Source organism: Chromobacterium paludis (assembly GCF_008275125.1).
Classification (GTDB): Bacteria; Pseudomonadota; Gammaproteobacteria; order Burkholderiales; family Chromobacteriaceae; genus Chromobacterium; species Chromobacterium paludis.
This window is the reverse complement of sequence record NZ_CP043473.1, coordinates 914866-1030208: the sequence shown is the minus strand read 5'-3', so window position 1 is coordinate 1030208 and position 115343 is coordinate 914866. Positions and strand designations below refer to the sequence as shown.

At 63.3% G+C, this 115343-nt stretch carries 95 protein-coding genes, 1 tRNA gene and 4 pseudogenes (2 of these 100 only partly in view); 48 read left to right on the top strand and 52 right to left on the bottom strand.

What is annotated here, in order from left to right:
* A protein-coding gene (locus FYK34_RS04650; protein ID WP_149295279.1) for a glycoside hydrolase family 19 protein crosses the window boundary here: on the top strand, window positions 1–1095 show its 3' portion. The gene continues 225 nt to the left of window position 1, outside the view; the window shows 1095 of its 1320 coding nt (coding positions 226–1320); its start codon lies beyond the left edge, outside the window; it ends in the stop codon at window positions 1093–1095.
* A 104-nt stretch (window positions 1096–1199) separates the two neighbouring features.
* Here FYK34_RS04650 and FYK34_RS04645 read toward each other — a convergent pair whose 3' ends face one another.
* From FYK34_RS04645 to uvrA, 5 genes are all read right to left on the bottom strand, one after another.
* A complete protein-coding gene (locus FYK34_RS04645; protein ID WP_149295278.1) occupies window positions 1200–2624 on the bottom strand; it encodes a hypothetical protein in 1425 nt (474 codons plus the stop codon).
* Window positions 2621–3379: an ABC transporter ATP-binding protein gene (locus tag FYK34_RS04640; protein WP_149295277.1), complete on the bottom strand. Its 759-nt coding sequence runs from the start codon at window positions 3377–3379 to the stop codon at window positions 2621–2623. The genes FYK34_RS04645 and FYK34_RS04640 overlap by 4 nt, the downstream gene beginning before the upstream one ends.
* An 89-nt stretch (window positions 3380–3468) precedes the next feature.
* A complete protein-coding gene (locus FYK34_RS04635) occupies window positions 3469–3783 on the bottom strand; it encodes a thioredoxin family protein (RefSeq protein WP_149295276.1) in 315 nt (104 codons plus the stop codon).
* 54 nt (window positions 3784–3837) lie between these two features.
* Window positions 3838–4284, bottom strand: coding sequence for a VOC family protein (locus FYK34_RS04630; RefSeq protein ID WP_149295275.1), 447 nt, complete (start codon window positions 4282–4284; stop codon window positions 3838–3840).
* 250 nt (window positions 4285–4534) lie between these two features.
* Entirely contained in the window at window positions 4535–7375 is a 2841-nt protein-coding gene (uvrA, locus tag FYK34_RS04625) for an excinuclease ABC subunit UvrA (RefSeq protein WP_149295274.1), read from the bottom strand.
* Between the two features lie 159 nt (window positions 7376–7534).
* Here uvrA and FYK34_RS04620 point away from each other — a divergent pair, with 159 nt between their 5' ends.
* Window positions 7535–8896 (top strand): MFS transporter, encoded by a 1362-nt coding sequence (locus tag FYK34_RS04620; RefSeq protein ID WP_149295273.1) that lies wholly within the window; start codon window positions 7535–7537, stop codon window positions 8894–8896.
* A gap of 73 nt (window positions 8897–8969) precedes the next feature.
* On the opposite strand, the gene FYK34_RS04615 is transcribed toward FYK34_RS04620, so the two are convergent.
* The gene (locus FYK34_RS04615; RefSeq protein ID WP_149295272.1) at window positions 8970–9638 is read right to left on the bottom strand and encodes an OmpA family protein; all 669 of its coding nucleotides are present in this window, start codon (window positions 9636–9638) and stop codon (window positions 8970–8972) included.
* 354 nt (window positions 9639–9992) lie between these two features.
* Here FYK34_RS04615 and FYK34_RS04610 point away from each other — a divergent pair, with 354 nt between their 5' ends.
* Window positions 9993–10463, top strand: coding sequence for a single-stranded DNA-binding protein (locus FYK34_RS04610; protein ID WP_149295271.1), 471 nt, complete (start codon window positions 9993–9995; stop codon window positions 10461–10463).
* 437 nt (window positions 10464–10900) lie between these two features.
* Here FYK34_RS04610 and FYK34_RS04605 read toward each other — a convergent pair whose 3' ends face one another.
* A complete protein-coding gene (locus FYK34_RS04605) occupies window positions 10901–11977 on the bottom strand; it encodes an ISAs1 family transposase (protein ID WP_149294873.1) in 1077 nt (358 codons plus the stop codon).
* A gap of 293 nt (window positions 11978–12270) precedes the next feature.
* Here FYK34_RS04605 and FYK34_RS04600 point away from each other — a divergent pair, with 293 nt between their 5' ends.
* Entirely contained in the window at window positions 12271–13824 is a 1554-nt protein-coding gene (locus FYK34_RS04600) for an SIR2 family protein (RefSeq protein WP_149295270.1), read from the top strand.
* 163 nt (window positions 13825–13987) lie between these two features.
* Here the strand turns inward: FYK34_RS04600 and FYK34_RS04595 are convergent, their stop codons facing one another.
* The 5 genes from FYK34_RS04595 to FYK34_RS04575 form a co-directional block, all read right to left on the bottom strand.
* Window positions 13988–15136 carry a branched-chain amino acid ABC transporter substrate-binding protein gene (locus tag FYK34_RS04595; RefSeq protein ID WP_149295269.1) on the bottom strand — a complete coding sequence of 383 codons (1149 nt, stop codon included), beginning with the start codon at window positions 15134–15136 and terminating at the stop codon, window positions 13988–13990.
* A gap of 99 nt (window positions 15137–15235) precedes the next feature.
* Window positions 15236–16495 (bottom strand): NAD(P)/FAD-dependent oxidoreductase, encoded by a 1260-nt coding sequence (locus FYK34_RS04590; protein ID WP_149295268.1) that lies wholly within the window; start codon window positions 16493–16495, stop codon window positions 15236–15238.
* Window positions 16496–16498: 3 nt separating this feature from the next.
* Window positions 16499–18070, bottom strand: a complete 1572-nt coding sequence (locus tag FYK34_RS04585) for an aldehyde dehydrogenase (NADP(+)) (protein WP_149299767.1) — start codon at window positions 18068–18070, stop codon at window positions 16499–16501.
* A 126-nt stretch (window positions 18071–18196) separates the two neighbouring features.
* Window positions 18197–19144: a dihydrodipicolinate synthase family protein gene (locus FYK34_RS04580; protein ID WP_149295267.1), complete on the bottom strand. Its 948-nt coding sequence runs from the start codon at window positions 19142–19144 to the stop codon at window positions 18197–18199.
* 44 nt (window positions 19145–19188) lie between these two features.
* Entirely contained in the window at window positions 19189–20115 is a 927-nt protein-coding gene (locus FYK34_RS04575; RefSeq protein ID WP_149299765.1) for a 4-hydroxyproline epimerase, read from the bottom strand.
* 311 nt (window positions 20116–20426) lie between these two features.
* On the opposite strand from FYK34_RS04575, the gene FYK34_RS04570 reads away from it, so the two are divergent.
* A complete protein-coding gene (locus FYK34_RS04570) occupies window positions 20427–21212 on the top strand; it encodes an AraC family transcriptional regulator (protein WP_149295266.1) in 786 nt (261 codons plus the stop codon).
* Here FYK34_RS04570 and FYK34_RS04565 read toward each other — a convergent pair.
* On the bottom strand, window positions 21209–22189 hold the full coding sequence (locus tag FYK34_RS04565) for a GlxA family transcriptional regulator (RefSeq protein ID WP_149295265.1): 981 nt from the start codon (window positions 22187–22189) through the stop codon (window positions 21209–21211). The two genes, FYK34_RS04570 and FYK34_RS04565, sit on opposite strands and share 4 nt — an antisense overlap.
* 115 nt (window positions 22190–22304) lie before the next feature.
* Here FYK34_RS04565 and FYK34_RS04560 point away from each other — a divergent pair, with 115 nt between their 5' ends.
* Window positions 22305–22778, top strand: a complete 474-nt coding sequence (locus tag FYK34_RS04560; RefSeq protein WP_149295264.1) for a cupin domain-containing protein — start codon at window positions 22305–22307, stop codon at window positions 22776–22778.
* 67 nt (window positions 22779–22845) lie between these two features.
* Here the strand turns inward: FYK34_RS04560 and FYK34_RS04555 are convergent, their stop codons facing one another.
* The 19 genes from FYK34_RS04555 to FYK34_RS20820 form a co-directional block, all read right to left on the bottom strand.
* Entirely contained in the window at window positions 22846–25794 is a 2949-nt protein-coding gene (locus FYK34_RS04555) for an ankyrin repeat domain-containing protein (protein WP_149295263.1), read from the bottom strand.
* A 203-nt stretch (window positions 25795–25997) separates the two neighbouring features.
* The gene (gene tssA, locus FYK34_RS04550) at window positions 25998–27083 is read right to left on the bottom strand and encodes a type VI secretion system protein TssA (protein ID WP_149295262.1); all 1086 of its coding nucleotides are present in this window, start codon (window positions 27081–27083) and stop codon (window positions 25998–26000) included.
* Between the two features lie 9 nt (window positions 27084–27092).
* The gene (locus tag FYK34_RS04545; RefSeq protein ID WP_149295261.1) at window positions 27093–27356 is read right to left on the bottom strand and encodes a PAAR domain-containing protein; all 264 of its coding nucleotides are present in this window, start codon (window positions 27354–27356) and stop codon (window positions 27093–27095) included.
* The gene (locus FYK34_RS04540; protein WP_149295260.1) at window positions 27353–28789 is read right to left on the bottom strand and encodes a hypothetical protein; all 1437 of its coding nucleotides are present in this window, start codon (window positions 28787–28789) and stop codon (window positions 27353–27355) included. Before FYK34_RS04540 ends, FYK34_RS04545 begins: the two co-directional genes overlap by 4 nt.
* 12 nt (window positions 28790–28801) lie before the next feature.
* On the bottom strand, window positions 28802–31441 hold the full coding sequence (gene tssH, locus FYK34_RS04535; RefSeq protein ID WP_149295259.1) for a type VI secretion system ATPase TssH: 2640 nt from the start codon (window positions 31439–31441) through the stop codon (window positions 28802–28804).
* Window positions 31442–31474: 33 nt separating this feature from the next.
* Window positions 31475–32191, bottom strand: a complete 717-nt coding sequence (locus FYK34_RS04530) for a tetratricopeptide repeat protein (protein ID WP_149295258.1) — start codon at window positions 32189–32191, stop codon at window positions 31475–31477.
* Between the two features lie 15 nt (window positions 32192–32206).
* Window positions 32207–33226 (bottom strand): type VI secretion system baseplate subunit TssG, encoded by a 1020-nt coding sequence (gene tssG, locus FYK34_RS04525; RefSeq protein ID WP_149295257.1) that lies wholly within the window; start codon window positions 33224–33226, stop codon window positions 32207–32209.
* Window positions 33190–35049, bottom strand: coding sequence for a type VI secretion system baseplate subunit TssF (gene tssF / locus FYK34_RS04520; protein WP_149295256.1), 1860 nt, complete (start codon window positions 35047–35049; stop codon window positions 33190–33192). Before tssF ends, tssG begins: the two co-directional genes overlap by 37 nt.
* Before the next feature lie 145 nt (window positions 35050–35194).
* Window positions 35195–35671, bottom strand: coding sequence for a hypothetical protein (locus FYK34_RS04515; RefSeq protein ID WP_149295255.1), 477 nt, complete (start codon window positions 35669–35671; stop codon window positions 35195–35197).
* Window positions 35649–36920 (bottom strand): hypothetical protein, encoded by a 1272-nt coding sequence (locus tag FYK34_RS04510; RefSeq protein WP_149295254.1) that lies wholly within the window; start codon window positions 36918–36920, stop codon window positions 35649–35651. The genes FYK34_RS04515 and FYK34_RS04510 overlap by 23 nt, the downstream gene beginning before the upstream one ends.
* Before the next feature lie 44 nt (window positions 36921–36964).
* Window positions 36965–39859 (bottom strand): type VI secretion system Vgr family protein, encoded by a 2895-nt coding sequence (locus tag FYK34_RS04505; protein WP_149295253.1) that lies wholly within the window; start codon window positions 39857–39859, stop codon window positions 36965–36967.
* Window positions 39860–39972: 113 nt separating this feature from the next.
* Window positions 39973–40416, bottom strand: a complete 444-nt coding sequence (locus tag FYK34_RS04500) for an OmpA family protein (RefSeq protein ID WP_168209644.1) — start codon at window positions 40414–40416, stop codon at window positions 39973–39975.
* A gap of 77 nt (window positions 40417–40493) precedes the next feature.
* The gene (locus FYK34_RS04495) at window positions 40494–40991 is read right to left on the bottom strand and encodes an Hcp family type VI secretion system effector (protein ID WP_149295251.1); all 498 of its coding nucleotides are present in this window, start codon (window positions 40989–40991) and stop codon (window positions 40494–40496) included.
* 61 nt (window positions 40992–41052) lie between these two features.
* Window positions 41053–42531 (bottom strand): type VI secretion system contractile sheath large subunit, encoded by a 1479-nt coding sequence (gene tssC / locus FYK34_RS04490; RefSeq protein ID WP_149295250.1) that lies wholly within the window; start codon window positions 42529–42531, stop codon window positions 41053–41055.
* Window positions 42528–43043 (bottom strand): type VI secretion system contractile sheath small subunit, encoded by a 516-nt coding sequence (gene tssB, locus FYK34_RS04485; RefSeq protein WP_149295249.1) that lies wholly within the window; start codon window positions 43041–43043, stop codon window positions 42528–42530. The genes tssC and tssB overlap by 4 nt, the downstream gene beginning before the upstream one ends.
* Window positions 43044–43081: 38 nt before the next feature.
* Entirely contained in the window at window positions 43082–44098 is a 1017-nt protein-coding gene (gene tagF / locus FYK34_RS04480) for a type VI secretion system-associated protein TagF (protein ID WP_149295248.1), read from the bottom strand.
* Between the two features lie 14 nt (window positions 44099–44112).
* On the bottom strand, window positions 44113–47520 hold the full coding sequence (locus tag FYK34_RS04475) for a type VI secretion system membrane subunit TssM (RefSeq protein WP_231137372.1): 3408 nt from the start codon (window positions 47518–47520) through the stop codon (window positions 44113–44115).
* Complete coding sequence (locus FYK34_RS20825; protein WP_231137371.1) at window positions 47430–47891, bottom strand: hypothetical protein; 462 nt, start codon at window positions 47889–47891, stop codon at window positions 47430–47432. Before FYK34_RS20825 ends, FYK34_RS04475 begins: the two co-directional genes overlap by 91 nt.
* Window positions 47892–47925: 34 nt before the next feature.
* Entirely contained in the window at window positions 47926–48900 is a 975-nt protein-coding gene (locus FYK34_RS20820) for a M15 family metallopeptidase (protein ID WP_231137370.1), read from the bottom strand.
* Window positions 48901–48957: 57 nt separating this feature from the next.
* On the opposite strand from FYK34_RS20820, the gene tssJ reads away from it, so the two are divergent.
* The 13 genes and pseudogenes from tssJ (at window position 48958) to FYK34_RS04400 (ending at window position 63187) form a co-directional block, all read left to right on the top strand.
* A complete protein-coding gene (tssJ, locus tag FYK34_RS04465) occupies window positions 48958–49491 on the top strand; it encodes a type VI secretion system lipoprotein TssJ (protein ID WP_149295247.1) in 534 nt (177 codons plus the stop codon).
* Between the two features lie 45 nt (window positions 49492–49536).
* On the top strand, window positions 49537–50883 hold the full coding sequence (gene tssK, locus FYK34_RS04460; RefSeq protein WP_149295246.1) for a type VI secretion system baseplate subunit TssK: 1347 nt from the start codon (window positions 49537–49539) through the stop codon (window positions 50881–50883).
* A 6-nt stretch (window positions 50884–50889) separates the two neighbouring features.
* Complete coding sequence (gene icmH, locus FYK34_RS04455; RefSeq protein WP_149295245.1) at window positions 50890–51591, top strand: type IVB secretion system protein IcmH/DotU; 702 nt, start codon at window positions 50890–50892, stop codon at window positions 51589–51591.
* Window positions 51588–52064 carry a type VI secretion system baseplate subunit TssE gene (gene tssE, locus FYK34_RS04450; protein ID WP_149295244.1) on the top strand — a complete coding sequence of 159 codons (477 nt, stop codon included), beginning with the start codon at window positions 51588–51590 and terminating at the stop codon, window positions 52062–52064. Before icmH ends, tssE begins: the two co-directional genes overlap by 4 nt.
* Before the next feature lie 19 nt (window positions 52065–52083).
* Window positions 52084–54949: pseudogene (locus FYK34_RS20815) on the top strand (type VI secretion system Vgr family protein).
* Window positions 54949–56199 carry a hypothetical protein gene (locus FYK34_RS04435; protein ID WP_149295243.1) on the top strand — a complete coding sequence of 417 codons (1251 nt, stop codon included), beginning with the start codon at window positions 54949–54951 and terminating at the stop codon, window positions 56197–56199. The pseudogene FYK34_RS20815 and the gene FYK34_RS04435 overlap by 1 nt, the downstream one beginning before the upstream one ends.
* Window positions 56184–57710 carry a hypothetical protein gene (locus FYK34_RS04430; RefSeq protein ID WP_149295242.1) on the top strand — a complete coding sequence of 509 codons (1527 nt, stop codon included), beginning with the start codon at window positions 56184–56186 and terminating at the stop codon, window positions 57708–57710. The genes FYK34_RS04435 and FYK34_RS04430 overlap by 16 nt, the downstream gene beginning before the upstream one ends.
* A 229-nt stretch (window positions 57711–57939) precedes the next feature.
* Entirely contained in the window at window positions 57940–58500 is a 561-nt protein-coding gene (locus FYK34_RS04425) for an ankyrin repeat domain-containing protein (protein ID WP_149295241.1), read from the top strand.
* A gap of 96 nt (window positions 58501–58596) precedes the next feature.
* Window positions 58597–59457: pseudogene (locus tag FYK34_RS04420) on the top strand (IS5 family transposase); the annotation flags it as partial.
* Between the two features lie 62 nt (window positions 59458–59519).
* Window positions 59520–60596, top strand: a complete 1077-nt coding sequence (locus FYK34_RS04415; protein WP_149294873.1) for an ISAs1 family transposase — start codon at window positions 59520–59522, stop codon at window positions 60594–60596.
* 161 nt (window positions 60597–60757) lie between these two features.
* Window positions 60758–61165 (top strand): hypothetical protein, encoded by a 408-nt coding sequence (locus tag FYK34_RS04410; RefSeq protein ID WP_149295239.1) that lies wholly within the window; start codon window positions 60758–60760, stop codon window positions 61163–61165.
* Window positions 61166–61400: 235 nt separating this feature from the next.
* Window positions 61401–62087, top strand: coding sequence for a hypothetical protein (locus FYK34_RS04405; RefSeq protein WP_149295238.1), 687 nt, complete (start codon window positions 61401–61403; stop codon window positions 62085–62087).
* Between the two features lie 136 nt (window positions 62088–62223).
* Window positions 62224–63187, top strand: a pseudogene (locus FYK34_RS04400) (IS5 family transposase).
* A gap of 631 nt (window positions 63188–63818) precedes the next feature.
* Here FYK34_RS04400 and FYK34_RS04395 read toward each other — a convergent pair.
* From FYK34_RS04395 to FYK34_RS04380, 4 genes are all read right to left on the bottom strand, one after another.
* A complete protein-coding gene (locus FYK34_RS04395) occupies window positions 63819–67004 on the bottom strand; it encodes a transglycosylase domain-containing protein (protein ID WP_231137367.1) in 3186 nt (1061 codons plus the stop codon).
* Between the two features lie 269 nt (window positions 67005–67273).
* On the bottom strand, window positions 67274–68980 hold the full coding sequence (locus tag FYK34_RS04390) for a putative 2-aminoethylphosphonate ABC transporter permease subunit (RefSeq protein ID WP_149295236.1): 1707 nt from the start codon (window positions 68978–68980) through the stop codon (window positions 67274–67276).
* Window positions 68974–70074 carry a putative 2-aminoethylphosphonate ABC transporter ATP-binding protein gene (locus FYK34_RS04385; RefSeq protein WP_149295235.1) on the bottom strand — a complete coding sequence of 367 codons (1101 nt, stop codon included), beginning with the start codon at window positions 70072–70074 and terminating at the stop codon, window positions 68974–68976. Before FYK34_RS04385 ends, FYK34_RS04390 begins: the two co-directional genes overlap by 7 nt.
* Before the next feature lie 78 nt (window positions 70075–70152).
* On the bottom strand, window positions 70153–71175 hold the full coding sequence (locus FYK34_RS04380) for a putative 2-aminoethylphosphonate ABC transporter substrate-binding protein (RefSeq protein WP_149295234.1): 1023 nt from the start codon (window positions 71173–71175) through the stop codon (window positions 70153–70155).
* Window positions 71176–71418: 243 nt separating this feature from the next.
* Here FYK34_RS04380 and FYK34_RS04375 point away from each other — a divergent pair, with 243 nt between their 5' ends.
* The 4 genes from FYK34_RS04375 to FYK34_RS04360 all read left to right on the top strand — a co-directional run bounded on the left by FYK34_RS04375 (window position 71419) and on the right by FYK34_RS04360 (window position 78791).
* Window positions 71419–72279, top strand: coding sequence for a phosphate/phosphite/phosphonate ABC transporter substrate-binding protein (locus tag FYK34_RS04375; RefSeq protein WP_149295233.1), 861 nt, complete (start codon window positions 71419–71421; stop codon window positions 72277–72279).
* A 3-nt stretch (window positions 72280–72282) separates the two neighbouring features.
* Window positions 72283–75426 (top strand): ATP-binding protein, encoded by a 3144-nt coding sequence (locus FYK34_RS04370; protein ID WP_149295232.1) that lies wholly within the window; start codon window positions 72283–72285, stop codon window positions 75424–75426.
* Window positions 75427–75475: 49 nt separating this feature from the next.
* Entirely contained in the window at window positions 75476–77083 is a 1608-nt protein-coding gene (locus FYK34_RS04365) for a GGDEF domain-containing protein (RefSeq protein ID WP_149295231.1), read from the top strand.
* A gap of 73 nt (window positions 77084–77156) precedes the next feature.
* Window positions 77157–78791, top strand: a complete 1635-nt coding sequence (locus FYK34_RS04360; RefSeq protein WP_149295230.1) for a methyl-accepting chemotaxis protein — start codon at window positions 77157–77159, stop codon at window positions 78789–78791.
* Here the strand turns inward: FYK34_RS04360 and phnN are convergent.
* Genes phnN through phnF form a run of 3 tightly spaced genes read right to left on the bottom strand, consistent with a single transcriptional unit; the run spans window position 78742 to window position 80745 of the window.
* The gene (gene phnN / locus FYK34_RS04355; RefSeq protein ID WP_149295229.1) at window positions 78742–79338 is read right to left on the bottom strand and encodes a phosphonate metabolism protein/1,5-bisphosphokinase (PRPP-forming) PhnN; all 597 of its coding nucleotides are present in this window, start codon (window positions 79336–79338) and stop codon (window positions 78742–78744) included. The two genes, FYK34_RS04360 and phnN, sit on opposite strands and share 50 nt — an antisense overlap.
* A complete protein-coding gene (locus FYK34_RS04350; protein ID WP_149295228.1) occupies window positions 79328–80026 on the bottom strand; it encodes a DUF1045 domain-containing protein in 699 nt (232 codons plus the stop codon). The genes phnN and FYK34_RS04350 overlap by 11 nt, the downstream gene beginning before the upstream one ends.
* Window positions 80023–80745: a phosphonate metabolism transcriptional regulator PhnF gene (phnF, locus tag FYK34_RS04345; RefSeq protein WP_149295227.1), complete on the bottom strand. Its 723-nt coding sequence runs from the start codon at window positions 80743–80745 to the stop codon at window positions 80023–80025. The genes FYK34_RS04350 and phnF overlap by 4 nt, the downstream gene beginning before the upstream one ends.
* Window positions 80746–81229: 484 nt before the next feature.
* Between phnF and phnG the strand changes: the two genes are divergently transcribed.
* From phnG to FYK34_RS04310, 7 genes are read left to right on the top strand one after another with little or no spacing between them, the layout of a single operon-like run.
* Window positions 81230–81664, top strand: coding sequence for a phosphonate C-P lyase system protein PhnG (gene phnG, locus FYK34_RS04340; RefSeq protein WP_149295226.1), 435 nt, complete (start codon window positions 81230–81232; stop codon window positions 81662–81664).
* 2 nt (window positions 81665–81666) lie between these two features.
* Window positions 81667–82239 carry a phosphonate C-P lyase system protein PhnH gene (phnH, locus tag FYK34_RS04335; RefSeq protein ID WP_168209643.1) on the top strand — a complete coding sequence of 191 codons (573 nt, stop codon included), beginning with the start codon at window positions 81667–81669 and terminating at the stop codon, window positions 82237–82239.
* Complete coding sequence (locus FYK34_RS04330) at window positions 82240–83325, top strand: carbon-phosphorus lyase complex subunit PhnI (RefSeq protein ID WP_149295224.1); 1086 nt, start codon at window positions 82240–82242, stop codon at window positions 83323–83325.
* Window positions 83318–84160, top strand: coding sequence for an alpha-D-ribose 1-methylphosphonate 5-phosphate C-P-lyase PhnJ (locus FYK34_RS04325; RefSeq protein WP_149295223.1), 843 nt, complete (start codon window positions 83318–83320; stop codon window positions 84158–84160). The genes FYK34_RS04330 and FYK34_RS04325 overlap by 8 nt, the downstream gene beginning before the upstream one ends.
* A complete protein-coding gene (gene phnK / locus FYK34_RS04320; RefSeq protein ID WP_149295222.1) occupies window positions 84157–84930 on the top strand; it encodes a phosphonate C-P lyase system protein PhnK in 774 nt (257 codons plus the stop codon). The genes FYK34_RS04325 and phnK overlap by 4 nt, the downstream gene beginning before the upstream one ends.
* 4 nt (window positions 84931–84934) lie before the next feature.
* Window positions 84935–85642 carry a phosphonate C-P lyase system protein PhnL gene (gene phnL, locus FYK34_RS04315; RefSeq protein ID WP_149295221.1) on the top strand — a complete coding sequence of 236 codons (708 nt, stop codon included), beginning with the start codon at window positions 84935–84937 and terminating at the stop codon, window positions 85640–85642.
* Window positions 85639–86781, top strand: a complete 1143-nt coding sequence (locus FYK34_RS04310; RefSeq protein WP_149295220.1) for an alpha-D-ribose 1-methylphosphonate 5-triphosphate diphosphatase — start codon at window positions 85639–85641, stop codon at window positions 86779–86781. Before phnL ends, FYK34_RS04310 begins: the two co-directional genes overlap by 4 nt.
* A gap of 24 nt (window positions 86782–86805) precedes the next feature.
* Here the strand turns inward: FYK34_RS04310 and FYK34_RS04305 are convergent, their stop codons facing one another.
* From FYK34_RS04305 to FYK34_RS04295, 3 genes are read right to left on the bottom strand one after another with little or no spacing between them, the layout of a single operon-like run.
* A complete protein-coding gene (locus tag FYK34_RS04305; protein ID WP_149295219.1) occupies window positions 86806–87783 on the bottom strand; it encodes a GNAT family N-acetyltransferase in 978 nt (325 codons plus the stop codon).
* On the bottom strand, window positions 87784–87984 hold the full coding sequence (locus tag FYK34_RS04300; RefSeq protein ID WP_149295218.1) for a hypothetical protein: 201 nt from the start codon (window positions 87982–87984) through the stop codon (window positions 87784–87786). It abuts the gene before it with no gap.
* A 40-nt stretch (window positions 87985–88024) separates the two neighbouring features.
* Window positions 88025–88900: an EAL domain-containing protein gene (locus FYK34_RS04295; protein WP_149295217.1), complete on the bottom strand. Its 876-nt coding sequence runs from the start codon at window positions 88898–88900 to the stop codon at window positions 88025–88027.
* A 209-nt stretch (window positions 88901–89109) separates the two neighbouring features.
* Between FYK34_RS04295 and FYK34_RS04290 the strand changes: the two genes are divergently transcribed.
* The 5 genes from FYK34_RS04290 to FYK34_RS04270 all read left to right on the top strand — a co-directional run bounded on the left by FYK34_RS04290 (window position 89110) and on the right by FYK34_RS04270 (window position 94391).
* Window positions 89110–90105 (top strand): sulfate ABC transporter substrate-binding protein, encoded by a 996-nt coding sequence (locus tag FYK34_RS04290; protein ID WP_269203861.1) that lies wholly within the window; start codon window positions 89110–89112, stop codon window positions 90103–90105.
* A gap of 546 nt (window positions 90106–90651) precedes the next feature.
* A complete protein-coding gene (gene cysT, locus FYK34_RS04285; protein ID WP_149295215.1) occupies window positions 90652–91506 on the top strand; it encodes a sulfate ABC transporter permease subunit CysT in 855 nt (284 codons plus the stop codon).
* Entirely contained in the window at window positions 91506–92384 is an 879-nt protein-coding gene (gene cysW, locus FYK34_RS04280) for a sulfate ABC transporter permease subunit CysW (protein ID WP_149295214.1), read from the top strand. The genes cysT and cysW overlap by 1 nt, the downstream gene beginning before the upstream one ends.
* Window position 92385: 1 nt before the next feature.
* Window positions 92386–93465, top strand: a complete 1080-nt coding sequence (locus FYK34_RS04275) for a sulfate/molybdate ABC transporter ATP-binding protein (RefSeq protein WP_149295213.1) — start codon at window positions 92386–92388, stop codon at window positions 93463–93465.
* On the top strand, window positions 93462–94391 hold the full coding sequence (locus tag FYK34_RS04270; protein WP_149295212.1) for a CysB family HTH-type transcriptional regulator: 930 nt from the start codon (window positions 93462–93464) through the stop codon (window positions 94389–94391). The genes FYK34_RS04275 and FYK34_RS04270 overlap by 4 nt, the downstream gene beginning before the upstream one ends.
* Before the next feature lie 67 nt (window positions 94392–94458).
* Here the strand turns inward: FYK34_RS04270 and FYK34_RS04265 are convergent, their stop codons facing one another.
* The 4 genes from FYK34_RS04265 to FYK34_RS04250 all read right to left on the bottom strand — a co-directional run bounded on the left by FYK34_RS04265 (window position 94459) and on the right by FYK34_RS04250 (window position 99725).
* Window positions 94459–95751: an L-cysteine desulfidase family protein gene (locus FYK34_RS04265; RefSeq protein ID WP_174774500.1), complete on the bottom strand. Its 1293-nt coding sequence runs from the start codon at window positions 95749–95751 to the stop codon at window positions 94459–94461.
* A 132-nt stretch (window positions 95752–95883) separates the two neighbouring features.
* Entirely contained in the window at window positions 95884–96486 is a 603-nt protein-coding gene (locus FYK34_RS04260; RefSeq protein ID WP_149295211.1) for a phosphatase PAP2 family protein, read from the bottom strand.
* Window positions 96487–96669: 183 nt separating this feature from the next.
* Window positions 96670–96745 (bottom strand) — tRNA-Asn (locus tag FYK34_RS04255).
* Window positions 96746–96833: 88 nt separating this feature from the next.
* The gene (locus FYK34_RS04250) at window positions 96834–99725 is read right to left on the bottom strand and encodes an Rne/Rng family ribonuclease (protein ID WP_149295210.1); all 2892 of its coding nucleotides are present in this window, start codon (window positions 99723–99725) and stop codon (window positions 96834–96836) included.
* Window positions 99726–100247: 522 nt separating this feature from the next.
* On the opposite strand from FYK34_RS04250, the gene FYK34_RS04245 reads away from it, so the two are divergent.
* The 8 genes from FYK34_RS04245 (at window position 100248) to FYK34_RS04210 (ending at window position 106162) form a co-directional block, all read left to right on the top strand.
* Window positions 100248–101186: an RluA family pseudouridine synthase gene (locus FYK34_RS04245; protein ID WP_149295209.1), complete on the top strand. Its 939-nt coding sequence runs from the start codon at window positions 100248–100250 to the stop codon at window positions 101184–101186.
* Window positions 101186–101842 carry an HAD family hydrolase gene (locus FYK34_RS04240; RefSeq protein WP_149295208.1) on the top strand — a complete coding sequence of 219 codons (657 nt, stop codon included), beginning with the start codon at window positions 101186–101188 and terminating at the stop codon, window positions 101840–101842. The genes FYK34_RS04245 and FYK34_RS04240 overlap by 1 nt, the downstream gene beginning before the upstream one ends.
* A complete protein-coding gene (locus tag FYK34_RS04235; RefSeq protein WP_149295207.1) occupies window positions 101818–102177 on the top strand; it encodes a Rieske (2Fe-2S) protein in 360 nt (119 codons plus the stop codon). The genes FYK34_RS04240 and FYK34_RS04235 overlap by 25 nt, the downstream gene beginning before the upstream one ends.
* A gap of 43 nt (window positions 102178–102220) precedes the next feature.
* Window positions 102221–103159 carry a S49 family peptidase gene (locus FYK34_RS04230; protein WP_149295206.1) on the top strand — a complete coding sequence of 313 codons (939 nt, stop codon included), beginning with the start codon at window positions 102221–102223 and terminating at the stop codon, window positions 103157–103159.
* Between the two features lie 17 nt (window positions 103160–103176).
* Complete coding sequence (motD, locus tag FYK34_RS04225; RefSeq protein ID WP_149295205.1) at window positions 103177–103986, top strand: flagellar motor protein MotD; 810 nt, start codon at window positions 103177–103179, stop codon at window positions 103984–103986.
* On the top strand, window positions 103983–104573 hold the full coding sequence (locus FYK34_RS04220) for a malonic semialdehyde reductase (RefSeq protein WP_149295204.1): 591 nt from the start codon (window positions 103983–103985) through the stop codon (window positions 104571–104573). Before motD ends, FYK34_RS04220 begins: the two co-directional genes overlap by 4 nt.
* Before the next feature lie 72 nt (window positions 104574–104645).
* Window positions 104646–105680 (top strand): quinone-dependent dihydroorotate dehydrogenase, encoded by a 1035-nt coding sequence (locus FYK34_RS04215; protein WP_149295203.1) that lies wholly within the window; start codon window positions 104646–104648, stop codon window positions 105678–105680.
* A 20-nt stretch (window positions 105681–105700) separates the two neighbouring features.
* Window positions 105701–106162, top strand: coding sequence for an outer membrane lipoprotein (locus FYK34_RS04210; protein ID WP_149295202.1), 462 nt, complete (start codon window positions 105701–105703; stop codon window positions 106160–106162).
* 45 nt (window positions 106163–106207) lie between these two features.
* Here the strand turns inward: FYK34_RS04210 and FYK34_RS04205 are convergent, their stop codons facing one another.
* The 3 genes from FYK34_RS04205 to fur are packed head-to-tail and all read right to left on the bottom strand — an operon-like array spanning window position 106208 to window position 108079.
* Entirely contained in the window at window positions 106208–106963 is a 756-nt protein-coding gene (locus tag FYK34_RS04205) for an arginyltransferase (protein ID WP_149295201.1), read from the bottom strand.
* Entirely contained in the window at window positions 106950–107651 is a 702-nt protein-coding gene (gene aat, locus FYK34_RS04200) for a leucyl/phenylalanyl-tRNA--protein transferase (RefSeq protein WP_149295200.1), read from the bottom strand. The genes FYK34_RS04205 and aat overlap by 14 nt, the downstream gene beginning before the upstream one ends.
* The gene (gene fur, locus FYK34_RS04195) at window positions 107648–108079 is read right to left on the bottom strand and encodes a ferric iron uptake transcriptional regulator (protein WP_174774499.1); all 432 of its coding nucleotides are present in this window, start codon (window positions 108077–108079) and stop codon (window positions 107648–107650) included. The genes aat and fur overlap by 4 nt, the downstream gene beginning before the upstream one ends.
* A 96-nt stretch (window positions 108080–108175) precedes the next feature.
* On the opposite strand from fur, the gene FYK34_RS04190 reads away from it, so the two are divergent.
* The 5 genes and pseudogenes from FYK34_RS04190 (at window position 108176) to FYK34_RS04170 (ending at window position 111692) form a co-directional block, all read left to right on the top strand.
* On the top strand, window positions 108176–108550 hold the full coding sequence (locus tag FYK34_RS04190; protein WP_149295198.1) for an outer membrane protein assembly factor BamE: 375 nt from the start codon (window positions 108176–108178) through the stop codon (window positions 108548–108550).
* Complete coding sequence (gene dapB / locus FYK34_RS04185; RefSeq protein WP_149295197.1) at window positions 108547–109353, top strand: 4-hydroxy-tetrahydrodipicolinate reductase; 807 nt, start codon at window positions 108547–108549, stop codon at window positions 109351–109353. The genes FYK34_RS04190 and dapB overlap by 4 nt, the downstream gene beginning before the upstream one ends.
* A 37-nt stretch (window positions 109354–109390) precedes the next feature.
* Window positions 109391–110356: a FecCD family ABC transporter permease gene (locus tag FYK34_RS04180; RefSeq protein WP_168209642.1), complete on the top strand. Its 966-nt coding sequence runs from the start codon at window positions 109391–109393 to the stop codon at window positions 110354–110356.
* A gap of 52 nt (window positions 110357–110408) precedes the next feature.
* A pseudogene (locus tag FYK34_RS04175) lies at window positions 110409–111134 on the top strand (ATP-binding cassette domain-containing protein); the annotation flags it as partial.
* A gap of 90 nt (window positions 111135–111224) precedes the next feature.
* Window positions 111225–111692 carry a hypothetical protein gene (locus tag FYK34_RS04170; RefSeq protein ID WP_149295194.1) on the top strand — a complete coding sequence of 156 codons (468 nt, stop codon included), beginning with the start codon at window positions 111225–111227 and terminating at the stop codon, window positions 111690–111692.
* 77 nt (window positions 111693–111769) lie between these two features.
* Here the strand turns inward: FYK34_RS04170 and FYK34_RS04165 are convergent, their stop codons facing one another.
* The 3 genes from FYK34_RS04165 to FYK34_RS04155 form a co-directional block, all read right to left on the bottom strand.
* On the bottom strand, window positions 111770–113311 hold the full coding sequence (locus tag FYK34_RS04165) for a SpoVR family protein (protein WP_231137366.1): 1542 nt from the start codon (window positions 113309–113311) through the stop codon (window positions 111770–111772).
* The gene (locus FYK34_RS04160) at window positions 113308–114588 is read right to left on the bottom strand and encodes a YeaH/YhbH family protein (RefSeq protein ID WP_149295193.1); all 1281 of its coding nucleotides are present in this window, start codon (window positions 114586–114588) and stop codon (window positions 113308–113310) included. Before FYK34_RS04160 ends, FYK34_RS04165 begins: the two co-directional genes overlap by 4 nt.
* 147 nt (window positions 114589–114735) lie before the next feature.
* Window positions 114736–115343, bottom strand: partial view of a PrkA family serine protein kinase gene (locus FYK34_RS04155; protein ID WP_149295192.1) — the 3' end only. It continues 1321 nt past the right edge of the window; 608 of the gene's 1929 nt are visible here — the last part of the coding sequence; its start codon lies off the right edge, out of view; it ends in the stop codon at window positions 114736–114738.

Sequence of the window (115343 nt, the reverse complement as noted above, 5' to 3'; positions counted from 1 at the left end):
TCCATCCCCACGCTGCAGCAAGCCCTGCAGCACGAGGCCGACCTGACCGACAACAGCTTCTTCCGCACGGTCAAGGCTTCCATCCGCACCCTGCCCAACGATCAGGTGGAACAAGTGACGCCGGGACGGGCAGCCAACCCGCTCAACGTGCGCCGCGTGGAGCGGCTGCTGCCCGCCGCCAAGTGGGATTACTATTTCCCGCGCCGCGACGCCAGCTACACCTACACCCGCTTCCTGCAAGCCGTAGCCAAGTTTCCAGCCGTCTGCGACGACTACTCGGACGGCCGCGACGCCGACGCCATCTGCCGCCACAGCCTGGCCACCATGTTCGCCCATTTCGGCCAGGAAACCGGCAACCACGACGCCAGCGACAGCATCCCGCAATGGCGCCAGGGCCTGGCCTATCTGCGCGAAATGGGCTGCACCGAAACCGGCCCCGGCTGCGGCTACAACATCGAATGCGACGATCCGGTGTTCAACAAGGTGTGGACCTGCGGCAAGAACGCCGACGGCAGCTGGAAGAAATACTTCGGCCGCGGCGCCAAGCAGCTGTCATACAACTACAATTACGGCCCCTTCTCCCAAGCGATGAACAACGGCGATCAATCCGTGCTGCTGCAAAACCCGGATCTGGTGGCCAGCACCTGGCTCAACCTCGCCTCCGCCACCTTCTTCTTCGTCTATCCGCAGCCGCCCAAGCCATCCATGCTGCACGTGATAGACGGCACCTGGGTGCCCAACGCCGCGGACAAGGCCGCCGGCGCCGGCAACAACTTCGCCACCACCATCATGATCATCAACGCCGAGTGCGGCGGCGGCACCGAGCGCCAGTCCGCGCAGAACCGCATCGACTACTACAAGCAATTCGCCCACGACCTGGGCTGGGACTACGGCAGCGAACAGCTGTCCTGCGCCAATATGCAGCGCTTCACATCGGCCAGCTCCGCCTCCTACAATATTTATTGGGAAAAAGACTGGCGCTGGCAGCACGACTACCAATGCCAGCTGGTCAGCTATCAAACGCCGTATAGCGCGCTGCAGGCCGGCAATTATCAACGCTGCGTAGAAGACAACTGGGGCATCAAGCTGAAGTAGGCGCCCCAGCCCAGGCCGGCTCTCCGCCAGACAGCCGGCCTCGCATTCCTCGCCCCCAGACCCGCTCCGCCTCATCCCCTCGCGCCCATCCGATAGCGCCGCGCCTAGACAACATTCCGCGCCGCCAGGCCAAACACCGTTCCGGCCCACAATAGGGCGTGCAAAAACTCCGCCACGCCAGCCTGCCAGCCCATATTGCCCAGCCTGTCCTCCCGCTTGCTGGCAGTGGGCGTGCCCAGCGTCATGCCTATCCGGCAACTGAGCGGCGCGCCCAGCAACAAGGCCGCCAGCGCCGCCACGCCGCTCAGCGGATCCCGCCACAGCAGCCAGCACGCGCCCGGCAGAGCCAGCAGCTGCAAGGGCAGACAGCAGGCCATCGCGCGCGCCAGCTTCCAGCGCGAGTCAGGCTGCGGCGCCAGCGCCAGCAAATCCGCCGCCTGGTCCAGATGGTAGAGCTTGCCGCACACATCGCCCGCCAAATGGCAGACAGCGAACGTCAGCAAGCCAGCCAGGCCGGGAACAATCAAAGCCGCATGATTGAACAAGCCCATCGAGGCAGGCAGCAGATAGAACATTTCCAAAACGGACTGCGCCAGCGCCTGCGGGCTGCGCCGCAGCAAGCGCCACTCCTTGAACACCAGCGCCCGCATGCCGCCATGAAAGCGCCGGATGCCGGCAGCGGCGTTCCGATACGACAGGGCGCCATGGCCGCTTACCGCCAGAGAGGCCGAGCCGAAAGAGCCGGCCAAGCCAAGGCCAGCCAGCATGAAACCAAGCGCCGCCAGCGCCACCCAGGCCGCCAACGCCAGCGGCTCGCCCTGCAGCACGCCGCCAAAGAACCCCAAGCGGCTGGCCAGCTCTGCCCAGGGTCCCAATGCGTCACTCATGATGCCGCTCAGCCACTTTTCAACGGCCGGCACGCGGGACGGCAATTGCGTGGCCAGAAATACCAGCATGCCCAGCACCATGGCCATCACCCTGCCAAAGCGCAGCAAACGCGCCGCGCCCAAGCCGCGCAGCAAGGCCAGGGCGGCGGCCAGCAAGGCGGAGGCCAGGACCGCCGGCAGCAAGGCCAGCCAATGCCAACTCCCCCGAAACAGCCCGACGTCAATCAGAGAGACGAGAAACATCAGCCAGCTGGCCGACACCGCGGCGGCAATGCCGCACAACCGCGCGCGCAACGCGACGCCGGGCTGCAGCGGCGCCATGCGCAGCAGCTCCAGATCGCCGCGACCGGCCAGCGCATTGATGGCGCGCAGCGTCGCTTGCATGCTCATCAGCAACCAGGCGGCAAACAAAGTCATCGCCAGCGCCGGCCGGGAGAAATGGCCCGCCGGCGACAGGCTCAGCATCATCCAGGCGAAGCCATGCGCCAACAGCAACAGCAGAATCAGAGACGGCCAGCGCAGCGGCGGCACCCGCCTGAGCCGCCCTTCTCGCCGGATCACGCGGCAACTGGACAGCAACTGAAAGCGGCACTCCTGCCAGACCAGCCAGGCCGCGCCGCCCGGCGCGAAGGCTGAGCTCATACCGCCGCCTCCGTCATGGAAAGGAACAGCTGCTCCAGCGTGGCATCCTCGCTGCCCGCGCGGGTCCGCAACTCATCCAGCGTGCCTTCTGCCACCAGCCGGCCGCCGCACAAAATCCCTATGCGCTGCGCCAGCCGTTCCGCCACTTCCATGATGTGGGTGCTCAGGATCACCGTGCCGCCGTCGGCCACGTGCCGCAGCAGCAAGTCCTTCACCAGCCGCGACGCGGCGGCGTCCAAGCCGGTCAGCGGCTCGTCCAGCACGATCAATTCCGGCTCGTGGATCAGCGCGCCGGCCAGCGACAGCTTTTGCCGCATGCCGCGGGAAAAGCCTTCCACCAGCTCCTCCGCGTGATCGGCCAGGCCCAGCATGCTCAGCAGCCGCTCCGCCCGGCCGCGCGCCTCGTTTGGCGGCACGCCCCACAACCCGGAGACGAACTCCAGGTATTCGTAGGGCTTGAGCCTGTCGTACAGCAAGGGCTCGTCCGGCAGATAGGCCACCCGCCGCTTGACCTCGACGGCCTCCGTCCGCGCATCGCGCCCCAGCACGGCGATATCGCCGCCATCCGGCGCCAGCAGGCCCACGGCCATGCGCAGCGTGGTGGTCTTGCCGGCGCCGTTGGCGCCCAGCAAGGTGTAAAACTCGCCGCGCCGCACGCGCAGGTCCAGCCCGTCTATCACCGGCCGGTCAAAACGCTTGCGCACATTGCGCATGCATAGCGCCCAAGCATCCACCCCTTGATCGAACCCACCCATCCCGACACTCCGTCCTAGCTGACATTTTCCTGACATTGTTACGCAAACGTCATTTCAATGGCAATGGAATGGACGGATTGCAGGCCACCTCAGAGCCAGCCCGAGACCATGGCCTCCAGCTCGGCCAGGCGCTGCGGCCTCACCGCGCGGCCGATCTCCACGCCGTCGCGCAGCAGAATGAAGCTGGGCCATAGCTTGACGCCGTACAGCCGCCCCAAGCGCCGGCCCTTGCCGTCCTCCGCCGCCAAATGGCGCAGCTGTGGCCGCGCGGCTAGAAACTGCGCCAACCAGGGCTGCGCGGCCTGGCAATGCGGACACCAGTCCACGCCAAACTCCAGCAAGGTCAGCCCCGGCAGCGCCGCCACGTCTTCGGGGGCGGGATTGTCAGCCAGATAATGGCTCATGATGCTCTCCAAACAAAAACACCCGCTCGCGGCGGGTGTCGGGAATGATGGCGATCAGACGGCCAGCCGCCCGCTCAGCTTCAGCTTGCCCACCAGCCAGGTGTGGTCGTAGCTGACGATTTCGAACGGGTTGCCGAACGGATCGACGAAAGACAGCGCGCAGAAGAAGCGGTGGTCGCGCACCGAGTCCCGGGCGATGGTTTGGCCCTCGCGATTGACCACGCGCTCGCCGGCCAACTGGTCTATCCATTCCACGAACTCCTGGCCGCTGACGACAAAGGCTACGGCGCCCTGCGCGCTCGATGGCGCGGCGTCGGCGTCCTCGCTGATGGCCAGCCGCACATTGCCGCTGGCGTTGGCCAGCATGGCGGCGTTGTGCTCGCCGTCCGTCTTGTAGCGTGCGTCCGGGGCCAGGCCCAGCACGCGCTGGTACCATTTCAGGGCGATGGCCACGTCCTTGACGCGGATGTGGATGTGGTCGATTTTGCCTAAGCTCAGCATGCCTGCCTCTTGTGTGCGATGGTTTGGCGCCGGTCGAGCCGGCGTCGGTTATATCTAAAAACTTTGATTGGCCACAAAATCCACGAAACGACACGAAAGGTTTGCGTCGGCGCCGCCGGCGCAAACGCTAACAAGGGCTTGTCAGCGGCGCCAAAAGCCTCATTTCGAAGCCCTTTAGTTTCGTGCTCTTTTGTGCTTTCCGGGCCAATGCGTTCTTGGGGCCTATCGATTTTCCCGTGTCATTCGGCGCTTACAACGCTGACTGCTTGTCCCGCTCCAGCAGCGGCGCCAGGTAGCGGCCGGTATGGCTAAGCGGGTTGGCCGCCACTTGTTCCGGCGTGCCGCTGGCGATGATCTGGCCGCCGCCGGCGCCGCCTTCCGGCCCCAGATCGATCAGCCAGTCCGCAGTCTTCACCACGTCCAGATTGTGTTCGATCACCACCACCGTATTGCCGCTCTCGCGCAGGCGGTGCAGCACCTGCAACAGCAGGTCGATGTCGTGGAAGTGCAGGCCGGTGGTCGGCTCGTCCAGAATATACAGCGTTCGGCCGGTGTCGCGCTTGGAGAGTTCCAGGCCCAGCTTGACGCGCTGCGCTTCGCCGCCGGACAGCGTGGTGGCGCTCTGGCCCAGGCGGATGTAACCCAGGCCCACGTCCATCAAGGTTTTGAGCTTGCGCGCCACCGGCGGCACCACGGCGAAGAACTCCAGCGCCTGCTCCACCGTCATTTCCAGCACTTCCTGGATGCTCTTGCCCTTGTACTGCACTTCCAGCGTCTCGCGGTTGTAGCGCTTGCCGTGGCAGACATCGCAAGGCACGTAGATGTCCGGCAGGAAGTGCATCTCCACCTTGATCACGCCGTCGCCCTGGCAGGCCTCGCAGCGGCCGCCCTTGACGTTGAAGGAGAAGCGCCCCGGGCCGTAGCCGCGCTCGCGCGCCAGCGGCACGCCGGAGAACAGCTCGCGTATCGGCGTGAACAGGCCGGTGTAGGTGGCCGGATTGGAGCGCGGCGTGCGGCCGATCGGGCTTTGATCGACGTTGATCACCTTGTCCAGCTGGTCCAGGCCCTTGATCTCGCGATACGGCGACGGCTCCTCGCTGGCGCCGTTCAAATCGCGCGCGGCGATCTTGTACAGCGTGTCATTGATCAGCGTGGACTTGCCGGAGCCGGACACCCCGGTGATGCACACCAGGCCGCCCAGCGGCAGGTTCAGCGTCACGTCCTTCAGGTTGTTGCCGCTGGCGCCGATCAGCTGCAGCATGCGCTCTTCGGAGAGTTCGCGGCGGCCGCCTGGCAGCGCGATCTTGCGGCGGCCGGACAGGAAGGCGCCGGTGACGGAGTGCTCGCACGCCGCCACCTCGGCCGGCGTGCCGGACACCAGGACTTCGCCGCCGTGCTCGCCGGCGCCGGGGCCCATGTCCACCAGATAATCGGCCTCGCGGATGGCGTCTTCGTCGTGCTCCACCACGATCACGCTATTGCCCAGATCGCGCAGGCGCTTCAGCGTGCCCAGCAGGCGGTCGTTGTCGCGCTGATGCAGGCCGATGGACGGCTCGTCCAGCACATACATCACGCCGGTCAGGCCGGAGCCGATCTGGCTGGCCAGCCGGATGCGCTGCGCCTCGCCGCCGGACAGGGTATCCGCGGAGCGGGACAGGTTCAGGTAGTCCAGACCCACGTTGTTGAGGAAGGACACCCGCTCGCGGATTTCCTTGACGATTTTTTCCGCCACCGCCTGCTTCTGGCCGGTGAATTCCAGCGTCTCAAAGAAATCGGCCGTTTCTTTCAGCGGCAGTTGGTTGATTTCGTGCAGGGTGCGCTTGCCGATGAACACGTGGCGCGCCTCCAGCCGCAGCCGGGAGCCGCTGCAATGCGGGCAGGCCTGGTTGTTTTGATACTTGGCCAGCTCCTCGCGCACCGCCATGGAGTCGGTTTCGCGGTAGCGGCGCTCCAGGTTCGGGATGATGCCTTCAAACGGATGGGCGCGGCTGAACTTGGTGCCCTTCTCCGACATATAGCTGAATTCGATGCTGTCGCGGCCGGACCCGTGCAGCACCACGTGCTTGACCTTCTCCGGCAAGTCGTCGAAGGCCAGGTCGTTGACCGAGAAACCATAGTGCTCGCCCAGCGCCAGCAGCATCTGATAGTAGAACTGGTTGCGCTTGTCCCAGCCCTTGATCGCGCCGGAAGCGAGGGAAAGCTCCGGGTGCGCCACCACGCGCTTGGGGTCGAAGAAGGTGATTTCGCCCAGGCCGTCGCACTTGGGGCAGGCGCCCATCGGGTTGTTGAACGAGAACAGCCGCGGCTCCAGCTCGGGCAGGCTGTAGCTGCACACCGGACAGGCGAACTTGGCGGAAAACCAGTGCTCCTTGGCGCTATCCATTTCCACGGCGATGGCGCGGCCCTCGGCGTGGCGCAGCGCGGTCTCGAAGCTCTCGGCCAGCCGCTGCTGCATGTCGGCGCGCACTTTCAGCCGGTCTATCACCACCTCGACGGTGTGCTTCTTGTTCTTGTCCAGCTTGGGCACCGCGTCCAGCTCGTACACCTCGCCGTCCACCCGCACGCGGACGAAGCCCTGCGCGCGCAGGTCGTCGAACAGATCAAGATTCTCGCCCTTGCGGCCCACGATCACCGGCGCCAGGATCATGACCCGCGTTTCCTCCGGCAGCGCCAGCACGTGGTCCACCATCTGGCTGACGGTCTGGCTGGACAGCGGCACCCCATGCTCCGGGCAATGCGGGTCGCCCACGCGGGCGAATAAGAGCCGCAGGTAGTCGTGGATTTCCGTGACGGTGCCGACGGTGGAGCGCGGATTGTGGCTGGTGGCTTTTTGCTCGATGGAGATGGCCGGGCTCAGCCCCTCTATCAGGTCCACGTCCGGCTTTTCCATCAATTGCAAGAACTGGCGCGCGTAAGCCGACAGGCTCTCCACGTAGCGGCGCTGCCCCTCGGCGTACAAGGTATCGAAGGCCAGCGAGGACTTGCCGGAGCCGGACAAGCCGGTGATCACGATCAACTGGTTGCGCGGCAAATCCAGGTTGACGTTTTTCAGATTGTGGGTGCGGGCGCCACGGATGCGTATGCTGTCCATAAAAAGCTGTAACTCACCGTCGGTCAGGGAACCTGTTAATATACCCGACTTGGCCGGGCTGGCTCCACTCGTCCGTGCAATGTCCAATGTAAACGCGTCATCCATTTGCCCGGCGCGGTCGTTAACTTCAGCATGTCGAAAAATCCGAAAACCCACCGCATGAATGCCACCGAACTGCGCGCCAGCCTGGGGCTGGCTGGTATCTACGCCCTGCGCATGCTGGGCATGTTCCTAATCCTTCCCGTGTTCGCGATCTACGCCAAGACCCTGCAAGGCGCGGACAACCACACCCTGATCGGCATCGCCCTGGGCAGCTACGGCCTGACACAGGCCATATTGCAGCTGCCGCTGGGCATGCTGTCCGACCGCATAGGCCGCAAGAAAGTGATCTACGGCGGCCTGCTCCTGTTCGCCATCGGCAGCTTCGTCGCCGCCGGCGCACATGACATCGCCACGTTGACCGTTGGCCGCGTGATCCAGGGCGCCGGCGCCATTTCCGCCGCCATCACCGCCCTGCTGGCCGACCTGACGCGCGAGGAGAACCGTACCAAGGCCATGGCGATGATAGGCATGTCCATCGGCACCACCTTCGCCGTCAGCCTGGTCGTCGGTCCCATCCTGGCCAAATACATAGGCGTCAACGGCATCTTCGCCCTCACCGGCTTCCTGTCGCTGGCGGCATTGCTGGGCGTGTGGCTGATCATCCCGGACCCCGCGCAATCGCGCTTCCACTCTGATACCGAGGCCAACGCCAAGCGCCTGCCGTCCGTTCTGAAAAACGGCCAGCTGCTGCGCCTCAATTACGGCATCTTCGCGCTGCATGCGGCACAGATGGCTATGTTCGTCACCATTCCGTTCGCGCTGATCAAGACCGCCCACCTGGACAAATCCCAGCACTGGGAGGTGTATCTGCCGGTGACGGTGATAGGCTTCTTCCTGATGGTGCCGGCCATCATCTACGGCGAGAAAAAGGCCAAACTGAAGCAAGTGTTCGTCGGCGCCATCGCGCTGATGACCGCCGCCCAGCTGGGCATGGCGCTGGCGCTGGACAGCTTCTGGCTGATCGCGGCCTGGCTGACGCTGTATTTCATCGCCTTCAACATCCTGGAAGCCACCCTGCCCTCGCTGATCTCCAAGATCGCCCCGGCGGACGCCAAGGGCACCGCCATAGGCGTGTACAACACCTCGCAGTCCTTTGGCCTGTTCCTGGGCGCGGCGGCCGGCGGCTGGCTGTACACCCACTTCGGCCCGGCCGGCGTGTTTGGCTTCACCACCGTGCTGATGCTGTCCTGGCTGATCTGGTCGCTGAGCATGCAGCCGCCCAAGGCCGTGCGTTCGGTGATGTTCCACATCGGCGAAGCCTGGAGCGGCGACGCGGACGCGTTGTCGAACGAGCTGGCCGGCGTGGCCGGCGTGCATGAGGCCGTCGTGGTGCTGGCCGACCGTGTGGCCTACCTGAAGGTTTCCCAGCAACAATGGGACGAGACGGAAGTGCAGCGGCTGATAGACGCCACGTTCTGATCCCCTCCCGCATCACGCGACAAGGGCGGCCCCGCACTCACGCGGGGCCGCCCTTGCGCTTTGGCAAAGACGCTTATTTCTGCGCCGGCTCCGCCACGTAGATTTCCACGCGACGGTTCATCGCGCGGCCGGATGCCGTGCCATTGTCCGCCACCGGCTCGCGCGAGCCGCGGCCGTCTATGCCGATGCGGTTGATGTCGACGCCGCGCGAGACCAGATAGCTTTGCGTCGCCCTGGCGCGATTGACGGACAGCGGGTTGTTGATCGCGTCGCTGCCGGTGTTGTCGGTATGGCCGATGATGTTGACCGAAGTCACCGGGTTTTGCTGCAAGGTGGTGGCCAGCTTGTCCAATACCGGCTTCAGGCTGGGACGCAGCGCGTAGCTGTTGGTGGCGAACGAGGCGTCGCTGGGGATGTTGATCTTCAGCCGGTTGTCGGCAGTCTGGCTCACGCCGATGCCGGTGCCACGCGTGGCCTGCTCCATCGCCTCCTTCTGCTTTTGCATGTGCTGCGACCACAGATAGCCGCCGCCCGCGCCAAGCAAGCCGCCAATGGCCGCGCCGGTGGCCGCGCTGCGGCCGGTGTGGCCGCCCGCCGTCAGGGCGCCTATCGCCGCGCCCAAGCCGGCGCCGATGGCCGCGCCGCCGCCCACGCCTTTTTGCGTATCGCTCATATTGGCGCAACCGGAAAGGCCGGCCAAGCTAGCCGCGACCAGCGCGGCAACCACTGCATTCTTATTCATGCTTCATCCTTTCAAACAGACTCAGACAGACCAGCCAGGCGCCCATCGGTTCACCCCGGCATGCGTCTCACACCCAGAATATCCAGATTGCCGCCGCCCCGCCTGCGCGGCAAACCACAATCCAGCCCGCCGCTACCAAAGCCGGCGCGTTTGCCGTGTATAATAGCGCCCATTCGTTCGGCCCGCGTCCGCCCCGCCCTGCGGAGCCGGATCTGGCCTTTCGGCGCGCCGCCTCCCTAAGCCGCGCGCCGGCTTGGCTACCATCGCCACAAGCCCTGGCGCCGCCGCCATGGCCCCGCGCCGGGTCGCCCACGCGACGCAGGCCCAGCAGTTTGAACTTATCCGGAGAATTGAATGAACAGCATCACCTTTGACGGCCGCCTGGCCGCCGACGCCGAACTGCGCTACACCCCGAGCGGCGAACCCGTCCTGTCGTTCCGCGTGGCCAGCGACATCGGCTTCGGCGAACGCAAAACCACCAACTGGTTCAGCTGCCAGGTATGGGGCAAGCGCGGTGAATCGCTGAAAAACTACCTGGCCAAAGGCCAACAAGTGACCGTGTATGGCCAACTGACCCTGCGCGAATGGCAGGACAAGGACGGCAACAAGCGCGTCTCCCCGGACGTGCGCGTCAACGAACTGAGCCTGCAAGGCGGCCGCAGCGAAATGGGCGCCTCCTCCGGCGGCGGCATGAGTGGCGGCATGGACGACGGTTACGGCTACAGCGCCCCGGCCCCGCGCCAGGAAGCCCCGGCCGCCCCGCGCCGCCAGGAGCCGAAAGCCGCTCCGCGCATGGACGACATGGACGACGACATTCCGTTTTGATCCACTGTATTGTCTTGCACAGACAAAAGCCCGCGTCTCTTAATGAGCGCGGGCTTTTTCATTGCTGGCGGACTGGGTTGTCAGCGATTCTAACGGATGGTTGGACCAGATCTAGAGCAATGGGCAAATCATAGTGAGATCCTGCGACCACTCTTCTACCATGGCCGTCGTTCAGCATGTCTTGAACAATGACCCGTTTACACAGAATTTCAGACAGTCCACTCACCTCAGTTTTACCTATCAGTTGACTACTGCTAAAGTATTGCTTACTCAATTTAGATAGTTAATTCTCTACGCATCCCCCGTAGGGTCGACACTTCAGCTAAGGTCTTCTTCCAAGATGCAAGCCTACATCCGATGAAGACGTGTTGGTGTGTTTACTTGCTAGAAAATTTTAAGGTAGATGCATCCAAATCCAGGGCAATCGCACCTTCACGTCATAAAGGCGACATGCCCAGCAACTCAGCCAAGGCCTCATCATCCCAGCCGGCACGCTTGCGTCGCACCCGCATGCTTTTCTTGGCCTGATACGGCGAACTACGCAGCAGGTTGAGCGCGAATTTCAGCAGCAGCGCAAAATTCTGCGGTCCATGATCTTCGCGCAATGGGCAGTTATCTTCCCGAAAAATCACATCCAGACACCAATGCAGGCCGTTTTCGATCGCCCAATGACGGCGCACCGCCTGCGCCAGCTCTTCCGCGCTCAACGCGCGCGACGACAAATAATAGCGCTGCTCCAGCGCCGATTGTCCGCGACCATCCAGCCGCACCGAATCCACGCGACCCACTGTTTGGCAGCCGGGCCAGGCCTGAGCGTCGACAATGCCGTCCGCCCGGGCTGTCACCACATGTTGCAACACCGTGCGGCCATGCCCTTTTTGCGCGCTGGCCACTCGCTCGGTGGGATGGTCATGCAGCGCGCACGCTACGGCCTGACGTAGCTTGGGCTGGTTCTCCTTCACCGCCAGCAAATAGTCCGCTTTACGCGCCACGATGGTCTTGGCAACCTCTTTCTGGCAGCCCATCGCATCCAGGCTGACCAGACAGCCCTCCACATCCAGTGCGGCCAGCAACGCCGGAATCGCAGTGATTTCATTGCTTTTGTCGGCGACTTTCTCCTGCCCCAGCGCCAAGCCCAGTTCGGTGGCGAAGGCGCTGACCATGTGCACCGGGCTGTGCGCGCCGCGAGCGGTGCCGCGCAGGCATTTGCCATCGATGGCGATCTGCTGGAACGAGCCCAGCAGTCCTTGCGTCCAGCTGCGGAAGGCGTTCTCGAACTGCTTGGGATCCAGCAGTCGGAACACGCGGTTGACGGTATCGTGAGAAGGAATGCCATTCTTCAACGGCAGGAAGCGCCGCAGCCAAGCTTCCTTAACCTCAGCCCACTCGACCGCCTCCACAAAGCTCTCCGCCCCCGCGAAGATGGCGCACACGGCAATCACCAGAATTTCGTCCAGCGGATGGGCGATGTAGCGCCCGGTCCTCGGCTCGGGCACCTCGGCCAAATGTTCCATCAACGTTCCCATCCCGCACCGGTAAAACCTGGGAGTTCACCTCAAGTCTGGGTGGGTTGGCAAGTCTGTTTGCTTATGACAAGAAGGTGCGATTGCCCTGATCCAAATCCGACCCACCACTCAACGAACTCACCAAGTATGTACCTTCTACGAGTGTGTACTAATGCGAAATGGTAAGGCATTGAATCTGCAAGCACAATGCACTTGACTCTCCGAAGTTAGTGATAAGCCTGCAGTTCAATGGCTAATTCAATGATTAATAATTTGTAAATTTTATTGTCAAGGAAATGGTCATGCGTATCAAAGAACAACTCGTAGATATATTTAAATCCAGAGCGGCAGGGCCTTTCCTATTTGTCGGCTCTGGCTTCTCTCGTCGATATCTTGGTTTGGAAGATTGGGCTGGATTACTTGGCCGCTATTGTGTCATGGGGAAGCCATTCGAATATTATAAAGCAGCGGCCGATGGAAATTTCCCAGCGGCCGCTGGTCTTTTGGCTTCAGACTTCAATGAGCATTGGTGGAGTAGTGCAGATTACAAACAGAGCGTTGAACGATACAAAGCCAAGGTCGCAGATAAAACATCAGCACTCCGTATTGAGATATGCAACTACTTATTTACTCTGGACCAGAGCAAGGCAAAAAATTCCCCATATAGCCATGAGGTTGAACTTTTATCTGCCCTCAATGTAGATGGCGTAATTACAACAAACTGGGATACGTTTATTGAGCAAATCTTTCCTGACTACAAAAAATATATCGGGCAGAATGAGTTACTTTTTTCCAACCCACAGGAAATAGGAGAAATTTACAAAATCCATGGCTGCTCTAGCAACCCAGCCTCCCTTGTATTGACAGGTGACGACTATGAGGAATTCAACAAAAGAAATGCTTATCTTGCAGCAAAACTAATTACCATTTTCGTTGAACACCCAATCGTATTCTTGGGCTACTCCCTTTCCGATGAAAATATTACAGGCCTTCTAAAAGCCATATCGCAGTGCATCGGACGGGAAAATATAGAGCAACTTAGGAAAAATTTAATATTTGTTCAGCGCCAAAACACTGGTGAGGCACCAGGAATTTCCGATACGTATCTTACAATTGATGGTGTTCAAATACCGATGGTGCTCGTCAAGTCAAATGACTTTGTACCAGTTTATGAGGCTCTTGCCTCAACGAAAAGGAAAATACCTGCGCGGGTTCTTAGATATTGTAAAGAACAGCTTTACGAACTGGTGCAATCAGCAGAGCCTGAGAAAAAAATTTGCGTCGTTGATATCGATGCAATTGAAAACAAAGAAGATATTGAGTTTTTGGTTGGCGTAGGTGTGGTATCGGCGCCAGACAGCAATTCCATCTCAGATGTGGGGTATGCTGGAATTGAAACAATCCATCTGATTCAAGACTTATTACATAATACAGGATGCTACTCTGCTCAACAAGTAGTTGATCAAGCTTTGACAAGGGCTGGAAGACACACAAAAAATATCCCCGTATTCAAATACCTTCGTGAAATCGGCATAACAAGCCAAGATCAGTATGAGGCTAGCGACCTCAAATTGGACAAGTGGGTAAAGCGGGATCTGAAAGATTTCCGGCTTCGTCAATACGCTGGCGCTTTTAGTAAATACAGGCATGGATCGATGAAGAATGTTATTGATGAATGCACACCAGAGAATGCATCTGCTTACATTCCGTTCTTTTCTAAAGAAAAAATAGATCTGGACTTGCTGCTGGAATTTCTCGTGAAAAATGAGGATAAATTGAATTATGAAAATTCCAACTATGCGAGCAATTTTAGAAAGCTTGCAGCCATTTATGACAAGCTAAAATATGGTTGGTAGTACAACGATAAATTTGATAGCCATTGCCGACATAATACGTGAAACTTTATCAACACCATACCCACTACCTCATATCAGCCCACCAAATAAAAAACCGGCCTCTACATAAAGAGAGCCGGCCCAGGGAGTACGCCGGGGGAAATATCGTTTTAAGCTGTCACGCTCAGCGGACCACCGTTTCCACCGCCCAGGCGTTGTTTTTCACCGTGGATAGCGTGACCGGCGCTTTCAACAGATTGCCGTTGGGCGCGAAGGCGAAGTCCGCGGTGACGCCGCTATAGCGGATGGCGGCCAGCTTGGGCAGATATTTGGCCGGCTCCACCGATCCGGCCTGCTTCATGGCCGCGGCCACCAGCATCACGCCGTCGTAGAACTGCGGCCCCAGCAGCACCACGTCTTGATGGAAGCGTGCCTTGTAGCGGCGCTCGAACTCTTTGCCCGCCGGACGGGCGCCCAGCACGCCGCCGGCCACCGCCGAGTAATGGCCGGCCGCGTCCGCGCCGGCCAGCTGGATGAAGGTGGGGGTGCTGAGCATGTCCCCGCCCATCAGCTTGGCCTTGAGTCCCAGCCGTTTCATTTGCCTGACCATTGGCGCGGCCTGGGCGTCGGCGCCGCCGTAGAACACCACGTCCGGATTGACGGCCTTCAGCGAGGTGAGGATGGCGGTGAAGTCGGTGGCTTTGTCGGTGGTGAATTCGCGGCGCGCCACCTTGCCGCCGTTGGCGGCCACTGCCTTGACGAATTCGTCGGCGATGCCCTGGCCGTAGGCGGTGCGGTCGTCGATGGCGACGATGGTCTTGGCCTTCAGCGTTTTGACGGCGAACTGCCCCAGCGCGCCGCCTATCTGGCTGTCGCTGCCCACCAGGCGGAAGGTGGTTTTGTAGCCTTGCTGGGTATAAGCCGGGTTGGTGGCGACAGACAATTGCGGGATGCCAGCTTCTGAGTAAATGCGCGAAGCCGGGATGGATACGCCGGAGTTGAAATGGCCGATGACGGCCTTGACGCCAGCGTCCACCAGCCGCTGCGCCGCCTGGGTGCCGATGCGCGGGTCGGCCTGGTCGTCCTCGGACACCAGTTCGAACTGGATCTTCTGCCCGCCCACCACCAGGCCCTTGGCGTTGACATCGTCCACCGCCATCTTGGCGGCGTTTTCATTGTCCTTGCCATAGTGGGCCTGCGGGCCAGACAACGGCGAGGCGAAGCCTATCTTGACCACGGTATCGGCATGGGCCGCCGCCATGGCGAACGGCGCCATCATGCCGCCCAATGCCGCCACCCAGTTCATTTGCGCAAACAGTTTGTTCCAAGCCATGAGATGTCTCCTTGTTGCTGCATTGACCAGGGCAAACCACCCGGCCCGCCCTGCTACCGCTCCCCCGCCGCGGCCGGTCTCTGCCGGCCTGAGGCCGGGTCAAAAACGAGATAGCCGATACGGCCGCATATCCAGCGCCGGCACCCGCCCCTGCAACATGTCGCGCAGCAGCGCGCCGGTGGTGGCCGCCAGCGTCAGGCCCAGATGGCCGTGGCCGGTGGCGAACCACAGCCCCGGCTGCGGCGCCGGGCCGATGATGGGCAGGGTATCCGGCAGCGACGGGCGGTTGCCCATCCACACCGTCATGTCTTCGGTGGAGAAATCGCCGACGATGCGCCTGGCCTTGTCCAGCAGGATGTGGGCGCGGCGCCAATCCGGCGGCGCGTCGCGATGCGCCAGCTCCACCGTGCCGGCCAGGCGCAAGCCGCCGTTGGCCATGGGCAGGATGACGAAGCTCTCGCTGGCGCACTGGATGAAGTGGTGCAGCGCCACGCCGGCCTTGGGCAGGTTGACGTGATAGCCGCGCTCGCTCTCCAACGGCACGCGGTATTGATGTTGTTTGACGAAGCGGTCGCTCCACACGCCGCAGGCGATCACCACCGCGTCGGCGCGCAGGCGGCCGCTGCCCGTCGTTTCCACGCCGGCCACGCGGCCGGCTTCCGTCGTCGTGGCCAGCGCCTCGTCCCGCACAAAGCAGCCGCCCTCGCGGAGAAAGGCGTCGAACAGGCCGCGGCTGAAGACATAGGGGTCGTCCACATGGGACCACGCCGGTACCTTAACCGCGTAGCGCCATTGCTCGCCCAAGCCCGCCTCTTCTCCCACCAGCGCCTCGCGGTCCAGCGCCTGCCATTGCACGCCATGGCGGCGCTTGGCGTCCCAGGCCGGCGCGGCGGCGTCGAACTCCTCCCGGCTGCGATACAGCGTCAGGCTGCCGTGCCGCCGCCACAGATGGCCAAGGCCGGCTTGGGCGATCAGCCCGGCGTAGTCGTCGTTGACCCGCCCCAGCAGCGCGGCCAGCGCCTGCGTCAGCTCAGCCACGCGGCGCGGCCGGCTGGCGGCCAGAAAGCGCAGCAGCCAGGGGGCCAGCGTGGGCAGGTAGCGCCAGCGCAGGGCCAGCGGCCCCAGCGGGTCCAGCATCCAGCCGGGCACCTTGCGCAGCACGCCCGGCTCGGCCAGCGGAATCACGTCGCTGACGGCGAAAGCGCCGGCATTGCCATAGCTGGTTTCCATCGCCGGCTCGCCGCGGTCCAGCAGCGTCACTTCGAAACCGGCCAGACGCAGCTGCAAGGCGGCGGCGATGCCAACCACGCCGGCGCCCACCACGATGACGGCCGCGCCGGGCGCAAGAGCGCGCGCCATGGCTCAGCCCTCCCGACTGCCGTCCAGCAGGCGGCGCAGCGCCAGCGGATTGGCGTGTTGCAAGGCCTGCGGCAGCAGCGCGTCCGGGAAGTCCTGATAGCAGACCGGCCGCAGAAAGCGCTGGATGGCCGCCGTGCCCACCGAGGTGGCGCGCGCGTCCGAGGTGGCCGGGTACGGCCCGCCATGCACCATGGCGTCGCACACTTCCACGCCGGTGGGCCAGCCGTTGACCAAAATGCGGCCGGCCTTGCGCTCCAGCGTGGGCAACAGCGCGTGGGCCAGGTCCAGATCGCCCTCGTCCAGCTGCAGAGTGGCGGTGAGCTGGCCTTCCAGTTGCTCGGCCAACTGGCGGAACTCCCGCGCGTCCTTGCATTGCACGATCAGGGCGGCGGCGCCGAACACCTCGGCCCGCAAGGCCGGCTTGGCCAGATAATCCCGCGCATCGGCCAGCCACAGCTGGGCCTGGCACTGGTTCGGCCCGGTAGCTGGCAAGCCGGCGGCCGCCAGCCGGGCATGGCCGGACAGCGCGTCCACGCCGGCCTGGTAGGCGCGGAAGATGCCGGGCGTCAGCATGGTCTGCGCCGGACTCTGCCGCAGCAACGCGGACGCGGCGGCAAGGAAGCCATCCAGCGCCGGGCCCTGCTCGGCGATGATCAAGCCGGGATTGGTGCAGAACTGCCCCGCCCCCAGCGTCAGCGAGCCGACGAAGCCCTGCGCCAGCGCCTCGCCGCGCGCCCGCAGCGCCGCCGGCAGCAGAAACACCGGATTGGTGGCGCTCATTTCCGCATACACCGGAATCGGCTCCGGCCGGCTTTGCGCCAGCCGGCACAAGGCCAGGCCGCCGCTGCACGAGCCGGTGAAGCCCACCGCCTTGACGCGCGGATCGGCCACCAACGCCTGCCCCGCTTCGCGGCCGTCGCCGAACAGCAGCGCGAACACGCCGGCCGGCAGCCCGCATTTCTCCGCCGCCCGCGCGATGGCCCGCCCCGCCAGCTCGCTGACGCCGGGATGGGCGCTATGGGCCTTGACGATGACCGGGCAGCCGGCCGCCAGCGCGGAAGCGGTATCGCCGCCGGCCACCGAGAAGGCCAGGGGGAAATTGCTGGCGCCGAACACCGCCACCGGCCCCAGCGCCACTTGGCGCTGACGCAGATCAGCGCGCGGCAAGGGCTGGCGCTGCGGCATGGCGGGGTCCACCCGCGCGTCCAGCCACTCGCCGGCCCGCAGCGTGCGGGCGAACAGCCGCAGCTGGCCGCAAGTGCGGCCGCGCTCCCCCTGCAAGCGGGCGCGCGGCAGGCCGGTCTCGGTCATGGCGCGTTCTATCAACGCATCGCCCAGCGCTTCCATTTCGTCGGCGATGGTTTCGAGAAAGCGCGCCCGCGTTTCCGGCGCGGTTTCGCGGTAGGCATCAAACGCCTCCCAGGCCAAGGCGCAGGCCTGCTCCACTTGTTCGCGGTCCGCGCCGGCATAGCCCGGCTCCAGAGCTTGATCGGTGGACGGGTCTATCGCCCGGATCCTCTCGCGGCGGCCGGCCACAGCCTGCCCGCCGATGAGCATCATGCCTGTCAGATTCATCATGTCTCCTGCGTGATTGAGCGCCGCGAACACCCCCTGCCCCAGCCTTGACTCAGGACTTTGGGAGGGTTTGTTCATGGCTTCCAGTGAGCCTCCGCGCCGCAATGGCGCGGCGGGGGTGGGATGTCAGGCGACGTTCTGCTCGGCCGACCAGCGGCGATACCACTCGCGGAACAGCGCGTACTGGGTTTCGGCATAGCGGCGCTGGGCGGCGCTCAGCGTGTCGGTTTCGTTGAAATGCAGCGCGTATTCCTTGTCGCCGTTCAGCACCATCAGGTGCTTGTAATACAGCACCAGGTCGCAGCCCTCGTCGAAGGAGGACAGCACGGCCAGCGCCGATTCCAGCTCGCCGGCGCGGCGGCGGGCGACGGCATCGCCCCTGGCCGCCGCCCGGCTCAATGCCACCAGGTGCAGCACTTCGCGCGGCAGCGCGTTGCCTATGCCGGTGATGGCGCCGGTGGCGTTGCAATTGACGAAGCCGTGCACCACCTGGGTATCCACCCCCACCATCAGCGTGACTTCGTCATCCTGGGAGGTGATGTGCTCGGCGGCGTAGCGCAGGTCGGCAGCGCCGCCGAACTCCTTGAAGCCGATCAGATTGGGATAGGCGCGGCGCAGCTCGAAGAACAGGTCGGCGCGGGTGGCGAAGCCATAGTAGGGGCTGTTGTAGATCACGGCCGGCAGCTTGGGCGCGGCAGCCAGAATGGCCGAGAAATGCGCCTTTTGCGCGGCCGGCGACGCGCCGCGCGACAACACGCGCGGGATCACCATCAAGCCATGCGCCCCCACCCTGGCGGCGTGGGCGGCGTGGGAAACCGCCTCGCGGGTGTTGACGGCGCCGGTGCCCACTATGGTCGGCACGCCTGCAGCCACCAGCCGCGCCACGCCCTCCTGGCGCTGGGCCTCGCTCAGCAGCGGCCAGTCGCCCATCGAGCCGCAGTACACCACCGCGCTCATGCCCAGGGACACCAGCTCCTTGCCCTTGGCCACCAGCGCGTCGAAGTCCGGCTGGCAATCGGCGGTGCACGGGGTCATCAGCGCCGGGATGCAGCCGGTGAAAATGTTATCGCTCATTGTCTTGCTCCTTGCGGCATTCATTCAGGTGAGGCGCGCGGGGTTCAGATGCCCCACGCGAAGGGGTCTTCTTCGTCGATCAATAGCGTGGCGCGGGCCGTGATATGGGCGCGGCCGGTGATATAGGGGCGGATGAAGTCGCCTTCCCGCTGGTAATGGCCGATGAAGCGGCTGCCGGTGATGCCGGCCTGCACCCAGCGCTCGCCTTCGGCCAGCTTGCCGTCAGCGGCCAGGCAGGCCAGCTTGGCGCTGGTGCCGGTGCCGCAGGGGGAACGGTCATAGGCCTTGCCGGGGCACATGACGAAGTTGCGGCTGTTTGCATGCTCATCGTCGGCAAACAACTCAAGGTGATCGATAGGCGCGCCGTCCGCGCCGGTGACGCCCTGCGCCGCCAACGCCTGCATCGTGGCGCAGCTGAACGCGCTCAGCGCCTCGACATTGTCCAGCCGCACGCTCAGGCCATGCTCGGCCACCAGGAAAAACCAATTGCCGCCCCAGGCGATGTCGCCAATCACCGTTCCATGGCCGGGCACCTCCACCGCCGCCTGCCGGCGGTAGCGATAGGACGGCACATTGCGCAGCGTCACCGCGCCGTCTTCATGCAACACGGCGCCGACCGTCCCCACCGGCGTATCTATCTTGTGCGCGCCGGGCCTTATCCATCCCAGGTAGTGCAAGGAGGCGATCAAGCCGATGGTGCCGTGGCCGCACATGCCCAGGTAGCCGGCGTTGTTGAAGAAGATCACGCCGCAGGCGGCGTCCGCCGAAACCGGCTCGCAATACAGCGCGCCCACCAGCACATCATTGCCGCGCGGCTCCAAGAGGCAGGCGCGGCGCCATTGATCGTGCCGCTCGCGCAACGCGTCGCGCTTATCCGACATGCCGCCGCCCGGCAAGGCGGGGAAGCCGCTCAATACCAGCCGGGTGGGTTCGCCACCGGTGTGGGAGTCTATGACCTCCAGTTGCCGCATCCGCTTGTCCATTCCAAACCCCGTCAAGTCCGGCCGCCCGCGCCGTTATCCCGCAGCGCGTGGATTCCATTGCCTCTCCGCGCCGCATCCCTGTTCGCTGCCACCCCGATAGCATGGCCGCGTTGCCGCCGACAATCTTGATGGCTATCATCAGTTGTCATGACGAAATCGGCATAGTTTGGGCGGCGCGGCAGCTTGGCTCGCTCAGCGGCCCGGGATCAGACAGGACGCGGCAGCAGTGGGATGGATCAGACGGCAAGGACGGAGGGCGGCCCTGCGCGGCGGCGGGCCCATCCAGAAAGGCGGGAAGGATGACGAGCACGACGGTTGAAGCCATCGCCCGCTGGCGGGAAGGACGCCAACCGGCATCGCTAGAAGACTGGCTGGCAGGCCTTGCCCCGCTGCTGCCGGTGCTGGACCTCATCCCCAACGCGGCCATCTTCATCAAGGACGCCAGGGCGCGCTATCTTTGCGCCAACCAGACGCTGGCGCAGCGCTGCGGCTTGAAGGATTTGCAGCCGCTGCTGGGCAAGACCAGCGCGGAAGTGTTTCCGGCCCAGCTGGGGCCGGTCTATACGGCGCAGGACATCAAGGTGCTGCAAGACGGCCTGGTGCTGGAAGGCCAGCTGGAGCTGCATCTGTTCAAAAGCCGGGAACCGGGCTGGTGCCTGACCTACAAATGGCCCTTGTACAACCGGCAAGACGAAATCATAGGCCTGATAGGCATTTCGCTGGATTTGCAGTCGGCCAGCAAGAGCCATCCGGCTTATAAGCGTCTGGCCGCCGTGGACGAGTTCATCCGCCGCCATTTCAGCCAGCCGGTTTCCATGGCGCAGCTCACCGGCATCGCCGGCATGTCCGCCGCGCAGCTGGAGCGCTATTGCAAAAAAGTGTTCCACCTCTCGCCGCGGCAAATGATACACAAGGCCCGGCTGGAGCACGCGCACCGGCTGCTGCAGACCGACATGGCCATCACGGACATCGCGCTGCGCTGCGGCTACACGGACCACAGCGCCTTCAGCCGCCAGTTCAAGGCCCTGACCGGGCTGACGCCGCGCCAATACCGCCAACAGCTGGATCAGGATGAGCGCCGCTAGTCGGCGCGGCCAAACCGGCGCCGGTACTCGGCCGGCGTGCATCGCAGCTCGCGGCTGAATAGCCGCCGGAACGTGCCGGCATCGTGATACCCCACCCGCTCCACAATCTCGTCCAGGCTCAAGGCGGTGCCTTCCAGCATGCGCCGCGCGCTGTCCAGCCGCAGCTGCTGCAGATATTGCAAAGGCGTTTGTCCCAGCACTTGGCCAAAGCGCCGCATCAGCGTCCGTTCGCTAGCCCCGGCCGCCTGGGCCAGGCTGGCCAGCCGGTAAGGCTGCCGTAAATTGTCCAGCAACCAGTGCTGGCAGCGCAGCACCAGCTCATCGTCATGCCCGGAAAAGTCCTGCAGGCTGGCATAAGGCGCCTGGCTGACGCGGTTGGCATCCACCAGCATCAAGCGCGCGCAGGCCAAGGCCAGATCGGCGCCGCCATATTGCTCCACCAGGCGCAGGGCAAGATTGAGATAGGCGGTGGTGGCTCCGCCGCAAATCACGCCCGCATCCTCCGTCAGCATCGCGTAAGGCTGCAGCCGCGCTTGCGGGTAGCGGGAACGAAACCACGGCAGCAGCCACCAGCTGATGGTGGCCGCGCGCTGCTCCAGCAAACCGCTCTCTGCCAGCAAGGCCACGCCGGTGCAGTGGCTCATCACCCGCTTGCCCTCTGCTTGCCAGCGGTGCAGCCGCTCGCCCAGCCCGCGCAAGCGCGTCAACCGCGCCTCCAGTTCCGCAAGGTCTCGATAGATGAACGGCGCCAACGCCAGCGTATCGGCCTGAGCGGCAGAGGCAAAATCGCCATCGGCCGCCAGCCGCACGCCGCTGGACGAGACAACCATGCCGCCGTCCGCGCTCAGCAAGCGCCAGCGGAACAAGGGCGCGCCGCCGCGCGCGGCCAGCCGATTGGCAAACTGAAGCACATCCAGCATGCCGGTGGCGCCGCCGCCGATAAACCCGTCGGTCAGCAAGAGGGCGATTTCATGCATGGCAAGATCCACTCATTAAATGGCCATATTGCCACTCAAATTGCATAATCAGCAAGCCTAGACTGGGCCTGCCTAGCCAATAGGCAAGATCACTCAGCACACTAAGGAGAACGAAATGCAAGCCGCGACAGTTCAAGCCAAACACGGCCAACACTATAGCCATGCCGCCCTCGGCCCCCTGGGCCAACTGAGCCAGTATGGCTTTGTAATGCCGCCGCTGGGGGAGCGCCCAGTGCCGGGCAAGGTGTTCCTGCAGGCGCCGCTGGCGCTGACCGGGGCGGAGGTTTCCTTCGGCCTGCTGCCGGCCGGACTGGGCATGCCCTTTTTGCACCGCCACCGCGAACATGAGGAAATCTATCTGTTTCTGCGCGGCAGCGGCGAAGTGCAAGTGGACGATGCGCTGCTGCCGGTTGAGGAAGGATCCGTCGTGCGCGTGGCGCCGCCGGCTGCGCGCGCCCTGCGCAACACCGGCGAGGAGGGTTTGGTCTATATCGTGCTGCAAGTCCAGCAGAACAGCCTGCACGTCGGCACCATAGACGACGGCGAGCTGCTGGCAGACAAACCCGCCTGGTGTCGCCAGGACGGTTGACACGCCTGCATCATCCCGCACCTAGCGCCGGCTGGTTGGCTCCAGCCATCTGCCGGCGCAAGTTCACTTATTGCTTGACATAGCGCCAATGCCGGTCAGTATCCAGCCACACCAGGCTCTCGCCCTCTCGCGCCATCCGGGCCTGAAACGGCTGCGATTCATCTTGCTTGCCCGGTGTCGCTTCGAATACGAAATCCCGGCGCCCCGCCGCACGTTCGGCAGCTGGCAAATCGTAGACATAGGGTTTTCCGCGCTGAATGCCAGGGTAACGCAAAACAATCTGGCAGATATTGCCTTCCATCCCCATGCTGGTCCAGCCGTTGCCTTGCGTCAGCCCCTGATCTCGCTGCGGAGCCTGGCAGCCAAACACGGTTACCGCGACATTGTCCACCGTGCGCTGGCGGTAACGCACCTGGATGCGGTATGGCCCTGCCCCAAGCGGCGCGCCAGACCGGGCAACCTGCTCAAGACGATAAGGCTGCCAACCAGGAGCCTCTGCCGTATCCGCGCTCTGAAACCATACTTCTTTGCCGCGCAAGCCCCATTGCCCCTGCGCAACCTGGTCCACTGCACCGTAGGACAACATGAAGGCAAAGCGGCCGTCAGCACCCAGACGAATCTGCGAACCCACCTCCCTCACTCCACGCAGATAGTAGTCTCCCGCCAGCTTGGCCATGGCAGCCCTCTCACCTACCGAGACAGGGTGCATCACAATGGGTTTCGCGTTGCCCCGCGGCACGGCGAAGCCCAAGCCTTGCAGCGCCTGCACCACGTCCTGACGCCCCGCATCCGCGGCCTCCCGCATCGCCTTGCGCCCGAACTGCGGTGAGACCGGTGAGCGCCTAGCCAGCTGGGGCAGGCGTTTTGTCAAACGTGCGCCGCTCCATCCGGCCTCGTAGGAGTCCTTATCCGCCAGTAAAGAGATGAGCAGACGTTCACTAGCTGATGACTTGGAACAGTCTGCGCCCGAGGCCTTGCCAAACCCTTGCCTCAGCAACCAGGACCAGCGCGCATCATCGCTTTCCAGCACCAAGGCCTCCAGATCCCACTGGCCGGCAAAGCAAAGCGGCGCCAGGCTGGCACTTGCCCAGCCCAGCCGCGCCAGCATGGCCGCGCTTCCTGAGCGCACGGCCAGTTCATGCAGCACAGCCATGGGCTTGCCCTTTACAGCATCATCCAGCTTGCCTCCCTTGGCCAACAGCAGATCCAGGCCCTGGACGTCTCCTAGCCGCACCGCCCAGGCCACAGCACTCATGCCGAACCCGTCATGCAGATTAGGGTTGGCACCCGCGTCCAACAACCGCGCCATCAGATCGTGCCGCTTTCGCGCGACGACCAGCACCGGGACGTCACCGCTCTCCCGCTCGCGCACCCGCAGGCCTTGGTCAAACAAGGCCTGCATCACCTTCGGGTCATCCACGCGCAAAGCATCAGCCAATGTGAGCCCATCCAAAGGCGGCACGGACAGGCCCGCGGCCAACAAGGCGTTCACCATCTCGCCGGCCGACTCGCCATACCGCATCAGCGCAGCCGGGAAAGGCGAATTCGCTGGCTGAGACAGTCTTGCCTTCTGCTCTGGCGTTAGCTTGGCCAGCATCAATCGCAACATCTCCACGCGGCGCGCGCGCCGGCTCCTCTCCTGCTCCGCGCTGACCTCGTCAGCGAACGGGTCTGGCACGATGGCGGCAAACAAGGGGGAGCTTGCCACTTGTTTGGCCAACGGGTCAGCCCCCAGCGACAGCAAGAGACGCACCATGGACACATTGCCATCCTTCACTGCCTGCGCCATCGGCGTCTGGCTCTCGCCCGGCGCGCCATCCACCGGTGCGCCCAGTTTTACCACGCGCGCCACCCAGGCTTCGTCGCCAGCATGTACAAGATGGTGCAAGAGAGTATTACCCGTTTGCGGAAATGACCGATTGCCTCTCTCCAGCGGGTCCCACTCGCCCGCCCACTTGCCCGTGGACTGCAGCCAGGGCATGCCCGGCACGATCAGCGCCGACAGGATTTGATCTCGGCTCGCCCCTGGCACCCCAAAACGATCATGCGGGTACAGCGCCCAGGCGGCGGCATTGAGCCACAGATCGAACGGCCCCATCTTGCCGTCACTCTCGCTCTTTGCCTGATCGATGGTCCGCGGCAGATGCCGCTTGAGCCATTGCAGGCCGCCCAGATTGCCGGTGCGCGCCGCCATCGCCAAAGAACTGTCCTGCCCGTCATCCAGCGCAGGTGTTGTGCCCAGGGCGGAGATCCGGCTCATCACCTCATCACCTCGGGTCATCGCCGCCACCGCCGGCCACAACAGCTCATCCGCGTAGGGACGGCCGCCAGGGCCGCGATCTTCGTCAAGCGACTGGAAGGGGCGCCGCGCTCCGGCTTTGAGCAACATCTCGATCATCGCGGTGCGCGCCTCCGGCGAGACAAACACAGGTTTCCAGCCGGCATCGCGCGAAAACGCAGGTTCCAGCGCGACCTCCAGCGCCGTCTGACCCGTTTCTCCGGTTTGATTGACGTCCGCGCCATGCGCCAACAGCAGCTTGACCATTTCGGGGGTACCCCAGACCAAAGCCGACTGCAAGGGGGGCCGGCGGGCCTGGTACGATACATCCTTCACACTGGCGCCGTGCTGCAGCGCCAGCGCCAGCATCCTCGTCTTGGCCGGCAGCATGGCCTCATGCCTGGCTTTGATCTGCTGCCGAGTCTGCGCCGGGAGGTTACTCCAGGCAGCCCAGTACTGCCCAGGCGGCAGCAGCTTGGGAGAAAGCGACAACAAGACATCCAGCAGCGGCCGTCCCTTGACCGCGTATTCAGAAACATCGGCAATACCGGCGATCTTCTCGGCAAACCGCGCCTCGTCACCGTCTTGCGCGGCCTGAAACAGGGCCAGCACATCAGCCGTGGGCGGCTTCTGGTATTCCCGGTACGGGTCTTTGCAGTCACAAGGCGCAGCCGCCATGGCGGATGCAGCCTGCGCGTCCGCTGCCGAGGGCCAGGCAAGCGCAAGTAGCAAGGTCAAACATCCCGCCAGCGCGGCGGGAGCAGGGGCTAAGGGCAAACGACTAAGGTGGCTTTTTTTCATCGACGTAGCAGTATGGTGGAAATCAAAAAAACCGGGCCAGCGCCTGGCGCCGCACACAGGAACACTTGCTCGGAAACGAAACGGCCGCTCACGCGGCCGTTCTCAGGCGGCGCCGGGCGGTCATGCCGCCCGGCCGCCTCTTACTCCTGCTTCACGTCCAGCAGCTCCTGCAGCTGGCTCAGCGTGCCGCTGTCCTTCACCACATGCTGCAGCCACTCTTCCAGGCTCATCTCGGCCCAGCGCGCGGCGCGTTCGGCCAGCAGGGCCACCGGGCTGTGCGGTTCGTTGTGGCGGAAGTAGCGCGCCACTTCGGTCAGGGCGGTGACGGCCTCCTGGCGGCTGCGAATCTGGCCGTTGAAGTTGCTGGCCGGCGCGGCGGTGTAAACGGGACTGGACACGGTTTGATTCATGGCGGGGCGCGGCTCCACTGCGGGCTGGGCGGCAGCTTGCGGCGCGGGCTTGTTGCCTCCCAATTGCTGACGGTAGCGCAGGACCAGGTCCTGGCAGGCATAAATGGCGTTGCGGATATCCGCCAGGCTGGGCGCTTCCGCGCCAAAACGCTGGTCCGCCCACCTGTCCAGCTCCTCGTAAGCCGTCAGCAGCGCCACCAGTTCCTCGGCCTTGGCCTGGAACCAGCCATGACCGGACAGGACAGCGGATTTCTCGAAGGCGTCGCCGCTGAGCTTGCCTTCGGCGATGGCCGCCTCGCGCGCCTCGCTGTCTTTCAGGCCCAGGTTTTCCACATCGCGCGACTGCTGCCACTGGTGCCAGCTGTAGCCGCCGAACTCCGGCTTGGTCATAGGCACATTGCGCAGCGCAAGGCCCAGCTGCTGGTTCATCCACTCCAGCTTGGCCACGCGCTCGTCCAGATCATGCGGGTCCAGTTCCGGGAAACCATTTTCCCAATAGCGCTCCAGCCAGCCGTTCACCAGCGCCAGGCCGCGCGCCAGGCCGGCCACGCCATTGACCTGGGCCTGCGCCTCGGCGTACCAGGCCAATAGCTGCAGGTCCTTGCTCTGGTTTTGCAGCGCGTCTTCGCACAAGCGGATGACCTGCGGCCACTCAGCCGTCTTCAGGGTCTGTTCCCAATCGCCCATCGCCAGCGAGGGGTCGTCGCTGCGCCGCGCTTCGCGAATCTGGTCGAAAACCAAGGAATACGCCAGGTCTTCCCCGGCCGGCGCAGCCGGACTCACCGGCTGCATCAAGTGTTCAATGCTCTGATCCATAATCTTTCTCTAGCCTTTTCCGACCTGGGGCAGCGTGGAAATCAGGGTGGCGCCGCAGCTGACCTTGTGGCCGTCCAGCGCCACCGGCTTGCCGCCCACCAGCCAGCTGCCGTCGCCCTCGACGATGGTGCAATTGACGTGGCCCTGCTGCGGGCAGGTGACGGCATCGCCGACGCACGCCACTTGCTTGCCGAACAAGGTGGTGCTGGACGCGGCGCTGACTACCTTGCCGCCATGGTCGGTGGGGTCGCCCAAACGAATTGCCGCTTTCATGCGGTGGCCTCCTCTGCCGGCGGCCGGGCCAAGGCCAAGGACACCAGCTCATCATGGAAATGGGTGATCACGGCGGGCGCCTGCAAGCGCGCGCAGTGGCTGACCGCGGTGGCGGTCATCAACATGGGCGTGGCCGATCCGGCGTCGCCCCACTCGCGCACCACATTGCTCGCCTCGTCTATCGGGTGCAGCTCCACCTCGTGGCGCGACAGCGCGGTGGCGATGGCCGCCAGGCGCACGCCGCCGACGTCGATCTGGCCGCTGTTGTGGCATAGCCAGGCCACCGAGGCGGCCTGCTGGTTTTCCGGCTTGGCCTCCTCCGCGCTGAACGGGTAGTCCAGCAGCGCGGCGTTGACCAGGGCGTTGTCCAGCACCGGCTGCAGGCTGCGCGCCAGCTGCAGCGCCTTGTCCTGCGCCAGCTGGGTGGAGCTGGACTGCGCCAGGATGGCCAACGCCGGCAGCGCGGCCAGGCTGGCCTGGCGGCTGGGCGGCACCACGCCCCAGCCGGCGGCCGGCCCGGAAAAATCCTTTTCCCAATACGGCTGGTAAGGGTCGGCGTCCTCGGCCTCCTGCTCCGGCTCGGCCGGCGCGACCAGATCATCGCGCAGGAACAGCATGGCCACCACGGCCATGCCGGGCTCGCCATGCCAACGGCGGTATTCGCGCACGGCGGGGTCGGCCTCGCCCCAGTCGTCGTCTTCGTCTTGCGCGGCCAGCGGCGCGTCGGCGGCCAGCACCAAGAGGCCGGGCGCTTCCGGGTCCTGCTGCAGCACCTGCAGCACGCGCTCCGCCAACTGGCCGCTGCCCGGCAGGAAGCGGCATTCGCCGGACACGTGGGCGTCGGCGCCCAGCGCCTCTGCCGCCGCCTGCTGCCTCAACTCCTTGACGCGGGTCAGCTGCTCCACGCCGGGGACTTCGCGCATCGGCTCCAGATACAGCGGCAGCCAGGCCGCGCCCGGCGCTTCGGCATACAGGCTGGACAGCATGTCAGCGATGCGCGGCGACAGCGCGTCCAGCCGTTCGCCCGCCTCCACCTCGTCCTTGTCCAGCGCCGTCCACCAGACGCCGTCGGCGTTTTCCGCCAGCCAGGCCGGCTCGTCCTTGGCCGGCACGGCGGCGGCCCACAGCCAGCGGCAGCTGGCCGCGCGGCGGCGCTCCTCCAGCTCCGCCGCGTGGCGGGCACGCGCTTCCTCGCGCTTGCCCACGCGCTCAGCCTCCGCCTGGGCTTCCTGCTGCTCGGCCTCGGCCTTGGCCTTTTTCTCTTTCAAGAACGTCCACACCTTGACGCCCACGCTCAACAGCATGGGCGGCCCCAGATGCAGCAGCAGGATGGCGGACGGGCTGATGCGCTGCCAGCTTTGCGGCAGCACCAGCCACAGCAGCGCCCACCAGCTGACGCTGGCGCCGGTAAACAGGGCCAACATTCTCCACATGGGCAACGCTCCTTAGCTGACTTTCACCTTCACCTGCTCGCCCTTGAGCGAGACGGCGATCTTTTTCACCGGCTTGCCCGTGGCCATGCGCGACAACAGATCGTTGGAGATCTGCGCCAGCAGCGTGCGGGTGAGGATGGCGTCGGCATTGCGCGCGCCGCTGTCCACGTCCAGGCAGCGCGCGGCCATCTGCTCGGCCAGATCGGCCGGGAATTCCACCTGCGCGCCGTGGTTGTCGGCGATGCGGCGGCGGATCTTTTCCAGCTTCAGCTCGACGATGGCGCGCAGCACATCGTCGCTGATCGGGAAGTACGGCACGATGGTCAGGCGGCCCAGGAAGGCCGGCTTGAAGGTCTTCTGCAGCGTCGGGCGCAGGATTTCCACCAGGTCTTCCGCAGTCGGGTCGCGCGTCACGTCCTCCACCGTCACGCCGTGCTCGCAGGCGCGCATCACCAGGTCGGTGCCGGCGTTGGACGTCAGCAGGATGATGGTGTTCTTGAAGTCCACCTCGCGGCCTTCGCTATCCTCCAGCACGCCCTTGTCGAACACCTGGAAGAACAGCTCCAGCACGTCCGGGTGCGCCTTTTCCACCTCGTCCAGCAGCACGACGGAGTAAGGCTTGCGGCGCACGGCCTCGGTCAGCACGCCGCCCTCGCCGTAGCCGACATAGCCCGGGGGCGAGCCCTTCAGGCCGGACACGCTGTGCGCTTCCTGGTATTCGGACATATTGATGGTGATCAGGTTGCGCTCGCCGCCGTACAGCGCCTCGGCCAATGCCAGCGCGGTCTCGGTCTTGCCTACGCCGGACGGCCCCACCAGCATGAACACGCCCTTGGGTTTGCCCGGGTCTTCCAGGCCGGCCTTGGCGATCTGCACGCGCTCGGCGATCTGCTCCAGCGCGTGGTCCTGGCCGATGACGCGTTCGGCCAGCAGCTGGGCCAGCTTCTGCACCTGTTCCAGCTCGTTGCTGACCATGCGGCCCAGCGGAATGCCGGTCCAGCCGGCGATCACGTCCGCGATCACGCTTTCGTCCACGCATTCGAAGGCCAGCGGCTGGTGCTTTTGCAGCTCGCGCAATTCCTTGCGCTTGGCCTGCAACGGGCTGATCTTCTTGCCCTTGGCCGGTTTGGCCTCGTCGCGCTGCGCTTTGAGCTGGTCGATTTCTTCGACCAGCTTCTGCTGCGCCGCCCATGCCTCATGCAGCTGTTGCAGATTGCCTTCCAGCTCCGCGCGCTGCGCTTCCAGTTCGGCGATGCGCTCGGCATGGCCTTCCTCGCGCTTCAGCGCGGCGATCTCTCGGTCGATGTTGTCCATCAGCACCGACACGTCTTCGATCGGCCCCGGCTTGCCGGCGCGCGACAGCGCCACGCGGGCGCAGGCGGTGTCGAGCACGCTGATGGCCTTGTCCGGCAGCTGGCGGCCGGCGATGTAGCGGCTGGACAGATGCACGGCGGCGGCCACCGCCTCGTTGAGGATTTCCACCTTGTGGTGGTCGGCCATGGCGTGGGTCAGGCCGCGCACCATCTGCACGGCGATTTCCGGCACCGGCTCCTCCACCTTCACCACCTGGAAGCGGCGCGCCAACGCGGCGTCTTTCTCGAAGTATTTCTTGTACTCGGCCCAAGTCGTCGCCGCGATGGTGCGCAGCTCGCCGCGCGCCAGGGCCGGCTTCAGCAGGTTGGCCGCGTCGTTCTGGCCGGCCGCGCCGCCGGCGCCGATCAAGGTGTGCGCCTCATCGATGAACAGGATGATGGGCACCGGGCTGGCCTTGACCTCGTCTATCACCTGGCGCAGGCGGTTCTCGAACTCGCCCTTGACGCTGGCGCCGGCCTGCAGCAAGCCCAGGTCCAGCGTGCGCAGGGTCACGCCGGCCAGCACCGGCGGCACTTCGCCCAGCACGATCTTGCGCGCCAGGCCTTCCACCACCGCGGTCTTGCCCACGCCCGGCTCGCCGGTGAGGATGGGGTTGTTCTGCCGGCGGCGCATCAGAATGTCTATCATCTGGCGGATTTCGACATCGCGGCCCAGGATGGGGTCGATCTTGCCGGCGCGGGCCTGCGCGGTCAGGTCTATGGTGTACTTGTCCAGGGCCGGGCTGCCGCGCTTGCCTTGCGGCGCGGCCGGCGCGTCGCCTTGCTCGCCCTCGCCGGCTTCGGCAGCGGCGGCATGGCCCGCGGCCTCGCTGCCATGCTGGCGCAGCGCGGCGTAAGCGCCCTTCAGCTTGCCGGCGTCCAGCCTGGCCAGCGCCGGCGCGCCGGACTGCAGCGCGCCGCGCAAGGCGTCGTCCTGCCACAGCGCCAGCATCAGGTCCAGCGTGGACACATTGTCCTGGCCGTGTTCGGCGCTGGCCAGCAGCCAGGCCTTTTCCAGCCACTTGGGCAGCCAGGACGACAACACCGGGTTGCGGGTGTTGCCGCTGCGGAAATTATCCAACGCGGCGTCCAGCTCGCGCTCCACGCGGTCCAGGTCCGCGCCCAGCGCGCGCAGGGCCGCCAACGCGCCGTTATTGTCCTGATCGAACATCGCCAGCAAGGCGTGTTCGATCTCGATCTCGAAATGGGTGCGGGCCAAGGCGCGGCTGGCGGCTTGTTCGATGGCCTGGCGCGCGGTGGGCGTCAGGCGGTCAATCAGCGATTTCAACGATACAGACATGATTTTCCAATGCGGGTGATTTGAATGGTCGATTCAGGGTGATTCATCGTTGGCCGCGGCGCAGGGCATGACGTCGTCCAGCCATGCGTTCAGCCGCGCGCGGCCGTCTTCGTCCAGGTCGTCCAGCATGACGCGGTACCAGTCCAGCAGCGCGCCATCGTCCAGGCAGGGCCGCAGCAGCGCCCAGCTGTTTTCCAGGAAGGCGCCGAAAAACGGCACGCCGCGCTGGTGCAGGAACATGTCGTCGGTGATTTTCAGCTGGCGATACAGTTCGCGCAGACAGGTCAGGTAAGGCAATGCCTCGTCCGCGTGGCCGGCCTGCGCCAGGGCGGAGGCGAAATTGGCGTAAGCCATGGCGCAGGAAAACTCGCGGCTCTCGCGGTTCAGTTCGTCAAACTTCATCATCCAGGCCTTGCCCCTATCCACCTGGCCGGCCATCACCGACACGCTGGCCAGCTGCAAGGCGTTATGGGCCGACGGCTCCAGCTCGAACAGCCTCAGCCAGCAGGAAAAGGCCGTGTCCCACTGGCCCTGGCGGCCGGTGGCCAGCGCGCACAGCCGGTAGGCGTCGGCGCGCAAGCGGCCTGAACGCGCCTCCAGATAAGGCTGCGCCAGCCGCAACGTCTGCCCCCAATCCTCGCGCTGCAGCGCGGCCACGGCCGCCTCCAGCTCGGGCGGCGTTTCCGCCTGGCGCGCCACGCGCAGCTCGGCGGGTTTGCCGCGGCCCAACAGTCGCTTGATGATGCCCATGATGCAGGGTTCCTATCAGTTCAACAGCGTGTAACGCATATCGTCGGGATGGCCAGGCGGCCGTCCCAGCCAGCTGTCGCCGCCCAGGCTCAGCGCGTCCGAGCCCAGCACCGCCGGCGCCACGTCGCGCGCGTCCAGCACCAGGCAGACCTCGGCCGCCAGGCTATGGCCCAGCGCGTATTGCATCAACGCACGCAGCGCCTGCGCGCCGGCCGCGTGCGGCTGCAGCGCGTTGAACTGCTCGCGTCTCATCGGCCCCAGCCGCAGCTTGATCTTGGTTTGGCGGTCCCAGATGCGCTCGCCGGCAAAGGCGGACAGGCCCAGCTCGCAGCCGTCCGCGCCCAGCTGGCTCTGCTCGGCGCGCGGCACCTGCAGCCATTGGCCGACAAACTGCTCCAGGCTGGCCTTGACGCCGAAGAAACCTTCCACCAGCGTCACCAGCGATTGCGCCGACAGCGGTTTCTGGCTGAGCAGCCCGGCGTAATAGACGAACATGCGCTCGTCCAGCTGCGCGTCCGGCCCCATCTGCTGCCGCAGCTGGCCCAGGCCCACGCCGCCCAGGTCCAGCAGGTTGCGGGTGAAACCATCGCGCTCGCCGGCTTCGACATGGATCCAGCTGCGGTACTTGCACCAGGCCTCGAAAAACAGCGAGGCGGCGCGATGGCTGAACAGGTCGAAAAACGCGTGCATGGTGTCGTCGCGGTGGCGCAGACGGCGCTCCAGCAACAACTCCGTATACGCGGTGGGCAAGGCGCCGCTCGGCCCGGTGAGGCCCATGAAGCTGATGGTCATCTCGTCCGCCGCCTCGCTGCCCTCCTCCGCCGGCTGGTAGCCGGTCAGCTCGCTGGCTGGGAAGGACAGCGACGCCAGCGTGCGAAAGCGCAGCCGCTCCGGCAGCCGCCCGCGCTTGGCTCCGGCCCGCTTGAGGCCGGACAGGCCCAGGATGCGCGCCGCCTGGAAGAAGCCGAACTGGCTGGCGTCGGCGGCCAGCTCCTGCCTCAGATCACGAGGGCTTCGCCCGCTCTGGCCGGCCATGCCGCCACCTCCTGATTCTGTTGCACGGTCTCCACCCGCAGGCGGGTGAAGCTATTGGGCGCGCAATACAGCGCGAAGAAGCGTTCCAGCACCGAAGCGAACAGGTAGACGCTGCCGCCCACATAGTAGTCCGCATCCAGTTTCAGCCGGATGTCGCTGCCGCGCACAAAGCCGGCAAAGTCGCGGCCGGTGACGCGCGTCACCGCCGCTTCGCTATGAATGCCCACCACGCCCTGGATTTGCCGCACGTTGACCGGCGATCCGGTGAGGTTGTACAGCGCCAGCATTTCCTGCAGCGCGGCCACGCCGGAGTCGACAATGGACATGTAGTTCAGCGACAGGTGCGAGATCAGCCGCCACTGCACGGCGCGGCCCAAGGGGCTGCGCTGGGTGGCGGAAGGCTTGCGCAACAGGCGCACCCGCTTCACCACCGAATGGCCCGGCAGGGTAAAGTCGGTGCGCTGCGTGGCCTGGCTGCCGCCAAACGGAATCTGCTCCGGCAGGTCTCGGTTGCTACACAGCAGGTCCAGGCTCAGCACCTCGGCCGATGGGCGCACCGCGTGGAACTGCAGGTCCACCAGATGCAGCGCCAGGTCCGTGCCCTTGTCGCCGGCGCGCACCGAGCCTTCGCGGCTGGCATGCCAGTAAAAGCGCGGCGTTTGTTTCTCCGCGCCATGGCGCGTGGCGTAGAACGGCGGCACTTCCTCGCTGGTTTCACCCTCGCCGGACTTTTCCACCCGCACCACCTTGCGGATCTGGATCACCTCGTAGGCCTGTGGCTTGCGGCCATCGGCCAGCACCGGGTAGCCAGTCTTTTGATGGCTGACGCGGATAGGCTCGCCAGGCTGCTTGAACAAGTTCACCACCGGGGTGCAGCCCAGTTTCAGATGCTGCGGCTGCAGCTGCGTCAGCAGCCGGTGATGGCGCTCGCTGTCCGGGTAATCGCCCAGCGCCAGCTGCAGCACCAGTTTTTCGCCATTCAGCCGCGCGGCTGCCTTGTCCAGCTCCGCGATGTCGACAAACAGGAATTTTTCCGGATAGCAGAAGTATTCCGTCAGCAGCCGGTAGCCCATGAAGGAGCGCTCGTCGTACTCCAGCATGCCCTCGTCGCGGCCAAAACCCACCGGGCGGATGGCCTTGGCCGGCAGCGTGAAGGTGCGGGCCGGATCGTCGCTGCCATCGCCCACGCGGATGCGCAGCACTTGCGACAGCAGCAGCTCGTACAACAGGTGCATCAGCGCCGGCTCGCCGTCCAGGAAGAAGCGCAAGGACGTCAAACCGATGTGGTTCAGCGTCAGCCCGCCATGGGTATGGCACTCCAGCGTCAGCAGCGCTGCCGCGTCCGGCGCCAGCTGACGCAGGTAGGGCGAGCCGCTGGTCAGCTCCAGCCGCGCGTCCTTCAGGGACAGCGGATACAGGTCCACCGGATAGGCGCTGCGGAACTTGCACACCACGCCGTTGATGGCCGGCGCATGCACCGCCTGGCCGCGCTCCACGCGGTAACGCTTGGCGATCTCCGGCCGCGCCGGATCGCACTCGAACTGCACGATGGTGGCGGATGGAATCGGCTGCAGATAATGCGGATACAGCACATCGAGGAAGCTTTCCGCCACCTCGGGATAATCGTCATCCAGCTTCTTGTGGATGCGGGACGCCAGCAGCGCAAACGCCTCGATCAGCCGCTCGGTATGCGGATCGGCGCACTGGTCGCCTTCCATCTGCAGCCGGCCGGCGATCTTGGGATAGCGGCGCGCGAACTCGCCGGACAGCTCACGCAGCTGGCCGAGTTCGCGTTCGTAGTAGGGGAGTAAGGATTCAAGCATGCTTTACAAGGCACATTCGCCCAAAAGCAGGCGATCTATTGTTAAGTTGTCATAGTCACCAAACAGTCATGACTCATTTAGTTTGGCTACCATATTGAAAAGAACCTCTATCTAAAAACCTATCAGGTCCACTTCTATGCTATTTTCACTCCTTAATCACTTCCGCACACTCCCGATTAAAAGTAATCCCCTCACCACCAAATATTGTTTTGCAACTATTTACCCTCCCACCTCCAAGTTGACAGCCTAGCGACACTCTTGTTTTTTCCAACTTTGAAATCTTAAATTGATACATATTCTCCAATACCAATTTATAATCTGCATCAACAGGCAAATCCTCCACCCCATAATCAGAAAATTTCATAATCAAAGTTGGTGTCTTATTCTCCCTGGGCCACCAAATATCAGCTTGATAAGTATTCTTACTTACCTGAACAGGATTAATGAATTTTCCATCCGATTGATATCTATATAGCACTGCATTTTTTGGAATACTCCCTTTCCAATGCTGGATGGAAAATTTATTAATCAAGCTTTCGCACTCAGCAGCCACAGCACAATGAGACATCAAAATACTGCCGCCAAAAATCATCACAAATTTAGAAAGCTTCGATATAACCATAATAATTACTCTCAAAAGCACTGTTATCAATACCATTGGGAGGTCTCACCAAGCTTATTGCTGGATCACTTAGCTCCCCGTCCAAGTTATACTTCCTAATAGTTTTAGGATTATAACCCCAAGTATACACTTCAAAACTTACCTGATTTTTACCATCCAAAAGACCACCCTCATATACAACCCAATGAGACTCTTGAAGATCACCAATACTATAACCTGATTTATTTCTAATCATCTTAGCATCTATCATTAGAAGAATTTGATGCCCTTTACTTTTAAGGCCATCAATACACTTCAAATCAGCAAGTGCAGGCGACACATCCTCTCCACTATAAGAGAAAGCTTTTTTTACAACAGTCCCAATCAAGCTAATACCAACAGCACTAGCATTACCATAGCCTGCAATTTTTTTAACCAGCCCCTCCATCATTCCTGGCCAGTTAATTGCAGTAAATTGATCCCAACTTCCCGTCTCAATGCCATGATACCCTAGATTACTTTCCGAGCTTCTCGTACCCGCAAGCACAATCCAGTCAGCCTCCCACATGCTCATGTGTTCGTAATCACTATCCTTCGGCTTGATCTCATACATAGAATCAGATGGCTTAATAGTAAAATCATCGATCTTGCACAACCCAGTCCGATGTAACTCATGCGCAATTTTTCTATATCGATCCGGACTTCTCTTAATCGTCACATAATACAGCGCGGCCATCCCGCACAAACTACTACTACCCTGATCAATCCGCCATGGCTCTTGCATCCGCTCCTGAACTTGCGTCTGTACACGCTTTGAGTCAAACCAGCGGAAGCGATTATGTACAAACTGGACCAGTTCACAGCTCTGATCGGGATCATCCAGATAAGCTTTGACTGTCAAATCACAACCACAAAAATCAGGATCATCGATTTCTATCTTCGCCTTGCTACCTAGATTTCCCAGCTCTTTCCTGACCATCTGACCTTTTGATGTGTCAGGACTTTCATACTCGATAGCCCAGCAATATTGCCCACCATTCGCAGGCTCATCCCCATTCATCAACGTTACAGCAAACTCATATTTATTGTCATAAATCATTGCCTTCTGGAATTTTTCTCCAGACCCATCGTTCTTTGAACCATCATGCAGCGGGGTCAATAAAGTTATCTTACGCGGCACTTTGATGATAGTTACATTAGGCTTGCCAGAGTTAGAAGATTTAAGAGAGTCTTCATACAAACTCTGTCCTGCAGTATTGGCAGCGCCCATCACTTCACTCCTCTCATGGCTTGCTGATGCCAGGCATCTCGCCTTTAACTCTTCTTTTTTGACATGACCAAGTGCAGTTGCAATTTCTCCGCCACATCAGGATTTTTGACAACATGAGTAAAACCATTGCTATCCGTGATGCCCAGTTCCGCCTCTCCTGACTGACGAATTATTTTGTATTTCTGATTTATCAATGGCTGGCCCGTATGCTCATCAAGAATTTGGTATTTATTATCAAACTTGGCATCGGGCATCGAATTAAACATCTGACCCAAACTCGTTCCGCCGCTCCAATCATGGCTCGCCCCCTTGAAGCTGACGGTGCCCGGCGCGTGCAACTCGATCTTGCCGCCCTTGATGCGCACATAAGCGCCGCCGCTGGTCAGCAGGATTTCCTGTTTGCCGTTGAACTGGATTTTCTGTTTGACCGAGGTAATGGTCACATCCTTATCCGCCGTCAGCTCCATCGCATCGCTCTGCGCCTGCACCTGCACTTTGCCCTTGGCGGCGATCAACTTCAGCGCCACCTTGTCTTTCACCCCGGCCACGAACAGGCTGATGTGCTGGCCCACGTTGTGAATCCAGCGTCGTCCCGTGGTGTGGTTGGCGTCGCGCTGGGCGACCAGGTTCAGGTTGGTCCCGGCGGAGACGGTTTGGCTTTGTTCGGTCAGGGAGGCGATGCCGGCCGGGCCGGACAGGATCAGCAGCGGCTGTTGGCCGGCTTGTTCTTTCGCGGTTTTGCCGTCTTTGTCGGTGTTGCTGCCGGCTTCCCAGGCTTTGAGCGCGTCGACGTGGTGCTGCAGGTGCCCATCTGGCTTTTTGCCGGTTTTGGCGTTGTCCGGGCCGATTTCGTCGGGGCCGGTTTCCATGGTGTCGGCGAGCTGCCCGCTGGCGGTTTCGGCCAGCGCTTGGCTGAGCGACAGCGCCGCGTCGAGTTGGGATTGGGCGTGTTCGCGCGCCAGCTGTTTGCCGCCGGCGCCGTTCTGCGCTTCGGTGGACAGCAGCAGGCCGTGGGCGGCGCGGATGGCGCCGTGCTGGTCGGTGCGCAGCTCGAAACCATCGCCGCGCGGCTGGGCTTTGCCGTGGCTGCGCGGATGGGTGAGGAAGCCCTGATTCAGCTGGGTCTTGCCGGATTCGCTGGATAGTTTGGCGCGCACTTCGCCGGGGGTGTCGTCGAACAGCAGCTCGTTGTAGCCGCCGCCCTGGTGTTCTTTCGATTTGATGCCGGACAGCGTTTTGTTGGCGGGCAGCGCGCCGGCGCCGCTGAAGTCCGGCGTCGGGTGGCTGCCGTTGTACAGCACGCCAGTGATCACGGGGCGGTCAATGTCGCCTTCGATGAAGTCGACCAGCACTTCCTGGCCGATGCGCGGGATGAACTGGTGGCCGAAGCCGGCGCCGGCGCTGGGCATGGCCACGCGCAGCCAGCAGCTGGATTTGTCGTCGAGGTTGGCGCCGAACTGGGCATGTTCCTGCGGCCGTTGCCAGTGGAACTGCACCTTGATGCGGCCTTGGGCGTCGGTGTAGATCTCGTCGGCGGCTTGGTCCGTCGGTTCGGCCGGGCCGACCACGGTGGCGGTTTGCACGCCGAGCGAGGTGGGTTTGGCCTGCGCGGTGTGGGCGTAGGCCGGGGTTAGCGGGATGCCGCGGCGCTGGGCCTGGATGCGGGTGGTGAAGGGGCTCTCGCTCGCGGCGAGACGCCCCCTCTCCCCCTGCCCCTCTCCCGCGAGGGGAGAGGGGAGGAAACGACCCTTGCCAGCGCCGTTCTCTTGCAAAGCGGCGTCGGTGGCGAGCCCTGCCGCCAGCAGGCCCGGCGCGGCCAGGCTCAGTTGCTGGGCCAGGTCGGCCGGCAGGTTGTTGCGGGCGTGAAGGGTTTGGCCGGTGACGACGAATTCGCGGTCTTGCGCGCTGTCGGTTTCGTGCGCCGGGTGGTCGTCCAGGCGGAACCACTGGCCGGCGGTCAGGCCGCGCAGGGTGCCGCCGCCTTCAAATTGTTTGGCTTGCAGGTCGTAAGCCTGCTGCCGCAGCTGGGCGTAGCGGGAGAGCGGTTCGGCGCCGCCGGCGTAATACAGGCCTTGCGGGTCGTAGTCCTGCAGGGTGGATTGCAGCGCGGCGCCATCCTGGCCTTGCTCGATGCGGCTTTGATCGCCCACCTGCTGGGTGGACACCGGCTGGTAGTCGAAAGTGGCCAGCGCCACCTGGCCGGGCACGATCTGGCGCGCGGCCTGCCAGTCGGTCAGGCCGTCTTCTTCCTCGGTGGCGTCGGCGCGGTGGAAACGCGCGCGCTCGATCTGGGCCGGCGGCAGGCTGTAGACGTCGTCGAACACCACCAGCTTGACCTGGGGCGCGTCGCCGTCCACATGCTCGAAGCGCCAGGCGTAACCCTCTTCGTGCATCAGTCGCACGATGAAGTCGTAGTCGCTCTCGCGGTATTGCAGGCAGTAGCTGCGCGCATCGGCCTGGCCCACTTGCAGCGCCAGCGCCTGGCCGCGGGCGAAGGCGGGGTTGGCCTGCTGATGCTCGGTCAGGATCTGCTCGATGATCTGCGGGACGGTCAGGTCCTGGAATACGCGCGAAGTGCGGCGGTGGCGCAGCAGGGCGAACGGCGGTTCGATGGTCAGCGCGTACTTGGCGAAGCCGCCGTCCGCGCCTTCCAGCTTGGCCTGGCTGACCACGCCGCAGCGGATGGACTCGCCGCCCTGGGCGTCCTCGATGCCGATGCGGGCCGGCAGGCCAAGCAGGGTCTTCAGTTCGATGGCGCCGTCCGGCGACAGGCAGCGGACGGTGAAGCGATACGGCCGGGACACCCCTTCCTCGCCGTCCAATGCCAGCGGCAGCAGCTGTTCGGCGGCGATGCTGCCGGCGCCGAGCGACAGCGTGAGCTGGCGGCGGTCCTGGGTGAAGGCGGAGGCGAAGCTGGCAAGGAGGGTGCTGAGGTCCATGGCTTTAGGGCAAATCCATCAAGATACGTGACGAGAGCCGTATTCGCCGCCCGCTCTCCTTGCCGCCCTTGCGGCAAAGAGTCTGCGGACGGCAGACTGACATATTGCGATTATTAGCGGACAACCAGGCGCACGGCATGCAGCGAGCGCTCAGTGTCGTAGCGCATCACGATGCGGCTGGAGGGCACGCCGGCTTCCACCAGATATTCGCGCACGGCGACGGCGCGGGTTTGAGCGGCGGCTTTGGCGTTGCCGATGTCGCGGCGGTAGCAATGGCCGCGCACCAGGATGGATTTGGCGGTTTTCAGCTTGGGCACCAGCAGATCCAGCTGGGCCTCGCCCACCGGGCTGAGCTTGGCGCTCATCTTGTCGAACGGAATCAGGGTTGCGTCGGCGGCGTAGTTGGCGGCGGCCTGCTTGGCGATCAGCACTTTGGGATCATTGGCAGCGGCCTGGGTGGCTTTGGCAGCCTGGCTTGCGGCTGGCTCCGTTTTCTTGGGCGTAGCGCAGGCGGCGCAGAGCGCGGAAACAAGCACGGCGGTCAACAAACGTTTCATGACAGATTTTCCCACTTGACTAAAAAAAGGCATAAAACCCGCCCGAAGGCGGGCGGGTCGTCATTCCATGGTTGGAATTAGGCGATGGTCTTGTTGGCGGTGAGGTCCCAACCCGCGCTGACGTTGCCGCCGCCTTGGCCGTCGGCACGCTTCTGCTGGGTGTAGGTCCACTTGATCTTGCCGTAGCTGAAGCTCACTTTTTCAGACGGGAAGCCGGTGTCGTTGGCGGAACCTTGCGGCTCAACCTTGGAAACCAGAACTTGCTCCATCTTCACTTCCATGTACTTCAGCTTGTCGCCGCCGGAACGGCACAGCTCGATGGTGATTTCCTTGATGTGCTTACCCGTGCAGCAAGCTTCGTAGATCTTCGGGCTGGCTTTGTCCAGGAAGTGGGTGATTTCAAACATGCTGTGGTTCACGCGCTCGGCGGTGGCGCCACCAGCGGTGCTGGCGGAAACCTGGGCCGGCTGCTCCAGCTTGTGGTTGAAGGACTGGATTTCGATCCAGTCTTTGTGCTTGTCGTCACCGCTTTCGCCCGGAATGCCATCAATCTTCAGGAATGCATCAAAAGCCATTAGTACTTCTCCTTAACAAGGTTCAAAAATGGGGGAGGCTTCCCCCCTAGCGAGCAATGCGTTAGCCGGCCGGTTGCGGCAACTCGGCCACCAGACGCAGAGAAATGGTCAGCTCATCCAGCTGGAAGTGCGGACGCAGGAAGGCGGCGGCGCGATAGACGCCGGGCTTGCCCGGCACTTCCACCACGTCCACGCGCGCTTCGCGCAACGGGTATTTCGCCTTGGCCTCCTGGCTGGCGGAGTCGTCCAGCAGCACGTACTGCGACAGCCAAGTGTTCAGGTAGTCCTGCACGTTCTGGCGCGAGGCGAAGCTGCCGATCTTGTCGCGCATGATGGATTTCATGTAATGCGCGATGCGGGACACGGCGAAGATGTAAGGCAGCTGCGTGGACAGACGCGCGTTGGCGTTGGCCGAGTCCGTGTTGTAGGTCTTGGCCTTTTGCGCAGACTGGCCGCCGAAGAAGGCCGCGTAGTCGGTGTTCTTGCAGTGCACCAGCGAGATAAAGCCCAGATCGGACAGCAGCTTTTCCGTGCGGTCGGTAATGGCGACTTCGGTCGGACACTTCAGCGCCACTTCGCCGTCGTCGGTCTTGAAGGTGTGAGCCGGCAGGCCTTCCACCAGGCCGCCGCCCTCCACGCCGCGGATGGCGGCCAGCCAGCCATACTGGGCGAAGGCGTCGGTCAGACGCGCGGCGAAGGCGTAAGCCGCGTTGGTCCACAGATATTTGTCGTGGTTGCTGCCGTCGACGTTTTCCTCGAAGTCAAACGCCTCCACCGGCACGTTGTCGCGGCCGTACGGCAGGCGGCCCAGGACGTGCGGCAGCACCAGGCCGACATACCGAGAGTCTTCCGATTCGCGGAAAGATTTCCACTTGGCATACTCGACGGTGTCAAAAATCTTGCTCAGGTCGCGCGGCTTGCCGATATCGGCGAAGGTTTCCAGGCCAAACAGGCCCGGCGCGGCCGATGAGATCAGCGGCGCATGGGCGGAAGCGGCCACGTGCGACAGCTCTTCCATCAGGTAGAAGTCTTCCGGATGGCGGGTGAATTCGTAGTCGCCCACCAGGGCGCCATAAGGCGCGCCGCCGAAAGTGCCGTATTCTTCTTCGTAGATTTTCTTGAACAGCGCGCTCTGGTCGAACTCGGCGGCGGACTTGAAGTCCTTGACCAGGTCCTTCTTGGACGCGTTCAGCACCTTGATCTTCAGCTGGGTGCCGGTCTCAGACTGCATCACCAGATAGTTCAGGCCGCGCCAGGACGCTTCCAGTTTCTGGAAGTCGGCATGGTGCATCACATTGTTCAGCTGGTCGGAGATCAGCTGGTCGATCTCGGCGATGCGCGCGTCTATGCTGGCCGACAGGTCGCGCGAGACGGTGACGCTGCCTTGCAATACCTGGTCCACCAGTTCGCCGATCAAGTCGCGGGTGTGGCTCTTTTCGCTCTCATTGGAGGCAATGCGGCTCTGCTCGATGATGTTGTCGAGCAGGCTGGAGGCATCGGCGGCGGCCGGAGCGGCCTGTTGTTGCAGTTCCGCGCTCACTGTTCGCCTCCTTCCTGCTTGCCGGCTTGCTGGCCGATCTGGCGCAGCTTCTCGGTGTCGCGCACCACTTCGTCGAGCAGCTCTTCCAGCTTGTCGTTGCCGGACAGCTTGTTGCGCAGGTCGGCCAGGCGGGTGCGCGCCTCCAGCAGCTGATTCAGCGGCTCGATCTGGCGCACCACGTTTTGCGGTTCGAAGTCGGACAGGCTCTGGAACTCCAGTTCCACGCCCAGCTGGCTGCCGTCGTCCTTCAGCGCGTTGTCCACCTTCATCGCCAGGCGCGGGGCCATGCCCTTCAGCACTTCGTCGAAGTTGTCGCGGTCGATCTGGACGAACTTGCGCTCCTTCATCTTCGGCAGCGGTTCCTTGCTGTGGCCGGAATAGTCGCCCAGCACGCCCAGCACGAAGGGCAGTTCCTTGGTTTCGATCGCGTCGCCGATCTCCACGTCATAGGTGATCTGCACGCGCGGCGGGCGGACCCTCGACAGTTTTTTCTGAGTGCTCTCTTTACCCATGGCTCATCTCTAGAATGTTCAAAAAAAGTTCAAAACGACTACGCGATGTTGCGCGACAAACTGGCCAGCACGCCGCGCAACTGCGCCAGCGACAGGCCGGGATCGTTCAGCTGGCGGCCCAAGACATAGGCTGCCTCCGCGTAAGCTTGATGACTGCGCCACGGCGCCTTGGCGTCGTCCACGTCCACCACGTGCTTGGGGTCGAGCGCCGCGCCCCAGCATTGCGCCGCGATCGGCTCGTTCAGCCCGGCCGGCAGCAGCGCCAGCACATGGCCTTCCGGACGGCGCAGGATCAGGCATTGCTCCAGCTCGCCGTTGCCGTCGGTCGCGGCGTGATACAGCGCCAGCCAGGTGACGGCGGCCAGCACGTTTTCCCCCTCCACCGCCGGCAGCGGCAGGAAGTAGGCTTGCACCGGCAGGCTGTCGCGGAATTTCTTCAGCAGCCGGTGATGGAACACAAAGGCCAGCAGCACCGTTTCCAGGTCGCCGCGGCCGCCGGCAGCCAGGCTATGCGCCAGGCTGGAGGCCGGCGTCACCGCCAGATGCTTTTCCAGCAGTTGCTGCGCCAGTTCGATGTCCGCGACGGACGAGGCGCCAAAGCGCAGCTGCTCTTCCAAAAACTGTTTGCAGGCGAGCATCTCCACCGAGTTGTCGATGGCGCTGGCCAGCTGGTCTTTCAGCCCGGTGAAGAACAACTCATTGGCCAGCAGCAGAATGGCCGTCGGCGGCAGGGCCGGGTCCAGCGCCACCAGCGAGGCCGCCACCAAGGGGTAGTTGCGGCCGCCCTCGTCGCGGCTGGGCTGGATCACGCCCAGCGACAGCCATTGCTGGTCGCGCGTTTTCAGCACAAACGAGGTGGGCGGCATCGCCAGATAGCGCCGCGTGGCCTCCTCGCCCGCCTCCAGCCGCTGTAGGCTTTGCGCCAAGAGCTGGTCCAGCTGCATCGCCGCCGGGTGGGTGGCGTTGACGCGGACAAAGTCCGCGCGCCGGGGCAGCTTGCCGAAGATGCAGAATTGCGGAGGCACCTCCTGCGCGCGCTTGAAATTGAACGCCATGACCTTCTTCTCCATTACAACGTCACGCGTTCAGGCAACGTCAGTTTGTAAAGCCGATTCAACTGCAGCGGGTTCACGCCGCCCAGCATGCGGAAATTGAAACGCACGGTCTGGCCCTCGGCGCCGCTGCCCTTGGGCAGGGTCCAGACCAGTTGGGCCGTTCCCTCCGCGCCGTCCTGATTGACCTTGGCGCTGGCCAGCAGGCGCATCAGGCCCATGCGGCCGTGCTGGTTGCCCACCACGGTGCTCGCGCCGGCGTAGTTCACCACCTGGATGCGCGCGCCGCCGTCGCCGGCATTGCCCGGCCAGTTGAACGGCTGCCACGGCTGCGGGCCGTTGCGGTAGCGCAATTCCTGGCCGTCTATGCTCAGCACGATCTCCGACAGGCCGGGCGTCGGCGTCGGCTGCAACTCGAAGCGGCTGTTCTCGCCGTCCTGCAGCTGGCTGCTGGCCAGCGCGCTCAGCCGGCTGACGCTGTTCAGGAATTCAGGATTGAAGCGGACGCCCTGGCTGCCCCAGGCGCGCGGCACCAGGTTGTCGCCCTGCTTCTGCACCAGGCCGGTCAGGTATTTGTTGATGAACTTGTCCAGCGTGCCGTCGTTGGCCTTGACGAAGCGGTTGATTTCCGCGACGGAGGCGCTGGTGCTGGAGTCGCTGAACGGATACTTGCCGGCCAGCTGCTTCCATTGCGGCAGCACCTCGTTGGCCCAGGCCTGGTTGATGTCCTGCGCCACCGGTCCCAGCAGCGCGCCGTAGGACTGGGTCAGCGGACGCACCAGCATGGGACGCACCATCTCGATGGTGTCGGCGCCGGCGCCGGCCAGCAGGGTGTTGTCGACATAGGATTGGGTATCGCCGAGCTCCGAGCCGGAACCGTTCAGCGTGGCCTGCAGCGCGGCGCGCGCCTGCGGCCCCGGTTGATCGGTGGTGGCGATGGCCGCCATCTTCATCTTCAGCTTGCCCAGTTGGTCCAGGTAGCCGTTGATCGGCGCGTTGTCGCCCTTCACCAGCGCGGCCACGCCGGCAAAGTGCGCGCCCACTACGCCATATTGCTTTTCAACCTTGGCCTCCGGCTGGCTGTCGCCGCTCTTGAAGAATTCCGTGGTTTTCTCCAGCACGGAGCGCTTGGCGGTTTCCAGCGAACGGTTCAGCTCGGACGGGTTGTCCCAGGACGTTTCCTGCGCCGCGCGCGCCAGGATCAGCTTGATCGGCGAGTTCTGCTTGTCGGACAAACGCGTCATGGCCGAGGCGGACTGCGCCGGATTGGTGATGTCGCGCACTACCACGCCGGCCAGGAACTTGTGCCAGGCGGCGATGTACTGGGCGCGGTACAGCGCCTCCAGCGCGGCGCGGTTTTTCTCCACGTTGCCGTCCTTGCCCAGGTCATCCTGGGTGCTGGACGCCAGCACCCAGTCGTCGCTGCGTATCGTGCCCTTGCTGGCATCGTCGATGGCGGCGCGCACATAGCTGTTCCACGCCTCGCGGGTGTAAGCGCCTTCCACCATCTGGCTGCTGGCCATGATGTCCATGTCGCGGTTGTCCAGGATGCGAGCCACGGTCAGCGGCGCGAAGCGGGTATTGGCGCGCGCCTTGATCTCGTTGAACACGCGTTCCTGCGCGGACAGCTGCTTGAACGAGCCGCGCAGCACTTCGCGCGCGTCCGTCACCACCTTGGGATCGTTGTCGATCAGCGGCAGGTCCGCTTCCTTGATCTGGCTGATGTAGAAGGCCAGCACCTGCTCGGCCAGACCCATCACTTCGCTCACCGGATATTCGCCGCGCTGGCTCTCCAGCCACGGGCGCCAGTAGCGCGGCAGCTGGTCGGCCAGATGCGCCTCTTCCATGCGCTTGGGATCGTGCAGCATCAGATAGGTTTTCAGCGCGTTGTAGGCCACATCCAGTTGCGGCTGTTTCTGCTCGTCGCCGGCAAGGGCCGGCGCGGACGGGTCCAGTTTGCCCGCCGTGGCGCGCTGCGGCAGCTCCAGCCAGCCCAGCTGGATATTGGGCAGGCCATGGCGCTTGGCCTTGGGCTTGACCGGCTTCGGCTCCGGCTTGGCCTCGGGCTTGGGCGCCTCGATGACTTTCGCCGGCTGCACCGCGCCGGGCTTCAAAGCCGCCAACGTGGTTTCCAGGTTCTTCTGCACCGGCTGCAGCATCACGTCCTTCACGCCGGCAAAATAAGCCTTGCGCAGATTGCGCTCCAGCGCCTCGCCCTGGTACAGGCCCAGGCCGACCTGCCACGGCGCGCCGTTGCGCCGGTACGATTGCAACTGCTCGATCCGGCGCTGCAGGATCAGCAGGCTGTTCAGCCGATCATACAGCTGGCCCGAAGCCGCCAGTTTCTGTGACTGGACGCGCTCCGCGCTGACTTGGGCGATCATCCGCTGGTTGCCGATATAGGACCAGGTCCACAGCCCGGCCACGACGGCCAGACTCAGCACGCCGGCCACCATGCCCGCCAGGCGCAGGCGGCTGCCGCCGGGCTTGGTTTGCTGGAAGATCAGATGTTGGTCCGGGAACAGCACCTCGCGGAACAGGCCGCGCAGGAAGTAGCTGTAGGAAGCCGGCGTCTGGTTCTTGTCCAGGCTGGACGAGGACAGGTCGAACTGGCCCTGCACGCGGCCGGCGGTCACGATGCGCGGCACGCCTTCCTGCAAGGCGCTGGTGAAATAGAAGCCGCGCAGCAGCGGACGGGAATGGTACGGGTCTTCTTCAAACAGGATGCGAACGAACTTGACCACCGCCTCCTGCAAACCATGGAATTCGATCGGGAAGGCGAAGTGCGCGGACTTCACCGCGTCGCCGCGCGCGCCCACCAGCTTTTCTTCGCCCATCTGCACCAAGCCGCGGTACAGCTGCTCGAACTGCTTGGACACCACGGCGGCGGCGTCAAAACCGGTGCCCTGGTCGGCGGACAGCGTGGCGCCCCAGACGCGGGAACGCTCCTCCTCGCCCGCTTCGGCGAAAAACTGGGAGAAGCCGCCCAGCAGGTCCAGCTTGGTGAATACCAGGTAAATCGGCACCATCAGGCCGAAGGTGTTGCACACCTCGTGGATGCGCTCGCGCACCTGGCGGGCGTACAACACGAAGCCCTCGCTATTGTGCTGCGCCAATTCCGGCAGGCTGATGGCCACCATGATGCCGTTGACCGGCGCCTTGGCGCGGTATTTCTTAAGCAGCTTGAGGAAGGCCAGCCATTCGCCGCGGTCCTCGCTCTCCGTGGCGTAGCGGCCGGCGGTGTCCAGCAGCACGCCCTCGGTGGAGAAGAACCAGTCGCAGTTGCGGGTGCCGCCTATGCCCTGGATGCCGCTCTTGTCGCTGAACGGGAAGCTCAGGCCGGACTGCAGGATGGCCGAGCTCTTGCCGGCCGCCGGGTGGCCGAGCTCTTGCCGGCCGCCGGGTGGCCGATGATCATGTACCACGGCAGCTCGTACAACGCCGCGCTGCCGCGGGCGTTGCCGATATTGGATTTTTTCAGCGTGTCGATGGCGCCCAGCAAACGCTGGCGCAACAGCGTCACTTCCGCGCGCTTGTCGGCGCTGGCGTTGATCACCGCATCATCCGCCTGGCGGCGCAGCATGCCTTCCAGCATGCCGCCTGCGCGCTTGGCCAACGCCTGGCCGATCAGCAAAGCGACGACCCAGACCATCATGACCGCCACGATCCAGCCCAGGCGCGACTCCAGCGACTGCAAGCCCAGCCATGGCCCTACCCACCAGATCAGCGCGATCAGGATCAGAAACCCGATCGCCGAAGCAATTTTGGCATTGCGTAGCCAACCCTTGTTAGACACCAAATCACCTTCCCCTAGGAACTTTTAAAACAATTCATTGCTTGGCGCGCCGCGCCAACAGCGCGCGCAGCGAACCGGCCCGCTCGATGTGGCCGTAATCGCGGAAACTGAAATCGCCGCCCCAGCCCAAACCTTGGGCCTTGGCTTCCTCGCCCAGCGCCGTGTAGGCCTGCATCGCCCACTCATCGCGCTCGGAAATCACCACCTTGCCGTTGCGCACCGGCGCCAGGTCGGCGGCCAGGCCATACTGGTGCTTGCTCTCGCCGCCCTTGGCCTGCGTCACCTTGACGCTGCCGCCCGCCAGGTGGTTTTGCCGATCGGCGCTGCGGTAACCCTCCAGCAACACCATCGGGAATCCACGCGTCTTCATGCGCTCCATCACGCGGAGCACGTCCTGCACAAAGGCCTGATCCATATGGCCCCAGTCCCGGTCGGCCTTATCCAACGCCAACTGGGGCCTCTCCGCCACTGCGTCGCGGAACACCTCGGCGGCCACCGGCGGCGGCGGGACCAGCTTTTCCTCAGTCAGCGCCTGCCGTATCTGATTGCCGTTTGCATAACTTTGCGGTTGCAGCTGTGAATCTTGGTGATACCCGGCAAAGTGCAGCGTAATTACAACAACCAAGCTGACCAATCCCAACGACAACAGCGGCAGCAGCCATGGCATCGCCCTGCCCCACCACTCCGCAAGCAAGTCATACCCCCCCTTGAGACGACGAAAAATAGGGGGATGCGCCGGGTTTATTTCCACCGGCTCGCAGGTCATATTCAGGGGATTTGCAATCGACGACTGCTCTACGCGAAGCCTTGCTCCGCCAAGGAAAAACCGCCAACCCAGCCACAGCAAAAGCAGTACGACGCAAACCACCGCAAGCGGCGCCAAAACCATCATGGAAAAATTTATACGAAAGATTGATGTGAATCCGAATAACGCGATATGCTTGATTTGTTTTGCGAAGAAGTCAAGCCCCCATATTAAAATGCCAAACGGGCAATATGGCGAGGCCATGATTAATTTGCATCTGACATTCTTATTTCCAACCCCTACTTTCCTGGCTCAGATTGTATGAATCACAACACCTTCTGGCACAAATTCATTCTTCTTCCATTGGCCGCGGCATTAGCATTGCTCAATGGCTGCGCCGGCCCGAAGAATATCACCCTGGCAAGCGAGGCAAGCCCGAGGCTGAACCTGGACAGGCAAGGCAAACCCTTGTCCGTACAGGTTCAGGTGTACCAACTCAAAAGCGACCAGGCCTTCAAACTGCTGACACCTGACCTTTTGGCCAGTGGCAAACCAATTCAAGACATGCTGGGGTCTGATGTTTTATCGAGTCAGGACCTGACCTTTTTGCCAGGTGACAAAAAAGAGTTGGATTTAACCATTCTGGAGAATGCCAATTATGTTGGCGTGATCGCCTTCTTTCGCCAGCCCAATTCTCATTTCTGGCGCTTGCTTTATGACGCGGGAAGAGTGCGCAGCAAAGACCTTAAATTCAAAGTTGGCGAGTGCTATTTAAAGGCCATAAAACCTGAATCCATCGCCCTGCCGGATCAACCGAACAGCGGCAAAATAGAATGCCCCGGCACCGGTCAATAATCACAATGGCATTATTAAAAATCGCACGCTAAGGTTTATTTCGCAATGCTTCATGCAAATAGAATTTTATGGGGCGAGGGCATGTTTCTTCGCCCTCAGCATTTCCAGCAACAAGCCCTGTTTCAGGAGCAGACGCAATCCAGCCTGCTGCAGCTGACCCATCGCCATGCCTGGGGGGTGCATCGCCTGACCCTGGACGAGGCCGCGCTCAAAGGCGGACAGATCCGGGCTGACGAACTGGCCCTGCTGTTTCGTGACGGCACCCTGTATCAGGCTCCCAGCAATGGCCCGCTGCCGCTGAGCCGCGACCTGTCCACGCTGCCGCAGCTGGGCATCCGCACCACGCTCTACGCCTGCCTGGCCCAGTTGCAGCCTTATGGCGGCAATACCCGCAATGGCGAAGCCGGCGCCCGCCCCACCCGCTTCCACAGCGATCACGCCGAGACGGCAGACCTGTACACCCAGGCGCTACCGGCGGACCTGTCCACGCTGCAACTGGACGTGAAGCTGATGCTGGAAGAAGAAAACCGCGACGGCTACGACGCCATCGCGCTGTGCCAGCTGGAAAAGGACGCCACCGGACAATGGACCGTGGCCAAGGACTACCTGCCTCCCCTGCTGGCGATTGAAGGCTCGGCCGAAATGATGCAGATGCTGCGCCGCCTGCTGGATATCCTGCTGGTGAAGAGCCAGGCCCTGGCCGGCGCGCACCGCGAGCGCGCCAAGAGCGTGATGGAGTTCGGCTCCGCCGACATCAGCTCGTTTTGGCTGCTGCACACGGTAAACCGCAATTTCGCGCGCCTGCGCCACCTGTCGCAGTGTCAGCCCCTGCACCCGGAAGAGCTGTACATGGCGCTGGCGGAGTTCTGCGGCGAGCTGCAAACCTTCACCACGCTCTACACGCTGTCCGACATCCCGGCCTATCGCCATGACAAGCTGCACGAGGTGTTCCCGCCGCTGGACCTGCAAATCCGCGAGCTGCTGGAAACCGTGGTCTCCGCGCGCTACAAGGTGATCCCGCTGCACTCGCCGCGCCCATCCTTCCACATCGGCCGCCTGGAAAGCGACCGCCTGCTGGAAAACGTGGACTTCTACCTATCGGTGCAAAGCGATCTGCCGGCCGCCCAGATCATCGAGAGCGTGCCGCTCAAGCTGAAAATCGGCGCCCCGGACGATGTGGAACGCATCCTTAACTCCGCCATGCGCGGCGTCAGCCTGGACTACACCGCCCAAACCCCGTCCGCCATTCCGGTTCGCGTGGGCAATCACTATTTCGCCTTTGAGCCGCACAGCGAGATCTACAGCCGCATGCTGCAATCGCGCAGCGTCTGCATCTACGTGCCGCAAACCCTGGCCAATATTTCAATAGAACTGATCGCGGTCTTCCGCTAACACACCATGAACACAACCCTGACCCAAACCGCGGAACGCGTCATCGACGTCGCCGCGCCCTCCGCTCCCAATCTGCGAGAAATGCTGGAGGACGGCATTTATCTGCTGTTCCTGCTGAAGGAAGGCAACGCGCCCAGCAGCGCGGTGGAGTTCAACCGCCGCGTGGACCATTTCCTGAGCCAGTTCGAGCGCAACGCGCGCAACTTCGGCAAGGACGCCAGTGCCATCGGCCACGCCAAGTATGCGTTTTGCGCGCTGATGGACGAAATCATCCTGTCTTCGGACTTCGCCTTGCGCGACGAATGGGAACGCATGCCGCTGCAGCTGCGCCTGTTCGGCGAGCACCTGGCCGGCGAAGGCTTCTTCAATCGCCTGGAACAGCTGCGCGACAATCCTGCCGCCCACGTGGAAGCGCTGGAAGTGTTCTATACCTGCCTGCTGCTGGGCTTCCAGGGCAAATACCTGTTGGAGGGCCAGGAGAAGCTGGGCTATCTGGTGCACAAGCTGGGCCAGGAAATCCAGCAAGTGCGCGGCGGCAAGGCTGACTTCGCCCCGCACTGGCAGCTGCCGCAACGCTTCCAGGCCTATGTGCGGCACGAGCTGCCGCTGTGGCTGTATTTCGCGCTGCTGGCCGTGGCCGGCGCCGGCATCTTCGTCGCCTTCCGCTGGATGCTGGGCCGCCAGGCGGCCGCCGTGTTCGGGCTATGAGCGGCAATCGCCACGCGCAGATCCTGCCATCGGTGCTGGACCGGCTGCTGGACGACGAGCCGGATCAGAGCCACATCGAATCCATCAGCCTGTTTGAACTGGCCCAGTTCAAACGGGCGCTGGCGCGCGATTTGGAAGCCCTGCTCAATACCCGGTTGATGCCACTGGACGCGCTGGACCCCTTCCCCCACGTCCGCGACAGCCTGCTCAGCTACGGCATCCCGGACCTGTCCGGCATCAGCCTGCTCAATCCGGACGACCGGGAGCTGCTGCGCGAACAGCTGCGCCGCTCCATCGAGCTGCACGAGCCCCGACTGTCGCGCGTGCGCGTCAGCCTGGACGCGCCGCGCGAGATGGAACGCCACCTGCGCTTCCGCGTGGACGCGGTGCTCAAGGTGCATCCGCACAAACCGCCGGTGACATTCGACGCCACGCTGCAGCTTTCCTCCAACGTTTACAAAGTACAGGGCTAAACCGCCCGCTCAAAACATCATGGACCTCAGCACCCTCCTTGCCAGCTTCGCCTCCGCCTTCACCCAGGACCGCCGCCGAACAGCTGCCGCCGCTGGCATTGGACGGCGAGGAAGGGGTGTCCCGGCCGTATCGCTTCACCGTCCGCTGCCTGTCGCCGGACGGCGCCATCGAGCTGAAGACCCTGCTTGGCCTGCCGGCCCGCATCGGCATCGAGGACGCCCAGGGCGGCGAGTCCATCCGCTGCGGCGTGGTCAGCCAGGCCAAGCTGGAAGGCGCGGACGGCGGCTTCGCCAAGTACGCGCTGACCATCGAACCGCCGTTCGCCCTGCTGCGCCACCGCCGCACTTCGCGCGTGTTCCAGGACCTGACCGTTCCGCAGATCATCGAGCAGATCCTGACCGAGCATCAGCAAGCCAACCCCGCCTTCGCCCGCGGCCAGGCGCTGGCGCTGCAAGTGGGCCAGGCCGATGCGCGCAGCTACTGCCTGCAATACCGCGAGAGCGACTACGACTTCATCGTGCGACTGATGCACGAAGAGGGTTACGCCTGGCGCTTCGAGCATGTGGACGGCGACGCGCCCCAGGTCAAGCTGGTGGTGTTCGACGACGTCTACAGCCTGCCGCCGGCCCAGATCGAGCGCGCGCGTTTCCACCGCGCCGACGCCACCGAGGAAGAAGACGGCCTGACCGACTGGCAGGCCGCGCGCCAGATCGTGCCCGGCCAGGTGGCGCTGGCCACTTTCGACTACCAGCCGGTGTCCACCCAGCAGGTGGGCGATCAAAGCCGCATCGAGCAAGGCCAGGATGGCGCCGCGCTGCAATCCACCCTGCAGGACTACGACCCGCAAGGCCTGTATTACGCCGGCGGCGCCGAACCGCTCTCCCGCTACGCCCAGCTGCGGCAGCAGGCTTACGACCTGCAAGCCAAACAATTTGAAGGCGGCGGCACCCTGCGCGGCCTGACCGCCGGCCAGTGGTTCCGCCTGGACGACCACCCGGCGCACGAAACCGACAGCGCGCAAGACCGCGAATTCGTCGTCACCGGCCAAACCCTTCACGCCCGCAACAACCTGCCGGCCGACCTGGCCCAGCAACTGAGCCTGGCCGCGCCGGGCCTGCTGGCGGCAGGGCTCGCCACCGACGCCGCTTTGCAAGAGAACGGCGCTGGCAAGGGTCGTTTCCTCCCCTCTCCCCTCGCGGGAGAGGGGCAGGGGGAGAGGGGGCGTCTCGCCGCGAGCGAGAGCCCCTTCACCACCCGCATCCAGGCCCAGCGCCGCGGCATCCCGCTAACCCCGGCCTACGCCCACACCGCGCAGGCCAAACCCACCTCGCTCGGCGTGCAAACCGCCACCGTGGTCGGCCCGGCCGAACCGACGGACCAAGCCGCCGACGAGATCTACACCGACGCCCAAGGCCGCATCAAGGTGCAGTTCCACTGGCAACGGCCGCAGGAACATGCCCAGTTCGGCGCCAACCTCGACGACAAATCCAGCTGCTGGCTGCGCGTGGCCATGCCCAGCGCCGGCGCCGGCTTCGGCCACCAGTTCATCCCGCGCATCGGCCAGGAAGTGCTGGTCGACTTCATCGAAGGCGACATTGACCGCCCCGTGATCACTGGCGTGCTGTACAACGGCAGCCACCCGACGCCGGACTTCAGCGGCGCCGGCGCGCTGCCCGCCAACAAAACGCTGTCCGGCATCAAATCGAAAGAACACCAGGGCGGCGGCTACAACGAGCTGCTGTTCGACGACACCCCCGGCGAAGTGCGCGCCAAACTATCCAGCGAATCCGGCAAGACCCAGCTGAATCAGGGCTTCCTCACCCATCCGCGCAGCCACGGCAAAGCCCAGCCGCGCGGCGATGGTTTCGAGCTGCGCACCGACCAGCACGGCGCCATCCGCGCCGCCCACGGCCTGCTGCTGTCCACCGAAGCGCAGAACGGCGCCGGCGGCAAACAGCTGGCGCGCGAACACGCCCAATCCCAACTCGACGCGGCGCTGTCGCTCAGCCAAGCGCTGGCCGAAACCGCCAGCGGGCAGCTCGCCGACACCATGGAAACCGGCCCCGACGAAATCGGCCCGGACAACGCCAAAACCGGCAAAAAGCCAGATGGGCACCTGCAGCACCACGTCGACGCGCTCAAAGCCTGGGAAGCCGGCAGCAACACCGACAAAGACGGCAAAACCGCGAAAGAACAAGCCGGCCAACAGCCGCTGCTGATCCTGTCCGGCCCGGCCGGCATCGCCTCCCTGACCGAACAAAGCCAAACCGTCTCTGCAGGGACCAACCTCAACCTGGTCGCCCAGCGCGACGCCAACCACACCACGGGCCGGCGCTGGCTGCACAACGTGGGCCAGCACATCAGCCTGTTCGTGGCCGGGGTGAAAGACAAGGTGGCGCTGAAGCTGATCGCCGCCAAGGGCAAAGTGCAGGTGCAGGCGCAGAGCGACGCGATGGAGCTGACGGCGGATAAGGATGTCACCATCACCTCATGCAAGGACAAGATTATCGTCCACGCCGGCGACGAAATCTTGCTGACCGCCGGCGGCGCCTACATTCGCATCAAGGGCGGCAATATCGAGGTCCATGCCCCCGGCAAAGTAACGGTAAAGGGCGCCAGCCATACACTCGATGGCCCAGCCTGCATGGATTGGTCACAACCGCAGTACAAAAAGATCGTCTGCACCGAGCAGATCGATGCCCAGTTGCTAACTGAGGCGCATCCCGAGTTCAGCGGCAAAAAATACGTCTACTACTCCGCCGATACCGGCAAGAAAATCGCGTCCGGCACGCTGAACAGCAGCGGCATGACCGACCGCCTCCATCTGCCCGGCGTCAACAACATCAAGACTCTGATCGGGTCCGGTGAATGGGAAATCCTGTAATGAACCATCGCTATGCTTTTATCGCCATCGCTACGCTGGCGCTGTCTACTCCCCCCGCCGACGCTGCCAACCAGGCGGAAGACGTTTCGGTCAACCTGGGCTGGAACATGCTGCAGCTTCATGCCAGCCAGACGCTGGCAGGCTCGACGCCGGTGCAATATTCGGCGAAGAACCTGTTCGACCCCAGCCCGGCCAAGGCCTGGGTTTTCCACGGAGAGCCGATATCCCGCGACTCTGAACAGATCGCCAATCCGGCAACACTGACACTGACGCTGATGAAGCCGAGCTCGCTGTTCGCCGTCGCGCTGACGCCGGGCTACGCCAAATCGGCGGCTACCCAGTTCCAGAACGCTTCGCCGAAGAGTGTCACCATCAGCCTGTACCGGTCGCATGAGGACAAGCCGTTCGAAACGCGCCGCTTCGCCCTCAGCTACCATGCGCGCGAATATTCGCTGCCGCAGTTGCAGCGGGAGCTGAAAACGGTGGCCTTCAGCAATCAGTCCGACGACAAGATCACTGGCAAATCGGACAATGCGCTGAACTCGGCAGAACGCCTGCTGCTGGTCAATGCTGGCGGTGCCCAAATCGCCAAACTAGAGCTGAAGATTTCCGCCATCGAGCCGGGAGCGAAATTTACGGATGTCGCCGTCAGCAAGCTCCGGCTGCTAGACCGACAAGCAGACCAGAGCAGCGCCGAATTCCGACTGGCCCGCTTCATCACGCGCAATCTGGACAAGGCCTCCAAGCAGCTAGTGGGAGCCTCGCACTGCTTGGTTTACACCGAGGAAAACCCCTGGCCCCTGCTAAGCAATCACGCCTGTACCAGCCAGGCCGCGAAATTGCAGCAAGGTCAGGCCGACCAGGGCGTCGACGATGTCATCCTGAGCCGAAAGGACCCGGCAAGCCGGCAATACCAGGTTCCATTCGCAATCGCACTACGCGATGCGCAAGCCAGCGGCACTGGAAACAACAGACGGCTACGTCTGTCAGCGGCCGACGTGGCGAACAATGAGCTGATTCTCGGCAAGAATGCCGGAGGTCAGTTGCAGGCGCTGTCTGGTCTGGCGCTGACCCAAGCGTTTCTCGCCAATCGGACTGACGGCTTCGACAAAGCCTATCTTCAGCCCCAAGCCAGCCCCTACTTCTTCTTCGCCTACGCCCGCCCGCAGTTCACACCCTACAAGGACGGCTACCAGCTGAGCATCTACGGCCCAGCCGGCCATCAGGAGGCGCAATGGGCAACCAAGTAGAAAAGTACAAGGACTTCGACTTCGGCAAATACAGCGAAGAACAAAAGTACGATATCCTGCATCGGCTGTTCGAACATCATGCCGCCGCCAACGGCAAGAACAATGTCGACGGCTTTGCATTCGAGACCGCCAATAGTCGAGTCAATCTGATAGGCGCGCGCGGCTTCGACCACGGCAAGGTAGTCAAAGACAGCAACAAGGTCTTCGACGACACGCTGTTCGTCGTCTATAAGGATGAGTCTGGGCAGAAAAAAGTCGCCGAGTTCGAATTCAACACTGAACCCTATAGTAAACAGAACGGCCAGCTGGCAGGCCGGGTGCTGATCAATGGCCTGTATCAGTACCGGCTAGGCAATCACAAGATATCGTCCTACCACGACCATGCCAGCCTCGCAGAAATGCAGAGGACACACCATTTCGCCCAGCGCCACAACTACCGAGCACTAAGGATAGTCAAGGGACTAGCCTTCCGTGCCCAAAACACTGGCAGCTCCAAGGCTCCGACATATGAATTCAGCCCGGACCAGCCCAACGCTCCATCAACAACCTACGAGCACAACATTCACTACGGTGGCGAAGGCCCGAACAACCGCACCAGCAATTGGAGCGAAGGCTGCCAAACGGTAAAGGGCCTGGATAACTACATTCGACTGTTGAAAATCTTGGAGCAAGATTACAGCTTGGCCGGTACCGTCAATAACGAGTTAGTCGCAAAACCGGCAACTGATGGAAAACGCGCCGTGGTCTACGCGCTGCTGGATGGTCACCAGATCGCAGACGAGACCAAAATCCAGGTTAAATTTCTTGATCGCATTCTTCAACCGATGATCGATGTCTGGTATGAAATCCGTCACGGCGACCAGACCATCACCGGGAAAACCGACCAAGATGGCGACACCGGTGCGCTATATGGCCACGATCCCAAGAACAAGATCAGCGTAAAGGTGAAGGGGCCGGTAGGTGATGCCAAGAAGCTACCATCTGTGCAGGCAGAAGAGAGCGTGTTTCACAAATACCTATGCGTGATAAGCCCAAAAATATTGTGCGATGGCATGTCACGGCCGGATTCAGATCATCACGAACCAGATATTGACCATACTCAATCTAAGACACATAAACACCATAACAAAAAGCGCAAACCCGTATCCAAAGTTGAAGTACCAAAGGATAGAAACCCTTTGGAAATGCCAATCCCGGATGAAGAGTTCGAGGATTGTAATGCACTGAGTCAGGATCAAATCACTAAGATTATTACAGCCAATAATCCAGTGTTAGTTGAAAGCTACAAAGCTGATGTGCTCGTTTTCAAGGCAGCGCAAAACTACAAGCTGAACCCAAAGGTTCTACTAGCAACAATGAAACAAGAACAAGGCTGGGCCAAAAGGGGCGGTTACAATAAATTAATGGGAGTAGGGCCAGGCGGTGCACCTTCATCAATGGGCATTGCCGAATCTATTGAAAAGTCTGCAAAAATATATCGAAAAAATTTGATGAAGGAAAAAATAAAATAGTCTCATTTCCAATAAATTACGACCCAGAATCCGCCGAGGAAAATGCTGTTGGAAAAAACGGCGTAAAAATAAGCAAAGAAGATTCAAATGAAATGAAGAAGGGATATTTATACACTGCTCGAACTGCATCTGAATATGCAAAACTTAGATACACCCCTTGGACATATTTTCCAGTTCAGAATAGCAGACCTTACGATACATGGATAAAGTACTTTAGGAGTTTTTCAGAATGAAATTCAGAATTATTCTAATGGCATTTATGATTTTCAACATCCAAAATGCTATTTCCGCGTGCAGTCCATCCGAATGGAAAACGTTACTAAAAAATGGGACAGCACAATCTGTAGCAAATTACATAAAAAACGAAAAGTGCGACATTAATCAAGAGTTAGACAATCTATCTAAAACTCCACTAGTATATGCCATAGAGGCAAGAAACAAAGATGCCAGTTCTGCCATAATTAATGCTGGAGGCGACGTAAATTATGATGGTTACGATGGGAAAACTCCCCTTTACTACGCGATAAACATTAAAGACATCGACATAGCAAAGCTCTTAATTGCACATGGCGCGAACACAAACGCATACACACGCACCTCTGAAATAACAATGCTCATGTTTTCCATTTTAAAATCAACACCTACCATAACATCTTTCTTAGTTAATCATGGAGCATCTCTAGACGAGCAAGACAAATATGGTCAAAAGCCTGTAGATTATGTAAAAAAACTGCCACTAGCTCAACAGCAGCGCATGTATAATGCTTTGCAAATAAATAAACATAATTAAAAATAAATACCCATGAAAGACTAGCAGGCCGTTGAAAAACCAACAGCCATTCATTTGGTATAATTATCAACATCCAACGAGCCGCGAAAGCACCCGATGAGAGGCGTCCGCAACGACAGTCAGACGAACCTGTTCAGCTATGTGCAGCTGGAAGATCGCATCCCGGCCAATCACCCGCTGCGCAAGATCCGCCAGATGGTCGACCTGGTGCTCGGCTCGATGAATGACATCTTCGATAGCTTGTATTCCCGAGTCGGGCGGCCTTCGACTCCGCCCGAACATCTGCTGCGCGCCTCCCTGCTGCAAGTGCTCTACACCATCCGCTCCGAGCGGCTGCTGGTCGAGCAACTGGACTACAACCTGCTGTTTCGCTGGTTCGTCGGCCTTTCCGCCGATCCCCGCGTATGGGATCACTCGACCTTCTCGCAAAATCGCGACCGCTTGTTTACCGAAGACGTCGCCCGCGCCTTCTTCATTCGCGTACGCAGCCTGGCCGAGTGGGGCAAGCTCACCAGCGACGAACATTTCAGCGTCGACGGCACGCTGATCGATGCCTGGGCTTCGCACAAAAGCTTTGTTCACAAGGATGACGACACGTCCCCACCCGCAGGGCGCAACCCGGACGTCGATTTCCGGGGCGAGAAGCGAAGCAACCAGACGCATCAATCGCGAACCGATCCGGAAGCGCGACTGGCCCGCAAGAGCGCCGGCGACGCCAGCCGCTTGTGCCATATGGCCCATATCCTGACCGAGAACCGCAACGGTCTGGTGGTGGACGTCTCGGTGTCCGAGGTCAATGGCCACGCCGAAAACATCGAAGCGCTGAACCTGTTGCTGCGCAATGCCAAGAAAGGCAGCACCGTCGGCGCGGACAAGGGCTATGACACGCCGGCTTTCGTGAACGGCAGCACCGCGTACCCAGGGCAATCGCACCTTATTGTCATAAGCAAACAGACTTGCCAACCCACCCAGACTTGAGGTGAACTCCCAGGTTTTACCGGTGCGGGATGGGAACGTTGATGGAACATTTGGCCGAGGTGCCCGAGCCGAGGACCGGGCGCTACATCGCCCATCCGCTGGACGAAATTCTGGTGATTGCCGTGTGCGCCATCTTCGCGGGGGCGGAGAGCTTTGTGGAGGCGGTCGAGTGGGCTGAGGTTAAGGAAGCTTGGCTGCGGCGCTTCCTGCCGTTGAAGAATGGCATTCCTTCTCACGATACCGTCAACCGCGTGTTCCGACTGCTGGATCCCAAGCAGTTCGAGAACGCCTTCCGCAGCTGGACGCAAGGACTGCTGGGCTCGTTCCAGCAGATCGCCATCGATGGCAAATGCCTGCGCGGCACCGCTCGCGGCGCGCACAGCCCGGTGCACATGGTCAGCGCCTTCGCCACCGAACTGGGCTTGGCGCTGGGGCAGGAGAAAGTCGCCGACAAAAGCAATGAAATCACTGCGATTCCGGCGTTGCTGGCCGCACTGGATGTGGAGGGCTGTCTGGTCAGCCTGGATGCGATGGGCTGCCAGAAAGAGGTTGCCAAGACCATCGTGGCGCGTAAAGCGGACTATTTGCTGGCGGTGAAGGAGAACCAGCCCAAGCTACGTCAGGCCGTAGCGTGCGCGCTGCATGACCATCCCACCGAGCGAGTGGCCAGCGCGCAAAAAGGGCATGGCCGCACGGTGTTGCAACATGTGGTGACAGCCCGGGCGGACGGCATTGTCGACGCTCAGGCCTGGCCCGGCTGCCAAACAGTGGGTCGCGTGGATTCGGTGCGGCTGGATGGTCGCGGACAATCGGCGCTGGAGCAGCGCTATTATTTGTCGTCGCGCGCGTTGAGCGCGGAAGAGCTGGCGCAGGCGGTGCGCCGTCATTGGGCGATCGAAAACGGCCTGCATTGGTGTCTGGATGTGATTTTTCGGGAAGATAACTGCCCATTGCGCGAAGATCATGGACCGCAGAATTTTGCGCTGCTGCTGAAATTCGCGCTCAACCTGCTGCGTAGTTCGCCGTATCAGGCCAAGAAAAGCATGCGGGTGCGACGCAAGCGTGCCGGCTGGGATGATGAGGCCTTGGCTGAGTTGCTGGGCATGTCGCCTTTATGACGTGAAGGTGCGATTGCCCTGCCGCGTACCCCGGATATCGCGAAGCTCGTAGGGTGGATGCCCCACAGGGGTGATCCACCGCTTGTTGACTGAAAGACAGGTAAGGCTATAGATTGGAACTCGATATCCGAGTGATTAATTACTAGATTAGGTATAGATTCATGTTCGCAGAACGACTTGAAACGATTCCTGTTTTGCCACATGACATAGAGGTTCTTTCCACCACTTTTACCTGTAGCGGCGTGGATGTTGTCGTTCAGTCGGGTTCATCTAGAAATCGCTGGCGCATTCATTTTGATGGTGCGATTGGGCTAAGGGTTCTTGATGAGGGTGACTTACTTGAGTTCTGGCCGGTTTGCTCTAGCCAAAATGGCCGAATCTTCAGGATCCTGTCGGGTGGATGGAAAGATCAGGAGTTCCAACGAGAAGGATTTCTTTGCCGCGAAACAAATCCGAATTTGCCAGAGTATTTTGTGGCCGGGCAAAATCACTGTGTCAGTGTCCTATCAGATTCGCCCCCAGATATACTCGAGATCGACCACGTACCCCTGGTGTCACAAAGCTCGTAGGGTGGATACCCCGAAGGGGCGATCCACCAGCTTTGCAGGATGAAAGCGCAATGACAGCCGCCCATATCATCGCAGAACCAAACAAGCGCCTCCAGCAAGAGGCGCTTTGTCATTGCCCTGCGGCGGTTGCGCACAGGGTCACCCACAGGCAAAGGTGATAGTGTATAATTGTTTGTCATTTCAAGAGGTTTGGTTTAGCTGAATCTACCTGCCGGCTTCGCAAGGATTATTGCTCATGGTTTATGCTAAAGGTGTAAATATAAAGGTTGTTTTATATATTTTGAGTTGTGTGTTTTTATTTTCAGCTTCATTTCTTTTGGGGATTATTTGTTGCGCTGTGACACGCCCTCATTTCAAAGGATTCGACTATCTAGTATTTCAGGGTTATTTGTTATTGTTTTTCCTTATTTCTTCAGTTTTCCTTGGTATATTTTTTACTAATTTTATAGAAGATTTTGCCAGGCAGCATTTTTGGTGGTTGAGGTGTTTTTGGTATTTCTATACGTTAAAATTAATTTTTATAATCAGCATGGGGTTATTTGCGAATGATGGCTATATGCTGATGAGGGTCTTGGGTGTTGGAGTAAGTATTTGGTTTTATTTTCCTGCGTGGATGTTGGAAAGAAAAACTAGTCAGTGGCGGCTTGGCTTTCCTGCTTACGTGCTAATTCCAGATATAATTCTTGTGGATTACCTTCATATATTAAAGGGTTTTGAATGGCAGCCTGTGGTTTCATTTCTTTCATTTGTGATTGTCTATGCTTTGTTTTTTAAATATGGGTTTGATTTCGTTGTTAGGGGCGCTTTTAAGTTAAAATTGCCACGTCTCGGTGTGCTTGGATTGTATTTTCATAAAATTGTGTTGTATGTTTTTTCTATTTTAGGATTGGGTGGTCTTTTCCTATTTTGTATTTTTATTTAGAAAGGCCCGTACCGCGTTCCCCGGATATCGCGAAGCTCGTAGAGTGGATGCCCCGAAGGGGCGATCCACCAGCTTTGCAGGAAGAAAGGCGCTGTTGCACAAATCCGCCTGTCCTGCGGCTTGGTAAGATAGTGGCATGACCAAGCCCGCACCAAAACGCTACCGAACCACCAACAGGAAAGCCTACAACCAAGCCCTGATCCAACGCGGCTCGCTGTCCGTCCGGCTGGACACGAGCATGTCATGGCAGGCGGCTCCTCAAGGCAAACGCGGACGGACGTAGACCTATAGCGATGCCGCCATTCCATTCTACCTGACCATCAAAAACCTGTTTGGACTGGAGTTGCGGCAAACCATCGGTTTCATGCAAAGCCTGATCAAGTTGGCGGGTCTGGACTGGGGCGTCCCCGACTACAGCACGCTATCCAGGCGGCAGCAGACGCTGCAGGTCAAGATTCCCTACCAGAAAAGCTCAGGCGCGCTGCACCTGCTGGTGGATAGCACAGGCATCAAGACGCTGGGCGAAGGCGAGTGGGCTGCGTGCGAATCTTTAGATTCGTTCAGCGATAACCAAGAAGCACGGCGCGGAATATCGTCGGCAATGGCGCAAAGTGCATCTGGGCATCGATGCGGAAACCCTACAAATCCGCGCCATCGAGGTGACAGATAACCGCCAGGGCGATGCGCAAATGTTGCCTTCGTTATTAACGCAAATTCCGGCCGATGAGCCGATAGCCTCCGTGAGCGGCGAAGGGGCTTTCGATACCAAGGCATGTCACGAGGTGATTGCCGCACGGGGCGCGATCGGGTGCATCCCAACCCGCAAGAATGCGAGGCCGTGGAAAGGAAATTCTCTGGGTGTGCTGGCTCGGAATGAGACTCTGCGGGCGACCAAGCGACTCGGCCGGGCGATCTGGAAACGCTGGAGCAGCTACCATCGCCGCAGCTTGGTGGAAACCAAAATGTATTGCTTTAAACGGCTGGGAGAGAGGGTGACAGCCCGGTGTTTCGATGGCCAAGTGGCAGAGCTGCAGGTACGTGCTGCCATCTTGAACCGCTTCAGCATGCTGGGCCGTCCATGCACGGTGGCGGTGGCCTAAATCCATTTTGGGAAGGGGGCCATGTTCAAGATTTATGCAATGGCGCCCAGTGTGGCCAACTCCGCCTTTCGCCACGCCTCAATAGACGTCCACAGCTTCTGCTGGCTCTGCGTAGCCTGCTTGCGCGATGCATCTCACGCGCGATGGCATGCTCATGTCGCGCAACCGCTGGCGGGGCAATAAAAAAAGCCGCCAGGGGCGGCCGCAAAGGGGTAGATGAATCCTCGCCATCAGGCAGACAATTCATTCAATCGACATTTTACAGATAAATATATAAAAATCAAATTTAACGTGTTTAATTTTGTGAAATGTCAAAATTTACATGATTAATGAAGAAAGCACATCTTCGGCTGCACGTTGAGTCATATGTTATTTCCTCATTGAGATGCATGGCCTTGAGCATCCTGCAAGATTTCGCGCCATGCCCGGCTCCCCTCGACGCTAAGCAGGCTCCAAACTTTATCAATAAAAACAAAGAGTAAATCCTGACCCATACCACGAGAAAAACTAGAGTCTGACTTAGCGGCTTGGCTACACCAGTCAACAGCCTCTGCAGGAGCAACGCTTCATGCATGGAGTTTGCCGCGCTGAACACGCAAAAAACTCATATCAATAGTGCAATAAACCGATATCAGCCGGCGTTGCTGGCATCCAGGCCTGCGCCCCACTCCTGGGATGCATCGGTTTTGCGCCATGGATGGCCGCCATTTTGGTGCGGCTGTTTTGCCATCTGGCACACACCATGCATGCCAGGCACCAGGCACAGCGGGGTGCCTGGCGGCAATCCGACATCAGGCATGCCTTCGGCCGCGGCGTCCGCGCCACGGCTGGTTTCGCGCGGAGACAGGTCCAGCCTTGGCAGCAGCGTGGGCGCCAGCACTTTCAGCACCTGCACCGGCAAGGCACTGGTGAACTTGTAATCCGCGGCCTTGGGACCCGCCACATAAGCCACGATGGTGCCGAAGTAATGATCTCCCAGATAAAACACAAATGCCCCGGAACGGCTGACCACACGGGCAGAGGTCAAGCCGCCGCCTCTCGAGAAAGTCTTGAAGCGATTGTCGCCGGTACCGGTTTTACCGCCTATCAGGATATGCTGTCCCTTGCGATCAAAGGCGCCGGACACGCGATGCGCCGTTCCCCTGTCCACCACCTCGGACAGCACTTGCCTCACCAGTTGCGGGATTTCCGGCGGCAATACGCGCACGCCCTTGGCCTGTGGCCGCTCCAGCGAGGTGTCGTAAGGCGTGCCGCTGGCGAAGTGCATCTTGTCGACGTAGACGGTGGGCAGGCGCACCCCGTCATTGGAAATGATGCCCATCAGCTCCGCCAATGCGGCCGGCCGGTCGGCCGATGCGCCCAGCGCCGTCGCATAGGACGGCACCAGCGAGTCAAAGGGATAACCCATTCGCTTCCATTCAGCATGAATTTTCTTGAAGGCATCAATTTCCTGTATTTCCTTGATGCGTGTATCCTGCCCGCCCTTGTGCTTGCTATTGAATAGCCATTGATAGACTTCTTGCCGCTGCGCGGCGCTGGCTTTCACCATCTCGCTCCAGCCCGCGGCGGGATGCGCATGCAGATAGGCCGCCATCCACAGCTCCAGTGGGTGGATGCCCGCCAAATAGCCCCGATCGGCCAGATTGAATCGGTCCGGCCCCATCTCGTCGTATAGCTTGCTTAAGGTTTTGGCCTCTACCTTGGCCGGCGGTTCCTGATGCTTGGCGATGAAGGCCTCCATGGCGGCCTGGTCAGCCTGGGGATAGACACTGCGGAAAATCACAGCCAGCCTCTTGGTGCTGCGGCGGGCCTTTTCCACCAGCAAGTCATCGATTTGCGTTGGCGTTTTGCCGTGGTATTTGTGATAAAACCCCGCCATGAAGGTTCTACCTTCCCGATCCGCGAAGCGCTGCAGATATTCGAGCCGGCGCGGGTCTTCCTTGTCGTTCATCACGACGCGGTCGTAGCCCGGCGGATACATGTAGTAATGCACGATGTCGCGCATCAGGCGGATATAAACCAGGTTGACCGAACGCTGCGTCGCCTCCCGCAGCGTCAGGATGCGGTTATTGTCGCTCTTCTCGAAATTCTCGAAGGTATGCCGACCGCCTCCGGTGAAGAAACTCTCCCCAGGATTGGCGCTATAGGTGCGTTCCATTGACGCAGAAAGCATGGCCGGCAGGGTGCGATCATCGGCCTGCTTCAGATAGTCTATGGCCCAGCGCCGCAACACCGGCTCGTGCTCGGTAGGCTTGATCGCAAGCAGTTCCTCGCGGCTCAAGCCGGCGTACTGGCGATGCAGGTCGGCAATGACCTCCAGATAGCAGACGAGCGTGCGCAACTTGGCGGTAGACCCCAGGTCCAGCTTGGTGCCTTCGTTGATGTCGAAAGGCTGATCGAAGTTGTCGGCCTGCACTCGCACCTGATTGCCGGTGGGGGTGCGCTCGATCAGCGTGAAACTATAGGTGACGCCGCCTGGCTCGCCCTGTTGCAGCAGGAATTTGTCGCCCAGCCCCACTGACTTGGCATATTCCGGATCCCGCAGTTTCAGCAGCAGGTCCGTCACTTCCTGTTGCAGCTTGGAGTCCAGCGTGCTGCGTACGGTCAGGTCCAGATGATCCAGGTCATACATGCGCGGCATGCCCAGCATGGTGGAAAGCTTGACGCGCACCGCGTTGGCGCCTTTGCGTTCGACCAGCGACACAGCCGCGGGCTTGGCCCTCTCCCTTTGCTGACGCAGCGACACGCGCAGCGCCGCATCGCGCAGCTCCGGCGTGATGACTTTGTCGCGCGCCATCAGCCGCAGATAGGAATCGGTCAGGTCTTCCAGCAGCTTCATATCGCCGTTCAGATAAAACGACGGGCTGCGCTGGGAGATCATCAAGCTCAAGGCCTCCTTGAACACCGTTGCCTGCTCCGCGACCGAGTGCGGCGCGCTATCGGACAGTATCCCGTTCACTTCGTCGAATGAGCGGCCATACCATGCCCACATGCCGTCGCCCATGCCGGATATCTCGCCAAATCCGGCCCGCGCGGCCAAGGGCACCGTATTCAGGTAGGCCAGCACCAGTTGGCGCCGCGCCATGCTGGTATCCGGCCCTTGCGCATACGCCCTGGCCGACGCCGACAGCATCTGGCGCAGCTTCTCCTTGGGCGTGCCGGTGCGGCCGTTGGGAGAGTGGCGGAATTTCTCTATCTGGGTGGCCAGGGTGCTGGCGCCGGCGGAATGGTAGCCGGGTCGGAACAGATGCAGCGACTCGTCCGCCAGTGCCTTGCCGAAGCGAGACCACTCGACTGCCGGATTCTGCTGAGGATTCTCCTCATCCAGCAGCGTGTGGTTCTCGATGTAAAGCAGGCCGCTCACCAGCAGCCTGGGCAACGACTCGAAATTGGGATACACCCGCTGCGGATACTGCGCATGGTAAATGGGCCGCCCGTAGCCGTCATACAGCAGCAGCCCGCTCTGGTCTTTTTCGCGGTAGGGCGGAAAAACGCCCAGCTTGAACCAAGGCGCAGCCACGCCATCGTCCATCAGCCGGATCAGCTTGGGCGATTGCCTGGCTTGGGACGTGATCTCGAAGCCGCGGCGCTGGAGACGGTCAAGAAACGAAGGCAGGCCCGCGTAGCCCAGGCGCACATCGTAGGGTCCGCCATTGATCGGGTAACGCATGTCCCGGCTTCGTCCTGGCTCCACTTTGTAGGTGGCGCCGCTGACGGCATGGCTGAAAAACCATGCCTGAAAGCGCGAGGTATGCACCTCGTTCAGAAACAAGGACACGGCCAGCCCCAGCAGGGCCAGGAATAGGCCCGCCAACACCCAGCGCGTTGTCGTGAAAAAAGACCTGCTTTTGCCCAATCCGAGTTTGGCTTCCGGAGTGTCTATCATGTCCCGCCGGCCTCAAGGGCCGCCCCCTCGCATGAACTGGAGATAACTGCTGGCCTGACCGAACCTCACTGTCTCGCCCCGTGTCAGAGGCTTTATTTCAATATCGGATAGGGGATGCGATTTAGTAAAGGCGGGAAAAGCTTGTTAAGGAAACTTCCGCTCACGGCGAGCGCGGCCCACGGCAAAACAGGCCGCCCCGCTCAGCCCCCACCGCGCCAGCGCTGGTGGCGGCGCGCCAGCAGGCGCTCCAGCCACTGCAGCAACACGGAAGCGACTATCGAGCTCAGCACGATCAACGTGGACATCGCCGCCGACGCCGCGGTGTCGCCGGCATCGTCCATGGTGACAATGGCCACCGCCGCCAGCCCCTTGCCCGGGCTGATGATGAAAATCAGCGCCGACAGCGTGGTCATGGCCGAGACAAACAGGAAGCGCGCCACCTCCAGCAGCGCCGGCAGGCTGACCGGCAGCGTCACCCGGCGCAGCGTGGTCCAGAACGGCACCTTCAGCGAGGCGGCCACTGCCTCGAATTCCCGATCCAGCTGATTCAGCGCCGCCGCCACGGTCAGGTGGGCCGTGGTGTAGAAGTGCGCCACGGTGCAGACCACCATCAGGGCCATGCTACCGTACAGGACATTCAGGGGATTGGCCGGATGGTTGAAGAAAAACACATAGCCCAAACCCAGCACCAGCCCCGGCACCGCCATCGGCAACATGGCGAGCAAACGCAGCAGGCTGCGGCCCAGCGCCGCCGCCGGCAGTTTCTCGCAAGCGTAAGCGCCCAGGAAAACCAGCGCGCTGCCGATCAGGGCCGTCGCCCCGGCCAGCTGCAGGCTGTTGAAATACGAAGCCCAGCCGCCGCCGTCCACGTCATCAAAACGATAATGCGCCAGCGTGAACGACATATCATACGGCCAATAGCGAATGAAGGATGCCGCCACGCCCATGCCCAGCATGGCGAGCAAGGGCAAGGCGAGCAAGGCCAGCAGCGCGGTGGCCGCCGCGTCGCGCTGCCAGTCCGGCGCCGGCGCATACAATATGGCGCGCGCGGTCAGGGCGGCCTGTTGGCGCTTGGCGATGGCGCGCTCGACAAAGAAGGACAGCACGGCGGGCAGGAGCAACATCAGCCCCACCACGGCCCCGCGCGAAAAATTCTGCTGGCCCACCACCTGCTTGTAGGCCTCCACCGCCAGCACATTGCAGTCGCCGCCCACCACCTTGGGCACCCCAAAATCAGTGATCACCAGCGTGAAGACCACCAGGGCCGACGACACCAGGCCGTAGCGCGCGCCGGGCAAGGTGATGGTGAAGAACTGGCGCCAGGCGCCGGCGCCCAGCGTTCGAGCGGCTTCGAACAGACGCGCGTCGGCGGCCGCCAGCGCCGTGCACAGAATCATCACGGCATAGGGGAAGGTGTAGAACGCCTCGCCCAGCACGATGCCCCAGAAGCCGTAGACGCTGCCTCCCTGCAGCCAGCCCTTCAGCACGCCTTGATGACCAAACAGGTAGACCAGGGAGATCGCAGGCATCAAGGAAGGCGCCAGCAGCGGCGACAGCGCGATCTGGCGGAACAAGCCGCGTCCCCAGGCCCGGCTGCGGCAGCAGGCCCAAGCAAAGGCAAAGGCCAGCGGCAGGACCAGCGCCGATACGGTCAGCGCCAGCCGCAGACTATTGCCGGTGGCGCGCATCAAGCCGGGTGAATGCCATACCTCGGCAAAATTGGCCAGCCCGGCGAAATCGCCTTCCATGGTCAGCGCGGATTTGCCCAGAATGAACAGCAAGGGCAAGCCCAATGCCAGCGCCAGCAAGCCAACCAGCGCCCACACCAAGCCGATGGCGACCCATTTTTCGCCATCCAGCCGCAAGCCGACGCCGGAACGGGCTATTTTCCGCGCCACGCTCAGCACGCTGCCTCCCGCGGATACGCGCGCAGCAAAGCGGCCGGCAGCTCAATCGGCACCACCTCGCCCGGCAGCAAGGGCTGCCGGTTCAGCATGGATGGACAGACCTGGGCGCGTAGCGTGACGCCCGGCATGCCTTCCGGCAACAGCCTCAGATGGGTCATCGCGCCGCCGAAACTGGCTTCCTGCACGTGCGCCAGCACGGTATTCGGCCCCGGCTCCCAGCGCGGCTTGACGATGATGTCCTCCGGCCGCAGGAACAGCATCAGCGCCTCGCCCTCCGGCAAGTCTTGCGCCAAGCTCAGCCGGCGGCCGCCGACCAGCACTTCGCGCTCGCCGCGGCGCGTCGCCGGCAGCCAGTTGGCCTCGCCGACGAAATCCGCCACGAAACGGCTGGCCGGCTGGCGGTAGATTTCGGCTGGGGTGCCAACCTGCTCGATGCGGCCGGCATGCATCACCACCACGCGGTCGGCGATGGCCAGCGCTTCCTCCTGGTCATGCGTCACCATCAAGGTCGTGACGCCCAGACGCTTCTGCAGGCCCTTCAGCTCCTCGCGCAGCTTGTCGCGCACCTTGGCGTCCAGCGCCGACAGCGGCTCGTCCAGCAGCAGCAGGCCAGGCGAAGTGGCCAGCGCGCGCGCCAGCGCCACCCGCTGCTGCTGCCCGCCGGACAACTGGGACGGATACTTGGCCTCGGCGCCGGGCAAGCCGACGATGTCCAGCAGCTCGCGCACGCGGCGGGCATGGCCCGCCTGGTCGCGGCGCGGCTTCAGGCCGTAGGCGATATTGTCGGCCACGCTGAGATTGGGAAACAGCGCGTAGCTCTGGAACACAATGCCGTAGTCGCGCTTGGCCGGCGCCTCGCGCGTGATGTCGCGCCCGGACAGGTGGATGGCGCCGGCGTCCGGCATGTCCAGACCGGCGATCAGCCGCAGCAAGGTGGTCTTGCCGCAACCGGAAGGGCCCAGCAGGCAGACGAACTCGCCTTTGCGGATGGACAGGGAAACCGCGTCCAGCGCGGTGAAGGCGCCAAACCGGCGGGTCAGCCCCTGGGCGGACAAGTGCTCGGCAAAACCGCATAGGCTGTCGACGGGTTTCATCGGATGCTCCAATGGCCAGATAAAAAAGCATGAAACGAAGCCGCCCCCGCAAGGCGGAGGCGGCGCGATGGCGGCCGTTTATTGCTTGGGCGCGGCCTTGCCTTCATAACGGCGCGACCACTCCTTCAGGATGGCGTCGCGGTGCTTGGCGGCCCAGCCGAAGTTGTTCTTGGCGAGGCGCTGCGCGTAATCCACCGGGATGAAAGGGTTCTGCTTGGCCACGCCCGGCATCGCCAGCACGGCGTAGTTCTGCTCGTAATGCTTCATCGCGTCCAGGCTGACCGAGAAGTCGGCCAGCTTCTTGGCCGCTTCCAGATTCTTGGTGCCCTTCATGATCGCGGTGGCTTCCAGATCCCAGCCCAGGCCTTCCTTCGGGTAGATCAGGTCGATGGGCGCGCCCTTCTCCTTCAGCTGCGCGCCGCGGTATTCAAACGAGATGCCGATCGGATACTCGCCGGCCGCGGCCATCTTGCACGGCTTGGAGCCGGAGTGGACATACTGGGCGATATTGCCGTGCAGCTTGTCCATATACGCCCAGCCTTGCTTATCGCCCATCATCTGCAACCAGGCGGACACATCCAGATAGCCGGTGCCGGACGAGGCAGGATGCGGCATCACAATCTGATCCTTGTAAATGGGCTGGGTCAGATCGGCCCAGCTTTGCGGCTTGGGCAGATGTTTCTTGGCCGCTTCCACGGTGTTGAAGCAGAGGGTGGCGGCCCACACGTCCATGCCGGTCCACTTGGGCGGCTGGGCCTTGTCCACGAATTGCGGATTCAGCTTTTGCACGCCCTTGGGCGAGTAGGCCTGCAGCATGCCCTGCTGATCCAGGATCATCAGGCTGGTGGCGGCCAGGCCCCATACCACGTCGGCCTGCGGATGGTTCTTTTCCGACAGCAGCTTGGCGGTGATCACGCCGGTGGAGTCGCGCACCCAGCGAATCTCGATGTCCGGATTCACTTTTTGAAACGCCTCCTGATAATCCTTGACCTGGTCCGCTTCCAGCGCGGTGTAAACCGTCAGCACCGTCTTGGCCTGGGCCAAAGGCGACAGCAGGCCGCTCAGGACAAGACAACATGCGACAGCCAATTGCTTCTTCATCGACAACACTCCTATGTTTAGACGTATAGACAAATATGCCCATACCCCACCGTACCTAGAAAACTGCGGCCACTATGCCGCCAGGCGATGACAGGACGGTGAAATCGACATGAAGCTTGCTTTGCCCGGCTAGACCATTCCCGCAGAGCCTGTCGCGCGGTCAGCGGCCTCCGCAGTTATATCTATATTGACAATCATGGGCTGCGCCATTTTGCCGCCCTTTCGCGCCGGAGAGACGAAAGCATGGCCGCACCCCGCCCGCCCCGCCCCAACAGCACCCGCCTGGCCTTCGCCGCCCTGCTGCTCCCGGCGGCGCTGTTGCTGTGCTCTCCCGCCCGGGCCGACAAACCCGTCATCCATGTCGGCATCGTGCCGCAGCAATCCGCCTTGGCCCTGGCGCGCAGCTGGGGGCCATTGCTGCAATACCTGGGCCGGCCCTGCGCCCTGGATCTGCAATTCGAGACGGCGCCAGACATCCCCTCGTTCGAGCGGCGCGTTGCCAAGGGCCTATACGATCTGGTGTATTTCAACCCCCTGCATTACGTGCAATTCCATGACAGCGTCGGCTACCAGGCATTGGCCCGGGAAAAGGACACCAAGCTGGTTGGCCTGATCGTGGTGCGCAAGGACAGCCCCATCCAGGATGTGCGCCAGCTGGAAGGCAAGACGCTGGCCCTGCCCGCGCCGGAGGCCTTTGCCGCCAGCGTGTTGCCGCGGGCCGAACTCGACGCCATGGGCGTCCACGTCGGCGTCCGCTATGTCGGCTCCCACGACTCGGTCTATCTCGCCGTCCGGCAAGGGCTGTTCCCGGCCGGCGGCGGCATCAACCGCACCTGGAGCCAGCAGCCCGACGCCGTGCGCCAGGAGCTGCGCATCCTGTGGCAAACGCCGCCGCACACGCCGCATGCCTTCGCCACCCGGCCGGGCATGCCCGACTCGCAGCGCCAATGCCTGCTGCAAGCCATGACCCATCTGCCAGACACGCCTGAGGGGCAGGCCCTGTTGCAGCACGTGAACCTGAAGCCGCTGACGGCGGCGCGGGACGAGGACTGGAACGACATCCGCCGCCTGGGCATACGCTACCAGGCGCCGGCGGAGCGCTAAACCATGTCGTTCCGCCTCAAGACCATACTGGGCATCGCGCTGATCGAAATGATCATGCTGGGCATTCTGCTGCACTTCGGCCTGGGCCTGCTGCACGACACCAGCGCGCGCGAGCTGCTCAAGCGGCGGCAGATCATCGCTGAGCAATTTGCCCAGGCCAATCAGAACGCCGTGCTCAGCACCGACCTGGCCACGCTGCAGAATGCGGTGGAACAAATGGTGAAGTCCGCCGGCATCGTCTACGCCCGCGTATACGACAGCCGCAACCGGCTGCTGGCCGAGGCTGGCGACCCGATGGCGCTGGCCTTGCCGCCCTCGCCCAGCCAGGACATCGACCGGCTGCCGCCCGGCCAGCCGCTTACCATCAAGCGGGACATCCGCGTCGGCGGCATCCACTACGGCCGCGTGGAGCTGGGCACTTCGGTCGCCGCCCACCAGCAGCTGATGCAGCAGGCGCGGCAGAACGGCCTGCTGCTCGCCGTGTCGGAACTGGCGCTGTCCGCGCTGTTTTCCCTGCTGCTGGGGCTCTACCTCACGCGCCAGCTGAACTCGCTGCAGCAAGCCGCCACCCGCATGGCCGACGGCGAGCTGGGCTATCAGGTGCCTGTGCGGGGCAAGGACGAACTGGCCCGCACCGGCCAGCTGTTCAACCAAATGTCCATCCAGCTGGCGCATGACCGCGCCCGGCTGGAGGCGGCACTGAACCAGGCCGAACAAAGCGGACAGCATCTGCGACGTCAGGAAAAAGTGTTGGACGCCATCAATTACCTGCAGAGCCTGTTCATCGGCAAGGCCCATCCCGACACCATGTTCAGCTACGCCCGGGACATCCTGCTGCTGTGGTTCGAAGCCGAGCACGGATTCCTGTGCGAGGTGCTCAGCCCGGCCAAGCAGCCCCAATTCCACCCCATCACGCCGGCCCTGAGTCCGCCGCCGCAAATGGACGCCGCCCAGTTGCTGCAACGCTGCCTGTACCGCCAGCAGGAACAGCTGCTGGCGTTGCAGCAAAGCGCGGCCGGCCCGCTGCGCGAGGACTACCATTTCCTAAGCGTTCCCATCATGCTGGCGAGCCGGGTCATCGGCGTGTTCACACTGTTTTACCCCCACCCGGTCGCCCCGGAACGCGGCAATGACTTTCCGGTCCCGCTGATGAACACCCTGGCCCAGCTGATTCTGGCCAGCCAGGATCAACGCACGCTGGAGCAGACGCAGCTGCAGCTGTCGCGGCAGCAAATGCTGCTCACCGCCGTCATCGAAACCTCGATAGACGGCATCGCCACCTTGGACGAGAACGGGCTGTTCACCAGCGCCAACCATGTGGCGGAACAGATGTTCCGCCTGCCGCGAGGCGGCCTGATCGGCACCGCCTTGCAGGACTGCCTGGAGCCGGACAGCCGGCGCGCGCTGCAGCCGCTGCTCAATGGCGACGACATCAAGCTGGGCAGCCTGCTGCAATTGACCGCGTTGCGCGCCGACGGCACGCCCTTTCCCATGGAGCTGGCGCTGACGCGCATGCCGGACACCGGCAGCGACTGCTACAACCTGACCATGCGCGACATCACCGCCCGCCAGGCGGCGGAGCGGGAATTGCGGCGCGCCAAGGAGCAGGCCGATGCCGCCAATCAGGCCAAGAGCGCCTTCCTGGCCACCATCAGCCATGAGATCCGTACGCCGCTGAACGGCGTGCTGGGCATGCTGGAGCTGCTGCAGCTGAGCCAGCTGGACGCCGAGCAGCAAGACACGCTGGACACCGCGCGCGACTCCGCCCGCACCCTGCTGCTGCTGATCGACGATGTGCTGGACTTCTCCAAAATCGAAGCCAACCAGCTGGAACTGGTCAAGACGCCCACCGACATCTGGCCGCTGCTGCAAAGAGTGCTCAGCCTCTACTCCCAGACCGTCGAGAAAAAGGACCTGGACTTCGACCTGCAGATCGACCCCCTGCTCGCGCCCGTGCTGCTGCTGGACCCCTTGCGCTTGCGGCAAATCCTGCAGAACCTGCTCAGCAACGCCGTCAAGTTCACGGCCACCGGCAGCATCATCCTGCGCGTGCAGGTAAAAGAGGAGGCCACCGGCTGGCAAAACCTGTGCTTCGACGTGATGGATACCGGCATCGGCATTCCGCCGGAACAGCTGCAGGGTTTGTTCCAGCCTTTCAGTCAAGGCGACACCGACACCACCCGCCGCTACGGCGGCACCGGACTGGGGCTGGCCATCTGCCGCCGCCTGGCCGAGCTGATGGGCGGGGAGGTGACGATAGCCAGCGAACTGGGACGCGGCACGCGGGTTTCGCTGCATATCCGCGCGGAAGTGGCGGAACGCCAGGCACGGTCGGCGACCGGCGCCCCGGCCTCCGCCTTGATCCATGCGGAAAAGCGCATCCTGCTGGTGGAAGACAATCCCACCAATCTCAAGCTGGCGACCAAGCAACTGGAAAAGCTCGGCTATCGGCCCGACACCGCCGAAGACGGCGCCCAGGCCTTCGAAAAATGGCGGCACAATCATTACCATCTGGTGCTGACCGACTGCCTGATGCCCAATATCGGCGGCTTTGAACTCGCCAGGCTGATCCGCAGCTACGAGGCGGAGCACCCCGTCCGTCCGCGCGCGGCCATCATCGCCTGCACGGCCAACGCCGCGGCGGAGGAGCTGCAAAAGACTCGCGACGCCGGCATGGACGATTACCTGGTCAAGCCCTTGGCGCTGGACACCCTGGCCGCCACGCTGGAAAAGTGGCTGCAAGGGGCGCCCGCCGCCGCCAACCCGCCCCTGCCCGCGCCGCCTGACAGCTCCGCGCCGCTGGATCTGTTCGTACTGCGCGAGCGCGGCGGCAAAAGCCCCAAGCTGGAAAACCGCCTGCTGCGCGAGTTCCTCAAGAACACCCGCCGCAACATCGCCCGCATCCGCGACGCCATCATCAGCGACAATCTGCCGCTGATCGCCGGCACCGCCCGCGACATCGAGGCCGAGGCCGTGCAGATCGGCGCCCGCGCCATCGGCGAAGCGGCCAAGCACATGGAACAGGCCGCCGCCTCCCAGCTGGCCGACGCCGTGCCCAGACTGATGCTGCAACTGGAAGCCGCCTGCCTGGATGTGGAGCAATGGCTGGCCAACCGCGGCATCCCGCGCGAGTTAAGCCATGGTTGAAATACAAATCAGCTATAATGGTTGGTTTGGACACTTTTTGTGTTAGAACATGAGCCTGCCACGCCTATTCGACAGCATCATCACCCGCCTGCTGGTTCTGACCCTGCTGATCATCACCGCGGGGGTGGTCGTACGCTACTACGTGCTGGGCGATTTTCTGTACCAAGACCTGAGCCAGGTGGTGGGCAAACAGCAACTGGCGCTGGCAAGCTACGTCGCCCGCGACATCGACCAGAAAGTGTCTCAGCGCCAGGCACTGTTGAACGGCCTGGCGCGCGCCCTGCCGCCCACGCTGCTGGATGACCCGGACCGCTTGCGCCAATGGCTGCGCGAACGCTACGACTACCAGCCGTTTTTTTCCGTCGGCATGCTTGTGCTCGGCCGCGACGGCAGGGTCATAGCCGACTACCCGCCCCGTGGCCCGCGGCTAGCCGCCGATGACCGGGACCGCGACTACGTGCGCGCCGGCCTCGCCGGCCAGCCTTACATCGGCCGCGCCATCATCGGACGCGCCGCCGGCGTGCCGGTGCTGCCCATGGGCGCGCCCATTCGCAATGCTGACGGCCGCGTCCTGGCGGTCCTGGCCGGCCTCACCGCGCTGGGCGCGCCAAACTTTCTCGATCTGCTGCAGCGCACCCGCATCGGCGATAATCACAACAGCTTCCTGCTGATCTCCCCGCGCGACCGCCAGTTCGTTTCCGCTTCCGAGCCCAGCATGATATTGACGCCGCTGCCCGCGCCCGGCGTGAATCGGCTGCACGACAAGGCCATGGGCGGCTGGCGCGGCTATGGCACCACCGTCAACGCCAAGGGCGAGGAGGAAATCAGCGGCGTCGCCTCTGTGCCCAGCGCCGGCTGGTTCGTGGTCGCGCGCCTCCCCAGCGAGGATGCCTTCGGCACGCTGAACCGATTGAGGCGCCTGGCGCTGCGCAACACCGTCATCGCCCTGACCATCTTTGCCGTGTTCATAGGCGGGGGCATGTACCTGGTGCTGCGCCCGCTGTTTCAAGCCGCCAGCCATGCCGACAAGATGACGAGAGGCGAACGCCCCCTGGAGCCTATGCCCATCCCGCGCAACGACGAGGTGGGGCATTTGATCGGCGCCTTCAATCGCCTGCTGAGCAAACTGGACAAACACCATCTGGAACTGGCGCACCAGGCTCACCACGACCCCTTGACCGGCCTGCCCAACCGGTCGCTGCTGACCGACCGGCTGCAGATGACGCTGGCCCAGGCGCAACGCAAGCAGTCCTCGCTGGCGCTGCTGTTCATGGATCTGGATGGATTCAAGCTCATCAATGACAGCCACGGCCATGAAATGGGCGACAAAGTGCTCCGCCTGGTCGCGCAGCGCCTAAGCGCCATCACGCGCCAGTCCGACACCCTGGCGCGCATGGGCGGCGATGAGTTCGTGCTGTTGCTGGGCAATCTGGAAGACGATGTCGAAGACGTCGCGCGGACGGTCGCCGCCAAGTGCCAGCAAGCCATCGCCGATCCCTTCCTGGTGGACAGGCTGAAGCTGCGCCTGGGCATATCCATCGGCATCGCCATCGGCAATGGCGACAGCACCCCGGACCAGCTGCTGCAGACGGCGGACCAGGCGATGTACCGCGTCAAAAAAACTGGCCGCAGCGGCCAGGAAACCATCAGGCTATAAACAAGCGCGCGCCCGCGCGTCATAACCCGCAACGCGTCCCGACCAACGGTTTTCCGAGAAGAGAGACACTTTCATGAGGCAACTGCAGACCATCAAGGTTGGCCCGCGCCTGGCCGTATCCTTCACCGTGCTGCTGGCCATCCTGCTGGCCATTTCCGCCAGCGTCTGGAGCGGGCTGGCCCATATCGAGCAGGCCGCCCGCGTCATCGTCGACGAAGACGCCAGCAAACAGCAGGCGGCAGCCGATCTGGACCGCCACTCGCAAAGCGCCGCCTTGCTGCTGCTGCAGATCGTCGCCACGCCGGAACGACCGCAACGCGTGCCCTTGTACGCCGCCATGGACGAAGCCAACCATAAGGCCAACGACGCCTTGCAGAAACTGAAAGCACTGCCCTGGCGCTCGGCGCAGGCCGGTACGCTGCAAAATCTGGCCGACTTGCGCGCCGCCTACCTCAAGGCCTTCGGCGAAACCGTTGACCTGGTGGAAGCGGACGATCCGGCGGCGCTGGCCAAGCAATACGGCAGCCAAACCCGTCCCGCGCTGCAGGCGCTGCTGGCCGCCACCGCCGAACTGTCCGCCGCCCAGCAAAGCCATATGAACGCGGAAATGGCCGAAGTGCTGTCGCTGATGGGCGCCACGCGCGGCCTGCTGCTGGCTTTCAGCTCCGCCGCGGTGCTGATCGGCCTGTTGCTGGCCTGGGCCGTGACCCGCAGCATCACCGGGCCGCTGGCGCACAGCGTCACCGTGCTGGGCGCGATGGCGCGCGGCGACCTGCGCAGCCGGGTCCGCGCCGACGGCCGCGACGAGACGGCGCAGATGCTGCGCCAGATGGAAACCATGCAATCGGGGCTGGCCCAGCTGGTCAAGGAGCTGCGCGCCAGCGCCGATGTCGTGGCCGACACGGCCGCCGCCACCCGCGGCAGCGCGGCCGAAGTGGCCGGCGGCGTGGAGCGGCAGCAGGCGGAAATCCACCAGATCAACGGCGTGGTCGGCGCCTTTTCAGCCAAGCTGGACCGCGCGGCCGCCACCGCCGGCCAGGCCCAGCAGCAGGCCCGCAGCGCGGCGCAACTGGCTGACCGCGGACAAAGCCTGATCGAAACCGCTTCGCGCGAGATCGGCCTGATCGCCGGCCAGATACGCGGCAGCGCCGAATCGGTGGACGCGCTGCGCCAACGCGCCAACTCCATGCACGACATGATAGAAGCCGTCACCGACATCGCCGAGCAAACCAATATGCTGGCGCTGAACGCGGCGATCGAAGCCGCCCGCGCCGGCGAAATGGGCCGCGGCTTCGCCGTGGTGGCGGACGAGGTGCGCAACCTGGCCGCGCGCACCGCCCAGGCCACGCGCGAGGTCAATCAGGTCATCAGCGACATGGACGCGCAAACCTCGGACGCCATGGCGCGCATCGAGCAAGGCCAGCGGGAAATGGCGCGCGGCGTGGCGCTGATAGGCGAAATCGTGGCGCCGCTGACCGAGCTGAAACAGGGCGCCACCGCCACCGTGGGCGAACTGGACCGGCTGGCGACGGACATCGCGGAGCAAGTGCGGGAGAGCCAGGCCATTGCCGGCAGCGTGTCGGAAATCGCCCGCTCCGCCGACGAGAGCCTCAAGGCCAGCCAGGACGCCCGTCACGGCAGCGGCCGCCTGCAGGAAGTCAGCGCCGCGCTGCAGGCCCAGATGCGTCGTTTCGTGGTGGATGGCTGAATTCGCGACGCGACAGCAAGGCCAGAAAACGTTCGCCGGCCTCCGCCAGCTCGCCGTCGTTCCACAGCACTTCGCAGCCAGGGGGCAGCGCGAAGCTGCCCGCCTCGCGCAGGCGCCGCGCAATCTCCTCCGCCGACTCGCGGCCGCGGCCGGCCAATCGCGCGGCCAGCACTTCCGGACTGGCCGTAATCCACAGCGGCCGCAGCGTGCGGAAATGCGACTGCGCCAGCTCCAGGCTGGAGCGCGAGCCATTCACCACCACATCCATGCCCTGCGCCAGCCACACATCCACCTCCACACCCAGGCCGTAAGCCAGGCCATGCCGCCGCCAACAAAGCGCGAAGCAGCCGCTGGCCTCGCGGGTGTCAAACTCCTCCGCGCTCAGCGCCACGTGGTTCTCGCCGCCGGCATTGGCCGGCCGCGTGATATAGCGGTGGGCGAACATCACGCCGCCGGGCTGCCGTTGCCTCGCGTAAGCCAGCAGGCTGTCCTTGCCCGCGCCGGACGGGCCGATCACATACCACAGCGTTCCCGTTTCAACGGTCATAACGCGCCACCTCGCCGTCAAAACCGCAGTAGGCCAGATAGCGGAACGGCCTGTCCTGCTCGCGCTCAAGGAACAGCGCGATGCCGGCGATCTCCACCGCACCCAATTGTCCGGCAAAGTGTGTCCGCGCGCCCTGCTCCAGCGCATCGGCCATTTGCGAACCGCGAGCCAGGCTGTCGCTGAGCGTCATGTGAAAGCGAAACTGCTCGAACACATAGGGATAGCCCCAGCGCCGGTACAAAGCCTGCTGCCTGTCATTCAAACCGGCCCTGGCCTTCAACGGCGCGGCGCGATCCGCCAGCGGCGCCAATGTCGCCACGCAGGCGGCGGCCAGTTCGTCCAGCTCAGGCGATACCCTCTGTGGCCGCAAGGCCAGGAAATCGCCCAGCCAGTCCACTTGCAGCGGCAAGGCGAAGGGCCGGAATGTCTGAGCCAGCGCAGCCGTTCCACCAAGCAAAGCGTCCTGATCGACATCCGGCCGCAGCGCAAACGGCGCCTTCAAGGTGGCGTGCCAGCCGTAGCGGGCAGCTGCGCGGGTCAGGTCGGCTTGCGTCTCCGCGTCCATGCCATCCAGCGGAGGTTGTTCCGCCGTCTCCCCGCTGACGGCATCCATGCCCAGCCATTCGCAGCCGGCGCGCCACAGCTCGCTATCCGGTCGGGGGGCGTAATAAACGGCATAGCGCGTCATTCCTGCTCCATCACCAATTGCACCAGGTCGCCGTTGAAGCAGGTGACGCCGTACTGCACCGGCGCGCCGGCTGCATCGACGTTCAAGGACTTCACATGCAGCACCGGCCGGTTTTTGGGGATGCCCAGGTAATCGACCGTCTCCGCATCCGGCAGCCGGGCGGTGACGCGGGTGAAACGGCGGGTATAGTCCGCCACGCCGCAGTCGGCCAGCGCGCGCGTCACCGAGCGGTGTCGCAGATAGGCTTCCGGCAAGCCTGGGAGCCGGGAAGCGGGAAAGAACAGGGTCGCGTAATCCACCACCCGTCCCTCTACCTTGCTCAGGGTCTTGATGCGGAACAGCGTATCGCCCACGGCCAGCTGCAACAGCTCCGCCAGCTCGGCGTTGGCCGGCACCGTGTCGCTGTTCAAAATGTCCACATCGGAGCTGAGGTTCTGCTTGGCCATGTTCTGCGAAAAGCGCGTGCGCTTGCTGATGGCGTAGTCGATCGCATTGTCCTGCACGAAGGTGCCGCGCCCCTGCTCCACCCTCAGCAGGCCGCGCTCCACCAGCGTGGCCACCGCGCGGCGTATGGTGTGGCGGTTGACGCCGAACCGGTCCGCCAGCTGCAGCTCGGTGGGCAGCTGCTGGCCCGCCTGCAAGGCGCCGCCTGCGATGTCGGCCGCCAATGCCTCCTCGATCTGCCGCCACACGGCGACGCCGGAGCCTCTCTCTATCATTCCTATCCTTTCGCGTTTCTTAAACGACGTTTTCGCCTGGATCTGCAAATAGCAAACACGGGGCCGACGCGCCCAGATCCCTTCAAGCCTGCCATCGGGTGGCAGGCCCGAGGTTTTAAGCGGCTGCCTGTTTGAGCGATTTGACGTTAGCAAATCGCGAGTTCAGCCGCGCCTCGGGCCTGGCGAGACCCGACGGGAAGCCGCAGGCCAGGCTTGCAGGGTGGCTTTTAGGGGTGGGGGGGATATTTGGCCACACAAATATCCCCTCCCTGCCCGCCGGGCAGCCCCGGCTATGAAAAGCATCATCCGCGCAGCGGATTCAAAAAACATGTTGATCACCGCAGCGCTAAAGCAATCGTCTGCGCCCGCCTTGAAAACGTCACAAAACCTTCATCGCCGCATGCTGTTAAGCCATCGTTGCCCGCCATTATCATGCATACGTCTATACGTTTATATGAATATTTCTTGAACCATGAGGCACACGATGGACACCTCCACCCGACAGCGCTGGCTTTCCGCGCTGGCCAACAGCCCCATCGAACGGCTGCAGGCCCTGCTGCCGCCGGATCTGCCCGCCGAGACGCGCTGGCTGCGCCGCGCCGAAACCGGCCTGATGATGCTGCAAGGCCGCAGCGGCGGCAGCGGCGCCCGTTTCAACCTGGGCGAAATCAGCGTCAGCCGCGCCAGCTGCCAGATAGGCGATCATATCGGCCACGGCTGGGTGCGCGGCACCGACGGCCGCCATGCCGAGCTGATCGCCCAGGCCGACGCGCTGCTGCAAGACCCGGCCCGCCATGGCGAACTGATGAAGGCCTGGATTGCGCCGCTGGAAAGCGAGCTGGCCGAGCGCCGCGCCGCCCGTTCGCGCGAAGCCGCCGCCAGCAAGGTCGAATTCTTCACCATGCTGCGGGGGGAATGACCATGCGCAGCGCTTTTTCCCAGCCGGTGGATGACGCCCAGCAAACGTTCCGCGCGGTTCTGTCCGCGATGGCAGAACCCTTGCTGCCACGCGCGCTGCCGGTGTTGCCGCCGGCCCTGCCCGGTCTCCAGGCCGGCACCGCAGCTTTGCTTTACACGCTGGCAGACCAGGGCGTGAGCGTCTGGCTGCCGGCGCTGCCCGATGAAACCATTTCCAGCCTGCGCTTCCACACCGGCATGCGCATGACCGATCTGCCGGAACAAGCGGACTTCATCGTCATCGCCGCCGGCATGCCGCTGCCAGATATCATGAGCCTGAAAGCCGGCAGCGCCGAATACCCGGACCGCTCGGCCACGCTGTTGATCGAAGTGGATGATTTCGGCGCGGACCAGGTGGAAGGCGGCGGCCCCGGCTTCGCCGCGCCGCGCCACTTCGGCGCCGCCGGCCTGCCTAAAGGCTTCTGGCGCGAATGGCAGCGCAATCACGCCCGCTTTCCGCTGGGCGTGGACGCCGTGCTGATTGCCAACACCCACATCGCCGGGCTGCCGCGCAGCGCCCGCATCCGGGAGGGTTGAATGTACGTAGCCGTGAAAGGCGGGGAAACCGCCATCGCCCGCTCCTGGAACCTGCTGGCCGCCGCGCGCCGCGGCGACGAGGCCGCGCCGGAGCTGACCATCGCCCAAATCCGCCAACAGCTGCGCCTGGCCGTGGCCCGCGTGATGCAGGAAGGCTCGTTGTACGATGAGGAATTGGCCGCGTTGGCGTTGAAGCAGGCCAGCGGCGACAGCATCGAGGCCGTGTTCCTGCTGCGCGCCTTCCGCACCACGCTGCCGCGCTTCGGCCAGAGCCTGCCGCTCAACACCGCCGCGATGCGGGTGCGCCGCCGCGTGTCCGGCACCTTCAAGGACGTGCCGGGCGGCCAGATCCTCGGCCCCACCGCCGACTACACCCAGCGCCTGCTGGATTTCAGCCTGATGGAGACCTCGCAAAAAGTCGAACCGGAACAAGCCGCCGCGCCGCTGCCGGACATGCTGCCCGGCGTGCTGCAGCTGCTGGACCGCGAAGGCTTGATCGAAGCCGACCTGCCGCCCGAGGGCGATCCGGAGCCGGTGGACCTGACCCGCGAGCCGCTGATGTTCCCCGCCAGCCGCCCGGCGCGGCTGCAGAACCTGGCCCGCGGCGACGAAGGCTGGCTGTTGGGCCTGGCCTACTCCACCCAGCGCGGCTACGCCGAGAGCCACCCGTTTGCCGGCGAAATCCGCATGGGCGAGGTCAGCGTGATGGTGTGCCCGGAAGAGCTGGGCTTCGAGATCGACATCGGCGAGATCACGCTGACCGAATGCCAGATGATCAACCAGTTCGCCGGCAGCAAGACCGCGCCGCCGCAGTTCACCCGCGGCTACGGCCTGAGCTTCGGCGAGGCCGAGCGCAAGGCGATGGCGATGGCGCTGGTGGACCGCAGCCTGCGCGCCGAGGAGCTGGGCGAAACCGCCCACGCGCCGGCGCAGCAAGGCGAATTCGTGCTGTATCACAGCGACAATGTCGAAGCCTCCGGCTTCGTCCAGCACCTGAAACTGCCGCATTACGTGGACTTCCAGGCCGAGCTGGCGCTGATCCGCCAGCTGCGCGCCGCCGCCGACCAGGAGAAGGCCGATGACTGATTCCCGCAACGACCGCTACAACTTCGGCTTCCTCGACGAGAACACCAAGCGCATGCTGCGCCGCGGCCTGCTCAAAGCGGTGGCGATACCCGGCTACCAGGTGCCGTTCGGCAGCCGCGAAATGCCGCTGCCCTACGGCTGGGGCACCGGCGGCATCCAGGTGACCGCCAGCGTGATCGGCCGCGACGACGTGCTGAAAGTCATCGACCAGGGCGCCGACGACACCACCAACGCCGTCAACATCCGCCGCTTCTTCGGCCGCGTGGCGGGCGTGGCCACCACCACGGCCACCCGCGACGCGACGCTGATCCAGACCCGTCACCGCATCCCGGAAACACCGCTGCAGCCCGGCCAGATCATGATCTTTCAGGTGCCGGAGCCGGAACCGCTGCGCACGCTGGAAGCCAGCGAGGTGGAAACGCGCAAGCTGCACGCGCACCAGGAATACGGCCTGATGCACGTCAAGCTGTACGAAGACATCGCCCGCTTCGGCCACATCGCCGCCAGCTACGACTACCCGGTGATGGTGAATGGCCGCTACCTGGCTTCGCCGTCTCCGATTCCGAAATTTGACAATCCCAAGCTGGACATGAACCCGGCGCTGCTATTGTTCGGCGCCGGCCGCGAGAAGCGGCTGTACGCGATTCCGCCCTACACCAAGGTGGAAAGCCTGGCCTTCGACGATCATCCGTTTACGGCCCAAAGCTGGGAGCAAGGCTGCGCGCTGTGCGGTTCGCGCGTGAGCTATCTGGATGAAATCGTCACCGACGACGCCGGCAGCCGGCTATTCGTCTGTTCGGACACCGACTACTGCCAGCGGGAGAAACAAGCATGATGGCGCCCATTCTTACCGTGAGCGGGCTGAGCAAGGACTACGGCAATGGCCAGGGCTGCTTCGACGTGAATTTCCAGCTGTATCCGGGCGAGGTGCTGTGCATCGTCGGCGAATCCGGCTCCGGCAAGTCCACGCTGCTGTCCACCCTGGCCGGCCGCCTGGCCGCGGACGCCGGCAGCGTGCGCTTCGCCGACCGCGACGGCGCGGCGCACGAGCTGACCCACCTACCGGAAGCCGAACGGCGCCGCCTGGCGCGCAGCGAATGGGGCTTCGTCACCCAGCACGCCCGCGAAGGCCTGCGCATGGGCGTCTCCGCCGGCGCCAACGTCAGCGAGCGGCTGATGGCGCTGGGAGAACGCCACTACGGCCGGCTGCGGCAGACCGCCGGCGATTGGCTGGAAAAGGTGGAGATAGACCGCGCGCGGCTGGACGACAAGCCGTCCGCCTTTTCCGGCGGCATGCAGCAGCGGCTGCAGATCGCCCGCAATCTGGTCACGCAGCCGCGGCTGGTATTCATGGACGAGCCCACCGGCGGCCTGGACGTGTCGGTTCAGGCGCGCTTTCTCGACCTCACCCGCCGCCTGGTGCGCGACGCCGGCATCGCCGTCATCATGGTGACGCATGATCTGGGCGTGGCGCGGCTATTGGCTCAGCGCACCCTGGTGATGCAAAAAGGCCGCGTGGTGGAGGCCGGCCTCACCGATCAGATCCTCGACGACCCGCAACACCCGTACAGCCAGCTTCTGGTGTCTTCCATCCTGCAGGCCTGAAATCATGAATCTATTGATAGACGCGCAAAACCTGAGCAAGACCTTCACCCTGCACCAGCAGGGCGGGCTGCGGCTGCCGGTGCTGACCGATGTTTCGCTGCAGGCGGCCGCCGGCGAATGCGTGGCGCTGTCCGGCCCGTCCGGCGCCGGCAAGAGCACGCTCTTGAAGGCGCTGTACGCCAACTATCTGGTCGATGGCGGCCGCATCGGCGTCTTCCACCAGGGCGCATGGCTGGACATGGCCCGCGCGCTGCCGCATGAAATCGCCGCCGTGCGCCGCCACACGCTGGGTTATGTCAGCCAGTTTCTGCGGGTGATCCCGCGGGTGTCGGCGCTGGACATCGTCGCCGAACCGCTGCGCGAATGGGGCGCCGCCGACGCCGAGGCGCGGCTGGCGGCCGGCGAATGGCTGGCGCGGCTGAACATCGCCGAACGGCTGTGGAGCCTGCCGCCGGCCACCTTCTCCGGCGGCGAGCAGCAGCGCGTCAACATCGCGCGCGGCATGATCGCGCCGCGCCCCATCCTGCTGCTGGACGAGCCGACAGCATCCCTCGACGCCGCCAACCGCGACGTGGTGGTGCAGCTGATGCGCGAGGCGCTGGCCCGCGGCGCGGCCTTAATCGGCATCTTCCACGACGCGCCCACCCGCGACGCCATCGCCAGCCGCGTGTTCCAGGTCCCGCTGGCGCAACACACGGAAACCGCAGCATGAAACAGATTCTGAACCACGCCCGCATCGTGCTGGCCGACCGCGTCATCGAAAACGGCGCGCTTCAAATAGACATCGAGACCGGCCTGATCGCCGCCATCCACGAGCAGCCGCTGACCGAAGGCGAAAACCTGGCCAGCGCGCTGCTGCTGCCCGGACTGGTGGAAATCCACACCGACAATCTGGAAAAACACCTGATGCCGCGCAACGGCGTGCTGTGGCCCGCTCTGCCCGCGGTGATTACTCACGACGCCCAATGCGTGGCCGCCGGCATCACCACCGTGCTGGACGCGCTGTCGGTGGGCGATCTGGAGGGCGACAGCGTGCGGCTGGACACGCTGCACAGCGCATTCGCCGCCATCAACCAGGGCATGGACGAGGACGCGCTGCGCGCCGACCACCTGTTCCACCTGCGCTGCGAGCTGGCCTATCCGGGGCTGCTGGCCAAACTGGAGCCGCTGATCGCCCACCCGGCGGTGAAGCTGGTATCGGTGATGGATCACACGCCGGGCCAGCGCCAATACCGCGACCTGGAGCAATACAAGAAGTACTACGGCAAGAAGAAAGTCAGCTGGAACCAAGACACCTTCCTGGCCGCCGTCGAAGAACGCAAGGCCAAGCAGGCGCAATACGCCGGCCGCCACAAGCAGGCGGTGGTGGAGCTGGCCCAGGCGCGCGGCATCGCGCTGGCCAGCCACGACGATACCGAAGAGGCGCACATCGCGGAAGCGCTGCGCGACGGCGTGGCGATCTCGGAATTCCCCACCACGCTGGAAGCGGCGGCGGCCGCCAGGCGGCATGGCCTCGCCACCGTGATGGGCGCGCCCAATGTGGTGCGCGGCGGCTCCCACTCCGGCAATGTGGCGGCGCTAGAGCTGGCCCGCCATGACTTGCTGGACATCCTGTCGTCCGACTACGTGCCGGCCAGCCTGCTGCACGCCGCCTGGCTGCTGCACGCGCAGGCGGGCTGGAGCCTGCCGCGCGCCGTCGCCGCCGTCAGCCTGAATCCGGCGCGCGCGGTGGGCCTCGCCGACCGCGGAAGCATCGCCGTCGGCCAGCGCGCCGATCTGGTGGCCATGACGGCGCGCGGCGATGTGCCGCTGGTGCAAAAGGTATGGAATGCCGGTCTGAGGGTGTTCTGATGCGGGCCGCGGCCCCATCCGGAATCAACGTTTGAACAGCGCCATGCCCTCAGAGCGCGGCGCGGTGGGTTCGAAGCCGAACTGGGCGTACAGATGCCTGGCGTCGCCGTCGGCGATCAGGCTGACGTAGGCGCTGACGGGCAGCTCACGGTCGATATAGCCGCGTATCGCCGCCATGATGCGCTTGCCCAGTCCCCTGCCCTGGTGCGCCGGCAGCACGGCGATGTCCACCACTTGGTAGAAACTGCCGCCATCGCCTATGACCCGCCCCATGCCCACGACCTCGCCGTCATGCAGCAGCTGCGCCGCGAACAAAGTGCCGGCCAGCCCTCGGCGGGCCGCCTCTTCGGTCTTGGGGCTGAGGCCGGATTCCGCGCGCAAGCGGCGGTAGTCGGCGACAGCGGGCGTCGCCTCGATCAGCTCGTAATCGTCCGGCTCCGGCAGGGCGGCCGCTTCAAGCGGGGCGGGAGCCGCCGCCAGCGGACGCTGCATCAACTCCTCGTCCAGCAGCCGGCCATCCAGCATCAGCGAGCCGGGCAAGAAACCTGCGCGGCGGAATCCTAAGGATTGATACAAGGCCTTGGCCGGCGCGTTTTGCGCATGCACCGCCAGCTCCAGCAACAGCAGCCCCGGCATGCGGCCCGCCTCGTCCAGCGCCGCCAGCAGCAAGCGGCGCGCGATTCCCTTGCCGCGATGCTCCGGCCGGGTGAACACGCCCTGCACCATGGCGCGATGGCGGGCCCTGGCCCGCGTTTCGCGCCGCAAAGCGGCGACGGCGATCAATTCGCCCCCGCGGAACATGCCCAGCACCTTCTGCGTGTCGCTGGGTTCGATCTGCTGCCGGATGGCTTCCAGGCTCAGCGCGGCGACCTCTTCCGCGCTGGCGTGCATGGCCGCCGGATCATGCGTGGCGGCGGCCACGCGTATGGCCTGATAAGCCGCGGCGTCGCTCGCGCCCAATAAACGGAGCGTCAGCGATCCGTTTTGATCGCATGCCTGCATTTATTTTGTTTCCTGCGCATCGCCGACCGCGCAGCTGAAGTTGCTGTAGCTCACCGCCTTGACCCTGCCCTGGCCGCAGGTTTTGACCGCCTGGTCCGTCATGCGCTGCAACTGCGCCGCGTCGCGGTAACTGTCAGCATTGCCGATCACGCAGGCCGACAGGCCCAGCGCGCACATCATTGCCCATGCCAAATGCTTCATTGCCTCTCCCTCCTAAACAAAATGGAAACATGCCAAAATCCTAACAGGCAATGTCATAACCATCCAGTTCGCGTTCGGCTCGCTGCCGCTTCAGCCTTTCCGACAGCAGCGGACCAGAGCCGTAATCCGCTTGCATCCGCCTGGCCACCGCCAGCATGTTGTCGCAGACGATATCGTCGACGGCCAATGCGAAACCCTGCCTCGCCAGTTGCGGCATCAACGCCAACAATTGGTCGCGCACGCGCGGGTACATGATGGCGCGGCCCATGAAACCCGGCGCCAGCGCCAGGCCGTCCGGCTCCAGCCGCCACAAGCGCAGCAAATCCTGGGCGCCGGCGCCGAAATCGCCCAGCGCCAGCCTGTGGCCGTGCTGGCGGTAGCGCCGCAGCAGCGACAGCCCAAGCTCAGCGGTGCGCTCGTCCAGCAACAGCAGCATCTGCGCCTGATGCGCCGGAAACTCCAGCGCATCCAGCAGCCTTGAGGTGAAATCGACGATGCGGTCGCTGTAGGCGTGGCAGAGGCGCGGGTCGACGTCTATCCGCAGCGGCAGATGGCGGCCGTTGCGTCCCAGATGGTTGAGCACATGCAATACGCGGATCAGCTTGAGCAACGCCACCGCCTTGCTTTCGCCGTAATTCATCGCGAACAGCCAATTGGCGGGCAAAACCTGGCCAAACTGGCCATAGATGCGCAGCCGCGCCGCGTACTGCAGCAACTGGCAGCGATCGTCGCGCACCCTAGCCTGCGGGATGAAGCCGCTGCACAGCCACCAGCCGTCGAAGCTGGCGAAAACTTCCTGCTCGTTCCACTGCAGCTTGATCTGCACGCCTTCCGCTTGCAGCAATCGCTGGCCAGCGGCCAGCATGGCGGGCGTGAAGCCGGCTGGAAGCGCCTTGGCGGGCTTGAATCGTTTCATGAGTGAAACCCGGTTGCTGAAAACTGGCGCCACTATAGCCCCGGGCGTGACAAGGTCATATACGATTTGCCGATAAGCCTATCGACTTTCTAGAAATGACGGCTTTTGCCATCTTTTGCATATCGTTTGCTGAATTTCTTGCTTCCGGCAACATCCCCTCGCCGCCTACAGTGACTGCCGCCACTCAAAAAATCACCATGGAAAGCATCATGCGCCCACTGCACCGCCTCGCCATCGCCCTGCTACTCGCTGGCAGCACCTCCGCCTTCGCCGACGTCACCTTGCTCAACGTCTCCTACGATCCGACCCGCGAGTTCTACCAGGACTACAACGCCGCCTTCGCCAAATACTGGAAGGCCAAGACCGGCGAAACCGTCACCGTCAAGCAGTCGCACGGCGGCTCCGGCAAACAGGCGCGCTCGGTGATAGACGGCCTGGACGCCGACGTGGTGACGCTGGCGCTGGCCTACGACATCGATGAGATCTCCAGCCAGGCCAAGTCCATCGCGCCCAACTGGCAGCAGCGGCTGCCCCGCAACGCGTCGCCCTACTCGTCCACCATCGTGTTCCTGGTGCGCAAGGGCAATCCCAAGCGCATCCAGGACTGGAACGATCTGGCCAAGCCCGGCGTGGAAGTGGTGACGCCGAACCCTAAGACCGGCGGCGGCGCCCGCTGGAACTACCTGGCGGCCTGGGGCTACGCGCTGAAGCAGCCCGGCGGCAACGACGCCAAGGCCAAGGACTTCGTCAAAAAGCTGTACGGCAACGTCAAGGTGCTGGACTCCGGCGCGCGCGGCTCGCTGATCACCTTCACCCAGCGCGGCATCGGCGACGTGCTGCTGTCGTGGGAGAACGAGGCCTTCCTCGCCACCAAGGAGCTGGGGCCGGACAAGTTCGACATCGTCACCCCGTCCGTCTCCATCCTGGCCGAGCCGCCGGTCAGCGTGGTGGACAAGGTCGTAGACAAGCGCGGCACCCGCAAGGCGGCCGAAGCCTATCTGCACTACCTGTACAGCCCGGAAGGCCAGGAGCTGGCGGCCAAGCACTACTACCGCCCGCGCGACGCCAAGGTGGCGGCTAAGTACGCCGGCCAGTTCAGCAAGGTGAAGCTGTTCACCATAGACCAGACCTTCGGCGGCTGGCAGAAGGCGCAGAAAACCCACTTCGCCGACGGCGGGGTGTTCGACCAGATTGTGGCGCGCTAAGGTACATTTCTTGGAGCTGAATAATTTTGCGAGAAACAAGCACGTAATCGACGCGCCCAATCCCCTGCAAGCCTGCCGCCGGGCGGCAGACCCGGGGTTTTAAGCGGCTGCTTGTTCGAGCCCCGCGACGTTAGCGCGCATCGCTGAGCGAATCCCTACGTGCGAGGTCTTGCCCCGCCCAGTGATGGATTCGCACGCAGAGCGCTCAGCCGCGCCTCGGGACTGACGGGGCCCGGCGGGAAGCCGAAGGCCAGGCTTGAGGGTGGCCGGGATACTTGACCAAGCCGTGAGTCAGACAAATATCCCCTCCCTGCCCGCCGGGCAGCCCCGGCAATGAAAAACATCATCTGCGCAGCGGATTCAAAACCAGAAAGATCGTGAAAACACCAGGGTTTCCATCACACCCAGACCGTCCGCCCCGCCGCGGGCGGTTCTCTTTCACCCCTCGCCCACTTTGCATAATTTCGAATAAGCAACGAAGAAATGCTTATTTTTGGAATAACGTGCATGCAGATATCGTTTATTCGATTATATGAATTGGAATCCATGATGTCCGCGACACTCGCTCCGCCGCCCCGCCCTCCGCGCGTCCTGCCCGGCTTCAATCTATCGCTGGGCTTCACCGTCAGCTATCTATCGCTGCTGGTGCTGATCCCGCTGGCCGCAGTGGCCTTGCGCGCCGCCGGCCAGCCGCTGGAAAGCTTCTGGCAGGCCGCCGCCTCGCCGCGCGTGCTGGCGTCTTACCGGCTCAGCTTCGGCATGGCGCTGACCGCCGCCGCCATCAACACGGTGTTCGGCCTGCTGCTGGCCTGGTCGCTGGCGCGCTACCGCTTTCCCGGCAAGCGCCTGGTGGACGCGCTGGTGGACTTGCCCTTCGCGCTGCCGACGGCGGTGGCCGGCATCGCGCTGACCGCGCTGTACGCCGGCAACGGCTGGCTGGGGCAATACCTGGAGCCGCTGGGCCTCAAGGTGGCCTTCGGCCCGCTGGGCGTGCTGGTGGCGCTGATCTTCATCGGCCTGCCCTTCGTGGTGCGCACCGTGCAGCCGGTGCTGGAAGATCTGGAGTCGGAACTGGAAGAAGCTGCCGCCTGCCTGGGCGCGCGCCGCTGGCAGACTTTCCGCCATGTGATCCTGCCGGCGCTGCGTCCGGCCTTGCTGACCGGCTTCGCGCTGGCTTTCGCCCGCGCGGTCGGCGAATACGGTTCGGTGATCTTCATCGCCGGCAATGTGCCCATGGTGTCGGAAATCACCCCGCTGATGATCATCAGCAAACTGGAGCAGTTCGACTACGCCGGCGCCGCCGCCATCGCCAGCGTGATGCTGGCCGCGTCCTTCCTGCTCTTGCTGGCGATCAACGGCCTGCAGTTCTGGAGCGCGCGCCGCCGCGCGGGGGGGCGATGATGAGCGCCGTTCTTACCCATTCTCGCCCTACTGCAGGCAAGGCCGCTCAGCTGGAATCCCGCGCCGCCACCCGCGAAACGCGCGCCGTCAAATGCACCATCCTGACGCTGTCGCTAGGCTTCTTCGCCGTGTTTCTGCTTCTGCCGCTGATCGCCGTATTCGTCGAGGCCTTGGCCAAAGGCTGGACCACCTACCTGACCGCGCTGGCGGAACCCGACGCGCTGGCGGCGGTGCGGCTGACGCTGCTGGCGGCGGCGCTGTCGGTGCCGCTGAACCTGGCCTTCGGCATCGCCGCCGCCTGGGCGGTCACCCGCTTCGACTTCCACGGCAAACAGCTGCTGATCACCTTGATCGACCTGCCGTTCTCGGTGTCTCCGGTCGTCGCCGGCCTGATCTTCGTGCTGGTGTTCGGCCAGCAGGGCTGGCTGGGGCCATGGCTGGCGGAATACGGGATCAAGATCATTTTCTCGGTGCCCGGCATCGTGCTGGCCACGCTGTTCGTCACCGTGCCCTTTGTCGCCCGCGAGCTGATCCCGCTGATGGAAGCCCAGGGCCGAGAGGAAGAAGAGGCCGCGGTGGTGCTGGGCGCGCGCGGCTGGCAGGTGCTGTGGCACATCACCCTGCCCAATGTGCGCTGGGCGCTGCTGTACGGCGTGATCCTCAGCAACGCGCGGGCCATGGGCGAGTTCGGCGCGGTGTCGGTGGTGTCCGGCCATATCCGCGGCGAAACCAATACGCTGCCGCTGCACGTGGAAATTCTCTACAACGAGTACAATTTCGCCGCGGCCTTCGCCGTGGCGTCCCTGCTGGCCTTGCTGGCCCTGGTCACGCTCACGCTGAAGAGCTGGGTGGAATGGCGCGGCGTCAAGGAAAACTGAGATGAGCATACAAGTCAAAAACATAAGCAAAGCCTTCGGCGCCTTCGTCGCGCTGAACGACATCAGCCTGGATTTCCCCGGCGGCGAGCTGGTGGCGCTGCTGGGCCCCTCCGGCTGCGGCAAAACCACGCTCTTGCGCATCATCGCCGGCCTGGAGCAGGCCGACGCCGGCCGCGTGCTGCTGGACGGCCAGGACGCCTCCTCCACCCATGTGCGCGAGCGCCAAGTGGGTTTCGTGTTCCAGCATTACGCCCTGTTTCGCCACATGACCGTGTTTGAAAACGTCGCCTTCGGCCTCAGGATGAAGCCGCGCCGCGAACGCCCGTCCGAAGCAGACATCGCCCGCAAGGTGCATGACTTGCTGGACTTGGTGCAGCTCGATTGGCTGGCCGACCGCATGCCAGCCCAGCTGTCCGGCGGACAGCGCCAGCGCATCGCCCTGGCCCGCGCGCTGGCGGTGGAGCCGCGCGTGTTGCTGCTGGACGAGCCCTTCGGCGCGCTGGACGCCAAGGTGCGCAAGGAATTGCGCCGCTGGCTGCGCAAGCTGCACGACGAGCTGCATATCACCTCCCTCTTCGTCACCCATGACCAGGAAGAAGCGCTGGAAGTGGCGGACCGGGTGGTGCTGATGAACCATGGCAAGGTAGAGCAGATAGGCTCGCCGGCCGAAGTCTACGCCCGCCCCGCCAGCGCCTTCGTCTATGGCTTCCTGGGCAGCGCCAACCGCATCCGCGGCGTCAGCCGCGACGGCGCCATCGCGGTGGACGGCCATATGCTGGACGCCGAACACCAGCTGCCGCTCGGCCAGACGGTGGAGGCCTTCATCCGCCCGCACGACCTGTCCATCGAGCCGGATCCGGACGGCGCCGGCCTGCCTGCGCGGGTGCTGCGGGTGCTGACCTTGGGCGGCCTGTCCCGTATCGAGCTGGAAGGCCGCGGCGAACTGGCCGGGCTGTCTTTCGACGCCGAACTGCCGGCCGACGCGCCGCTCTTGGCCACCTTGGCCGCCGGCCAGGACGTGCGGCTGCGCGCGCGCGCCGCCCGCGTATTCGCCGCGGACGCGCAAGGAGGCGGGGCATGAATTTCCAGCAACTGCGCATCATCCGCGAAACCGTGCGCCAGGGCTTCAACCTGACCGAGGTGGCCAACGCGCTGTTCACCTCCCAGTCCGGCGTCAGCAAACATATAAAAGACCTGGAGGACGAGCTGGGCGTGGAGCTGTTCGTGCGCAAGGGCAAGCGCTTCCTGGGCCTGACCGACCCCGGCAAGGAGCTGCTGACCATCGTCGAGCGCATGCTGCTGGACGCCGGCAACATCAAGCGGCTGGCCCAGCAGTTCAGCCTGCGCGACGAAGGCCAGCTGACCATCGCCACCACCCACACCCAGGCGCGCTACGCGCTGCCGCAGGTGGTGACGGCGTTCAAGCGCGCCTTCCCGCGCGTGCACCTGGTGCTGCACCAGGCCAGCCCGGCCGAGCTGGTCAAGCTGCTGCTGGAGGGCGAGGCCGACATCGGCATCGCCACCGAGGCCGTGACCGAGGTGGCCGACCTGGTCTCCTTCCCCTATTACAGCTGGCATCACTGCGTGATCGCCCCGCCCGAGCACCCGCTGCACCAGGAGCCGCTGACGCTGGAAGCGCTGGCCGAGCACCCCATCGTCACCTACCACCAGGGTTTCACCGGCCGGGCCAAAATAGACAACGCCTTCGCCGAGGCCGGCCTGGCGCCCGACATCGTGATGGCGGCGCTGGACGCTGACGTGATCAAAACCTATGTCGAGCTGGACCTGGGCGTGGGCATCGTCGCCTCCATGGCGGTGGACCCGCGCCGCGACGCCGGCGTCAAAGTGGTGGAAGGCCCGCCGCTGTTCGGCCAGCAGACCAGCCGCATCGCCATCCGCCGCGGCCAATACCTGCGCAGCTACGCCTATCGCTTCCTGGAACTGTGCGCGCCGGCGCTGAGCGAGGCCAGCGTGCGCCAGGCGCTGAGCCCGGTGCTGCAGGAGTAGGTTCGCCCCCCTGAATAAAGACAAGGCCCGGCAATGCCGGGCCCGTTTCATGACGCGATAGGCGGCCTCAGCGCTTGTCCATCATGATTTGCAGGATCTGGGTGTCGGTCTGCGCCATGCCTTGAGTGGCCAGCTTGCCCAGGTTGGCAATGGACACGTCGACATCATGAGCGACGATGCCCTCATTGCCGGTGACGCGGGTACCGTCCAGCGCCATCAGCACCGCCTTGAAGCCGGAACCGGCCGAGGTGGACACTTTCATCGCGCAGCTATTGGACGCGCCGTCGCAAATCATGCCGGCCAAGTCGCCTATCATGCTGGAAATCGCCATGCTGACCGCGGAGTAGCCGCCATTCAGCAAGTAAGCCATGCCGGCCGCCGCGCCCATGGACGCGGTGGTGACGGCGCACAGCGCGGACAGCTTGGGAAGGCGGGTGTGGATATAAACCGCGATCAGGTGCGATAGAACCAGCGCGCGTATCATCGTTTCCTGGTCCGCCTTGACGTGCTCGGCCACCACCACCACCGGCATGGTCGCGGCGATGCCCTGGTTGCCGGACCCGGAATTGCTCATCGCCGGCAGCGTGGCGCCGCCCATGCGCGCGTCGGACGCGGCGGTGGTGCGGGTCAGGATGCGGGACAGCAGGCCCTCGGACAGCAAACCCGCCTCGATCTGCCGTTGCAGCGTGGCCCCGATGTGCAGGCCGTACTTGCCGCTCATGCCCTCATCGGCCAGCGCGCTGTTCAGCACGGCGGCGTCATGCATGAAGGCGATCATCTCCAACGGCGCGCGGGTGGCGAAGTCATAGACATCGCGCGCGGTGGCGTCACCCAGTTCGTAGCTTTCCGCCGGCTTGGCGTCGGCCGCCTCGCGCTTGAGCAAGACCTCGCCATTGCGCTCGATCTTGATCACATTGGTGTGGGCGTCCGCGATGGCCACCCGGGCGCACTCGTCGCCGTGCCAGACACAGGCCTCGGCGTACAGGATATTCGGCACCGCGGCCACGCCCAGCTTGATCTTGCCGTCGGCCAGCATCTGCTTGCCGGCCGCCACTTGCTCCACAGTCAGGTTTTTCAGCACTTCCAGCTTGGCGTCCGGGTCGCCGCCCAGCGCGCCGACCGCGGCCGCGATCGGCAGGCCGACGGTGCCGGTGCCCGGCACGGTCACGCCCATGCCGTTTTTCATCAGATTGGCCGATACCCAGGCATCAATGCGTTCCGGCGTTTTGCCCAGCTCGCGTGTCGCCAGCGCGGCGGCCAGCGCCAGCGAGATCGGCTCGGTACAGCCCAAGGCCGGCACCACTTCTTGTTTCAAGGCCTTGACGAATTCCGGCCACAAACTCATTTCGCGTTCAGACATGCTCATTCCCGACACCAAGCGAATTCATATAAACAAATAACTTTTTCTTACTTTACCATCAAGTCGCCGCCATGTGTGCTTAAAAAATAAGCTACCCAAACCCGTCCATCATTCCCAGTCCAAACCAGCCACTCAAGGCTTCACCCAGCCGGCAGCGATAGGCCGAGCCAATGCCCATCGGTAGGCGGCTTCCGCCATGCGCAGCCAACCGTTCTCCAGCCGCGCCCACAACGGAACCAGGGCCGCATACCAAGCCAGCGAAACCAGCAAGGCTCCCAGCATGTCCAGCGGAAAATGCACGCCCAAGTACACGCGCGACCAAGCGACGGCCACCCCGATCACGGCCAGCAGCCCCCCCCAGCCGCGCGCAGGGCTGAAACACCAGCACAGCGCCATCATGGCGAAAATCGTGCCGTGATTGCTGGGGAAGGACGGCGTGGCGTCGTGCGCGAGAAAAACATGGCCTACAGGCATGGCGAAGGGGCGCGGATGGGGCCAGGCCAGGCCGATCAGCCAGTTGCCCAACAGGGCGACGCCGGTGAACAGCAAGGCCTTGAGTATGGTAGCGCGGAGCATGGGTCTGCCCCACAGCCATAACACGAGCAGCAGGATGGGCAACAGACGCATCAGATCGCGCGCGATGAACGTTGCCAGCTGGAGGGCGTAGGACGAGCTGGCCGGCGTGGCGTTGATCAGCAGGAATAGGGATTCATTGACGTTTTCGAGCATGGCCATGGCTAATCGGACAAAACGGCGCCAGGCCGCTGTTGCCAATCATTTAAAGTGGGGATGCGGTTTTAGTCGCAATTGTGAAGTTTTTGTTCCAAGCAGATTAAACAAACCCATTCGACATAACCGCTCTTTTCGCCGCGCCATGCAAAAAGCCCGCATCTTGCGATGCGGGCTTTTCTGTATGCTTGGCTCCCCGAGCAGGGCTCGAACCTGCGACCTGCGGATTAACAGTCCGTCGCTCTACCAACTGAGCTATCAGGGAACATCAGAGAAAAGGATAGTAACCCACCCAGCCTCTTTCGTCAATAGTTGACCAAGCGCGCGGCGCAGACCGCGCCGCGCCAACGGCATCAACCCTGGCGGGTTTCCACCTGCATCAGCTGCACCGGCGCTTCCGGCTCGGCCGCGCCTTGCGACACGACATCGCGGCGACGCGGGCCTTGCGGCACGACCGGCTCGACCACGGCAGGCGCCTGCTCGGCAGCCGGCTTGGTCGACACCATCACCAGACCGCCCAGGTCCATCGGCTTGGCCTCTTCCACCACCGGCGCGGCAACCGCCGCCACAACGGCAGGCGCTTCGACCGCAGGCGCTTCCGCCACGGCTTCCACAACAGCCGGAACAGGCTCAGCTTCAACCGCTTCAGCCGGAGCCGCTTCGGTGACCACAGGCGCGGCCACGACAACCGGCTCCACATCAACGGCCTCGGCCTTGGCTTCCTCCACCACCGGCGCTTCCGCCTGCGGGGCCGCCTCGGCCACAGCTGCCTCAACCGCGGCTTCAGCCTGAACTTCGACCACCGGCTCAATAGCGGCTACGACCTCAACCGGCTTGGCCTCCACTACCGGCTCGGCTTGCGGCTGGCCTTGCACCGTTTCGGCCACGGCCTCGACGGCGGCGACCGTCACGGCAGCGGCGGCAGCGATGCCGGCAGCTTCAACGGCTTGACCTTCGGCGCCCGCGTCGGCAACTGCGCCTTCCGCCTGGACTTCCGGATTGTCGCGGCGACGATCGCGGCGGCTGCGGCGGCGGCGGCGTTCGCTGCGCTCCTGCTGCTCGGCCAGATCGCCCTCCACGCCGTCCGCTGCCTCAACGCGAACCTCATCCGGCACCAGCGGCTTGTCGGCTTCAAGCGGCGCGGCAACCGGCGCCTGGCGGCGACGCGGCTCCTGCTGCGGCTTGTCCTGCTTCTCGACGTTCACACGCTCTTCGCGCGGCGCCTGCTCGCGGACTTCCTTGGCTTCGCGCGGCTCGCGGCCTTCGCGCTCGCGGCGGCGGTTGCCGCGCTCGCGCGGCTGCTCGTTGCGCTCCTCGCGCTGAGCCGTGTCCTTGCGCTCCTGACGCTCATCCTTGCGCTCGGCGTCCTTGCGCTCGTGGCGCGGCTTGCCCTCGTCCGGCGTGGCCTGGCGGCGCTGCTCGTGCTCGCGGCGGGCCTGGCCGCCGGTGCGGCGCTCCTGCTGACGCTGGCGATTCCCGCGCTGCTCGTTGCGCGAAGCTGCGGCCACCGGCTTTTTCTTCTCCGGCTCGGCCGCCTTTTCCGGCTCGGCGAACAGGCCCTTGAACCAGGCGGCGATGCCGGCGAACAAGCCCGCCGGCTCGGCAGCCTTGACCGGCGCGGCAGGGGCGGCAGTCGGCGCCGGCTGTTGCGGCGTGATGCCCTTGACGGCGGCTTCCAGACGCACGGCCTTCGGCTTTTCCTGGCCGAAGTTGGTGATCACGTCCTCTTCCTGCACTTCCACGCGGCTGTAGCTCGGCGCTTCGCCCAGCTCGGCCATGTCGTCATGGCGCACGCGCACGATCTTGTAGTGCGGGGTTTCCAGGTGGATGTTCGGGATCAGCACCACGTCCACGTCGAGGCGTTCCTCGATGGAGTGGATTTCGGCGCGCTTCTCGTTCAACAGGAAAGTGGCCACATCGACCGGCACCTGCGCGTGCACCGCGCCGGTGTTTTCCTTCATCGCCTCTTCCTGGATGATGCGCAGGATGTGCAAGGCGGACGATTCGGTGCCGCGGATGAAGCCGATGCCATGGCAACGCGGGCACGGCTCGTGGCTGGTCTCGCCCAGGGACGGCTGCAGGCGCTGACGGGACAGCTCCAGCAGGCCGAAGCGGGACAGCTTGCCCATTTGCACGCGGGCGCGGTCATGCTTCAGAACATCGCGAAGGCGGTTTTCCACGTCGCGCTGGTTCTTCGGGTTTTCCATGTCGATGAAGTCGATCACCACCAGACCGCCCAGGTCGCGCAGGCGCAGCTGGCGGGCGATCTCTTCAGCCGCTTCCAGATTGGTGCGGACCGCGGTTTCCTCGATGTCGGCGCCCTTGGTGGCGCGCGCCGAGTTGACGTCCACCGACACCAGCGCCTCGGTGTGGTCGATCACGATGGCGCCGCCGGACGGCAGCTGCACGCTGCGCGAGAAGGCGGTTTCGATCTGGTGTTCGATCTGGAAGCGGGAGAACAGCGGCACATGGTCCTTGTACAGCTTCACACGCGACAGCATGTTAGGCATGACATGGCTCATGAACTGGCGGGCCTGGTCGTGGATTTCCTCGGTGTCGATCAGCACTTCGCCGATGTCCGGATGGAAATAGTCGCGAATCGCGCGGATCACCAGGCTGCCTTCCTGCAGAATCAGGAACGGCGCGGACTGGGCGCCGGCAGCGCCTTCGATGGCGCGCCACAGCTGCATCAGGTAACCCATGTCCCACTGCAGCTCTTCCAGATTGCGGCCGATGCCGGCGGTGCGCGCAATCAGGCTCATGCCGTGCGGCACTTCCAGCTGCGACAGCAGATCCTTCAGCTCCTGGCGCTCTTCGCCCTCGATGCGGCGCGATACGCCGCCGCCGCGCGGGTTGTTGGGCATCAGCACCAGGTAACGGCCGGCCAGGCTGATGTAGGTGGTCAGCGCCGCGCCCTTGTTGCCGCGCTCGTCCTTCTCCACCTGCACCACCACTTCCATGCCTTCGCGCAGGACGTCTTGAATGCGCGGACGGCCGCCTTCATAGCCTTGGAAATAGGAGCGGGAAACTTCCTTGAACGGCAGGAAGCCGTGGCGTTCGGTACCGTAATCGACAAAGCAGGCTTCCAGCGAAGGCTCGATCCGGGTGATCACACCCTTGTAGATATTGCCCTTGCGCTGTTCCTTGCCTACGGTCTCGATATCGAGATCGACGAGCTTTTGCCCGTCGACAATGGCGACGCGCAGCTCTTCGGCCTGCGTCGCGTTGAACAACATGCGTTTCATTTACATTCCTTGCGCAGCACTCACGCAAGGATGCAGCCAGTATTTGACGGCCCAGTGACTAAGATGGGCGCTTTCCGAAAGAAGTGTCGCGGTAAAGATCGAGAAAAACAGGTTTGCTATGACAGCCTACTTCCTGATTGGGTCACACGCCGCCCCGCGGCTTTGTGCGCAACCGGCGCATCGGCGTTGTCGCCGATCCCGCCTACCGGGCGGGACAAACACTGCGGATCGACTGGCGTGTCGGGTCAAACTTCGCTGCAAAATCCCCCGACTGGCTTGGCATCGGAAGATGGAAGACTCGTGAGTGCGTTATGCGTATAAATGCATTACCATCGCTACTTTTCGGTGAGCGAGTTAACCTTGGCTGCGGCTGTGACCAACGGCATCAGGTCAGGAGTTGGCCCCTGCCGGCCGTTCCGGATTTCCGCAGCAGCATCACGCAAACTGCCCGTGATCTTGGATTTCCGCCGCCATCCGCTTCGGGTGCCACGCACCGCGGACAGCGCCACAAGTATAAGCAATATGACAGACATTCGCAAAGATTCCGTAACCTTCCTTGAAGTGACCGCAGAAGATGCCGGCCAGCGGCTGGACAACTACCTGCAGCGCCTGCTCAAGGGGGTGCCCAAGAGCCATATCTATCGCATCCTGCGCTCCGGCGAAGTGCGAGTGAACAAGGGCCGCGTCGACGCCAGCTACCGCGTGGCGGACGGGGACACGCTGCGCATTCCGCCGATCCGCGTCGCCGAACGCCCGGAAAAAATCGTGCCTGCCGCCACCTTCCCGGTCATCTACGAGGACGACGCGCTGCTGGTGATCAACAAGCCGGCCGGCGTGGCCGTGCACGGCGGCAGCGGCGTGTCCTTCGGCGTGATCGAACAACTGCGCCGCGCCCATCCGGACTGGCGCTATCTGGAACTGGTGCACCGGCTGGACCGCGAAACCTCCGGCCTGCTGATGCTGGCCAAGAAGCGTTCCGCGCTGACCAAGCTGCACGACATGATGCGCGACAATGTGCCGGACAAACGCTATCTGGCGCTGGCCACCGGCCACTGGCCGGAAAACGTCAAGCAGGTGAAACTGCCGCTGTTCAAGTTCCACACGCCGGACGGCGAGCGCCGGGTCAAGATCGCCGAAGGCGACGACGGCCAGTACGCCCACACCAACTTCTCCATCCAGCAGCGCTACACTGAATTCACGCTGGTGGAGGCGCATCTGCGCACTGGCCGCACCCACCAGATACGCGTGCACATGCAGGCCAATGGCTGCGCCATCGCCGGCGACGAGAAATACGGCGACTTCGCGCTGAACAAGGAACTGGCGCGCCGCGGCCTGAAGCGGATGTTCCTGCACGCGAAAAGCCTGACCCTGCCCCACCCATTAACCGGCGCGCCGCTGAAGCTGGAGGCGCCGCTGCCGCCGGAGCTGCAGAAATTCCTGAAAACCCTGGAGCCGCGCTGATGCGTGAATACGATCTGGTAGTGTTCGACTGGGACGGCACCTTGATGGACTCCACGGCCCATATCGTCCATGCCATCCAGCAAGCCTGCCGGGAACTGAGCTTGCCTGTTCCGGCGCGCGACGCCGCCAGCCACGTCATCGGCCTGCGCCTGGCCGACGCGATGCGGCAATTTTGCCCGGACGATCAAGCGCACCGCTTAGGCGAGCTGGTAGACGCCTTCCGCCGCCACTACCAGGCCGGCCTGGACCAGGTCACGTTGTTCGATGCCGCCCGCGACACCCTGGAAGCCATCCGCGCGCATGGCGTCTTCGTCGCCATCGCCACCGGCAGCAGCCGCGCCGGCCTGGACCGCTCCCTGTCCGCCGCCGGCATCGCCGGACTGTTCGACGCCACCCGCACCGTGGACGAGTGCCACTCCAAGCCGCACCCCGACATGCTGCTGCAACTGACGGATTTCTTCGGCGTGGAATGCCGCCGCACGGTGATGGTGGGCGACACCAGCCACGACCTGCTGATGGCCGGCAATGCCGGCTGCCACGGCGTCGGCATCGGCCACGGCGCCCATGCCCTGGAGCAACTGCAGCACTGCCAGCCGCGCGCCATCGTCCACTCGCTGCCGGAGCTGGCCGCATGGCTGCTGCCCCGGCTAGGCTGATCTGCGCCGCCGAGCTGCTGCAGGACAGCGGCCCGGCCCACCGCTTCGACATCGAACAAGCGGACGGCGACCCGCTGCCCGCCTTCGTGATCCGCTACCACGGCAAGGTGCACGGCTACGTGAACCGCTGCCGCCACATTCCCATCGAGCTTGACCTGCAGGACGGCCGCGTCTTCGACCTCTCCGGCCACTACCTGATCTGCAGCATGCACGGCGCGCGCTACCACCCAGCCACCGGCTATTGCAGCTGGGGCCCCTGCAAGGGTCAGTCGCTCACGGCGCTGGACGTGATTGAAGAAAACGGCCAAGTCTGGCTCAATGTCATGCCCGCATGATTTTTGCTAGACTGCCGGGATGATTCCAGGAGCGAAACCGACCATGAGCGATACCCCGAACTGGGAAAGAGAAGTATTGGAAAAACTGGCTACCGCCTCCCTGGTGGAGCAGCGCCGCAGCCGGCAGTGGAAGATCTTCTTCCGCCTGGTGTGGCTGGGCATCGTCATCCTCATCGCCGTCAGCCTCTTTCTGCGCAAGGAAGAAAAGGCCGCCGCCAGCCTGACCGGCAGCGGCCACACCGCCGTGATCACGCTGGACGGCGCCATCAGCAGCGATAACGACACCGGCGGCAAGATGATCAAGGCGCTGGACGCCGCCTTCGATGACCGCGGCACGCGCGGCGTGATCATAGACGCCAACAGCCCCGGCGGCAGCCCGGTGCTGTCCGGCATGATCTACGATGAAATTCGCCGCCTGAAAAAACTGCATGCCAATATTCCGGTCTATGTGGTAGTGAGCGAGGTCTGCGCCTCCGGCTGCTATTACATCGCCTCCGCCGCGGACAAGATCTTCGTCGACAAGGCCAGCATCGTCGGCTCCATCGGCGTGCTGTCCGACGGTTTCGGCTTCACCGGGGCCATGGAAAAACTGGGCATAGACCGCCGCCTGAAGACCTCGGGCGAAAACAAGGCGATGGGCGATCCGTTCTCGCCCGTCAACCCCAAGCACGACGCCATCCGCCAACAGCTGCTCGACGACATCCATGTCCAATTCATCCAGGCGGTGCAGGCCGGCCGCGGCAGCCGCCTGAAGAACGATCCGCAGTTGTTCAGCGGCCTGGTGTGGCTGGGCGAAAAAGCCATTCCGCTGGGACTGGCGGACGGCTACGGCACCGTGCCGTCCGTGGCCCGCGACGTGGTCAAGGCGGAAAAAACGGTGGACTTCACCCAGCAGGATGATTTCTCCAGCCGCGTGGCGCGCCGCATAGGCGTGGAGTTCGCCGGCGGCGTGAAATCGCTGTTCGATCCGCAACTATTCTGACTCGAGCGGAGGCGCCCATGGCATCCCGACGCAAGCGGCATGAAGAAGAGCATGAGAACCACGAACGCTGGCTGGTTTCCTATGCCGACTTCATCACGCTGCTGTTCGCCTTCTTCGTGGTGATGTACGCCATTTCTTCGCTGAACGAAGGCAAGTACCGGGTGATGTCCTCGGCCATCATGGACGCCTTCCGCAGCGGGACCATGGTCACGGTGCAAACCACGCCGCCCACAGGCGGCGCCAATACCATGATCGAAATTCCGCAGACCAAGCCCATAGGCAAGGCGGTCAAATCCGGCCATCCAGCCCAGGAAACCGCCAAGCTGGGGCAACTGACGCAAGACCTGGCCAAGGCGCTGGGACCGCTGGTCATGAGCGGCGAAGTCACCATCACGCACAATAGCCAGGGCATCACCATAGACATCCGCGACAGCGCGCTGTTCGCCGTCGGCCAGGCCGTACCCAACCAGCAATCGCTGCCGCTGATGTCCAGCATGGCCAGGCTGCTGGCCGGCGTGGACAATTCCATCCGCGTGGAAGGCTTCACCGACAACGTGCCCATCCGCACGCCCGTCTTCCCGTCCAACTGGGAACTGTCCGCCGCGCGCGCCGGCGGCATCGTGCGGCTGTTCCAGGAAAACGGCATCGACCCGCAGCGCTTGGTGGCCGTCGGCCACGGCTCCAACCTGCCGGTAGCCGACAACGCCTCCGCGGAAGGACGCGCCCGCAATCGCCGCGTCACCATCTCCGTGATATCCGACACCGCCGGCGAGCCGGCCGCGGATGCCTCCGCTCCCACCACCCAAGCCACCGAGGTCAAACCATGAGCACGCCCCTCTCCCACGCCACGCTGGAACAGCTGTTCCTGAACGCCCGCACCCACAGCCACTGGCAGCCGCGCCCGGTGGGCGACGAGCTGCTGCATCAATTGCACGAGCTGCTGAAACAGGCGCCGACCAGCGCCAACTGCTCGCCGGCCCGCTTCGTCTTCGTCAAGAGCACCGAGGCCAAGGCCAAGCTGAAGCCCTGCCTGGCGGAAGGCAATGTGGAAAAAACCATGTCCGCGCCGATCTGCGTGATCGTTGCCCACGACACCCGCTTCCACGAACACCTGCCCAAGCTATTCCCTCATGCCGACGCCAAAAGCTGGTTCGAGGGCAATCAAGCGCTGATCGACACCACGGCCTTCCGCAACGGCACGCTGCAGGGCGCTTACCTGATCCTGGCCGCGCGCTCGCTGGGCCTGGATTGCGGCCCGATGTCCGGCTTCGACAACGCCGCGCTGGACGCCGCCTTCTTCCCTGACGGCCGCTTCAAGTCCAACTTCCTGATCAATCTGGGCTACGGCGAAGCCGACAAGCTGTTCCCGCGCTCGCCGCGCTTCAGCTTCGACGAGGCCTGCCAGATTCTCTAATCAGGCGATTGATTCTGGCCTGATCGCAATGCCCGGTTATAATGCCGGGCATTTGTCTGCCCGGAGAATGCCATGCTGTACCCGCTGCTGCGCCCGCTGCTGTTCAAGTTCGACGCGGAAACCGCCCATGAACACACGCTGAAGATGCTGGACAGCGCGCACAGGCTGCACCTGACCCAGCTGGCCGCCGGCGCAGCCACGCGCCAGCCGGTGCAAGCCATGGGCATCACCTTCCCCAACCCGGTGGGCCTGGCCGCCGGCCTGGACAAGAACGGCGAGCACATCGACGCGCTGGCCGCGCTCGGCTTCGGCTTCATCGAAATCGGCACCATCACGCCGCGCCCGCAAGACGGCAACCCCAAGCCACGGCTGTTCCGCCTGCCCGAGCATGAGGCCATCATCAACCGCATGGGCTTCAACAACCGCGGCGTGGCGGCTCTGCTGGACAATGTGCGGCGCTGCAAATTCAAGGGCGTGCTCGGCATCAATATCGGCAAGAACGCGATCACGCCGATAGAAAACGCCGTGGACGATTACCTGGCCTGCCTGGAGCAGGTTTACACCGCGGCCAGCTATGTCACCGTCAACATTTCCTCGCCCAACACCAAGAACCTGCGCCAACTGCAACAAGGCGATGAGCTGGGCAAGCTGTTGGCGGCGCTGAAACAGCGCCAGCAAATGCTGGCGGACAAGCACGGCCGCTACGTGCCCCTGGCGGTGAAGATCGCGCCGGACCTGGACGAGGAGCAGATCGCCGAAATCGCCCGCCTGCTGACCGCAAACGGCATAGACGGCGTGATCGCCACCAATACCACGCTGTCCCGCGCTGAAATCGCCGGCCACCCGCATGAAAACGAGGCTGGCGGCCTGTCCGGCGCGCCTGTGCGCGGCCGCTCCACCGCCGTCATCCGCAAGCTGGCGCGGGAACTTGACGGCGCGCTGCCTATCATAGGAGTGGGCGGCATCCTGTCAGGCAGCGACGCCGTCGAAAAGCTGGAAGCCGGCGCTCAGCTGGTGCAGCTCTACAGCGGCCTGATCTATCGCGGGCCGGAGCTGGTGAGCGAATGCAGCCGCGCTACGGCACAATACCTACAAGCTCGCAATTGAACTCAAGAATGGAGCAGGAGATGATTTCCAACCTTTCCCGCGCATGCGTGGTCGGCCTGCTGAGCGCAGGCATCCTCAGCGGCTGCGCCACCTCGGACTCCGCCGCCGTTTACTCCAAGAGCCAGATGCGCCAGGCGCAGACCGTGCAGTTCGGCACCGTGGTCTCGGTGCAGAACGTCAAGATGGAAGGCGACAACAATGAGCTGCTGACACTGGGCGGCGCCGCGCTGGGCGGCCTGGCGGGCAGCAACATCGGCGGCGGCAAGGGCCAGACGGCGGGCGCCATCGTCGGCGCGCTGGCCGGCGGCTTCGGCGCCCAGGCCGCGCAACGCGCCATGACCAAGAACGCGCTGGAAATCACCGTCAAGCTGGATACCGGCCGCACCATTTCCATCGTGCAGGAGGCCGATATTCCCTTCGTGGCGAATCAGCGCGTGAAAGTATTGAGCGGCGGCGGCAACGACCGCGTGGTGCCTTACTGATTCCCAGGCCCGGCCCCAAGAAAAACAGGCCCGCCAGGGCCTGTTTCACTTTGTCCCGCCCGCTTGCCGGGGCATGTGCTCCGGCAGCCACTGCCAGCGCCCTGCGCGCAGCATCTGCAGCGGCCGATAGCCCGACTTGTACGCCATCTTGCGGCACTCGGCTATCCAATAGCCCAGGTAGACATAACCCAGACCAAGCTGCCTTGCCTGCTCCACCTGCCACAGCACGTTGTACACACCCAGGCTCATCTGGCTGTCATCGGGATCATAAAAGGTGTAAACCGCGGACAGACCATCGGCCAGCCTATCCACCAGGCTGACCATTTTCAGCTCGCCATCCAGCCGAAACTCCACCAGCTGGCTATCCACGCCGCTCTTGAGAATGAACTCGCTATACTGCTGCGCATCGTCCTCCGACATGCCGCCCCCCGCATGACGGGTCTGCTGGTACAAGCGGTACAGCGCGTAGTGCTCGGCATCGAATTGCAAGGGCAGCCAGCGCGCCTGCAGGGCGCTGGCGCGCTTCCATATCCGCCGCTGAGTGCGATTGGGCTGAAAGTCCGCCACCGGCAGGCGCACGGGGATGCAGGCCTGGCAGGTGTCGCAATACGGACGATAGGTATACAGGCCGCTGCGGCGGAAACCGAGCCGCACCAGCTGACCATAGACGCCGGCGTCTATCGCCTCGGCGGGAATCGCCACCTGGGAGCGCGCCATCCTCTCCGGCAGATAGCTGCAGGGATAGGGCGCCGTGGCGTAGAAATGGATGGCCGCAACCTGGCCGGCTTCACGATGACTCATGGCGGTAATGGTATTCCCACATCCGAGCGGGCTGATCTTGCCCGATCCTCTCCTTCAGCGTAGCAATAAAAACATCTCGCGGCACCAGCCGGGCGCCCAGACTCTGCAGGTGGGCAGTATGCATCTGGCAATCAATCATGCTCACACCCTGCCGCTCCAGATGCTGAACCATGTGTACAAAGGCCAGCTTGGAGGCATCCTTGCGCCGCGAGAACATGGATTCGCCATAAAACATTCTTCCCAAGCACACGCCATAGAGGCCGCCGACCAGCTGGCCATCCATCCAGGTTTCAAAGCTGTGGGCATACCCCAGCTGATACAAACGGCAGTAGGCGGCCACCATGTCCGGCACGATCCAGGTGCCATCCTGCCCCGGCCGCGGCTCCGCGCAGCGGCGCATGACGGTCTCGAACGCGCTGTCCACGCGAATCTCGTAGTCCAGATTGCGCAAGGTCTTGGCCAGGGAACGGCTGATCTTCAGCTCAGACGGATACAGCACCATGCGGGGGGCGGGCGACCACCACAAAATAGGCTCGCCCGAGGAAAACCACGGGAAAATCCCCTCGGAGTAGGCGCAGAGCATGCGCTTTGGGGATAGATCGCCGCCGGCGGCCAACAGGCCGTTGGGATGGCTGAGGGCCTGCGTCACCGGCGGGAAGACAGGCTCGGGTCCGAGCCAGGGAATCATCCGCGGTGACCGCCCTTGCCCAGGCAGTCCGGACACTCGCCGTACATGTACAAGGCGTGCTCGACGATGCGGAAACCATGCTGCTGCGCGATGCGATCCTGCAGCGCCTCGATCTCCGGATCGAAGAACTCCACCACCTTGCCGCAGTTGACGCAGACCATGTGGTCGTGATGCCCGCCCTGGTTCAGCTCGTACACCGCCTTGCCGGTCTCGAAATGGTGGCGCACCAGGATGCCGGCCTGTTCGAACTGGGTCAGCACGCGGTAAATGGTGGCGAGTCCGATGTCGATGTTTTCCGCCAGCAATTTGCGGTACACATCTTCGGCCGACATATGGCCCGAGTCCGCCTGCTCGAACAGGTCCAGGATTTTCAGGCGCGGCCCGGTGGCTTTCAGGCCGATATCTTTGAGGTGACTGGCTTTGCTCATCATGATATAAAGTGAGTCGGTTTTCGAATCATGATAAAGCCTTTTGACGGCTTTGCCTAATTACAGCCTCATAAACATCGAGTCAATCGGAGTATCATGCGCGCCCTGATTTTCGCCGCAGTCCTCGCCGTCTCCGGCTGCAGTTCCCTCAATCCGCTCGACTGGACCCACAAGGTGGACGTCCCGCAGGGCAATTACGTCACCGCGGACGTCGTCGCCAAGCTGAAGCCCGGCATGACGCGCGCCCAAGTCCGCTTCCTGCTGGGCACGCCGCTGCTGACCGACGCCTTCCACGCCAACCGCTGGGACTACAAATACAGCGACAGCGCCGGCGGCAAGGTGGATCCGGCCAGCGACAAACTGCTGACCGTCTATTTCAACGGCGACGTGCTCGATCACGTAGACGGCCAGGCCCAACCCGCCCCGCCGGCCAAGCAACTGGATGCCGCGCCGGAGTCGAAGAAGCCATGAAGCCGCAAAACATCGTCATCGTTGGCGCCACCGGCCGCATGGGCCGGGTGCTGATCGAATCGGTGCTGAGCACGCCCGGCACGCGCCTGCACGCGGCGATAGACCGTGCCGACTCCGGCTTCATCGGCCAGGACGCCGGCCTGTTCTGCGGACGCGCCAGCGGCGTAGCCATCAGCTCCGACTTCATCGCCGCGCTGGACGGCGCCGATGCAGTGATCGACTTCACCCGCCCCGAAGCCACGCTGGAGCACCTGCTGGCCTGCGCGGAGCGCGGCGTGCGCATGGTGATCGGCACCACCGGCTTCGACGACGCCGGCAAGGCCGCCATCCGCGCCGCAGCGGAGAAAGTCGGCGTGGTCTTCGCCGCCAACTTCAGCGTCGGCGTCAATCTGACCTTCAAGCTGCTGGACATGGCCGCCCGCGTGCTGAACGAGGGCTACGACATCGAGATTATCGAGGCCCACCATCGTTTCAAGGTGGACGCGCCATCCGGCACCGCCTTGCGCATGGGCGAAGTGATCGCCGACGCCTTGGGCCGCGACCTCAAGCAATGCGCCGTCTACGGCCGCGAAGGCGTGACCGGCGAGCGCGACCCGCAAACCATAGGCTTCGCCACCGTCCGCGGCGGCGATGTGGTGGGCGACCACACCGCGCTGTTCGCCGCGCTGGGCGAGCGCGTGGAAATCAGCCACAAGGCCTCCAGCCGCGCCACCTTCGCCAATGGCGCCGTGCGCGCCGCGCGCTGGCTGTCCGACAAACCCCACGGCCTGTTCGACATGCAGGACGTGCTCGGCCTGCGCTGACCCCACGGAGGGGCCTCGCCCCTCCCTTCCCCTCGCCATGCGCCTCGCCCCCCTGATCTCCCTTCTGCTGTGCCTGCTGAGCGCCACCGCCATCGCTTCCCTGTTCCATCACAGCCACCTGAGGCTGGACAGCCTGCTTCGGCTTGACCCGCAGCCCCAGCTGGAATGGCAGCTATTGCTCGAGCTGACCTTGCCAAGGTTGCTGGCGGCAGCCTGCGCCGGCGCCTTGCTGGCCAGCGCCGGTGCAGCGGTGCAGGCCCGCTTTCGCAACCCGCTGGCCGAACCCGGGCTGATCGGCATCAACAGCGGCGGCGCGCTGGCCGCGGCGTTGGCGCTGAGTCTGGGCGCCGGCCTGTACGGCGTGGCGCTGGCGGGCTTCGCCGGCGGCCTCGCCGCCCTGCTCCTGGTCCGGCTGCTGGGCAGCGACCGCGACGGCAACCGGCTGATCCTTAGTGGCCTAGCCGTGAGTACCCTGCTGGGCAGCCTGCTGACCCTGTTGCTTACCACCCTCCCCGACGGCTCGCTGCGCGTCGTCACCTTCTGGCTCATGGGCAGCTTCGCCAGCGTGGAGTGGCCGCAAACGCTGATCCTGCTGGTGGCCACGCCCTTGATCTGGCTGGGCTTGCACCGCAACTGGCGTTTTCTCAATGCCCTGCAGCTGGGCACCAGCACCGCCTACTACCTGGGATTTCACGTACGCCGCCAAGAGTGGATCGTCATTCTGCTGGCTGCGCTGGCGGCCGGGCTGGTGGTGGCCAATTGCGGCATGATAGGCTTCGTCGGCCTGATGGCGCCCCATCTGGCGCGGCAATTGGTCGGCAGCGACTCCCGGCGCCTATTGCTGACTGCGCCCTTGCTCGGCGCCTGGCTCAGTCTCAGCTCCGACTGGCTGGCGCGCAGCTTGCTGGCCCCGGCCGAGCTGCCGGTCGGCGTGATCACCAGCCTGCTGGGCGCGCCGTTCTTCCTGTGGCTGCTGCGTCGACAGGAAGACCGACATGCTTGAAATCCGCCAGGCCAGCCTGAGCCGACAAGCGAGCCGGATTCTGGACAATATCAGCCTGACCGTGCACACCGGCGAACTGCTGGTGGTGCTGGGTCCCAACGGCGCCGGCAAGAGTTCGCTGCTGAAGCTGCTTTCCGGGCTGTGGCGGCCTGATCAAGGCGAGGTGCTGCTGGATGGCCAAGCGCTGTCCACGCTGAATAGCCGCCAGCTGGCGGCAAGGCGAGCGGTCATGGAACAGCACCCCTGCGCGCCGGCCGACTGGACCGGGGAACAGCTGGTCGCCGCGGGCGCATATTTGCATGCCGCCACGCCCCCGGATCGAACACGCGCCGCGATCGACCAAGCGCTGGAACTGGCAGACGCGCACGACTTGCGCGGACGGCGCCTGGCGGAATTGTCAGGCGGAGAGCGGCAAAGACTGCATCTGGCCAGAGCGCTGAGCCAGCTGCTGCTGTCAGAGCAGGCCGAGCGCTATCTGCTGCTGGACGAACCGACCGCCGCGCTGGACTTCGCCCTCGCCGACGCCCTGATGGCGCAGACCCGGGCCTTGTGCCGCCAACCCGGCATCGGCGCGCTGGCGGTGGTGCATGACCTGAACCTGGCCTTGCGCCACGCGGATAAGGTCTTGCTGCTGAACGATGGACAGGCGGCAGGATATGGCGACGCCGAGCAAATCATGCAGCGGGAGCGCCTCGAGCGGGTCTACGGCGTCCGCCTGGCGGAGCTGACCCACCCGGAGCAACCCTGGCGCGCATTCATTCCGCTGCCGGATGCCTAGCAGAGGTAGCCAACATCCTCCCGCCTATATTGCGCGGGTCAGGCAAAGCTGCCATTCTGACTTTCCCGCCTTTGCAATCGAAGGTTCACCATGCCTCTGCTTGCCGCCCTGCAATCCCTGCCCAAACAATTTTGTGGCGAAGGCATCAACCACGAAGATCAGACTTTCACCGGCTGCCTGCATTGGCAATCTCTGCCGGGCCAGCGCGCCCTGTTGCTGCACTACACCGCCAGCGGCACCGATGGGGCCATCCTGCACCAAGAGACCACCTTGCTTGGCTATCAGCCCGATGGCACCTTGTGCCTGTGGCCAGTGATGGAGGAACTGCCTTTTGTTCTGCCGCATCCAGCCGCCCGTTTTGCCGAATCCGGCCATGGCGTGCTGGAAGTAGTATTCGCCAGCGGCCCGCGCAGCCTGGGCGAGCTGTTCCGCCAGGAAATCACCATCCGCCTGGAGTCCAATGGCCTACTCTATTACGCCCATGCCTGGGGCCTGCCCAAGGGCAGCTTTGAAGACCGTTCCCATTGCCGGCTGTCTCCGGTCGGCGGCACCGCCTGAGCTGGGGCGCTCCGCCTCCGGCGGCAAAGAAAAAGGCAACGCGCACGCGTTGCCTTTTTTCCATCTCACCGGGAAAATCAAGTGGAAACCGCCTCCTTGCTAGGCTGGACTTCAAACAATTGCTTGACCTCGCCATTGGCATCCACGCTTTCCAGCCTCACGTCAAAGCCCCACAGCCGGCATACATGCTTCAAGACCTCCTGCGCGCTCTGCTCCTCCAGCGGCCTGCGGTTATGCATGGTATGGCGCAGCGTCAGGCTGCGGTCGCCCCGCACATTAACCGACCAGACCTGGATATTAGGCTCGCGCGATCCCAGGTTGTATTGCTCCGCCAACTTGGCGCGAATGTCGCGATAGCCTTCTTCGTCATGGATGCTGGAAATTTCCAGCTTATCGTCGCGGTCGTCGTCGCGGATCGAGAACAGACGGAAATCACGGATCAACTTGGGCGACAGATACTGCGAAATGAAGCTCTCGTCCTTGAAGTTGCGCATGGCGAATTCCAGCGACTCCCGCCAATCCGTGCCCGCCAGATCCGGGAACCAGGCGCGGTCTTCGTCGGTGGGCGCCTCGCAGATGCGCTTGATGTCTTGGTACATAGAGAAACCCAAGGCATAAGGATTGATGCCGCTGTACCAGCGCGCCGTCACCGGCGGCTGCGTCACCACATTGGTGTGGCTCTGCAGGAACTCCAGCATATAGCCATCGGTGATCAGCCCCTTATCGTACAGGCGGTTCATGATGGTGTAATGCCAGAACGTGGCCCAGCCTTCGTTCATCACCTGAGTCTGCCGTTGCGGGTAGAAATATTGCGCCACCTTGCGCACGATGCGCACCACTTCGCGCTGCCATGGCTCCAGCAAGGGCGCGGACTTCTCGATGAAGTAGAGCAGGTTCTCCTGGGGCTCCACGGGAAAGCGCGGCGCCGACTTGCCCGCTTCGTCCTTGTCGCGCTTGGGAATGGTGCGCCATAAATCATTGACCTGCATCTGCAGATATTGCTCGCGCTCGGTCTGCCTCGCCTGCTCCTGCGCCAGCGACAGCTTCTGCGGCCGCTTGTAGCGATCCACGCCGTAATTCATCAACGCGTGGCAGGAGTCCAGCAGCTCCTCCACCTCGTCAATGCCGTAGCGCTCCTCGCACTTCATGATGTAGCTCTTGGCAAACACCAGATAATCGATGATGGCGGAGGCATCGGTCCAAGAGCGGAAAAGATAGTTTCCCTTGAAGAAACTGTTGTGGCCATAGGCGGCGTGGGCAATTACCAACGCCTGCATCATCATGGAGTTTTCCTCCATCAGATAGGCGATGCAGGGATTGGAGTTGATCACGATCTCATAAGCCAAGCCCATCTGGCCGCGCTTGTAGCTTTTTTCCGTGGAGACGAAATGCTTGCCGTAGCTCCAATGGTGGTAGTTGACTGGCATGCCCACCGAAGCATAGGCATCCATCATCTGCTCCGCGGTGATGATCTCAAGCTGATTCGGATAAACGTCCAGCTTGAACTCGTTCACCGCGACCTCGCGAATCGCCCGATCGTACTCCCCTATCAATTCGAAGGTCCACTCGGACCCAGTGGAAATCGGCTTCATGGCTTCCCCCTGGCGTGTGCGCGTCATGCTCCGCTCCTGCTGCCTGCCGGCTGACGTTTGAACAGCTCGCGGAATACCGGATAGATGTCGGAGGCGGAGCGGATTTTCTGCATCGCGAACTGCGGGCTATGCGCCTTGACCTTCAGGTACTCGTACCACAGGTTCTGCGGTTCGCCCTCGGTAATCTCGATGTAGGCGAAATACTGGCAGTAGGGCAGCAAGCTCTCCTCCAGGATGCGACCGCAGTTGGCCGAATCGCTGTCCCAGTTGTCGCCATCCGATGCTTGAGCCGCATAGATATTCCACTCGCTGCTGGCGTAGCGCTTGCGGATGATGTCGCTCATCAGGTTCAGCGCCGACGACACGACGGTGCCGCCGCTCTCGCGCGAGTGGAAGAAATCCTGCTCGTTGACCTCCACGGCACTGGTATGGTGGCGGATGAACACCACCTCGATCTTCTCGTAATTCCGCTGCAGGAACATGTACAGCAGAATGAAGAAGCGCTTGGCCATATCCTTCTTCTGCTCGTCCATCGAGCCGGAAACGTCCATGATGCAGAACATCACCGCCTGGCTGGTCGGCTTGGGCTGCTTGACGCGGTTGTTGTAGCGCAGGTCGAACGGGTCTATCCACGGAATGCTGGCCAGCCTCTCCTTCATCTGGTGGATTTTCTGGCGCCGCTCGCGCACCTCGATGGCGTTGTCGTCGTCGGACTCGATCAGCGTGTCGAGCTCTTCCTCCGCCTCGTCTATGCTGCTCAAGGTCGGCGCCGCCATCGCCACCCGACGCGCCAGCGCGCCGCGCAGCGAACGCACGATATTGATGTTGGTCGGCGTGCCGTCATTGGTGTAGCCGGCCCGCACCGTCTTCAGCTCCTCAATCCCCATCAACTGTGTCTTGACCAGATTGGGCAGCGCCAGATCGTCGAAGAACACATTCATGAATTCCTCGCGCGACAGTTGGAAGACGAAGTCGTCTTCCCCTTCGCCGTCCTGGCTGGCCTTGCTGCCGCCGCCGCCCGCTCCGCCCTGCGGCCGCGGAATGCGGTCGCCCTTGATGAACTCCTCGTTGCCGGGGTGGACGTTCTCCCATACCCCGCCTTTGCCATGATGAAAATGCGGCTCGGAAATGTCCTTGACCGGAATGGAGACTTTTTCCCCGCTTTCGATATCGGTGATGCTCCGTCCCTTGATCGCCTTGGAGACGGCTTCCTTGATTTGCGCCTTGAAACGGCGAAGAAAGCGTTCGCGATTGACCGCCGACTTGTTCTTGCCGTTGAGGCGTCTGTCTATGATGTGGGACATGGCCACCTCTCTAGCGCGCAGTCGCGGACGGACGGCTTCGCATTAGAAGCCGCCGCCCTGCCCCGCGCGCGGTTGACTCTCCTCGTCGCCCGGCCTGATCGGCCCGGCGCCTCCCGGCCCCGCCGCGAGCGGCGGGGCTTCGGCGGCTTAGGATGACTTGCGCACCCGCAGATACCACTCGCACAACAGTCTGACCTGCTTGGCGGTATAGCCTTTCTCCACCATGCGGTTGACGAAATCCTCGTGCTTCTTGGCATCCTCGGCACTGGCCTTGGCGTTGAAGGAAATCACCGGCAACAGCTCTTCGGTGTTGGAGAACATCTTCTTTTCGATTACCGTGCGCAGCTTCTCGTAGCTGGTCCAGGTCGGATTCTTGCCGCCATTGTTGGCGCGGGCCCGCAACACGAAGTTGACGATCTCGTTGCGGAAGTCCTTGGGGTTGGAAATCCCGGCAGGCTTCTCGATCTTTTCCAGTTCGGAGTTCAGCGAGGTGCGGTCGAAAATCTCGCCGGTATCCTGGTCGCGGTACTCCTGATCCTGGATCCAATAGTCCGCGAAAGTCACGTAGCGATCAAAAATGTTCTGGCCGTATTCGGAGTAGCTTTCCAGGTAAGCGGTCTGGATTTCCTTGCCGATGAACTCCACGTATTTCGGCGCCAGGTACTCTTTCAGGAAGGTCAGGTATTTCTGCTCCGTCTCAGCCGGAAACTGTTCGCGCTCGACCTGTTGCTCGATCACATACAGCAAGTGCACCG

Coding starts and splice junctions, on each gene's coding strand:
- FYK34_RS04645 (WP_149295278.1), bottom strand. CDS start 2,624: ATGAGCTCAGCCTTCGCGCCGGGCGGCGCGGCCTGGCTGGTCTGGCAG.
- FYK34_RS04640 (WP_149295277.1), bottom strand. CDS start 3,379: ATGGGTGGGTTCGATCAAGGGGTGGATGCTTGGGCGCTATGCATGCGC.
- FYK34_RS04635 (WP_149295276.1), bottom strand. CDS start 3,783: ATGAGCCATTATCTGGCTGACAATCCCGCCCCCGAAGACGTGGCGGCG.
- FYK34_RS04630 (WP_149295275.1), bottom strand. CDS start 4,284: ATGCTGAGCTTAGGCAAAATCGACCACATCCACATCCGCGTCAAGGAC.
- uvrA (WP_149295274.1), bottom strand. CDS start 7,375: ATGGACAGCATACGCATCCGTGGCGCCCGCACCCACAATCTGAAAAAC.
- FYK34_RS04620 (WP_149295273.1), top strand. CDS start 7,535: ATGAATGCCACCGAACTGCGCGCCAGCCTGGGGCTGGCTGGTATCTAC.
- FYK34_RS04615 (WP_149295272.1), bottom strand. CDS start 9,638: ATGAATAAGAATGCAGTGGTTGCCGCGCTGGTCGCGGCTAGCTTGGCC.
- FYK34_RS04610 (WP_149295271.1), top strand. CDS start 9,993: ATGAACAGCATCACCTTTGACGGCCGCCTGGCCGCCGACGCCGAACTG.
- FYK34_RS04605 (WP_149294873.1), bottom strand. CDS start 11,977: ATGGAACATTTGGCCGAGGTGCCCGAGCCGAGGACCGGGCGCTACATC.
- FYK34_RS04600 (WP_149295270.1), top strand. CDS start 12,271: ATGCGTATCAAAGAACAACTCGTAGATATATTTAAATCCAGAGCGGCA.
- FYK34_RS04595 (WP_149295269.1), bottom strand. CDS start 15,136: ATGGCTTGGAACAAACTGTTTGCGCAAATGAACTGGGTGGCGGCATTG.
- FYK34_RS04590 (WP_149295268.1), bottom strand. CDS start 16,495: ATGGCGCGCGCTCTTGCGCCCGGCGCGGCCGTCATCGTGGTGGGCGCC.
- FYK34_RS04585 (WP_149299767.1), bottom strand. CDS start 18,070: ATGAATCTGACAGGCATGATGCTCATCGGCGGGCAGGCTGTGGCCGGC.
- FYK34_RS04580 (WP_149295267.1), bottom strand. CDS start 19,144: ATGAGCGATAACATTTTCACCGGCTGCATCCCGGCGCTGATGACCCCG.
- FYK34_RS04575 (WP_149299765.1), bottom strand. CDS start 20,115: ATGCGGCAACTGGAGGTCATAGACTCCCACACCGGTGGCGAACCCACC.
- FYK34_RS04570 (WP_149295266.1), top strand. CDS start 20,427: ATGACGAGCACGACGGTTGAAGCCATCGCCCGCTGGCGGGAAGGACGC.
- FYK34_RS04565 (WP_149295265.1), bottom strand. CDS start 22,189: ATGCATGAAATCGCCCTCTTGCTGACCGACGGGTTTATCGGCGGCGGC.
- FYK34_RS04560 (WP_149295264.1), top strand. CDS start 22,305: ATGCAAGCCGCGACAGTTCAAGCCAAACACGGCCAACACTATAGCCAT.
- tssA (WP_149295262.1), bottom strand. CDS start 27,083: ATGGATCAGAGCATTGAACACTTGATGCAGCCGGTGAGTCCGGCTGCG.
- FYK34_RS04545 (WP_149295261.1), bottom strand. CDS start 27,356: ATGAAAGCGGCAATTCGTTTGGGCGACCCCACCGACCATGGCGGCAAG.
- FYK34_RS04540 (WP_149295260.1), bottom strand. CDS start 28,789: ATGTGGAGAATGTTGGCCCTGTTTACCGGCGCCAGCGTCAGCTGGTGG.
- tssH (WP_149295259.1), bottom strand. CDS start 31,441: ATGTCTGTATCGTTGAAATCGCTGATTGACCGCCTGACGCCCACCGCG.
- FYK34_RS04530 (WP_149295258.1), bottom strand. CDS start 32,191: ATGGGCATCATCAAGCGACTGTTGGGCCGCGGCAAACCCGCCGAGCTG.
- tssG (WP_149295257.1), bottom strand. CDS start 33,226: ATGGCCGGCCAGAGCGGGCGAAGCCCTCGTGATCTGAGGCAGGAGCTG.
- tssF (WP_149295256.1), bottom strand. CDS start 35,049: ATGCTTGAATCCTTACTCCCCTACTACGAACGCGAACTCGGCCAGCTG.
- FYK34_RS04515 (WP_149295255.1), bottom strand. CDS start 35,671: ATGGTTATATCGAAGCTTTCTAAATTTGTGATGATTTTTGGCGGCAGT.
- FYK34_RS04510 (WP_149295254.1), bottom strand. CDS start 36,920: ATGGGCGCTGCCAATACTGCAGGACAGAGTTTGTATGAAGACTCTCTT.
- FYK34_RS04505 (WP_149295253.1), bottom strand. CDS start 39,859: ATGGACCTCAGCACCCTCCTTGCCAGCTTCGCCTCCGCCTTCACCCAG.
- FYK34_RS04500 (WP_168209644.1), bottom strand. CDS start 40,416: ATGAAACGTTTGTTGACCGCCGTGCTTGTTTCCGCGCTCTGCGCCGCC.
- FYK34_RS04495 (WP_149295251.1), bottom strand. CDS start 40,991: ATGGCTTTTGATGCATTCCTGAAGATTGATGGCATTCCGGGCGAAAGC.
- tssB (WP_149295249.1), bottom strand. CDS start 43,043: ATGGGTAAAGAGAGCACTCAGAAAAAACTGTCGAGGGTCCGCCCGCCG.
- tagF (WP_149295248.1), bottom strand. CDS start 44,098: ATGGCGTTCAATTTCAAGCGCGCGCAGGAGGTGCCTCCGCAATTCTGC.
- FYK34_RS20820 (WP_231137370.1), bottom strand. CDS start 48,900: ATGGCCTCGCCATATTGCCCGTTTGGCATTTTAATATGGGGGCTTGAC.
- tssJ (WP_149295247.1), top strand. CDS start 48,958: ATGAATCACAACACCTTCTGGCACAAATTCATTCTTCTTCCATTGGCC.
- tssK (WP_149295246.1), top strand. CDS start 49,537: ATGCTTCATGCAAATAGAATTTTATGGGGCGAGGGCATGTTTCTTCGC.
- icmH (WP_149295245.1), top strand. CDS start 50,890: ATGAACACAACCCTGACCCAAACCGCGGAACGCGTCATCGACGTCGCC.
- tssE (WP_149295244.1), top strand. CDS start 51,588: ATGAGCGGCAATCGCCACGCGCAGATCCTGCCATCGGTGCTGGACCGG.
- FYK34_RS04435 (WP_149295243.1), top strand. CDS start 54,949: ATGAACCATCGCTATGCTTTTATCGCCATCGCTACGCTGGCGCTGTCT.
- FYK34_RS04430 (WP_149295242.1), top strand. CDS start 56,184: ATGGGCAACCAAGTAGAAAAGTACAAGGACTTCGACTTCGGCAAATAC.
- FYK34_RS04425 (WP_149295241.1), top strand. CDS start 57,940: ATGAAATTCAGAATTATTCTAATGGCATTTATGATTTTCAACATCCAA.
- FYK34_RS04415 (WP_149294873.1), top strand. CDS start 59,520: ATGGAACATTTGGCCGAGGTGCCCGAGCCGAGGACCGGGCGCTACATC.
- FYK34_RS04410 (WP_149295239.1), top strand. CDS start 60,758: ATGTTCGCAGAACGACTTGAAACGATTCCTGTTTTGCCACATGACATA.
- FYK34_RS04405 (WP_149295238.1), top strand. CDS start 61,401: ATGGTTTATGCTAAAGGTGTAAATATAAAGGTTGTTTTATATATTTTG.
- FYK34_RS04385 (WP_149295235.1), bottom strand. CDS start 70,074: ATGAAACCCGTCGACAGCCTATGCGGTTTTGCCGAGCACTTGTCCGCC.
- FYK34_RS04380 (WP_149295234.1), bottom strand. CDS start 71,175: ATGAAGAAGCAATTGGCTGTCGCATGTTGTCTTGTCCTGAGCGGCCTG.
- FYK34_RS04375 (WP_149295233.1), top strand. CDS start 71,419: ATGGCCGCACCCCGCCCGCCCCGCCCCAACAGCACCCGCCTGGCCTTC.
- FYK34_RS04370 (WP_149295232.1), top strand. CDS start 72,283: ATGTCGTTCCGCCTCAAGACCATACTGGGCATCGCGCTGATCGAAATG.
- FYK34_RS04365 (WP_149295231.1), top strand. CDS start 75,476: ATGAGCCTGCCACGCCTATTCGACAGCATCATCACCCGCCTGCTGGTT.
- FYK34_RS04360 (WP_149295230.1), top strand. CDS start 77,157: ATGAGGCAACTGCAGACCATCAAGGTTGGCCCGCGCCTGGCCGTATCC.
- phnN (WP_149295229.1), bottom strand. CDS start 79,338: ATGACCGTTGAAACGGGAACGCTGTGGTATGTGATCGGCCCGTCCGGC.
- FYK34_RS04350 (WP_149295228.1), bottom strand. CDS start 80,026: ATGACGCGCTATGCCGTTTATTACGCCCCCCGACCGGATAGCGAGCTG.
- phnF (WP_149295227.1), bottom strand. CDS start 80,745: ATGATAGAGAGAGGCTCCGGCGTCGCCGTGTGGCGGCAGATCGAGGAG.
- phnG (WP_149295226.1), top strand. CDS start 81,230: ATGGACACCTCCACCCGACAGCGCTGGCTTTCCGCGCTGGCCAACAGC.
- phnH (WP_168209643.1), top strand. CDS start 81,667: ATGCGCAGCGCTTTTTCCCAGCCGGTGGATGACGCCCAGCAAACGTTC.
- FYK34_RS04330 (WP_149295224.1), top strand. CDS start 82,240: ATGTACGTAGCCGTGAAAGGCGGGGAAACCGCCATCGCCCGCTCCTGG.
- FYK34_RS04325 (WP_149295223.1), top strand. CDS start 83,318: ATGACTGATTCCCGCAACGACCGCTACAACTTCGGCTTCCTCGACGAG.
- phnK (WP_149295222.1), top strand. CDS start 84,157: ATGATGGCGCCCATTCTTACCGTGAGCGGGCTGAGCAAGGACTACGGC.
- phnL (WP_149295221.1), top strand. CDS start 84,935: ATGAATCTATTGATAGACGCGCAAAACCTGAGCAAGACCTTCACCCTG.
- FYK34_RS04310 (WP_149295220.1), top strand. CDS start 85,639: ATGAAACAGATTCTGAACCACGCCCGCATCGTGCTGGCCGACCGCGTC.
- FYK34_RS04305 (WP_149295219.1), bottom strand. CDS start 87,783: ATGCAGGCATGCGATCAAAACGGATCGCTGACGCTCCGTTTATTGGGC.
- FYK34_RS04300 (WP_149295218.1), bottom strand. CDS start 87,984: ATGAAGCATTTGGCATGGGCAATGATGTGCGCGCTGGGCCTGTCGGCC.
- FYK34_RS04295 (WP_149295217.1), bottom strand. CDS start 88,900: ATGAAACGATTCAAGCCCGCCAAGGCGCTTCCAGCCGGCTTCACGCCC.
- FYK34_RS04290 (WP_269203861.1), top strand. CDS start 89,110: ATGCGCCCACTGCACCGCCTCGCCATCGCCCTGCTACTCGCTGGCAGC.
- cysT (WP_149295215.1), top strand. CDS start 90,652: ATGATGTCCGCGACACTCGCTCCGCCGCCCCGCCCTCCGCGCGTCCTG.
- cysW (WP_149295214.1), top strand. CDS start 91,506: ATGAGCGCCGTTCTTACCCATTCTCGCCCTACTGCAGGCAAGGCCGCT.
- FYK34_RS04275 (WP_149295213.1), top strand. CDS start 92,386: ATGAGCATACAAGTCAAAAACATAAGCAAAGCCTTCGGCGCCTTCGTC.
- FYK34_RS04270 (WP_149295212.1), top strand. CDS start 93,462: ATGAATTTCCAGCAACTGCGCATCATCCGCGAAACCGTGCGCCAGGGC.
- FYK34_RS04265 (WP_174774500.1), bottom strand. CDS start 95,751: ATGTCTGAACGCGAAATGAGTTTGTGGCCGGAATTCGTCAAGGCCTTG.
- FYK34_RS04260 (WP_149295211.1), bottom strand. CDS start 96,486: ATGGCCATGCTCGAAAACGTCAATGAATCCCTATTCCTGCTGATCAAC.
- FYK34_RS04250 (WP_149295210.1), bottom strand. CDS start 99,725: ATGAAACGCATGTTGTTCAACGCGACGCAGGCCGAAGAGCTGCGCGTC.
- FYK34_RS04245 (WP_149295209.1), top strand. CDS start 100,248: ATGACAGACATTCGCAAAGATTCCGTAACCTTCCTTGAAGTGACCGCA.
- FYK34_RS04240 (WP_149295208.1), top strand. CDS start 101,186: ATGCGTGAATACGATCTGGTAGTGTTCGACTGGGACGGCACCTTGATG.
- FYK34_RS04235 (WP_149295207.1), top strand. CDS start 101,818: ATGGCTGCTGCCCCGGCTAGGCTGATCTGCGCCGCCGAGCTGCTGCAG.
- FYK34_RS04230 (WP_149295206.1), top strand. CDS start 102,221: ATGAGCGATACCCCGAACTGGGAAAGAGAAGTATTGGAAAAACTGGCT.
- motD (WP_149295205.1), top strand. CDS start 103,177: ATGGCATCCCGACGCAAGCGGCATGAAGAAGAGCATGAGAACCACGAA.
- FYK34_RS04220 (WP_149295204.1), top strand. CDS start 103,983: ATGAGCACGCCCCTCTCCCACGCCACGCTGGAACAGCTGTTCCTGAAC.
- FYK34_RS04215 (WP_149295203.1), top strand. CDS start 104,646: ATGCTGTACCCGCTGCTGCGCCCGCTGCTGTTCAAGTTCGACGCGGAA.
- FYK34_RS04210 (WP_149295202.1), top strand. CDS start 105,701: ATGATTTCCAACCTTTCCCGCGCATGCGTGGTCGGCCTGCTGAGCGCA.
- FYK34_RS04205 (WP_149295201.1), bottom strand. CDS start 106,963: ATGAGTCATCGTGAAGCCGGCCAGGTTGCGGCCATCCATTTCTACGCC.
- aat (WP_149295200.1), bottom strand. CDS start 107,651: ATGATTCCCTGGCTCGGACCCGAGCCTGTCTTCCCGCCGGTGACGCAG.
- fur (WP_174774499.1), bottom strand. CDS start 108,079: ATGAGCAAAGCCAGTCACCTCAAAGATATCGGCCTGAAAGCCACCGGG.
- FYK34_RS04190 (WP_149295198.1), top strand. CDS start 108,176: ATGCGCGCCCTGATTTTCGCCGCAGTCCTCGCCGTCTCCGGCTGCAGT.
- dapB (WP_149295197.1), top strand. CDS start 108,547: ATGAAGCCGCAAAACATCGTCATCGTTGGCGCCACCGGCCGCATGGGC.
- FYK34_RS04180 (WP_168209642.1), top strand. CDS start 109,391: ATGCGCCTCGCCCCCCTGATCTCCCTTCTGCTGTGCCTGCTGAGCGCC.
- FYK34_RS04170 (WP_149295194.1), top strand. CDS start 111,225: ATGCCTCTGCTTGCCGCCCTGCAATCCCTGCCCAAACAATTTTGTGGC.
- FYK34_RS04165 (WP_231137366.1), bottom strand. CDS start 113,311: ATGACGCGCACACGCCAGGGGGAAGCCATGAAGCCGATTTCCACTGGG.
- FYK34_RS04160 (WP_149295193.1), bottom strand. CDS start 114,588: ATGTCCCACATCATAGACAGACGCCTCAACGGCAAGAACAAGTCGGCG.